Consider the following 108,769-nt stretch of genomic DNA (forward strand, 5'->3'; position numbering starts at 1 on the left):
AAACGTTGCATTACGGGCGTTTTAAGATGATTAAACAGGAGAATAAAAATGTCAAAGAAAGCCTTTACTTTAATAGAACTATTAATCGTAGTTCTTATTATCGGTATTCTTTCTGCTATTGCAATACCGATGTACCAAGGAGCAGTAGACAAAAGCCATTGGAGTACAATGCTTCCGGGAGCTAAAGCGATAAAAGATGCAGAAGAAGCATTTAAGATGTCCAATGACGGATATACCGACACCATGGGTAATTTGGACGTGACTATGGAAAACAGCGATTTAACATTTAATTTAATTACTCCTAATAATACTTCTGACCCCAATGTAATCAGAGTAACTAATAGCAAACTGGCCAATGTAAGACTGGCTAGTTATTTAGATGATAACCCGAAATTTGCCGGGCAGTTGCATTGTGAAGCGGCCACCGGAGATGAGCGCGCCAACAGACTTTGCGGAAAATTACTCATGGGGCAAGAGTTAACCAGTGCAGACGGCTACACGGGTTATCTATTGGACCAGGAAATCGACAAAGCGACGTGCGACAATGCCAGCCGCAGTTGGAGCACGAGTAAAACCAAGTGTTATAAAGATGATCAAACTCGTTGTGATGCACTTAATATGAATTATTTGGGAGATGGTCAATGTGGTTTTGATGATGAAGCCGGTAGAGGACAAGTGATAGGAGCAGAAGGTGTATGCTATGGACATACTCGTGATAGAGGTTGTGCCTATGCGCAAATTAAAGAGGGAGGAGCATGTATAGTAACAGATGACCGCGGCTCTTGTGCTAGTATTAGCGTAACGGGAGGAACAGCAATTTGTGTTAAAGGATCTGGATGTAGCTATTCTACATTTGATAATGGAATTTGCGTAGCAGCTAATCACATGTCGTGCCAACGAAATAAATTTATAAATGGTTCTATTTGCTATGCTCCAAATGGTGGGTGGGCTGCTTGCGGAGGAACAGCCAATTACGATTCTGCTACTGCCGCCGCTACTTTCTATGACGACACCTCTTGTTGTTGCGGGGCCGGGTGTGGAACGGCACCTAAATGTGCGGACCGTGGCATAGCTTGTGATCCCTATTATATGGATTTAAGCAATTTTATGAATTGATCACGAATAGACAAGTAAAAGAAATACCCTGAGAGCATTTATCCCGGGGTATTTAATCAAGTAAAACTTACTGATATTTCTTGATAAATTCTTCTTTGAACTGCAGGAAAGTTCCGTTTTCAATAGCGGCGCGGATGCGCTCCATGGTGCGCGTTAAGAAACGGATATTGTGCATAGACAATAGCCGGTGGCTGGTCAGCTCGCCGCTGCGGAACAGGTGACTTAGATAAGCCCGTGAATAATTACGGCAAGCAAAACAATCGCAATGCTCGTCCAAGGGGCGGGTATCTAAGCGGAAAGTGGCATTTTTAATGTTGAGTCGACCTTCCTCGGTCATAACCATACCATTGCGGGCCACGCGCGTAGGCCACACGCAGTCAAACATATCCACCCCGCGTTCCACACAATGCAAAATCTCAACCGGCGTTCCAAGGCCCATAAAATAGCGCGGCTTTTGTTCGGGTAAATTTTCGGTGACGGCTAAAACGGCTTCATCCATTTGCTCGATAGTTTCTCCCAACGATAAACCGCCAATGCAATACCCATGCGTGGGCAAAGAAGCCATGGTGCGGGCCGCATCTTGACGTAAATCCGGGAAAATAGAACCTTGTATAATGCCAAACAAAAGCGAATTGCCAACACTAAAAGAACCGTCTGCCTGCTGGGTAATCAATTGTTGCGCAACGGTTTTTTGGTATTGGGCGGCGGCTCGTTCAGCCCAACGTTTGGTCTGTTCTAAGGCTTGGCGCGCCTCTTGTTTGGAAGGGTCTTTGGCATGGATACAGACGTCTAGCATCGTCCAAATATCCGAGCCGATTTCTTTTTCAAACTCAATGACATTTTCGGGCGTAAAAAGATGTTTCGTCCCGTCATGGTGGGAACGAAACAAAACCCCTTCTTCGCTAATTTTGCGAAATTGAGAAAGACTGTACACTTGGAATCCGCCGGAATCAGTCAAAATACTTCCGTCCCATTTCATAAAGTCGTGCAGTCCGCCCAGCGTTTGTAAGGTTTTCGTGCCCGGCCGTAAATACAAGTGATAGGTGTTGGAAAGCAAACACTCTGCGTGCACTTCTTTTAAGTCAGCAGAGGTTAAGGCTTTCACACTGGCCTGCGTAGCTACCGGCATAAAAACGGGGGTTTGAACAGCCCCATGCTTGGTATACAATACACCGGTGCGGGCTTTAGAGTGAGCATCTTTGGTCTTAATTTGAAAGGGAGAAAGCATAATAAATCCTTAAAAAGTTAAATCAGCCAATGCATCGGCCACCGTCGGCGGCAACCGGTGCGGAATGCTGTTTTGAACAAAGCGGTTCCAGTACCGTTTTATTTTGGCCTTGGCCAGCGGTGCCAAAAAATATTCTAGCGGCAAAACGGAACTGCTTCCCATATCGTTAATGAGCACCAAGCGGAAATTATTTTCCCCTAAGCGTTGGTATAAAATATTTTCCGGATAAATAGACATCGCAATAATACGATATTTGAGCATTTGATTGCGTAAATGTAATAAAGCATCGTGAATTTGCGTGATTTGTTGGGAAGTGCACGCCGGATTATTCAAAATGGTTTCAATGCTGGCCGATATTTTCCCGTCCGCGTCGCAAACTAATTCAAAACAGTGGCCGGTACCCAAATTGGTTTCTACAGGGCCATAATAAGCCGGTAAAATGCCGCTTTCTGCCCCACGTTTGCCAAGGATATGAGTTAAATAGTGAATTTCGCGATTGAGGTCGGTTTGGCCGGCCTGATTGTACGGTACTTTAATGCACTGACGCTCTTGTTGCGGATGGCGGAAACACTGTTTGTGACTGCCTTTGGCAATAAATTGTTCCTCTGTTAAAAGTACGGTAGACATAGTCGCTCCTAAAGAATTAACATACTATCCCCAAACGAGTAAAAACGATATTTTTGTTCTACGGCTTCTTGGTAGGCTTGATAGATAAAATCTTCTCCTGCCAGTGCGGTCACCATGCATAGGGGGGTAGAATCCGGAAAGTGAAAATTAGTAATTAAATGGGTAATGGCTTTGAACGTGTAGCCGGGATAAATAAATAAATCGGTCCATTTTTTACCGGAGGAGGTTACGCCGTTTTGCGTAAAACTTTCCAAGGTGCGGGTACTGGTGGTACCCACAGAAAAAATGGCTTTTTGGGCGCGGCGTGCCTGATTAATTATTTCCGCGGTTTGAGATGAAATTTCCGCTAGTTCAGGCAACATTTGATGTTGCTCCGGTTCTCCACGCAAGGGTTTAAACGTGCCCCATCCTACATGTAACGTGATATAAGCAATCTGCACGCCTTTGGCTGCTAATTTATCTAACAATTCTTGCGTAAAATGAAAACCTGCCGTGGGGGCCGCAATAGAACCCTCATACTTGGCATAGACGGTTTGATATCGTTCTTTATCCGTAGACAGGCTGGGGGTTAATCCTTCATGTTTGCGGGCTTTTTCAATATACACCGGAAGAGGCATCAGCCCGTGTTCATGGCAAAAAGGTAAAATATCTTCCTGATTAAAACGAATCAGCACTTCGTTATTTCCCGTTTTACCCAACATGGTTCCGGTTAAACCGTCGCCAAAATCCAGCTCTGCATTTTCTTTATAATCACGGGTCAGCGTGGTCCAAACATACGGGTCTGCCTGCGGGCGAACTAGTAAAATTTCCACTTTACCGCCGGTGGCCTTATGAGCAAATAATTTAGCCGGAAATACTTTAGTATTGTTAAGCACCAGTACATCCCCTGCCTGAAAATAATCAGTAATATCCCGAAAAATACGATTTTCAATGACGTGTGTGTCTCGGTGCAACACCATCAGCCGGGCACTGTCTCTGGGAGTGGCAGGTTGCTTGGCAATTAAGGGATCGATATTAAATTGTTTGAAACGTTCAAAAGCCATAATACCTCATAGTGTGGTCAAATCTGACGAGGGGAAATAGTTACTCAAAATTTGTTTGTAGTCTTTGCCTTCCTGCGCCATGCCTTTGGCTCCGTCTTGGCACATGCCCACGCCGTGGCCATAACCCCGGCCGGCAAAAGTAAAGTCAGATCCGTGTTTACTGATATCCGTAATCTTACAGCTCTTAAGCAAAGAGGCTCCTACGGCTAAGCGGAATTGAGCACAAGAGAGAGTTTTGCTCCCTTGCTTGGTGGTAAATTGCAGGGTAACTGCCCGCTTAGTATGGGTTTTTTCTTGTACTTTGATTTTAGTGACCGATCCGGAAAGGCCGTTTTTATTGACAAATTTGTTGATGGAGCTCAAAGCAATTGTATTGCTCCAGGTGTAACTTTTGCTATGACTGTCCGTTGAGCAAGAGGCTCCTTGCAAAGGTTTGATGGTAGCATTTTTATTGCCCGTCCAAATTTTTGCATCATCAGTACCACCACCGCAATTGGCATGATAGTAGGTATTAAATAATTCCCCTTTGTATTTGAGCACTTTTCCTTGGGTTCCTTCTACGGCTTGACGTACACTATCATATACTTTAGCCGAGCCCTTATACATTTGACTGCGAACGTCGTTATACAGGTCAAAATCTGTCTTCTTATTGTTTTGAATTTGCATCAAAGTGTATGTGCGAGCCGCTACCGCCTGTGCTTTGAGTGCTTCAACGGGCCAAGAATAACTCATTTCATAAGGGAGCACCCCTAACAAATAGTTCTCTAGATCGGTATATTCCACTACGCGGAAGGTATTTTTGGCAGGGATTAAATAAAATTTACCGGTATAGGTGTTCTTCTGAAATGTTAAAATTACGTTTGTGTCGGGTTCTATCACTAGGGTATCTGCACTGGTTAGCGCGCCGATTTGCAATTTCCCTTTGCGCCAAAGGATATCAATCGTTTCCGGACGGCTTACTTTGTATTTCTTGGAGTTATTCAAAGCGTAAATATACACGCGTCCAGAAGTTTGCACTTGGGCCTTTGTAAGATCTTCAGCTAATTGGACCCGCACCGTTTGTTGGGCATAGCTGAGCGTTGCAATTGCTACGAGCAGACAGAAAAGAATGATTTTTTTCATTAAAACAAAAGTCCTTCGTCGCGTTTTTTACCTAAATGGTCATAGGCTTTTTTGGTAGCCACACGACCGCGCGGGGTGCGGGCAATAAATCCGGCCTTAATTAAATAAGGTTCGATAGCATCTGTAAGCGTATCTACTGCTTCGGAAACCGCAATCGCTAGGTTGTCTACACCCACAGGGCCTCCTCCAAAGCGTTCAATCAGGGCCTGCAAAATACGCTTATCTACGCTGTCTAGTCCCTCGCTATCAATATCTAAAGAGTTCATCGCTGTGATAGCAATTTCTTCGGTAATAACGCCGTCGCCTTTGACCTGCGCAAAATCTCGCGCGCGACGCAATAAGCGGTTGGCAATGCGTGGCGTTCCTCGGGAACGTTTGGCCAGTTCGGTTAATCCGGCACGGTCTGCGGCAATATTTAATAAACGGGCCGAACGAGCCAAGATATCTGTAATTTCCTTGATTTCGTAAAAACCCAAGTTAAATACAATGCCGAAGCGGTCGCGCAGCGGTCCAGTCAGTAATCCGGAACGAGTCGTGGCACCCACCAAGGTAAATTTCGGTACCGCTAATTTGAGCGTGGTGGAGCCGGCACCTTTGCCGGTATTGATAAAGAAAGTAAAATCTTCCATGGCCGGATATAACGCCTCTTCTACGGCCGGATTCAAACGGTGGATTTCATCTACAAATAAAATATCTCCGTCGGCCAGTTCGGTGGTGAGCATGGCGGCCAAATCCCCCGGGCGCGCCAGTACAGGGCCGGAGGTTACTTTAATGTTAACTCCCATTTCTTTGGCTAAGATATTGGCCAGCGTAGTTTTTCCAAGCCCCGGTGGAGAATAAAACAGACAATGGTCCAAGGCTTCCCCGCGGCTGCGGGCGGCTTCAATAAAAATGCGCAAGTTTTCTTTTAATTTATCTTGCCCAACAAATTCGTCTAGGTTATTAGGGCGCAAGGCCGCTTCCAAGCCACCTTGTTCTTCCGCTAATTGCTGTACGTTTAATACTTCGTTTTGATTGGTCATTTTTTAAGTACCCGTAACGCTTCGGTAATGATACGTTCAATTTTTTCCGAAGGAGAAATTCCTTCTTGATATAATTGTTCAATAGCCCGTCTGGATTCGGCGGCAGAATAGCCTAAGGCCGTAAGTGCCTCTAATACTTCGCTCATGTAAGGAGCTTGGTCCAATACTTTGATTTTGCTGCTTCCCTGCACGCTGACGGCATCCATTTTGTCTTTCAGAGAATTGATTAATTTTTCGGCTGTTTTAGCGGTAAAGCCAAAGATGCCGGTCAAAATTTTTGGATCGCGGGCCAAAATGGCCTGATGAAAATCTGCCACAGAACGTAAGGCCTTGTTCAAATATTCCAATGCTTTTTTGGCCCCTGTATTGGGAATAGCCGTCTTGAAAAGGGTCCACAACTCTTTGTCTTCTTTGGTCAAAAACCCGTACAATACAGTGCCGTCATAGGGGGAAATAGACTCGGCAATATAGAGCGCAATTTCCCGTCCAGAGTCCAACTCGGCGGCATTGCTGCGGGCCAAATTAATCTCATACCCTACTCCACCGCAGACTAAGATGACACTTTCTTCGCGTACTTCCAATATCGTTCCCTGTAAATAAGCAATCATAGTTCTATTTTAGCATATCTGTCAGGAACACTTGCGAAATATCGGAAAAGTAAAAGGTTGCAAGGAGTTTTTAGTTTTTGATATAGTTTTGTACAAGGAGATGTTCGAGAGGTGTGTTGCATATGAAATTGTGGAATAAAGGAATATGGTGGGCTATTTGGGGTTTAATCTTCATGTGGGCAGTTGCATGCCGGGTTCTGATTGTAGAGATTGGACTGGAGTATGATGAGGTATTTACAGCGATTACCTCTAATCCGGCGCTATCGTTTGGCTGGATAATCTCTCATTGGTTGATGGTGGATGTACACCCGCCTTTACACAATTTTATTTTGCATATCTGGAATTATTTTACTCCGTATGGGTCGGAAGTATGGTTAAGAATTCCCAGTATATTGTTTACAATGGGTACTTTTTTATCTGCCTGGTTTTTGTTTCCCAAACGGTGGGGATACCAACTTCGCCTTGTTTTCCTGCTCTTTTTGGCTAGCAATGGCTACATGATTATTTACTCCCAGCATGCACGTCCCTATGCATTGATGTTGTTATTGTCTACGATACTGACTTTTAATTTCCTGGAAATATCACGCTTGGTGGTACATAAACGCGATATCCCCCGTTCAAAATGGATGGTGTTTGGTATATTTTCTTTGCTCTTGAGTTATAGCCACTACTTCGGAGCATTATTATTTGGTATTTTTTCCGTGTTGCTGTTCGTGCAAGCATGGTACCACAAACGTCCCTTAAAGTGGTTTATCGCAGTGCCGGTGGTGGTATTTATCTTATTCCTTCCGTGGTTACTTCCGAATTTATGGACAAATATCGGTTTGCAACGTTTTGAAGGAGAGTGGTGGGGAAACGAGAAAGCGTGGAGTAAAGTCCCTTTTAACTTTTCCGTGTTCTTTTTTACCTCGTTTATTAGTTTGGGAATATGGATTGTTACGATGATCATCGGGGCTATTTATCAATATCTGCGCTATCGTAAAACACACGTATTTGCCTATTCGCGGGAACTGATATTACTAGGTATTACGCTAGTGAGTGTAGTAGGTATTGCATTCTTGTTGTCTATAAAAATTCATTTGTTTTTTGGCCGATATTTTACGGAAATACTACCAGCATTTTACATATTTATTTGTTTGCTGATTGCGCCTCTGGCACGAAAATCAAATATTATTTGTTTGGCGATGACAATTGCATTTATAATGGCTGTGTTCGTATTTTATAGAGAGTATCCTTCTTTCCTAAAACCGAATAGTTTTTCGGCACGCGCTACGGCTGCCTTCTGGCGAGATCGTTTCCCGGAACAGGATTTATTAGTGGCCAGTATGACCGGATACCCACCTGCTTCCATGAATGCCATGTATGGTTATTATTTGAATGATGTATGGAAGAAAAATGTGAAAGTATATGAGTTATTCCATATTCCGGAAGAGGAGCGGGAAGCAATTTTAAATGCTCATCCGGAATCTTGGATTTATTTGCCGGCTTGTATGGATAAAGATCTTCCGCGCTTAGCGCAAAAATGGAAACGTTCCATCCTGTTGCGGCGGACGTTTGGCGCATCTTGTTATGTTCAAGTATCTCCTTACGGGGATATGCGCCCTCCAAAAGAATGGTTTCGATAGGAGCTTGTAAGGAGTATTAGATGAAACAATTATCTATTGTGGTGCCCGTTTATAATGAACAAGAAATGATTCCTCTGTTTTTCAAGCGGATGGAGGGTTTGCTCCGGGAACGTTTCACGTACGAATATGTATTTGTCAATGACGGAAGCAAAGATAATTCGCTGGCTATTTTGAAAGAATTAGCTGCGCAACATAGCTGTGTAAAAATTGTTTCCTTATCGCGGAATTTTGGAAAAGAGGCGGCGGTAACGGCCGGACTTTCTTATACGCAGGCCCAAGCGGTTGTTATTATGGATGTGGATTTGCAAGATCCGCCCGAGTTGATTCCTACATTTTGGGAAAAATTTGAGCAAGGATATGAAAATATATATGGGCAACGAGTGGACCGTTCCTCCGATTCCTTTTTCAAACGCATCACGGCGCAATCCTTTTACAAGCTGTATAATAAAATGGCTTCTTGGCCCATTCCTTATAACACGGGGGATTTTCGGATGATGAGCCGCCGTGCGGTGCAGGCGGTATGCAGTTTGCCGGAAAAAGAACGTTTTATGAAGGGATTATTTTCCTGGGTGGGATACAAAAGTATTGCCGTTCCCTACCGGCGTGAATCTCGGGCGGCCGGACAGACCAAATGGAATTACTGGAAATTGTGGAATTTTGCTTTAGGGGGGATTACTTCCGCCACCTCTATTCCGCTGAAACTGTGGACGTATTTTGGTTTATTGGTTTCGTTCGGGGCTTTTATATTTGCGGCATGGATTGCCTATAAAAAATGGGTATGGGGCAACCCGGTAAGCGGGTACGCTTCCTTGATGGTAACCATTTTGTTTTTCAGCGGCGTACAGCTGATTACTTTAGGAGTTATCGGAGAGTATTTGAGCCGTATTTTTGTAGAAGTAAAACAACGGCCTGCTTACTTGGTGGATGAAACCATTAATTTGAGCGAGTAGTACGCACTTTTCTGGTGATTGTTTGTATTTGGGCGGCTTTGGCCGCCTTTATTTTTTCTAAGAAGGCGGCTTGTGCTTGAATTTGCCGGTTAAGAGGGGCCGTTTTGTGGTGGCAAATTGCGATTGCAACAGCATCTGCCACATCATCTGGCTCTGGTTTTTTATCCAAATTGAGCGTGAGCTGTACCATACGTTGTACTTGTTTTTTGTCCGCTGTTCCGGTGCCGCATAAAATCATTTTGACGCGTTTGGGAGGATAAAAAGAAATTGTTTTTTTAGCTTGTTCGCAAGCTACAATAATTACACCGCGGGTCATTACGGTGTTAGCCATGGTGACTGCGCGTTTCAAAAAGAAGTTTTGTTCCATGGCCACTTGGTCGGGGTTGTACTGGGTAAGAATTTTTTGTAATTGTTCGTAAACATAGGCCAAGCGTTGGGGTAAGTCTTGACCGGCGGCTGTGTGTAATAACCCGCAGGCAATAAGCTGCAGCTGATTGCGCTCCGTGCGGCGTACTACCGCCCAACCGGTACGATCTAAACCGGGGTCTATGCCCAAAATGGTGGTAGTAAGTTTATTCATTGTTTAGAAAACCGCCCGTGGCCAAAGAGGACGCGGGCGGTATAATATAAACCAAGTTTATTTATCTAATTTGGCCATAATATCATCGGGGATATTATAGTTGGAATATACGTTTTTCGTATCGTCGTGATCATCCAGCTCTTCCATCATGTTAAGCAGAGATTCGGCTGTATGTTCATCGGTGATATTTACTTCCGTATCCGGTAACATGGTCAGTTCGGCTGATTCCGGCGTGATTCCTTTTGCTTCAATGGCTTTTTTCACTTCGTCGAAAGTGGCGTCCGGAGCGGTGATGACCTCATAGGCATCGCCTTCTGTGCGTACATCTTCGGCACCCGCTTCCAAAGCCAAGTTCATCAAATCATCTTCACCAATAGCATCTTTTGCAATCACAATCACACCTTTGCTTTTGAACATGTAAGATACACAACCGGAAGTACCGATAGAGCCGCCGCGGCTGGTGAAAATTTTACGGATTTCCGCAAAGGTACGGTTTTTGTTATCAGTTGTACATTCTACGATTACCGCCGTAGAACCCGGTCCGTATCCTTCATATGTAATTTCTTCATAAGACACACCGGGCAGTTGGCCGGTACCTTTCATGATGGCGCGTTTCATGTTTTCCATCGGCATGTTGGCTGCACGCGCATCATCCATCGCTTTTCTCAAACGAGGATTTTGATCGGGATTGCCGCCGCTCATTTTAGCCGCAATCGTAATTTCTCTTAAAATCTTGGTAAAGACTTTACCTTTTTTTGCATCTACGAGGGCCTTTTTGTGTTTAATACCAGCCCAGTGTGAATGTCCACCCATGGATGACTCCTTACTACTAGATTAGATATCTTATTCTAGCAAATTTTTTTATAGAGATATACTGAAATGAATTTGCCCCGTGCGGGATTCGAACCCGAACCACCGGTTCCGAAGACCGGTACTCTATCCAGTTGAGCTAACGGGGCTTTTATGTATTGTAGCATTTTATCTGTTATGAAAGCGAAAGCAGAGGAGATGCTGAACAAAAACCTTTCAGCATGACAATATTTTTTTGTCGTTATCCCATGCCGTCATCATGAATCCTGCGGACTGCTACTTCGGCAATGACAATATAAAATTAAGGTCATCCCTGAAACGCCACTCCCTGTCATCCCCGAAACACCCCCCTCTGTCATCCCCGAAATTTGTAATCGGGGATCTCCACCTTATTTGCTGTTACAAATCGGCCTTGAAGCGTAGTAAAAAAGAGTCTGCAAAAGGGGTAGTCTGTTTGATATGTATGAGCAAAGCGAGTTTATCAAACAGCCGTTTGCAGATGCTTTTTTGTTTCTTGGCCGACCGTCTTTTTGTGTACTTTTTCTTCGGAAAGAAAAAGTATTAATAAAAAACACTTGACTCGTTTTTTTTTTTGCTACGATTAGGGAAGATGCAGGGGTCGTTGGTGACACTTGCGTTGTTAAAGTTGTTTTTAGCCGTGTTTTTGCAGGAAAAAACAGTTGTTTATTTTTAGTTGGGAGGGATTATGAAAAGAGGTTTCACCTTAATTGAACTATTAGTAGTGGTACTCATTATCGGAGTGCTGACCGCAGTTGCCTTACCGCAGTATCAAACCGCCGTAGATAAAAGCCGTTATGCTACGTTAATGCCGATGGCTAAGAGTGTGGCCAATGCCCAAGAAGCATTTTATATGAATGGCGGACACTATTCGGATGATTTGGCCTATTTAGATGTACAGTTACCCAATGACCCGAGTGGCACCGTAGCCAATGTGGGAGACGGCTTAAAAGTAGAGATTAGTGAAGATAGTGATTATGGATTTGTAAAAATGTCCAAAGAAGGGCTAGAAAATAATTACATTATTTACCAAGAGAACAGTCTAAACTATCCCAAAGAAATCCACTGTGAAGCATTAACAGGCAGTGAACGGGCAGAGCGTTTGTGTAAGAGCTTAGGCGGCTCATTCATTAGCGGTAGTTTAACAGATGGCTATGACACGTATGTGTTGGAAGGGGGTGGCAGCGGCACTCCGTGGAGTTTAGCACATGCCGATACAGAACCTGCAGGAGTAGAAGGATGTGACTCTTATCCATGTGTGAAAGAATGTACAGCACAAATGAATAAAATGATGAATAATTTGTTTGGAGGAGATCTTATACCAGTATCTTGTCAGGCAACCTATCAAGAAGATGGGAGTATGACAGAAGGATTTTGTATACCAGATGAAGGGTGTGTTACTACGGAATATACCGAAACAGGAGCCAATATGACGCTATGTATGGATGTAGAGGGGCAAACATTGTGTCCGTATGAATATCAATTTAATAGCCAAGGAGAAGTAGTAGGTTACACTGGATGCAATGATATCTCAATGATTGGAGAAAATGGTAGATGTACTTCGTATTCTGATGTGGGAGAAATGACATACGAATATGATAATGAAGGAAATAAAATCAGTGCTTCAGATAGATATTGTTCAGGAGATCATATAAATAGTAATGGGCACTGTTCTTCATATGACGGTGGGGGAGATACTACATTTGATAACTATGGTAATCCAACGCATTATAGGCAATGTTCTTCTGGTGATTGCACCTCGTTTAATAATGCTGTAGATTATACCTATGAGTATGATATAAATGGGAATAAGATTTCTTCATCTTCGAAGTCTTGCTGGCTTGGAGATGGTGGTGACGGAAATTGTTCAACATATGATTCTGGAGAAGATATTATTTATGACAATAATGGAATTCCTTTATCTATTCAGAGTTGTAGTTTTTATGATGAAGACGGCAATTGTAGACATGTTCCTTTATCTAGAATTGAGAATACATATGATGAAAATGGAAATAGAATATCATATAGAGAATGTCATGCCTGGGGCGGGGGATGTGGCGATGACGGGTGTTCCTCTCAGTGTGATAGTTGGTCAGATTGGATTTCTCTATAGATTGGTGGTATAAATATCCTTATTTGCCCCCGCTCAGTCGTTTTGAGCGGGGGCATTTTTAGTAAGTAAGGTTGATAAAAAATAGTTAGAGGATTATCTAAAGAAAATTTTCCTTTTCAATCTCACCTTTTTATGCTATAACATACCATATGAGATCAATTAAATTAACCGAAAATTTATGTTGTCCCAATGGCTGTGAGACGTTTGAAGCAGACCGCTGGACGTTTGTGAATGTGACCCAAAATCCCGAACTGAAAGATGCGGTACTCGGCGGGGAATTGAATTTGTTTTGTTGTCCCCAGTGCCAAACTTTCTTTCATGGCGATACCGATTTGATTTATTTGGATGAAGAGGCACGTTTGTTGATTTTTGTATTTTCCGAGAAAAACCGCGATCAGCAAGCGCAATTAGTGCACAAAATGCAACACGATTATTTGCTGTTAAAAGATACCCTTTTAAAGCAAATTAATTTAGACTTTGGCCCGATGTGTGTCTTCGGCCTAGAGGAATTAAAGGGGGTTGTGCAGAAAGAAGAAGAACGTATGGATGAGTCGCAAGTCATTGCGGCAGCCGCGGCGTCACTGGGGATGAGAGTGGCGCGTTTGGAGCCCGCGTGGGCACGGGAACATAATTTTCCGTTATATGTGGCTGTCGGGGCGGATGAAACAGCGAAAAGCTTTGCTGGTTCCGCCCGTAAGGTGCTTAAGTCCGGTCTGAAAAGCCCGTTGCTTAAACACTTTGCCGAACAGGTGGGGGAAGGCGCTTTAGCGCCCAAAGTGTGTTATGATACCGAGAAAACATAAAGAATTATTGCAAACTATCGGCACGTATGCCGACAAATTAGGTCTAAAAGCATGGGTAGTGGGAGGAGCTGTCCGTGACTTTTATCTCAAAAAAGATACCAAAGATTTGGATCTGACTTTTGAAGGATCACCGGAGTCTGTTGCAGGATTTTGTATTCGAACGTGGGGGGGAGAAAAACGAAAATTTTCCCAATTTAATACTTATCGGGTCACCCTTTCCAGCGGTATGAAGCTAGATTTGGTGCAGGCCCGTAAGGAAACTTATGCTCGGCCCGGAGCCTTGCCGGAAGTGACTCCGTCTAATATCAAGGACGATTTGTTCCGACGAGATTTTACGGCGAATGCTTGGGCACTCAGCATTTCTCCTAAAAATTTTGGGGCGTCCTATGACCCATTCGGTGCACAAAAAGCCATCGACGGTGGATTCTTGAAAATCTTGCACGAGCGGAGTTTTTCGGATGATCCAACTCGTTTGTATCGTATTGTCCGTTTTGCGGGACGTTTTGGATGGAGTATCGAACGTAAAACGGCGCAACTTTTGCAAGATGCCGTGCGGCAAGAGTATCCGTTTATTTTATCACGGGAAAGAGTCAGGCAGGAATTGGTAAAAATTCTGTCGGAAAAAAATGTATGCGATATTTTTGCTTTATTGCAAAAGTATGATTTGACGCCTTTCTTATATCCCGGAATTAAATGGGGCGACGAAATTGCCAAGGGCAAAACGGTAGAAGCAAAACTGGGCATTTTGGCTTGTTTACTCGCCTCCAGCGGTCCGGAATTTTTGATGAGTTTACACCTGCCGAAAGAATTGACCCATGAATTGTTGGGAGCGTGGTCGGTTTTCGACAGTCAAAAATCTCCGGCAGCGGTCCTGACCTCTATGCAAGAAGAAATCGTGCGGGCGATGTGTCCGGGCTTAAAACGGACGGCTTTGGAACCCTGTTTTATCAAAGGCCGTGACCTTCGGGACCTGGGAATGAGCGGCCGCAAAATATCGGCCACGATGGAACGCTTTAGCAAGCTGCAATGGGCGGGCCGTATTTCCAGCCGTGAACAAGCATTGAGCTTTTTAGAATAGGAGTAGATAGCATACAAACACCCCGCTCTGTTAAGGGCGGGGTATTTTTATACAAGGGAACAGAAGTTGTGGCCCTCTAATTAAAATTAGCACTCGATTAAAAGACTTGCTAATTTTAAGCAAATTTGTTATACTACCATTAATCACCCCTCTCGGTTAGGCTAGTGAGGGGCTTTTTATCCTATTTATAGGAGCGAGTTATGCAAGAAAATACCAATATTCTTTCTTTACCTACCGTAGTGCCGGCCGTAGCCATACGCGATGTAGTCATGTTTCCCGGTATGAATTTGCCGTTGTCGGTAGATCGACCTAAATCTGTGGTAGCCATTGAGCTGGCTTTGGAAACTCCCAACAAATATGTACTGGCTTTATCACAAAAATCAGCGGAAGTGGATGAGCCGAAAGCGGAAGATATTTATCATTTCGGGGTGTTGAGTGAAATTACCCAATCGCTCAAGATGCCGGATGGTTCCGTAAAAGTATTTTTGCAAGGATTGGTGCGGGCCAAAGTGGAAAAGCTGGAATTGCATCCGGTTACTCGCACTTGGTTTGCCACCGTTGAGTATATTGAGGAAAAAGAAGATAATAGCCCGGTCGTGCAGGCACTCATGCGCAAGGTGCTCGATGAATTTGATCATTATGCGCGCGTTTCTCATCGGATTGCGGTGGAAGGAGTCTCCTTTTTACGTCAGATTGAAGATCCTTCCAAACTGGCCGATACCATCGCTTCCAATATGATGGTCAAAGCCGAACAGCGACAGCAAATTTTGGAAACGGCCAACGTAAGAGAACGTTTGGAAAAAATTTTAAAGCTGATTACCAGTGAAGTGGAGATTTTGGGACTGGAGGAAAAAATCCACTCCAAAGTCCGCGCTCAAATTGAGAAGAATCAAAAGGAGTATTATCTCAATGAGCAAATGAAAGCCATTCAAAAAGAACTCAGCCAAAAGGATGATTTTCAGAAAGAATTAGATGGTATTCGAGCTAAAATTAAGAAAAATGGTCTGCCGCCTACGGCTAAGGAAGCGGCTGAAAAAGAAGTGGACCGTCTGCAAAAAATGCAACCTTTTTCACCGGAAGCCACGGTGGCGCGTACGTATCTAGATTGGTTAGTTAATATGCCTTGGAATCAGACGACCCAAGATGTATTGGATATTGCCCAAGCCAAAAAAGTATTGGATGATGACCATTTTGGTTTGGATAAACCCAAAGAGCGTATTTTGGAGTATATCGCGGTGAGTAAATTGACCGAGGGCCTGCGCGGACCGGTATTGTGTTTTGTGGGGCCTCCGGGAGTGGGGAAGACGTCTTTGGCCAAATCTATTGCAAGAGCTATCGGACGAAAGTTTGTGCGAATGTCGCTAGGTGGCGTGCGGGATGAAAGTGAAATCCGCGGGCACCGCCGTACGTATATAGGCTCTATGCCGGGACGGATCATTCAGGGGATTAGCAAGGCAAAGAGTTCTAATCCGGTCTTTTTACTTGATGAAATTGATAAGATGGGCTCTGATTGGCGCGGTGATCCGGCGGCAGCTTTACTGGAACTATTAGATCCGGAGCAGAATAAAGATTTTGTGGACCATTTTTTGGATGTGCCGTACGATGTTTCTAAAGTTTTGTTTATTACGACGGCCAATTCCTTGGGGTCCATTCCGGGCACGTTGCGCGACCGCTTGGAAATTATTGATTTTTCCGGTTACACGGAATATGAAAAACATGAAATAGCGGACCGTTATTTAATCCCTAAACAAATGAAATTGCATGGATTAAAACCCGAAGCATTGCACATTTCTCATGATGCTGTTGCGCTGGTCATGCGTGAGTACGTGCGGGAAGCCGGGGTGCGTAATTTGGAGCGGGAAATCGGCACTTTGTGTCGTAAAGCGGCCAAACAATATGTAGAAAACGGCAATAAAAAGATTACGATTACGGCCAAAAATCTGCATGAATATCTGGGCGTTCCTAAGTATGCCAATTTTGCCACCGAAGAAAACGGAATAGGTATTGCCACCGGCCTTGCGTGGACGAGTGTGGGTGGGGAAACCTTATCTATTGAAACCACTAAAATCCCGGGCAAAGGCCAGCTTATTTTGACAGGGATGCTGGGAAATGTGATGAAAGAATCGGTTCGGGCGGCACTGACGTATGCACGTAGCCGCGGTTTTGGCAAGAAAGTAAATTTTGATCGTACCGACTTTCATTTCCACTTCCCCGAAGGAGCTGTACCCAAAGACGGCCCTTCAGCCGGTATTACCATTACGTCTGCGCTAGTTAGTTTGCTTTCCGGCTTGCCGGTAAAAAAACGGCTTGCTATGACGGGTGAAGTGACCATTACCGGCCGCGTATTGCCGGTGGGCGGCATTAAAGAGAAATTTTTGGCGGCTTATCGGGAAGGCGTGAAAACAATTCTCTTTCCGCATACCAATGAAAAGGATGTGTCGGAACTACCCGAAAAAGTACGCAAGGAATTAACTTTAATTCCGGTCAAGCATATGGATGAAGTGTTACCGTTGGCATTAGAAGGATATAAAGGTGCAAAGGCATCCGCATCCACAGTTAAACCGTCGCCAAAGAAATCTTCTGCCGACAAAGAGAAGATTGCTAAAAAGGCAAAAAAAATCGCTGCTAAGAAACCGGTTAAAAAAGTGAGCAAAAAGGTAGCTGTTAAAAAAGTAACCATTAAAAAACCGGCCAAAAAAGTAGCCAAAAAGAAATAATTTTGTGCTGACACAAAACCCCGCTCCTTTGAGCGGGGTTTTTTTTGTCGCTGCCGTGTTTTTGTTTGGCTGTTTTCTCGTCGGAAAATAAAAAAGGCTTGACTTGTTTTTTTTTTTTTTTTACTATCATTTAAAAAAATTAACCAAGGAGGTTGTTTGTTGTAAATAAAATAAGGTCATCCTGAAGTGTTTTAGTTCAGGATCTCCAACTTATTTTAAAGAAAGCGGAGGAGATGCTGAGCAAAGACGACTCAGCATGACAATATGAATTATTAAAGGAGGTTGTATATGTTGTTAAGAAATAACAGAGCGTTCACGCTCATTGAGTTGTTGGTAGTAGTATTAATCATCGGCATATTGTCAGCTATTGCCTTGCCGCAGTATGAAAAGGCAGTAGCCAAAGCGCGTTTTGTACAATTACAAACGATGATGAATTCCTATGAAAAAGCTGGACATATTGCATTAGCTACCAATGGATACGTGACGGATGGAACCAATTATCTAACTGGCACCAATGCAATTGCAGATATATCTATACAAGGAACTCCAGAAGGATCTATCACCAAAACAGAGTGGGGGGATATTACATCTAATTGTGGTTGGGGATACTGTTGGTTAAATTTTAGTGGTAAAGGGAAATATGCTGGAGTTACTATTAATTATGAATGGGGAAATTCAACGCACCAGAGTGTATTTGCTGCTAGCTCATCTCAAAATGCTGCCATGCAGAAAGTACTTTGTGAATGGGCGAATTCTTATTCATCTAACGTTACTGAACCAAAGTGTAAATGAATTTGAAAATTTTTCATGTATTATATATTTAAAACAGCCCCACTGGTTGGTGGGGCTGTAAATTTATAGTCAAAAGCAGTAATCAAACCTTCATAATTTCGGCTTCTTTTTCGGCTACCAATTTGTCAATTTGGGCAATGTTGGCATCGGTGGATTTTTGCACATCGGCCTCATAACGTTTCAAATCATCTTCCGTTACTTCGCCGGCTTTTTGTGCTTTTTTCACTTTTTCCAAAATATCGCGGCGCGTATTGCGTACGGCCACTTTGAAATCTTCGCTCATTTTAGAAATGTTTTTGGCCAGCAATTTGCGGCGGTCTTCCGTCATAGAAGGCAACGTAATGCGGATGACTTTACCATCGTTTACCGGGCTGGCTCCCAAATCGGCTTTTTGTAACGCTTTGTCAATTTCGTTTAACGAAGAAATATCCCACGGTTGTATTTCCAAGGTTTTGGCATCTAGCACATTGATCAAAGCCATTTGCTTAATTGGGGTGGGGGTACCGTAATAGTCTACACGGATATTTTCCAACAGTTGCGCACTGGCGCGGCCGGTGCGGATAGTGGCTAAATCTTTTTGCAGTTTGGCCACGTGTTCGGCCATTTCGGCCTTGCCTTTGCTAATAAATTCGTTAATTCCTTCCATAATTTCCTCTGTTAGTGAGATGATTTATTATATAAATTTTTTATTGTGTGATGCAGTCATGCGGATATAAGGCGCAGTAATCAGGTGCATTTTTCCAGTGACTGCGCGCAGGTAAAATCATTTGATCTGAAAGTATTACTTGTCCTTGCTCATCCATTTTTCCGCTTACGAGCCCCAAATCCTGCTTTTCAGAAGGAGTGAGAATTTGTTTTTGATAGATAAAATTCGGAAACTCCGATTTTTTAAGTGAATAAGTTTGCACCTTGTTTTCGCCGATTGAAAAGGCATATTGTATCATAGGCATTTTGGGGTCTGTTTTGAGAGTGGAAAAAGCAATCATCTCAGTCGTCTGATTATTAGAGCGGATAGTTTTACTGCTAAACAAACCGTCACTGGTGAAGGTAAATAGCTTGCTTTCCGTCGGACTAGGGTAAAACTCCAAGGTATCAATTTGACCGTTTTTATACAAAGTTATTTTCTGGATAGGGGTTTTATCGTTCATATCTTTGAAATCCATGCGTTCGCGTAAAACATTTTGGCTGAATAACACAACGCTACTGGAATGGTCTTCGTAAGTGTACAGGGTGCAGACGGGGTGGAGGTAGTTAGTATGTGTTGGAAAGATATGACAGGCAGCGGAAGAACGCGTAGTTCGCATAGAGGTAACTTTGCTTCCTCGGGCATTCTGGTCAAAAGATAAATTACTTTGGTGTAGGGGTGCTTCCGTAGCAGATTGTTGTTGATCGGCTTTTTTCTGCATATCTATCATCGTTTGCATCAAAGGCGGTAGGGGCTGGTCAGCAGAAGCGGAAACGTTTTCCGGCGTTTGATTTTCCGAGGTTTCGCTCGGGTTCGGCACGGACTCAGTAGAGAAGGGTTGTGAAACAGGTATCTCTTGTTGAGCGGTTGGCTCCGGCTCAGAATGAGTAGCAGTAATCTTATGTATTAATAACGCGCCACCCAGTATAACTACCAGCAGTAATACCAGCAGGACGGTCAAATTATTTTTTGAGTTCGGATTTGTCATACATTTGTTCTAAATGTTCCACATACGGATTTTGTTTGAATAAAGAGCCGGTGGGCAATTGTTTGTGCTGGGATAGTTCTGCGAGTAATAAACTGTGTAACCGATTTAACGGCACATTGAGCTGCCCGCCGAAAGTGACGGGAGTTCCGTATCCCTTCCAATAACATTGCATGAGTTGCCGGTGCAAAGAACTGCGTTGTTGCGCAATGATTTCTTCTGGGTTGTCCACCATAAACATCAGCCAGCCATCGTGTTTGTTGGCGTAGTGAGCATAAATCATGGAGATATTTTTCCAAGGAAGTATAATTTCTTTCTTAGTTTGCGGATGAATAATAACGGAGTATTCATCAAAGTACAAAGCGGGTTTCCCCCAGGCAAGCAGTGGGGAGAGGAAAAGACAAATCAACAGTAAGAGTAACGCCACAGGAACTACGATAAATGTGAGCGTCTGTGAAGTTAACGGAGAACCGATAAACCAGAGGGCCGCCGTCCACAGACCTGCAAACGACGCCAACACCAAGCTCACAGCGAGTAATCTGATTTTGTCGTAATAAAAACTTTGTTCCCTCATAGCATCGAAAGTGTCTCTTTAATAAATCAACGTGCCGATATCTTCTCCGCAGACCGCACGTTTGATATTGCCTTTTTTGTGCAGGTTAAATACTTGTACGGGTACTTGGTTTTCCATACAAATAGCCAACGCGGCAGTATCCATAAATTGCAACCGCTTTTCAATGGCTTCTTTATAAGAAATCTTTTTAATGCGTTTGGCTTTGGGATTTTTCTTGGGGTCGCTGTCATACACGCCGTCCACTTGCGTGGCCTTTAACAAGACGTGCGCCCCAATTTCAGAAGCGCGCAACGCCGCGGCGCTATCGGTGGTAAAATACGGGTTGCCCGTACCACCTGCAAAAATGACAATACGTCCTTTTTCTAAATGGCGCAACGCGCGGCGACGCACAAACGGCTCGGCCATTTGATAAATGTTGACAGAGGTTTGCACCCGGGTAGGGGCGCCGGCTTCTTCCAAGGCAGATTGCAGGGCAATGGCATTAATTACAGTAGCGAGCATACCCATACTGTCTGAATTAACGCGGTCAATAACGCCACCACCGTCGCGCACACCGCGCCAAATGTTGCCACCGCCGATTACAATGGCCAGTTGGCAATGGGTATCTTTGTGCATGTGGGCAATTTCTTCTGCAATGGCTTTAAGGGAAGTGGCGCTGACACCGCGGTGTCCGTCTTTACTTAACGCTTCTCCGGAAAGTTTTAATAAAATTCTTTTTGTTTTCTTTTGAGGCATAAATTCCTCCTGTGTTTTGTGTATTGTATCAAATTATCATAAGCAGAGACTTTTTTCTGTAACGGCCTTACCGGTACAGAAAAAAGCCCCTCTTGCGAGGGGCTCATTATTAGAAGCGTACAAAACGTACCACTTTTAATTCTCCGCCTAAGGTCTTAGACTCTTCGGCCAAGTAATCGGCAACGGTTTTTTTGTTGTCTTTAATGGTCGGTTGTTCTAACAGGCAGGTTTCTTTGGCGAACTTTTTGAGTTTGCCCGGTAACATTTTGGCAATCATTTCATCAGATTTGCCTTCGTTTTTGGCTTGGGTGCGATAGATATCCAATTCTTTTTCTTTATCAGCTTCCGGAATATCTTTGGCTTCTACCCACATGCTTTGCATACCGACGGTGTGCATCGCCAGTCCGCGGGCAATTTCAGCGGCTTTGGTTGTATCTGCACCGTTAGCGGCTAATTCCAATAAAGAGGCTTTTTTGTTATCGGAGTGCACATAAGAAGCAATGACGTTACCATTGGCGGCCGTCCAGTTATAGGCACCTTTGAAAGTGGTGTTTTCACCGAATTTCGGAGCTTTTTCCACAATCATGGCTTTGATGGTTTCGTCAGCGGTATAATCAGTTACTTCCGGATGTTGCAATACATAATCGGCAATGGCATCGGCTAAACCAATGAAATCCGGCGTTTTTGCCACGAAATCTGTTTCGCAGCCTAAATAAGCCATGGCAAAATGTTTGCCGTCGGTTTTAACGGATACACGGCCTTCCTTGGTCGCGCGGTCGGCGCGTTTGGCTAAATCGGCCAATCCTTTTTTGCGCAAATAGACAATGGCTTGTTCCATGTCATTATTGTTTTCTTCTAAGGCTTTTTTGCAAGCCATTAAGCCTGCGCCTGTTTTTTCACGTAAAATTTTGATATTTTCAGCTAAAGACATATTTTCTCCTAACTTATATCCGGAAGGCCGCCTCTGCGGCCTTCCGTAGGTTTAAAACTTATTTGGCCTCTTCGGCTACTGCTTCTTTGGTCGCTTTTTTAGCGGTGGTTTTTTGGCAGTGGTTTTTTTAGCAGTGGTCGTTTTTTTGGCAGTAGTTGTTTTCTTGGCAGTTGTCTTTTTGGCAGCTGCTTTTTTGGCCGGTTTTTCTTCGGCAGCAACTTCTTCTTTCACTTCTTCTGCCTTCGGAGCTTCTTGGGTTTCTACGACTTCTACTTTTTCTTCCACTACTACTTCGGCTACCGGTTCAACTTTGGCAGCTTCGGTTTTTTGTTCAGCTTTTTCGCTGGCGAGCATTGCACTTTCAAAAGCATTGGCCATGGCCGGGTTGACAGGAGCGGCTTCACCTTCTTCGGTAGCAGCAGCATCAGCCGGTTTGTTGGCGGCTTCTACTTCAGCACGTCCTTCTAACACAGAATCAGCAACAGCCGCGCAGAATAATTTGATAGAGCGGGCGGCATCATCGTTACCCGGTACGGGCACATCAATCAAATCCGGATCGGAATTGGTATCGCAGACCGCTACCACAGGAATGCCTAATACGTGGCTTTCGCGCACAGCACCAGCGGTATCAACCGGATCAATCACAAATACTACATCCGGTAATACTTTCATGTCGCGGATTCCACCTAATAATTTTTGCAAGCGGTTTAATTCTTTAGTCAAGCGGCTGGCTTCTTTTTTGGAGATAGCTTTAAATACACCGGAGGCTTCCCATTTTTCCAGTTCGTTCATGCGTTCAATAGATTTTTTAACGGTTTGGAAGTTGGTTAACGTACCGCCCAACCATTTTTCATGAATGCAATAAGCACCACATCGGGCTGCTTCGGCTTGAATAGCTTCTTGGGCTTGTTTCTTGGTGCCGACAAATAAAAATTTAGAACCTTTTTTGGCTTCTTCTTTTACAAAAGCACAGGCTTTTTTCAATTCTTTGGCGGTTTTTTGCAGATCTAAGATATGCACCCCGTTGCGTTCACCGAAAATATAGCGGCTCATTTTGGGGTTCCAGCGGGAGGTTTGATGTCCGAAATGGACGCCCGCTTCCAACATAGACTTCATGGATACATTACTCATTATTACTCTCCTTGTGGGGTTTATATCTAAATTTGGAAGATTACTTCCCGGTGATATAATACCCGGATTTACCGAAGGAAGCGCTTGAATTTGCAACCAGGTTGCGCACTTACCTAAAATAAATCCACCTATATTATACAAAAAAACGCGCCCCTTTGCAGGAGCGCGTTTTGAAAGTTTCTGAAATTAGAAACGTCCATTGACGATAACCATCGCAGGCAACCAACCGTTCTTGGCGATGTTGATTAAACCGATTTGCAAACCTTTGATGTGATTGACATAGTTCACCAAACCGAGTTGCACACCGGTTAAGCTGCCAGTGTTCCAGTTCACAAGACCTGCTTGTACACCGACTACTTCACCTTTGGCAATGTTTACATAACCGTCATGTAAACCGGTCAAGTCGCCTTCACTGATGGATACTAAACCACCTTGAATACCACGCATATCTTGTTTGTTGATAGTAATTAAACCGCCTTGCAAACCATATACGATATCAGCAGTATTGTAGATAAACGCAGATTTGACACCGCGTGTTTTGTAGGTGTTGCTGTAGATTAAATCTAATTGAACGCCATCTACCGTATCGGCTTTAGAACCAATACCGAGATCTAAACCGGTAATGTTGTGGATGTTGTTCGGGGCAGCGATAGCAATATCATCCCACAAGGACAATTTGATAATACCGGTATCACCGGCGGTAGCAGCAGACGGCAAAGCGCATAACAAACCTAATAGCGCAGCCATTAATACTAATTTCTTCATGTAGTTTATTTCTCCTTAATTAATGAATAGTACGACCCTTTTATTATATGTTTTTTATAATACATGCGCAAAATTTATTTAGGGCAAGTTTATTTGCTACAATAATATATATGGTAGAAAATACGTTTTATCAGAATTATGAGGTGCCGGAAGATTTGCGTTTTCGTACGCAAGATATTTTGCGTAATGGGGGGCTAAATTGTTCGGCCAAATTAGAGCCCAAATATTTTGAAAATATTTTTACGCCGCCCAACCGGATTACGCAGGTGCATGTGAATTTGGAATTTTGGCCCACCGGCAAAGAAATCACGGTGCGTGGCCATGTGTGGGGCAAGCGAACCGTCCGATGTGACCGCTGTTTGAAAGAGACGCAACAAGATTTTGACGAAACTTTTTTAGAGACCGCTAGCGCGAAAGCCGAAATAATTGATATAATGTTATTTGTGCGGCAAACACTTGCTTTGACCGAGGATATTCAGTTTTTGTGTAGTCCCGACTGTAAGGGATTATGCGCTCAGTGTGGAAAAAACCTGAATGATGGTCCGTGTGAGTGTAAGCCGGAAATCCTTTCGCCGTTTGCGGCATTAAAAGGAAAATTTAAATAAATTAGACGTGTTTCACGTATAGGAGTAACAAAATGCCTAATCCAAAGAAAAAACATACTCGTTCTCGCAGAGATTTGAGAAGATCTCATAACTCCGTGATTGAAGTGGCCCAATTAGTGGAATGCCCCAACTGCAAAGCCATGCGCCTTCCGCATAATGTGTGTCCTTCTTGCGGGTTTTATAAGGACCGCGTAGTAGTCGCTCAAAAAGCGGCTCAAAAAGAAGAAGCCAAATAATTTCCTATGATTAAGATAGCCCTCGATGCACTCGGCGGGGATTTCGGAGCCAAGCCCAATGTATTAGGCGCCTTAGCGGCGGCTAAAGTGTTGGACGCCGAAGTTATTTTGGTCGGTGACGAAACCGTCCTGCGTCAGGAATTTGCTAATTTAGGATATTCGGCTTTGCCGAAAAAGCTTTCTATCGTGCACGCCCCCAACGTGATTGATATGGGGGCGGAGCCCGCCAAAGAAGTTCGTACCAAAAAAGATGCCAGTATTGTAGTATGCGCTGAACTGGTGCATACGGGTAGAGCGGATGCTTTTGTGTCGGCCGGCCATAGCGGAGCTGCCATGGTGGCTGCGCTGTTTGGCATGGGACGTATTAAAGGTGTGCTTCGTCCGGCCATTGCCAGCCCGATGCCTACCTATAAGGGTGTCAGTCTGCTTCTAGATGCAGGAGCCAATGCAGATTGTAAGCCGGTACATCTCTTGCAATTTGCAGTGATGGGTTCTGCCTACATGCAAAAAGTATTTGACGTGGAGACCCCTAAAGTGGGTATTTTGTCTATTGGAGAAGAAGAAACCAAAGGCAATATGCTGGTTAAGCATACCGTACCGCATATGCGGGAAATTGGGGTGAATTTTGTAGGAACGGTGGAAGGAAGAGATGTAAATACAGGCGAAACCGATGTGATTGTGTGTGATGGTTTCGTCGGAAATATTGTATTAAAGACGGCTGAAGGGTTAGCACGTACCATGATTAACATGATTAAGCGGGAAATCAAAAAACGCCCGCTCGCTATGTGTGGTGCTTTGCTTTCCAAAGCGGCCTTCAAAGCAGTAAAAGATCACACAAACCCGGATCAATACGGCGGAGCTCCGCTGGTAGGGGTGAACGGGGTGGCCATTATTGCTCATGGTAAATCCAATGATATAGCTATTTTAAATGCTTTGAAAACAGCTGAAAAATTGGTAAAAAAGAATTTTATAGCCGATGTGGCGGCCCGAATGGCTGCGCTCAAAGATACGTTTTCCCGTATTGAAGAGGAAGGGGGACATCATGGCTGATTTTGCCGGACAAAAAGTAGTGATTACAGGGGCGACGCGCGGGATTGGTTATGCGTTGGCGGAAGCATTTGCAAAGGCCGGAACAGACGTGGCCGTGTGCGGTACCCATGAAGATGCCGTACAACAGACCGTAGAAAAATTACGGGCGTTTGGTACCAAAGTTTTTGGCTTACGTACGGATATTTCCAGCGAAGCCGATTGCGAAAATTTTGTCCAAGGTGCCGTTAAAGAATTGGGTGGTTTAGATGTGTTAGTCAATAATGCCGGTATTACCAAGGACGGTTTGACGGTGCGTATGAGCGAGGCCGATTGGGCCAACGTGATCAATGTCAATTTGACAGGAACATTTTTGATGTGTAAAGCCGCGTTAAAAGTGATGTTTAAGAAACGCAGCGGCAGTATTGTAAATATTTCTTCCGTCATCGGCCAAATGGGTAATGCCGGTCAGGCCAATTATGCCGCCAGTAAAGCGGGTATTATTGGACTTACAAAATCGCTGGCACGAGAATTTGGTTCGCGCGGCGTGCGCGTCAATGCCGTTGCACCCGGATTTGTACGCACGGCTATGACCGATGCGTTAAGCGAAGAAATGAAGGAAAAAGCTTTAGAAGCGGTTGTATTAAAAAGATTTGCAGAACCGCAGGATATCGCCAAAGCAGTAATGTTTTTGGCCAGCCAAGACGCTGCCTATATTACCGGACAGGTGTTGGCCGTCAACGGCGGACTGTATATTTAAGTTATATTCGGAGGACAACATGTCTGTAGAAAACGTACAAGAAAGAGTGAAAAATATCATCGTGGAACAATTGGGAGTAGAAGCCGATCAAGTAAAACCGGAAGCCCAATTTGTCAACGATTTAGGTGCTGATTCTTTGGATACCGTGGAACTGATCATGGCTTTGGAAGAAGAATTTGACATCGAAATTCCGGATGACAAAGCTGAAAAAATTAAAACCGTGGGCGAAGCGGTCAGCTACATTGAAGCAAACGCCAAAAAATAACCAACGTGCCTACTGAGTTAGAACAAATCATTGGTTATAGCTTCAAAGATACGGCGATTTTAAAGGAAGCACTCACTCATAAGTCTTTTGCGGGAGAACACCGCGCCATTACTCATAATGAGCGATTGGAGTTCTTGGGCGATAGTATATTGGGAGCCATTGTGGCTAACTATATCTATGGCAAATGTCCGCACAGCGAAGAGGGAGTGCTTTCTAAAATCAAGTCCAATCTGGTTTCCAGACATAACTTGTATCTTTGGGCTAAAGAGCTGGATCTGGGCCGATTTATGCGTTTGGGGCATGGAGAACTTGCCACCGGAGGCCGCCAGCGCGATAGTATTTTGTCTAACGCCATGGAAGCTGTGTTGGGAGCGGTGTATTTAGATGGTGGATACGAAGCCGCCGAGCAAGTAGTATTACCTTGGGTACGTACCCAAACATTAAATCAGGACGGTGGTGATTTCAAGAGTATGTTGCAGGAATATGTTCAAAAACATTCTCGTGAAGTGCCTACCTATGAAATTGTGCAGACCGTCGGGCCGGAACATGATAAAACGTTTACGGTGGAAGTTTCCTTAAACGGAAAACGATTGGGGATTGGCAAAGGACATAATAAAAAATCAGCCGAACAAGCTGCTGCGCAAAATGCATATCAACATTTGAAGAAATAGAACGTTATGGCATTCAAAAAAAATTCTTCTAAAATTACAATTACGCAAACCAAACAAGTCCGTGAGGTCGTACAAAAGGCCAAAGGCAGACCTTGGCTTGCTTTGGGTATCATTGCATTTGTACCTGTTTTATTTTTATTAATATGGACGACTATGAGCGGCCCTAAACATGGAAAGCCCGCTAAAAATTCTGCCAAAACAGAAACCATTTTAATCCGTCAGACTCCGCAGGAACTAGCCGAAGAGGCAACAACCGCCTTGCGCAAAGGAGATACAGACGCGTTTTTGGATTTATTGGGAACCAAAGTTAAGGATCCTAACATTACCAATAGTTACGGAGACAGTTTATTGTTGGCTGCGGCTACTTTGGGAAACGTAGATGCGGTGCAACAGCTATTGGCTATGGGGGCAGATGTAAACAAACAGAATTATAATACACGAGATACGGCCGTCTTACGTAGTATAGCTGCAGATCATGATGAAATTACTCGTCTGCTCGTGTATGAGCATGCCGATTTGAATATTCCCAATAACTATCGTCAAACACCGATGGGACTTGCTGTGGAGAAACAAAAAGGCGAACTGGTGGATTTATTCTTAGCCAACGGAGTCAAAGCAGGATTAACGAGTGAAACTTTGTTTCGGGCCGTGGCACAAAAGAATTTAGTGGGTGTTTGGGGAATGCTCAAAGGAGGAGTAGATCCGAACGTTACCAATGAAAAGAGTAATACTCCTTTGATTATTGCGGCGTCTTTGGGAGACACGGACTCGGTGCGGGCGCTACTAGCTTATCGTGCCGATGTCAATAAAGCCAATAACGACGGCAACACCCCTCTTATTTATGCCGCGCGGTATAATCATCCCAATACGGTGATGGCTTTAACCGCCCCTTTGACTATGCAATACCGGGTCGATTTGGATGCGCAGAACAAGCGCGGAGAAACAGCCTTGTATTGGGCGGCGCAAAAAGGATATCCTGCTGTGGTAAAGATTTTATTAGCCTATGATGCAGATAAAAATATCAAAACTGCGGCCGGTCTTACGGCATTAGATGCGGCGAAAAAATATAATCGCCAAGACGTAATTAATTTGTTGACGATGAATATCAATCAATTAAAGGCTTCTTTTAATCAACAACTGCAAGCTCAGCAACAAACTCAAGCAGATGCACAGGCAGAGGCTGAAGCGGCACAGTAAAATTTTTGCTGTTTTTACAACTCCGAGGGCATATGTCTTCGGAGTTTTTTTATGTTTTCTTATCCGTGCGGATGAAACTTTTTGTGTTTTTGTTTTAGGTCGGTTACGTCTAAATGTGTGTAAATTTGGGTAGTAGTCAAATTGGCATGCCCCAACATTTCCTGCAAACTGCGCAAATCTGCGCCGCCTTGCAGTAAATGGCTGGCAAAAGTATGCCGAAATAAGTGAGGATGTAAAGGCTGCGAGATGCCGGCTTTTCGCCCAAGTGCGGCCAGATCCTTCCACACACTAACACGGCTGATTTTTTTCCCGTTTTTGTTTAAGAACAACTCAGAGCCCACCGTGCTTTTACTGGCAAAATGAGCTTCCCGTATGGCTAAATAATTACGGATGCGCTCACAACAAATCGGATGTATGGGAACAAATCGTTGTTTTCCTCCTTTACCAAAAGCTAATACCCACCCTTCCTCTATATTTACGTTTTCTAGTTGTAAATTAATGAGTTCACTTACACGCAGGCCGGTGGCATACAATAGTTCGATGATGGTTAACGTGCGTATTTCATCAAATTTTTCAGCGGGATAGGAGAGTAATTTTTCCATTTCCGCGCGGGATAGTTGCTCGGGCATATGCTGGGGTAAGCGCGGGGATTTTAATAGACCGGTTGGGTCTTTTTTTAAGTGTCCCTCTACAAGCAAGAATTTATAGAAACATTTTACGGCTTCTATTTTGCGGAAAATACTGGCAGGAGATAATTTTTCATTTTCGCGTAGTTGATATGTAAAACTATCTAAAAACTGAGGCTGTATTTCCAGCGGTGAAATTTCGTTAGCTGCGCAATACTCCAGGTAGTGTGCCACGTCGGCGGTGTAAGCCTGGCGCGTGTTGACACTCAGTTGGCGCTCAAAGGCCAAATGATTTTGAAAATCCTCCCACAAGAGGTCGGTAGAAGGGGGAAGTATTGGATCAGACATATAAGTATTATAAAATTTTTGTTTGAAAAATGGGGCAGAAAATAGAGAATCTTTTTACCTCAGACAGATAACCCCCAGTTTAATTGCATTCGTGTCCATAAAAAACACTCTTTGAGGAATTTTCTTCAAAGAGTGTTTTAGCAAAATAAGTTCTTTTATTTGAAAGAAGTTTGCCCGGTTTTTTGTGTCAGGTAATTCTTCAAACCGGACGGATCATTGGAATGTACCAACGCTTCTTGGAAGGTAACCTTCTTTTGGAGATATAATTCTCCCAAGGTCTGGTTCATGGTGATCATACCTTGGTTAGCACTGGTCTGCATGGTGCTCATAATCTGTTCAGCTTTTCCGTCGCGGATCAAGTTGCGTACCGCGGAATTGGCTAGCAACACTTCTGCCGCCATGACACGCCGTCCATCGACCCCTTGTAATAATTGCTGGGAAATAATGGCTTCCAATACGAAAGATAATTGGGTGCGTACCTGCGGTTGTTGATTGGCCGGGAACACGTCAATAATACGGTTGATGGACTGAATAGCATCATTGGTGTGCAAGGTAGCAAACACCAAGTGACCCGTTTCTGCCAAAGTCAAACAGGCCTCAATCGTTTCAATATCGCGCAACTCACCTACCAGAATTACATCCGGGTCTTCGCGCAGGAAGTGTTTCAAGGCATCTTGGAAGGATTTTGTATCGGCGCCCACCTCACGTTGGTTGACAATACTACGTTTATGCGGATGCACGAATTCGATAGGGTCTTCTACCGTGATGATGTGATTACTCTCGTGCATGTTAAGGTAGTTAATCATGCTAGCTAGAGAGGTAGATTTACCAGAACCCGTGGCTCCGGTAACCAACACCAACCCTTTTTCCAATTTCATCAAATTGTAAATAACCGCCGGCAACCCTAACTGTTCAAAGGATTTGAATTCATTGGGAATGGAACGCAAAGCGGCCGCTACACAACCTTTTTGTTTGTATACGTTGACACGCAGACGGCCCAAACTTTTTAAGCCGAAAGAGAAATCTAGTTCCAAATGTTCTTCAAAATGCTGTCTTTGTTCATCGGTCATGATAGAATAAATTAATCGCTGTGCCACTTCCGGGGTCAAGGCTTCGTATTGGGAAAGTTGATATAATTTTCCTTGTACGCGCAACACAGGCGGCACCCCTACTGTTAAGTGAATATCGGAGGCATTATTTTTCTTCATGATTTGAAACAAATCATCCATAATAATGGTTTTATATTTAGACATCTCTTGCGGATTTACATTATCTGCCATACACCCTCTCTTTGAACTATTTAAGTTTTCCCACTAAGTCTAGTGTAATATTATTCAAAGCTCCCGTCAATTGCTTTTTGGCGGTATCCACTTGGAAAATATACACAATGGGTTCTTGACGCGTTTTAGCTAAGCGATATTTTACGACGTACATCTGTTTGTGCAACGGCTCGGCAGACCATACGGCTGCATAGCCTGATGCTAATTGTGAAGCATATTTTTTCTGCAAAAATGTTTCTATCGTGCCCCGTTGCGCATCCAGTACATGCTGTTGCACAATTTGTTTAGCTAAATCTTCTTTGGTTAGGGCCGGTGCCTTTGGTGCAGGGGTCTCTTGTGCCGGCGTTTTTGCAGGGACTACCTCGGCAGAAACAGCCGTGGGTTTCGCCGCCTGCTTGTCAGGTGATTTGAACACGGTAGGTGCCGGCGCAGTTTGTTGGGGCTCTTCCGCTTTTGCAACAGCAGGTGCCTTTTGTGCCGGGGCCGTTATTTTAGTACGCAAGACCCAAGCGCTTATCATGGCCATTAGTACAATAATTCCAATCCCCACCAAACCTACCATCAACCATTTAGGTTTATTCGTAGTTTTTTGTGTTTGAGTAGGAGTGGGGTCCTTTTGTATGTCGTTGGGTGTGATAAGCACCGGCTGTGGATCTGCGGGAAGGTCCTTTTGCGTATCGGGAACTTTCTCTTCCGTTTTTATTTCTTCCGGCATTTCTTCCGGCGCTGAAGGAGGAGGGGGAAGCTCTTTGGCTGATTTTTTAATCTCTTCTTGTTCCAAAGTGGCCTGTGTCTTACGGTCTGCTTCTTCTAGCGTAGAAATAGATTCTTCTTTCTTTGTTTTAGGAGTAAATTCGTCAAACGGATCTTCTCCCTCTGCCATCGGTTGCCCACCGGTAACGGGATCTGTCTTTTCAAATTGTTTTTCCAACACACGAGCCAAATTCATATCGGAATTTGCTTTCGGATCCGGCATTCCCAAAATGTTACCTAAATCTCCCGTGCGCATCGTGTTAAAATACTCTTCGATAGGACTGGCCTGCCCGACAGTTTGTGTAACCAATAAAGGCTGTTCTTGTCCGGCGGCCTGAGTACCCTTTGCGGAGGTATCGTTTTCAGCGTTTGGTTGTATGTTGGGAGAAGTTTCCGTAAATTGATCTACGGGAGTGGTTAATTCTTCCGGCTCCAGCCCTTCCAGCGCACTTAAGTCATGCAGAGTTTTATTTAACTCTTCTACGAGTTGCTCAGCTCGTTCGGAAACGGGCTCTGCCGCAGGAACTTCGGCCGTTTGCTCTGTCTGAGTTGCATCCTTCCAAGAAAACTCTTCGTATTCCCGGGCAGCTTTCCAATAAGATTCTTCTTCACTGTGCTCTTGAGGGCAGACTAAACTGTGCGCACCAAACCCCTTCCGCTGTAATAATTCTTCTGCGGAAAAAGGTCCTACTACATCACCGCCCTCAAAAAGACAGTATTTCATATTTATTTACAATAGGATAATGCTTTTTGTAATCGGTTAATTACCGTCTCGCGTCCCATATATTCCAACATTTTGAATAGAGTGGGGCCATGGGTTCTGCCAGATACTGCTACACGCACCGGATGAAATACTTGGCCGGCTTTGTAGCCGTTTGTTTTGGCAAACCCGCGGGCTGCTGCTTCTAAGTTGGCTTCTGTAAATTCCGGCAATTCGCTATAGGTTTTGATCATTCCCTCTAGTACGGCTTTTGCTTCCGGTTTACCAAACACTTTGTCTAAAGCTTCTTGCTCGAACACAGGATCTTCAAAAAAGAAACGAATTAAATCCGGAATTTCCGTTAGTAGTTTATATTTTTCTTGCTCAAGTCCGACAATGCCTTCCAATTGGGCACGGGATACTTTACTGACATCAATCCCGGCTTTCTCAATAAACGGCAGGGCATAATCGGTAAGAGTAGCGATGGGTGTTTGGCGGATATATTCGCCGTTCATCCAATTCAGCTTTTCCGGATCCATTACTGCCGGACTGGGTTGGCAACCGGAAATATCAAATTTTTCTTCCAGCTCACCGGGGGCAAAGATTTGTTGGGAATCTGAAGTAGCCCAGCCGAGTAACGCCAGATAATTTTTGAGTGCTTCCGGCAAGTAACCCATATTGCGGAACTCTACCACATTGGTGGCACCGTGACGCTTGGACAGTTTTTTCCCATCTGGTCCGTGAATCATAGACAAATGGGCAAAGATAGGTTCTTTCCAACCCAAGGCACGGTAGATTTGAATTTGAGCCGGTGTGTTGGAAATATGGTCATCACCGCGAATTACATGTGTCATGCGCATCAAATGATCGTCCACCACGACCGCAAAGTTATAGGTGGGATATCCGCTGGTCTTTTGAATTACCAAATCATATAAGTCCTTACTGGCAAATTTAACGTGGCCGCGGATATCATCCCATTCTACGTCCCCTTCCGTCGGCATGCGGAAGCGAATTACATATTTGCGGCCTTGTGCCTCCAATTCTTTTTGTTGTTCCGGGGTTAAATCACGGCACTTGCCGCTGTATTTGGGGGGGCGGTGTTCGGCCAAACATTTTTGGCGATTTTCTTCCAATTCTTCTTCTGTACAATAACACTTATAAGCCTTACCTTCGGCGATTAATTGGTCAATATATTTTTTGTAAATACCTTGATCTGCACGAATGGCCTGATAATACGGAGCATCCGGTCCTTTGTTCGTGCCGTCCGGCATAGGGCCTTCGTCCCAGTTTAGTTTCATCCATTGCATGCCTTCAAAAATAGCATCGGTAGAGGCTTGTGTACTGCGTTCTTCGTCAGTATCTTCAATGCGGAGCAGAAAAGTGCCTTTGTTTTTCTTAGCAAACAGATAATTGAAAAGCGCGGTGCGTACCCCGCCGATATGTAAAAATCCCGTTGGAGACGGGGCAAAACGAACTCTGACTGTCATGTGATTCCTCGTTGTATAAAAAATTTCCTATAGATATATTATACTTATTTATGAAAAATTTTTTAAAATAGAGTAGTAGGTAGTTCAAGAATATGGAAAAAGAATTTATGGTATTTTTTGTAGTAGCAAGTATTATTTTACTCTTGATGCAAATTGCAGTAGGGCTATGGTTTTACTTTATTTTTCCGTCTATTGGTTGGAAAATGCCTGCCGTTGTGGTACCCTTGTGTATGACGTTATTTATTCGCTGGGCCATGGTTTACACCCGCACCCATTACGGAACGTTTGAAAGTTTATGTTACTATGCGGCATACATTTGGGCAGGGATTGTATTTATTGCATTTTGCATAGTCATTGCTTTTGCCCTTTTGCAACTGATAGGGTCACTCTGTCATATACAGGCGCGTGCCGTACTGGGGCCTGTCAGCATGGTAGTTTTGATGCTTGCAACGGCGCTGTCTATATACGGTGGTTGGAGCCAGCCTAAATTAAAACACATTTATCTTACCTTTCCAAATGCACCGGAGTTAACGATAGCTGTTCTTTCGGACAGCCATTTGGGAGAAGGGGTTTCTTTGGCCCGTTTTCAAAAGGCATTAACACGGATACAAGCTCAGAAGCCCGATATGCTGTTAGTCTTGGGGGATTTGTTTGAATATGGCATGCATCGCTCGCAATATGCTCAGGCTCTTAAAGATTTTCACACTCTCTATGGGACTTTTGGTGTGTTTGGCAATCACGAGTATTACATGGGATATCAAAACTCCGTTGATTTTTATCAAGAAGCCGGAGTCCGTCTTTTACAAAATCAATATGAAACATTGCCCAACGGGGTGCAAATTATTGGAATTAATGATATTAAAACTGCGCACGTAACGGAACAAATGTTGGATAACTTACTGGAACAAACAGACCCTGACAAGTTGCGCCTTTTGCTCAGTCATCAGCCGCTACTTGTGGAGGTAGCTGCCCGACATCAAATTCCTCTGATGCTTAGCGGGCATACCCATAACGGACAATTGCTCCCTTTTAATTTACTTGTCAAATTGCAATATGATTATATCTATGGACTTTATCAGACCGGCCCTCATTCAAATATATATGTAACCTCCGGTATGTTTTATTGGGGAATGCCGCTACGATTGTTTGCGCCGGCCGAGATTGCTATTTTGCACATTCAAAATCATGAAAAATAAATTATTCTTTCTATTCGTTTTCTCTTTTGTGTTACTTTCATCTGCGTGGGCAGCTGGTGAGACAGAGGTCTCTTTTGAGGATTTGTCTATTCAAGAGAAAATCGGCCAAACGCTTACGGTGTTTGTTGACATAGATAGTGCGGAGCAATTTCGTCCCGTTATCGAAAGCGGACAAGTGGGCAATGTGCTCATTCAATGGGGAAATTATTCTTTGGCCCAAACCCGCCAACTGATTGTGAAATTGCAAAAATGGGCCGCTCAAAGTCCGCATCATATTCCTCTTTTAATTTCTATCGATTATGAAGGCGGGACAGTTCATACCCCGATTACGCTCGGCTTTGACTATTTGCCAACCAATATGATGCTTTCCGCCGCCGGAGATGAGGATCTGACTGCTTCGCTAGCCTATTTAGCTGGTACAGAGCTCAAACGTACCGGAATTCATATTAATTTTTCGCCGGTATTAGATGTAAATAGTAATCCCCATAATCCTATTATCGGTGTTCGTTCTTTCGGTTCCGATCCGGCCAACGTAACCAAAATGGGCTTGGCATTAATGAATGGCTTTCAAGCGGCAGGTATTATCAGTGTGGTGAAACATTTCCCCGGGCACGGAGATACTTCGGTAGATTCTCATTATCAAGTGCCGGTAGTAAAAGCCACCGAAAAAGACTTGCGCCGTACCCACATAGAACCCTTTGCCCAATCCATTAAACACGGAGCACAGGGAGTCATGACCAGTCACATCATTTATCCGGCCTTGGATAAGAAAAATATTGCCACTTTCTCGGCTCCGATTGTACAAGATTTGTTGCGCAAACAATTAGGATTTCAAGGCTTAGTAGTAACAGATAGTTTGGATATGAAAGCGGCTACCTCTTTTTGCTCTATTGCAGAGTGTGCGGTCAAGGCCTTGCTGACGGGAAATGATTTAATTTTACTCGGCCGCTATGTCAAACCTAAAGCCACTTTTCAACGTATAGAACAACAATTGCAACACAATCCTGAGCTCAAGCAACGGGTCCAAGAATCTGCCAAGAAAATTTTTAATTTGAAAAAAGAACTGGGATTATTAAGACCGCAAGAATCAGCCCCGGCCCCCATAGACCACGCCTATCAGCAGACTTTGGAACAAATTAGCCGGCGTGCGGTTACATTGGTGCGTGACCGGGCCAATTTGCTGCCGTACACTCCTAAACTAACTAATAACCAAAAGCCCACCGTTTGCGCAGTATTTTTTGCACCGGCCCGCTTTGCAGACCAGTTGATGCCGTTTACGAAGCCTTTTTTGGAAAAGGGGTGGAATGTGCGCAGTTATAATGCGGCCTTAACGCCAAAAGCGGTAGATGCCAAGCGCGCCCGCGAATGTGCGCAAGGGGCAGATTTAGTGGTGTTAACCAGTTTGCAATGGGCCGATAAAACAAATATCAATCAGAAAAACACCATCCGTGCACTGATGGAAGAAAACCCGCGCCATGTCTTTATTTCCACGATGAGTCCTTACGATATCGCCAACTATCCTACCGCCAAAACGGTGCTGGCCACCTACGGCCTCAATAAATATGTATTACAAACTGCGGCGGATATTATTTTAGGTAATCAAAAAGCGCAGGGAAAACTGCCGGTCAAACTACCCGAAGAGATGAGTAAATAGATTACTGCTTCCGTTTCGCGGCCCATATTTCATATACGGCCGGCAATACGGAAATGACAATAATTCCTACAATCACAAAATGAAAGTGTTGTTTTATGACCGGCAAATCAGCAAACCAATACCCGCCGCCGGCAAATAAGGCGACCCATAACGCAGCTCCTATCAAGTTATAGGAAATAAAACGCAGGTAAGTCATTTTGCCAATGCCTGCCACAAACGGCGCAAAAGTGCGGATAATGGGAATAAAACGAGCTAAAATAATCGTTTTTCCGCCGTATTTTTCATAGAAATCATGGGCACGGCGCAGATGCTTTTTATTAAAAAGCCAGCTATCGGGACGGGTAAATACTTTTGGCCCCAACCATTTGCCGATTTCATAATTGACCGTATCTCCAAGCACGGCGGCGGCAAACATTACCGGTATCAGAATCCATAAATCGATGGGACTGCCCGGCCGCGAGGCCAAAGCTCCCGCCGCAAATAACAGGGAATCTCCGGGTAAAAACGGAGTAACTACTAATCCTGTTTCACAAAAAATGATGCAAAATAATAGCACGTACAGCCACGGCCCCAATGTGCCGGCCAATGCGTTTAGATACACATCTAAGTGTAGGAAGATATAGAAAATTTGCGATAAAAATTCCATGTATATATTGTAGCAAAGACGCTATATCAAAAAAATAGTCAAAATTTTCAGAGTTCCCCACACACCGTTATTTCACGCAGAAACTCTGTGAGGGTCTGCTTTTGTTGTTTCTTGTTTGTTCGTTTTCTCGTCGAGAAATAAAAAAGGCTTGACTTGTTTTTTTTTTTTGCTACGATTTCTTAGAACGCCGCTGTTTTCAAGGCACTTGCTTGTGAAACGTTGCATTACGGGCGTTTTAAGATGATTAAACAGGAGAATAAAAATGTCAAGGAAAGCCTTTACTTTAATTGAATTACTAATCGTAGTTCTGATTATCGGAGTGTTAAGTGCTATTGCTATCCCGATGTATCAAGGAGCAGTAGATAAAAGTCATTGGAGTACCATGCTCCCCGGAGCCAAAGCGATAAAAGACGCGGAAGAAGCATTTAAGATGTCCAATGACGGATATACCAGTGAAATGGGAAATCTTGATGTGACTATGGAAAATAGTGATTTAACATTTAATTTAATCACCCCCAATAACACCTCTGACCCTAATGTAATCAGAGTAACGAATAGCAAACTAGCCAATGTCAGACTAGCCAGTTACTTAAATGACAATCCAAAATTTGCCGGACAACTACATTGTGAAGCAGTCACCGGAGACGAAAGAGCAAACCGACTTTGCGGTGGTTTGTTACAAGGACAAGAATTAACTTCGGCTGATGGTTATACGGGTTATTTGTTAGACCAATCTATTGATAAAGCCACCTGTGATAATGCCAGTCGCTCTTGGAGCACAAGTAAAACAAAATGTTATAAAGATACTGCCACTCGTTGTACAGATTTAGGTATGGGTGTAATTGCCAGTATGGATGATCAGTGCGGATATGAAAATGGCGTTAGTGGACAGGTAGTTGGTGCAGAAGGAATTTGTATAGCTACGGGTGGCAATTCTTGTAACGGCGTTATTGTAAAAGATGGTGGAAAATGCCAAGGACAAGGAGCCGAGTGGGCGTGTCGGGGAGCACACATACAAGAGGGAGGTGTTTGCATTGGATGCAGAAATCCTATTATAGAAGAAGGCGGGGTGCTCTATCATTCCAATGGTGGGGCACGCATTCAACAAGGTGGCGCGTGTGTGGCGACCAAGGACACGACTACTGGTGATCCCTGTAGAGATTCTGCGGTAAACGGAGGAGCCGTCATTTGTAATACGGCTCAAAAAAACTATTGCGGTTATGGTGCAACTTTTGATAATGGCGGAATTTGTGTAGCCAATGGACTTGGCAATGCTTGTTGGGGTGCAACACTTACAAATAATAGTATTTGTTATGCAAATGTAGCGAATAGTACATGTGACACGTCTCAGTACGCCCACGTCTCTTATGATGAAACCTCTTGTTGTTGCGGAGACTACTGCGGAGCTTCTCGTCAGTGTTCGTCTGCACGCTGTGCAGAGGCTATTGCTCCATATCAAAAGTATTTAGACGAATAAATATTGTTCTCTATAAAAAACCCCCGCTCAGTAGTTTAGAGCGGGGGTTTTTTCTATTTCACTTCCAATTGATTGGTTGCGGTGTGTGCGGCAAATTCCGGCGCATACATGGATTGTATCTGCGCGGGCAGTGCGTGGTAAACACCGGGCAGCGTAGGCCGTAAAGTATAGCGCAAGGTGTAAGTACCCGCCGGAACGCGGTCGATGAAGAAATTAGTCGCTCCGTCGCGTACTTCTCGGTAGAAACTCAAGGTATTCCACGTCCAGCCGCTTGTCAAATCCGTATTTTCAAATCCGGCCGGTTTGGGATCGGCCAGCAGGACATAGTCAAACGCAGAGGAAGCGGTAACAGTCAGTTCCACTTCTACTTCACTGCCGACCGGGATTTGCTCCTGCGGTTGCAAGGCGCGTACTTTTTCCCGTCCGTCTTCCTGATATTTAAGCAGGTAGCGGCGTTGTACATTTATGACCCCTTCGGGCGAAGCGTTTGCTTGAGCAGTGGTGTACACTGCATCTAATGTGACAAAAGAGGTCAAACCGCCTTGTTTGCTGGCTTGGGCTGTATAATCTTTTTCAGAAATATCCGGGGCGGTTTTGGTCCAAGTAAGCGGTCCGCTCCAATCAAACGGTTCCACGCGAATGGATTTTTTCTGTCCATCCCATTGCAAGGAATATTCCGCCGGATCATTAAGTAGGCCGCGGCGTTGCATGTAATCAAGCAACGTGTAAATGGCTTCTGCGGTAGAGGCACTATCGCGCCAGGCCTGTGCCTTGCGGTTAAACAAAATCCATTTTACCAGTCCGGCCGCCTGCTCATCGTTTGGACGTATTTCTAACAAGGTGCGCAGGGTTGCCGTTTGAGTAGCCAAGGTGTCATTATACCATAGCCAGCTTTGCGCTTCCGGCGCAAAATACGAACCGGTAACAGGATTGGTTTGAACACGGGAAAGCACTAAATCTAAATACTCATTGGCTTTCGTTTTATTGCCTAACCGGTAATAAGCCGCGGCGGCGTAGGTTTGCCCCAGTGGGGTCATATAACGGCTATGTTTATCTGCATAAGTAAGCCACTTTTGTATGGGGGCTTGCTTGATAGATTTCCACGTCTGTGGGAAGGCAGTATATACGTAGGCTGCATATAAAGCATACGATACCGTAGAAGCATGAGGCGTGCTCTGCGTCAAATTATTTTCAATACGAGAGGACATCCACGCCAATGCCTTTTCGGCGCTAGTGCGATTTACTTCTCCTCCGTAGCGTAAAATTTGTCCGTAGGCCGCCAGTATTTTAAGCGTAATAAATTCGCTGGCCTGTCCGTCAGGCATCCAAGAGAAACCGCCTGCTTGGGTTTGGTAGGCTGATAGCTTTTGCTCTAAGCGTTTTTTGGCGGTTTCTACCGAGGACGGATCAAATAAATCTGCCAAGAATGCCTCTGATTGCACACCTCCTTTGAAAGTTTGTAACCACGGAGTTTGGCTCAGCAGTAACAAACGGGAAGGATCTTGTTCTTCCCATGCCGGTAGCTGGGTGTTTCGTTTGGGCAGTTGTCCTACGGCCTGTTGCAGTAACGGATAGGCCGTGTAAAAGGCTTGCACAACCGCCAACGGAGCATAACTGTTCACTAGGCTTAGCGCATCTTTGTAAGCAGGTTGTAACAGTTGGGGCATGGCATTGAGTACACTGCGTAGTAAACTGGGATCCAAACGCAAGGTTACTGAGGAAACGTCGCGCGTGTCATCGGGTTGGAGCAGGTTTTCCAAACGCAAAGTTTGCGGCTTATCCTCCAAGGCGGCCGTGACACTGTCTACCACGCGTGACATCGCGGGCAACAAAGGCAAGGTGCGGCTTTCGGCATCGGTGTAATTACCGCTTCGCACCGTAGCCGTAATTTGCGCCATACCCACTCCCTTCGGTACCGACACTTTCCACGTAACAGCTTGGGTGGCTCCCGCCGGTACGGAAATCGTTTGCGTGGCCTTTTCAATTCCAAAAGCGGCCGCGGCCGAGGTTCCGTCTTTCACGAGATCTAAAGTGATTTCGGCTGTGCGTTTCTTGGCAGTTGTATTGGTGACTTGTGCTACCAAAGTGCTTTGGTCTTTTCCACGCCAGAAACGAGGCAGAGACAAGCGGATCATTACATCTTTTCGGCTGACCGTTTGGGCTTGATACGATCCTATCTCTACACGCGGAGTGAATGCAAAGGCTTGTATATTCCATGCAGTCAAACTTTGCGGGAAAGTAAAAGAAACTATTGCTTTGCCGGCGGTGATGGGCAACATGGAATTAAAATAAGCCGTTTCCGCAAAATCGGTACGAGGAGTAGGCGTGTTACCAGCGGAAGCGCCCATAGCACGTTCAGATTCGGCAACGGCCCCGGCAGATTCTTCCTTCATATCGTTTACTGCCATATCCATAGCGGGGGCTGCTTTAGCCATTAACATCATGGGAGCGGCGGCTCCTCTTGTAGCGAACATACGTTTGCTTTGATAAGAGTGGTAATAGGCCTGCAAGTTTAACCGAGGCGGTCGGGGTGATTCTAAGGGATCGTACACTTGGCGGCCCGTGTAATGTTGTTGGGCATAGGTTTGGAAACGGCTATCTGAAAAATTAGCCCGTAGCGAAGCGGACGGATATAGTTTTTCCATGGATAATAACGGAGAAATAGCGGCATAATAATCCAGTGATTTGTCATAGACCCGCAGAGAAGCCTGTCCGTTAATGGGATTGGAAGCGGCGTCTTTAGCGGTTAATTTCCAAGATACTCGTTCTCCCGGTTGTACGTGGTCGGGCACATTTATGGTTAAAGACAGCGCTTGATTATCATGCGGAACTTGCACAAAAGTTTGTCCTTGATACATCTGATAATCGCTTGCTCCAAACCAACGAACATAAACGCCGCCACGCCAAGTAGGCAGAATGGGTAATTGATAAATTTCCGCACCGTCTGCTAAGCGTTCTTGTTTGGCAAGGAATTGTCCGTCATCGTATATTTCCAGTTGTTTTACTCCGTGTAAATCTTGCGCGCCTAATAAGATTTTAGCCACAGAGCCCGGATAGTAACTCTTTTCTTGCACAATCGCTACTGCCGGCAAAGCCAAAGAAGATTTGGGGGCGGCTACCACAAAAACCAATTCCGCCGTCTCTGCATTTTTAGCGCTTAATTTGATTTTATAAATACCTTCCGGTAAACTGGGCAAGTTTAACATGACAGGTTCTGATTTTTCAACCGTAACGGTGTGCGTTGACACTAAGCGCAATTCTTTGTTTTTACCATACCAGTTTTCTAACGAATTTTCCTGTCGGAAAGTGGCGGTCGGTTTCTCAGCGGAGAACACATTTTCCAACTCTATAATTTCTGCGGTAAATTTACCGGAAATAGGTTGATTGTTAATATCGGTCAGTTCTATTTCGGCTAAACTTCCGGCAGTATGTTGCTCATAAAAACCTTTTGTAAAAGAGGCCTTAAAAAATACGGTGTGTTGACTGGCTTTGTAATCGGCTGTCGTGTCAATAGCGCGGCCGGAGGCATCTCTTACGGATGCTTCTACGTGAAAAGTAGTCGGCCAAGAGGTATCTTTTCCGGCGGTGGGAACGAATGAAATTGTAAAGTTACCGTCAGAATCGGTGGTTGTTTCTCCGTGGGCAATAATTTCCGGTTGTTGAGCCGGCATCGGACGCCACCACCAACAGAAAGGACGAAAATACTGACGGGTTACTTTGTATTGTACCGGAGCTTTGACAAGCGGACTACCTACATAATAAGCCGCTTTGCCGGTAATATGAGCGGTTTTGCCATACTGCAAGGTGGCTGCTTGAGAAAGTGAAACTTCATATTCAGGACGTTTATACTCTTCTACCGCTATGTCATAATAGGCATTTGCTGTGCGGCCGTCATATTTGTAGGTGGCTTGTGCTTGATAAGAACCTAGCAATCCTTCTTGCGGCAAGGTAAAAGAAAGTTGGGCCGTACCGTAGGCATTGAGGGAGACCGTTTTGTCCAGTATGGACTGACCGTTAACGTCACGCACCCGTATTTGTACTTTTGTATGATCCGGCAGAGTTTTTAAGCCGCGTCCGGCTTCTTCTAGTCCATAAACAGCTAGTGTTACGTTTTGGCCCGGACGGTATACAGCTCGGTCACTTTCTAAGTATAAGCGTACGGGTTGAGGATTGGAAAAGTAAAAATAAACTGAATTAGTTAAAAACGCAGTACTACCCTGAGTTTCTGCTTTGGGTAAGATAAAGGACGAACGATCATTGCCATTTACATGGATGGTTTGAGGCAAAGTCAGGACGCCTTTTTCGTCGGTTGTACCGTGGCTACGGTTACCTTTCCAATCTGTAATGTAGGTAACGGCGGCATTGGGTTGCGGTTGGCCGCTTTGCAAATTCCAAGTATATATACGAAAAACGGACGGAGTGTAAGTCTGGGCTTGACGGGTATGATACTTAGCAGGGTCATCCTCAATAGCGGCTGTGACAAAAAGAGCCAATTCCGTATTGTTTAAGACTACCGCCTTCACAGGGGCTGTTTGAGGATTAAAAGTTTCATCATAGGATAAAACGGCTATATAGAACCCACGAGCTTCAAGGGGAGGAAGTTCCCAGACTTGCTTGGCAAAAGCGTGTGGCTTTTCGTAGGCAATGGATTTACTCAAATGAGAAAGCGGCGTGCGTGTAAGTAACTGGGGAATTTGGTCGCTTTGAATTTGAGTTAAATAACGCCAAGAAGTAGGAGTTTTTTCTTTGTTCCATTTTTGTAATTCTTCTTGTGTAACGGCATATAAACGCAAATATACGGTGGAGATATTGCGAGCAGAGAAAGATAAGCGAGTGTGTTGCGGGTCTTGGCTAAAAGCGGGGCTTTCTATGTCTAAAACCGGTTGGCGGATTTCTTGGGCTAACTGTTTGCATGACTGGCTGTAATAGTTGCTTGCTAAGGTTTGGGCAGTCCAGTCGCATAGTTGGACGGCTTGGATGTATTGTTGGTCTTGATTTAACAAACGGGCTGCTTTTAAGGCGGCGTAGGCTTGGCCGTAATCGGCCTTGCTGGTGCCCAGCGAGTGTATCCAACGACCTAATTTGTTCCAGATACCGGTTTGTTGGGTATATCCGCTTAAGGTTTGCAAAATTTCTATTGCTTTTTGGCGGGCTTTTTCTTGATTATCAAATGTGAAAAAGGAAGGGTAATCAAACGGCAGGGTAACACGGTCTGTTTGCCAAATCAAGCGGGCATCGGCACGATTTTTCCCTTCTAATTGGGCCGCTTCCGCCAGTAAATACTGTAACTTTTGTATGTCTTGTTTGGAAGAAGGAGCGGGCACTCTGTCCCACGAAAGCATATCTTCTGCCCGAAGGGGGGAGACGGCCTCATTTTCTAGTTGGTTTTTCCATTGTAACAGTACAAAGTCAAACAAAGTCGGAATGGCTTTTGTGTCAGTATCTTGCAGTTCTAAAATGAGCGTTTCTTTTTCAATAGGAGCTTCAATCAATTGTTTGCGTAAGGTCCATAATTGTTCAAAACTTTCATTAATTTTGTCTTGCCATTGGGCGGCACTAAGTTGCTCCAAATCCCCTTCGTCTTCGTCGGATGCGGAAAGGCCGAAACGATAGGTGTTTTGTACCCGTTGAGCTGTCTGGATGCGGTATAGCAACAGGCGCGCTTGCCACAAAGGCTGACTGGACAACTCAAACCCAAAGGCACTTTGAGCCGCCTGCATATATTTGCCAAGCATGTATTGGCAACCGACAATGCGTAATTGGACTTGATATAAAGTATCTTGCTTGGCTTGCGGCAATAAGGTTTGATACGTTTTTAAGGCCTCGCTAAAGCGGCCGTCGGCGTAATCTTTTTCGGCCTGCGCTAAAGTTTGGGCGGCCAAAGAAAGAGAGATAAAACAAGCTAACGACAAAAGAATTTTTTTCATGATTTCTCCGTGTTATATAGAAAATCTCTTTGCGCAAAGCGTCAAAGAGATTTTTTAGTTTTTCAAAAGCGCACTTACATTTTTTCGGGGGCGCTGACTCCTAAAAATTCTAATCCTTTCCGGATTCGTTCGGCCACTCGCTGGCAAATCAGCAAGCGGGAGCGTGTAAGCGGTAAATTGTTTTCATCGAGCACGCGGCAATTATCGTAGAACGAGTGGAACAAGCCCGCTAATTCCATCAGATACGTCGGCAAATGATGCGGGCTCATATCTCGCAAACAGGCCCGTAATACCGGCTTAAACCATATTAATTTAAGTAGTAAAGTGCGTTCTGCTGCGGAAAGTGGCATCACAATTTCGCCCGGTTCCCATCCTTTTTGGGCGGCTGCGGCAAAAATGGAATGGATGCGCGCGTGCACATATTGCACATAGTAGACCGGATTTTCATTGGATTGTTTTTTAGCCAGTTGAATATCAAAGGTCATTTGTGCATTGGGTGTGCGACTGGAGAAGAAAAAGCGGCAAGCATCGGTGCCTACTTCATCGACTAATTCCCGCAAGGTAATAAATTTACCGGCCCGTTTGGACATTTTCACTTGTTCACCGTTATCTAACAAGTGCACTAACTGGTGAATAATGGGGGTAAAAGATTTCTCTTCTTTGCCCAAAGCATGCACGGCGGCTTTCATGCGCGGCACATAACCGTGATGATCGGCCCCTAAAATATCAATCAGTTGGTCATAGCCACGGTCAAATTTGTTTTTATGATAAGCAATATCTGCCAAAAAATAAGTGGGGCGTCCATCGGTGCGTACCAAGACGCGGTCTTTGTCGTCTTTGGCTTCTTTATCTTGGGTGGAACCAAACCACACGGCATCGTCTTTTTTATACGCATAACCGTTATCTTCCAATGATTTTAATGCTTTTTGTACGGCTCCGGCCTGATGTAATTCGGACTCGCGGAACCAGCGCGTAAATTGCACGCGGAAAGCATTCATATCATCTTGTTGGGTTTTGATTAAATACTCCATGGCCCAACGTCCATAATCTTCTTCTTTCAAATCTTTCGGAGCCACTTTGGCCATATCAATCAGATAGGAACCATGATATCCGTTTTCCGGCGGTTCTTGCCCGTTGATGCGAGCTTTAAGAGAGGCCGCCAGCATTTGAGCTTGGTTGCCGGCATCATTAACATAGTACTCGCTATCGCACGAATAACCTAGAGCACGATAAATGCGCACCAAACTGTCGCCCAATGCCGCTCCGCGCCCAGACGCCATATGCAAAGGGCCGGTCGGGTTAGCAGAGACAAACTCAATTAAAATTTTATGCTTGGAGCCGTACGGAGAATCGGCCTCTTTAATGCGGCGGTCTAACGCCGCTAAGGTTAAAAATTTATCTTCTAAGCGGATATTGATAAAACCGGGCGCGGCGGCGGTAGCGCTGTCAATACCGTTCACTTCCTGCAGTAATGTAGCCGCCGTTTTGGCAATTTCCAAAGGGTTTTTGTGTAATACTTTGGCGGCGGACATAGCCCAGTTCAACGACAAATCTGCACCGGTATGTTCCGGCGCGGGGGAAAATTCAACTTCAGGTAAGGTGGCCCCTTGAAAAGCAGGAGCACTGGAAAGTTTGATTTCAATATCTTTTTTCAAATGGGTAAACATTTATTTCTTTTCCTTTTTGGTGGTTTTTTTAGCCGTAGTTTTCTTAGCCGGTTTTTTGACGGTTTTGGAGGTGGCTTTCTTAACCGCCGCTTTTTTTGTAGAGGTTTTTTTAGTAACAGTTTTTTTAGTGGTTGCGGTTTTTTTAACGGTTTTAGGTTTGTGATAGTTCACTTCTTTACCAAAACTAAAAATTTTATCTAAGGCGTAAAAATCGCGCGCTTCTGCCGTCATAATATGTACTAAAAAAGACCCATAGTCCGATACGCGCCACATCATGCTGTCTGCGCCATCTCGGTTTGATTTATAAATCCCGATTTTCTTAAGTTGAGTGCTGATTTCTTCTTCCACTGCTTCCAAGTGAGGTTTGGATGTCACGGTAGCCAGGATGATATAGTCACACAAAGAGGATAATCCTTGCAAATCTATGACTTTGATATTTTCCGCTTTTTTTTCATCGGCATAACGGGCAGCCAGTATAGCAATGTCCTTATTCTTCATAAAGCACCTCAACAATAGTATATCTTTAGAATAGCATTTTTCGATAGCTTTTTCTATACAATTTACAGCCAAGGGCCACAATTTTATATACTAAGACTATGTTATCTATAGTACCTACCCCGTTGGGGAATTTGCAAGATATCACCTTGCGCGCATTAGACACACTGAAAAATGCCGATTTTGTGTTGTGCGAAGATACGCGCCGTACGCAAATTTTGCTGACCCATTTTGGGATTTCTAAACCTACTGTCCGTTATAATGAAAATGACGAATCGTCCGTGCGGCGTTGCGTGGAACTGGTGCGCCAAGGCAAAAATTGCGCGTTGGTGTCTGATTGTGGCACGCCGTGTATTTCCGATCCGGGGTGGAAACTGGTGCGCAGAGCGGCGCAGGAAGGATTGCCCATTACCTCGCTACCGGGGCCCAGTGCGGCGGCTTGCGCGTTGGCCGGGGCCGGTTTTACGGGGGGCGCGTTTACCTTCTTAGGATTTTTGCCACGTAAACCCGGCAAAGCAGCCAAATTATTATCGGCCGCCTATGCACAAAAACATCCGGTAATCGTGTATGAATCTCCTTTCCGTGTCATTAAATTGTTGGAATTGATTACCGCTACGCTGGGCGAAACCACTCCGGTTGTGGCCGCGCGTGAGATTTCTAAAGTATACGAGGAATGGTTGCGCGGTACGGCAAGTGAAGTGGCAGAGAACTTACGCCGGCGCAAAAAAGTGCAGGGAGAATTTGTGGTAGTAATTGGTTTACCCGAAACACAGGAAACACCGCATGACGAAGATTTATCCTATTGAAAAAATGTCTGAAGCTGAGTTACAACAAACCGCCACCGCTATTGAAGAAGGCGCGGTGATTGCTTTTGCCACGGACACCGTATATGGCCTAGGTACTAATGCCTTTGCGGAACAGTCTATTTCCCGTATTTATCAAATTAAACAACGTCCGGCCTCGGATGCTTTGCAAATTTTGGTGGGCAGTGTGGCGCAAGCTCAGCAAATTACCCAATGGAATAAAGAGGCGGACCTTCTAGCAAAGGCCTTTTGGCCCGGAGCTTTAACATTAATTTTAAAGCCCAATCTTGCGGGAGAACCTTTGCGGCGCGGATTTGCGGGGTTGGGCCTGCGTGTGCCGGCGCATACACATTTATTGCGTCTGCTGACCGCCATGTCAGTGCCTTTGGCTTCTACAAGTGCTAATTTGCACGGGCAACCGGTCTTAACCACGGAGCAGCAAGTGGTTGAATTTTTAGAGGGGAAAGCGGATTATATCTTAACAGGAGGAACACTCTCTGCCACGGCCTCGTCCGTAGTGGATTTGACCGGGGAGCCTGTTTTACTTAGAGAAGGAGCGGTGTCTCGCGCTCGGCTGGAAGAAACCTTGCGCAAATCTCTAAAAGAGTTATAATAAAATTATGCCTAGCATATTTACCTCTCATCATTATCTTGTTTATTATATCGTGCTCACCACGATATTGATCCTGCTTACCTACTGGATTTCACGGCGTGTCTATTTGCGCAAAATGAAACGTGCCGTCATGAAGGCCGAGCATAATTATCAACAACAGGTAGCTGCCTTGCAAATGCAACTATCCGGTAAAGTGAATATGCTGGAAGGCATGGTGGAAAAGTTAAAACTTTCAAACCAAGAACTTAACCGCTTAAGCGAAATCCGTTCTAAATTTATGTCTATTGTGGCCCATGACTTGCGCCAACCGCTGACTTCTATTCAGGGTTTTACCTCGGTACTTATGATGGATAGCCCGCAGGGAGAAGGCAATAGCGAACAAATCGCATTGAATAATATCTTAAAAGCCACAGACAATATGAACCAACTCATGGCCGACTTGATGGACATTTCGATGATTGAGTCCGGTAAATTTAATATGGATTTCAAGGAATTCAATTTCAACCAATTATTAGATGATGTGCACGCCTTGCAACAGGTCAATGCACAAAAGAAAGGCATTTTTCTAGTCAAATACGCTTATCCAACGGACGTATTGGTATACGCAGATCGTTTCCGTATTTCGCAGGTACTGAATAATTTATTGGGGAATGCCATTAAATTCTCTCCGCAAGGGGGACGCATCGCCGTAGAATATGTGATAGAGAACGGTTGGTTATTATGTGCTGTGCAAGACGAAGGCCCCGGCATTGCCCCGGATGAACAAGTTAAAATTTTCCAGAAATTTCATCAATCTGAACACGACCATACAGCTCGCAAACAGGGCTGGGGGTTGGGTTTGTCTATTGCGCAAGAAATCGTCAATGCTCACCAAGGAGAAATTGGTGTGTCTAGTGCAGGGTTAGGGCAAGGGGCCACTTTTTGGTTCCGTATCCCGATCACGTCTAATACGCAACCGCTTGAAGGAGTCAGTGATTTATAACTACAGCGGTTGTTTGTAGTCTTCACCGATGATAATACGCGCATCACAAATGGCGGTATCTTGTTTTTCCGATATAATTTCGTTATTGAGTCCCATTGCAGAGCTCAGTTGCTTGAGTTGGTTGCGCCGTCCGGTGAAATCAATGATGTGGGTTTGCGCTTGGCGTTCCCCGTGGAAGGTGTCGTACTGCAATACGTCTACCGACAGTAGGCCTTGCTGGGTTTTATCCCGCAGGTATTGAGTAAGTTCCATGGCGGCTCCTTTTTTGCCGGATGCATTTAAGATTTCCAGCAACAAGGGCCTGTCCTCTAAAGCTAACGGGGCCTTATCTTCCACAGGAGCTAAAATACGGTCCGGCTCAACGGCGGGAGTAGTAGATTTAGAGGCCTTCTTTTTTGTTTTTTCTTCTACATTTTTAATGGTAATATCCGTCAGTTCTAAGCGGCTCATGTCCATCGCATAGGATAAAAATTCCGCCGGGGAAAGATTGGTCCGCTTATCATGATAGGCTTGTAAATAATCCCACAGCAACTGTCCGGCCAATACGGGATTATATCTCCATTGAGTCAGGCGGTTTTTGAATTGCTCCCAAAACTCATCTCGTTTAAGCGTTTTTGGAATATAGTATCGTACAGACAAAGTAGGCACTTGAGCTTGTTTGAGTAAATCGTGTGCATTATCAAAAGGAGCTTGAGGCAGTTTGCGCCGTTTAATGGTGGTCCATATGGATTTGCGAGAGCTCGGATTATAGGCCGCCACCATAGCCGGTTGCGTCAAAATAGCGACGTATAAAGTGTCGTCTGCTTTTTGGGTAAGCGTGCGCACTGTTACAGACTGATATTGCGCTAGGGCCGCCCAACCTACCGCGCCTAACAGTCCCAACAAAAATAATTTACCTATTAGGCTGCGTGCTTTACCAGATGATTCCATAATTCAATCCCTGCCGGACAAAGCCACTTTTGGCTGTCAATGGTGAACCATAATTTCCGGTTAGCGGCATATAAAAGCGCCTTCTCCAAATCCTGCATGGCCAAGGTGCGTATCACAAAAGCATCTTTGTATTTGCGGTCTTTGGAAGAAATATCCGCCACGAACAAAATTTTACTTAATTGCGTCATGTTCAAGCTGCCCAATGTATGTTCTTCAATGGCGGTTAATACGTCACGGTCCTGTATTGAAAAAAGTTCTTGTGCCAGTTGCGCCGAAACAAACGAATGTAACAGCGCAGGTTCACATTTGCAAATATCTTCAAAATAGGGGATTTTTAAACGATGTTCTGTGCAATAATGAATTAAATCTTGAGCCGAAAATCCTTTGCCGGCATCATGCAAAATACCTGCCTGTACGGCTTTTTCGGTAGGGACTTCGTAGATATCGCTTAAGACGGCACATAATTCCGCCACTTTAATAGAGTGTAAATAGCGGTTAGGTTTAAGATGTTTCTTAAGCCAGCGATGTTGCTCTAACCCGTACAAATCATGCGCCAAAATGATTTTTCCCACTTCGGCCGATATTTTATCTGCCGGAATTCCTCCGCTAGATAAAATATGAGTGCGCACGCGCGTGGAAGAAAGTTTCGGAAATTGGCCGGGGAGCATAATATGCTTAAAATCTACATGATTTTCTTTGAACCCCTTGCGGCGGCCGGCTACAATGGTAGTATGTTTGAAAATATAGTCTGCATTTTTCCAAGCGTGCAAATCGTTTAGGCAATCTGTTCCCACCAACAGATAAATGTCCGCCTGGGGGTATCGTGTTTGTAGATATTGCACTAATTGATAAGAATAGGTTTTACCGCCCTGTTTGAATTCATAATCGTCAAAAATTAAATTAGTATCTAAAGCAGAAAAAGCGGCCTGTGCCATTTGCATACGCAAATGAAACGGGGTGGGGGACTTTGCCTTAAACGGAGATTGGTAAGCAGGAACAATATGCGTTACATCCGGTTTAATGACGGCTAAAGCCTTTTTGAGCATGGCCACATGGCCTTTATGTACGGGGTCAAAACTGCCCCCAAAAACGAGTATTTTCATGCTTGTATCCCTAATATAGAAGCGATTTCTTTCCCTTGTAATAAACTGCGTTCCATAAACGAATATTCCCAACAGCCATACCGTCCGGCACATAGCGTATGTTGTTGTTGTAACCAACGGGTAATCGTTGTTACAGCGTCCAAACGATATTTATCATATATGGCATAGGCCGGATTTAAGGTGCGCCAAAATGAAAAAAGGATTTTATCTTGCTCTTTTATTATACCTTTTTGGCATAGTGTCTTAAAAATGGCTTGTTCGGTCGCCTTACCGGGTGTGATTTTTTGAGTTGTTTCAATATACAGAGAGCTCGTGCCTTTGGGCGCATTGTATGGCGAAAAAGCACTTTGCATACCTACGCGGTAGAAAGGCATTTCCGGCTCAGGAAAATAAATCCAGTGAAATGGCGTTATTTTTCGTCCGATGGCTATTTGAAAGACATATACCGAAGTACTCTTAAGTTTAGAGGCTTTTTGTTTGATATGCTTGGGCAAGCGGACACAACGCTGGAGAAATACCGGCAACGGCAAGGTATTGATTAGTGTGTCATAAGATACCCACTTGCCTTGAACGAGAGCTCGCTGATTGGCTAAATTAATAGAGGTGACTTCTGCCGAAAGCCATGTATTAGGCACGCGCTCGGCCAATGCATCAGCCAGTGCGGCGCACCCTCCGGATTTAGGATAATAAAAATAGGAATTGTATCCCCAACTTTTTTTCCCGGGACGGCGTGCGCCTTGTTTAATTTGAGTTATGTTGGGGGTGGGGACAAAGGTGCCGCACCAATCACACGTTAATTCTGTTAGAGGTGTTTGCCAGAGCTTTTGATTGTAAGGTTTGAAAAAACATTCGTACATGTTGCGGCCAAAGGATTGTTGGGCCCATTGTTCAAAATTTTTTGGGGATTGAATAGGCTGCTTGGCTGCTTGTAGGGCACCTTCCACGCAAGCACGACGATATTTGGCGGGCAACGCCCATAAATTGGCTTGGAACGGAAAAGGGATTTTGCGGCCATATAGATTAATAAAAGCGTTGCGTTTGTGTCGTAATAAATTCCCTTTTAACAAACGGCGCACTAATTGTTTGGTGTAGGGATTGTGCAAGTGTAATAAATGGCCGGAATAATCAAAGGTGAATCCGTTTTTCACCTCGCTGGCACATAATCCCCCAAAAAATGAATTTTTTTCCACGACTAGGTAATCGGTTTGTTTCTGCTGTTCTAAATGATAGGCCGTGCTCAGACCGGTTAAACCACCGCCTAAAATCAAGTAACGCACGTGAAGGGATGAAGGTTTTTTAGTCATGTGTATGTCCCGAAATACCAATCAGATACAGCGCAATCATTACTGTTAGCAGTAGGGCAACGCCGTACACGCAAAGAGCAGGTAGTAGCGTAAGCCGCGTGGTCCAAAATGCAAGTATGTTAAATAGAACGCCTGCCGTTAAAAAAGATAATAAAATTGTTTTTGGGGAAATTCCTGCCCGTTGCAAACGTATGACGGCATGATCGGGACTGCCCTGCAAAGGATTTTGCCCTTTTTGTAGACGTACTAAACTGACAAAAGAAGTATCAAATATGGGAACCGCTAAAATTAGTAAGGGTGCCAGAAAACCAACATTTGATAAAGTGCTGTAATCGGCTCCCATGGACAAGGCCGCTATCAGAAAACCGATTAATGTGCTGCCGCTATCTCCTAAAAAAGATTTCAAACGGCGGCTATGATTATACGGCCAAAAACCAAGGCAAGCTCCCAGTAGGGCGTAAGCTCCGAAATTGACATAAATTTGCTCGGAAGGGAGGGAAATAAAAATTAAACCCAGACAGCAAATAACAGCTTGCCCCACGCATAAGCCGTCAGCAATGTCTAATAAGTTAAATGCATTGGTAATTCCCAACACCCACAAAAAAGTAAGCGTATAAGAAAGCACGGGGGAATCAAATAAGCTGATATGTACTCCATAACGCATAAGGCATAAGGTAGCCAGAATTTGTATAAATAATTTAACGGAAATTCCTAAGCCGGCCGGCTTTTTCAAATCGTCTAATAAACCCAGCCCGAAAATCATGGCACCCCCGCATAAAATGCCGCGCAAACTATGCAACGTTCCGGTGGGAAAATCAGTAGTATAACGAATAAAAAACAAACTGACTATTAATCCCGCCAACAAGGCGCAACCGCCCACTATAGGAGTAGATTGAGCGTGATGTTTTAATCCGCCGGGGCTATCTAACAAGGCCGGTCCGATAGCTGCGCGTAGCAAAGGCAGTGCAATGGCGGTAGTCGTAGCGGATAATAATACGGTTAACAAATAAAGTGATAATGTGCTCATTTACTTTATATTATAATATTAAAAAGGGCATCACCGCCGCAGTATTGACAGGAACAAAGATGAAAAAATTTTTATTTGCAGGAATATGTCTGCTCGGTTTAGGAGCCTGTGCTTCTGTTCCGGTGCAGAAAAATTGTGCCGAAACAAAAATAATGCCTTCTTTATTTGCCGAAGGAAAAACCTTAGCGGCTTTTTATATGCAGGCCAGTAGAAAACAATATGGGCTGGACGGAGTTTTAGAAATCAAGAAATTAGGTGTCAATGAGTATGAAATAAATGCCTTTTCCGCGGCGGGGGGATATCGTTTATTGCAGGCTATAGTTACCCCAGACAAAACGCAATATCAATTCCTCATTAAACAAGCAGACAAAGCAGTGGTGCGTGCTAAATTGCAACGTATGTGGACTTTGTTATTATTTCAGCCGGAGAGCATGAGCCGTTGCCAGCGTAAAGAGATGAAAACTTATATTTCGTATCAGGCTCCGTTTGCAAGAAAATATATATACGAAGATAAGAATTCTTATCCCGAACAAGTGCTTTCCAGCGCACTTTTCAACCGAACAACGCTTTTCTTTAAGCACTATCAAACAGTAGCACAAGAGCAAGTGCCGGATGTATTGGAGTATCAAGACGGCGCAATAACGGTGCAACTGCAGCTAATTCGTCTGAAATAAGAGTGTGAATAGATAGGTCAATAGATCAACCCTTTGTATTATCAAAGGGTTTTTTGTTGATAAATTGCTCGGATTGATCGGTTACGCGGTCCAATTCATTTTTGAGCGCCAGTGCGGCAGTTTCCAAATTGGTTTCCTCGGTAATATAAAACGCTTTTCCATAGGTAAAAGCAGTTTTTCCAAACGGTAAGGGTACGCGCATTTTATCCCAAGAACCAACTTTAAATTTGTGATTTAACGCACTTCCCACTGGAATAATAGGCAACCCTGTTTTGCGCGCCAAATATAAGATACCGTGTTGAACTTGATAAATCGGACCTCGCGGACCATCCGGCGTGAGTATCGGATGATAGCCTTCTCGTACAGCGCGTATCATTTCAATTAATGCACGTGCACCGCCGCGTGTAGAACTGCCGCGTACGGCTTTCATACCAAAATAGGGCAAAACGCGCGCAATATATTCCCCGTCTTTACTTTGGCTAATCAAGGCCGCCACTTTTTGCTTGCGGTAGGGATATAATAAGAAAAGCTGTTGATTGTGCCAAATGCAGTAAATATAATTTTTGCCCTGTTTTTCTAAAGCTAAAAATTCATCGGTTTTGAACCAATACACGCGTGTAGTCCAGCCCAAAAAGACACTATAGCCGTAAATTAACCATGAAATCATTCGGCGTGATAGGGAAATGGGCTGTTGAGTAGATTTAGATTTGCGTTTGGCCATTATTTTTTCCCTTTTCGTTTCTTTTTCTGCCAAGGGACAATTAATACCACGGTAGCTTGTGGAGTCAATTGTCCGTCTTGCCATGCCACATTGATTTTATCGCTGCTGATATGTGAAAGCAATTGCGGCAAGATTTTAGAGCTGGTCTCTAAATCAGCACGGGAGGCCTCTTGAAATAATTTGGGTTCGGGAGCCATACCTAATTTAGGTACATAGATAAATTGCGGCTCTTGTGCCTCATATTCTTCTTTTTCGGCCTGTTCTTTAATTAAATCCAACACAAACAGGGTAGCCGTGCGTAAAAACTCAAACAACACTACTTGAGCAATCAACTGTTTTTCCGGAGCCCAATCTGCAATATAAGCAATGGGTTTGTCTCCTAAAGTCACGGCGCAAGCACTAAATATGCCTTGTGCTGCCACAGTTTGAGTGCCTAAATCCCATAGCACATTTTCATTTAACTCATACACGGTGCCCGGATCTAGCTGCTGGGCAAGATCGAGCACAAATTTAGATAGCTCTATTTCGTTTGTTAAATTAGCCGCGGTTAAATCTAATCCTAAACGCAAAATCTTGCGCGTGATTTCTTTTTGGCGGGTACTAATCTTAAAACGTTTAATTTTTCGCATGGTATTTTAGACAACTTGTATATCAATCCCTAGCAGACATTCATATCCAACCTGTCTTAAAAGAGGGCGCACCCGAGCGGAGCGCCCTCTTAAACAAAGACTTATCTTCTGTTGCGACGGCTTTTGCGCATGGCTTTTTTAGAAGGACCTTTCGTTCCTTCTTCCATGGCTGTTACCGGTTCTACTCTTTTGGGAGCCGGAGCCGGTTTGTATTCGTGTTTGGGCAAAGATTCCATATTTTTGCCGCCTTTAGTCCACACATACACCAACGGAGTCGTCAGTGCAATGGTAGTGTAGAAACCACAAATACAGCCCACCAACATAGCAAACGAGAAGGAGTTTAACGCTTCTCCACCGATAAAGTAAAGCACGAACAACGCACCAACTACGGTAATAGAGGTAATCGCCGTGCGAGAGAGAGTTTCGTTAATGGATAAATTAATGAGTTCTCCCAATGTTGCACGCGGGTTCAGACGCATATTTTCGCGGATGCGGTCAAAAATAACGATGGTATCGTTAATAGAAAAACCGGCTACCGTTAAGAATGCGGCTACCACTACGAGGTCAATTTCGCGCTGTGTAATAGCAAAAGCTACAGCCATCACAAATAAATCGTGGAACAGGGCTACTACGCCGGATGTGCCCCACAAGATATTGTTAAAGCGAAAGGCTACATAAATGATGATAAACACCAAGGATAAGATAATAGCCCACGCGGCCCGTTCAGTCATATTTTGTCCTACGGTAGGGCCTACGAAGTTAGTTTGCTGGACTACATAGGGAACATGCAAAGTGTTTAAGGCCGCTTCAATGCGAGCTTGCACTTCTCCTACATTGGATTCGGTCCCTTTTTCACGTACCGCAAAGGTTTCATCTCCGTAACTCTGTAAGTCAGAGCTATGACCCGTTTGGCTCAAGGCCGCACGAATTTGGGCCATATCCACTTTTTGCTCAAATTTGACTTGTACCATGGTACCGCCGGTAAAGTCAATGCCCAAGTTCAACCCTTTGGTAGAGAATAAGTAAATACCAAAGACAAAAATCAGGGCAGAAAGGGTAAAGTATATCTTTCTGTATTTGAGGAAATCAATGTGTGTTTTTGGGAAAAAAGTCATCATAAGCTGATCTCCTTGGGATTAGAAGTTAACATCAACTCATACATGGCACGTGTCACAAATACGGCCGTGAACAAGCTGACTACCAGACCAATAATCAAGGTAACGGCAAACCCTTTGACGGGGCCCGTACCAAATTGCAATAGACAGCAACCCACGATGATGGTGGTGATATTGGAGTCAAAAATAGCAGACCATGCTTTTTCATAACCCAGTTGGATAATGGTAGCAATCGGTTTGCCCATAAGTTTTTCTTCGCGCATACGTTCAATGATCAGCACGTTGGCATCGATGGCCATGGCCAACGATAAGATGACACCGGCAATGCCGGGCACCGTGAGCGTAGCTGAGAAATAACTCATGATTGCCACTAACAAAATGAGGTTGAGAATTAAGGCCGTATCGGCGATAAAACCTGCCCATTTATAATAGATGACCATGAACAATAAAATGCCCAGTAAAGCATACAAAGAAGCACTTAAACCGGACTTAATAGAGTCTTCTCCCAAGGTGGGGCCGATGGTCTTTTTCTCAATGACATGTACAGGAGCCGGCAAAGCGCCTGCTTTGAGTACAATGGTTAATTGTCTGGCTTCATCCAAGGTAAAAGTACCGGAAATGCGGCCATCTTTAGTAATACGGCTTTGCACTACGGGAGCAGATTGAATTGTGTTATCCAACACGATGGCCAATTGCTTGCCGATGTTGGAGCCGGTCAACTGTCCGAATTTTTTAGCACCGTCTGCATTGAAAGAGAAAGCAACCTCAGGATATCCGTTGTCGCCATACATGGTTAGACGGGCATTTTCCAAATCAGCACCGGTTACTTTGGCTGCTTTATCTACCACATTGTAACCTCCGTCTTTCGTGCGGAAAATGGTATATCCTTCCGGTAACAGTTCGGCAATTTCCGGTTTTAGGTTTCCGTCTTGATCGTATGGTTCTTCGGTTTCTTCCAACTTGGCAATGGCTTTTTCAGCGCCGGTGGTGTCATTTTTCACAATGTGAAATTCCAACATGGCTGTTTTGCCGATTAACGCTTCCGCGGCGGCCGGATTGGCTACACCGGGCAGTTGGACCAAAATCCACTTTTCACCCTGACGGGTAATGAGGGTTTCACCCACTCCGTATTGGTCAATACGGTTGCGGATGATTTCGATGGCGCGGGCCATCGCTTCATTGAGTGGTTCTTTGCTGCTGAGTTTGGATACATCTAATTCCAGTAGCAGACTACTACCACCTCGCAGGTCTAGACCCAAGTTCAACATACGGGCCGGACGTTCTCCCATGGCTTCCAGTTTGACACGTTCGGCGTTGGGCTTAGAGTACCAGCGATAATTAGGATAAATCAGCGCTAGAGAGCCCAGCAGTACGACAATGATGATAATCCATTTAATGGCCAGAGACTTGGACATTATTTGGCTCCTCCTTGTTTAATGGGAGTAACGGCGGATAAAAACCCGACGACACCCGATTTCAAAACGGTTATTTTAACATTATCGGCCAATTTCACTTCCAAAGCATTGTCGTGAAACCCGACAACAGTTCCTACAATCCCTCCGGAAATAACAACTTGGTCGCCTTTCTGTAGTGCTTCCAGTTTAGTAAGACGTTCTTGTTCGCGTTTCTTCTGTCCGCGGCCGGACCAGAATATCATGATGATGAAGAAGGTCAAGATGAGCATTAAAAATAAATTTGCTCCTCCGCCTTGTGCTGCAGTATTCATGCTTCCTCCATAAATGAAAATATATTGATACCTCTCAATTTTAGCATATTTCACGCCTTAAAAAGGAGTTTCTTCTAAAATAAGTGGGGTAATGGTTACTTTGTCCAAACGGTACGCACCAGATTAATGAGCGGTTGATCTGCCGGCCGAGTTGTGTTTAACGCAATAACCTGCTGCCCTTGTTTAGTGCGTACAATCAGATAATCTTCTTTAATATCAAAGACGGTGCGCTCGCTATTTACCTCAAACAAGCTATGCCCGAAAAATCCTTTGGGTTGCGGTAGGTTCAACAGATCCAGCACGGTAGGGGCAATGTCCAATTGACTGGCCAACACATCGGTTACAAGCGGTTTTTGTAAAGCAGGGGCTGTAATTACGGCAAGCGGAATACGGTCAAAAACCGGATCAAACGGTTTGAACAAAGCCGGCGTGATCATATTGGAAAAAGAAGGGTGATCCCCTGTCACTAAAATAAGCGTATGCTCATCGAGTAAATTTTTCTCACGCAAATTTTGCAAAAAGCGCTCGATATCTTGCCCCACACGGGCAAAAGCGCGCGGCAGGGTGGGACGATCATAAAAAGGCGCGTCGATTTCCTCATATTGTTGATCTATGTAATCACTCCGGCCCAGCGGCACATGGGTATCTACCGTCAGTAAGGTCAAAAAAGTTTTTTCATCTTGATGCTCTTTTAGATATTGCGTAGCATAGTCAAAGAGTTTGCGGTCTAATAATCCCCACCATGTTAAATAGGTAGTATATTCCGGCTTGTCCTCAAAAAAGCGCCACCCTTGCACGACATCAAAACCGGCTTGATGAAATAATTCGTTTTCATTCATATAATCTTCGTGCGCACCGCGTACAAAAGCGGTATGGAACCCTGCTTTTTTGAGTTCTTTTACAAAGGATAATGGATAACCGTTTTGGAAATTTAATTCCGCATACGGATGGGAAGAAAACATAACAGTTAAACCGTATAAAGTGGAAAGTGTAACGGTTTGTAAGGTGGTGGCAGGATATTGCTCAAACAAGGCATCATAACCGCGCCCGGCTTTAACAGGAATATGGGGGTTAAAGCGGTGCATATATTTGGCTGATAAAGATTCGGTAGCAATTAAAATAACGCGTTTATAATTTTTGCCGATACCTGTGTTTTGGGCGGTGAATACATGGTATTTTTCAGCGGTAGCCGCCACTTCTGCGGGTAATTCTGATGTGATAATCGCCTGCGGTGCGGGAGCAATCATTGCTTTAGCTAAATAAACAGGCAGCGGGGGGAGAAAATAGCGGGCAAAAAAATCATTGGGTTTTTGTAGCAATACAAAAGGATTTATAAAACTAAAGAAAGCTAGTATAAGTGCGCACAATCCCGCTTGTTTAAGTGCTTGTTTTCGTTCAGAGGCAGCACACCAGCGGCGTACAATACCTACGCAGAAAAGAGCCACTGCCGCGAAGTAAGATAAAAGCCGCCAATCGGTCATAAAATCATAATCGCCGCCTTGCAATGTATTAAAATACTTTGCCCCAAAACGCTCTTTGAAATAAAGTAACAAGACAAAATCAGCTGTCATGGCAAAGTAGTACAGAAAGAGCAAGAAACTTAAAAACCATTTATTTTTAATTCCGATGGCAAAAAGTACAGATAAACACAAACCCAAAAAGGCATACTCAACTAAAAGGCGTGCGCCCAAGGTTACCAGCCAAGCGGTAGGGGCGGTGACTTGTACTTGTATCAGTCCGAAGGCCGTTACCGCCAGTGCAGGCAAACTGGCAAGCAATAAGAGTTTATAATGGACGAACAAAGGAGATAAAAAAGCAAAAACTCGTTTCATAACAATTCAGCAGGTCTATTCCTAATTTGATATACTTTATTATATAAATTTAGGCGCTTTAGTCGCTTAAGGACACAATTATGGAAAATAATGAACTTGAAATGAAACGGCATTCTTGTGCGCATATTATGGCCGCTGCCGTACAGCAGTTGTTCCCCGGTACCAAGTTGGGTATCGGTCCTGCCATTGATAATGGCTTTTATTATGATTTTGATTGCTCCCATGCATTCACTCCGGAAGATTTGAAAACTATTGAAACTAAAATGAAAGAACTCATTAAAGCGCGCATTCCTTTTGAGCGCAAAGAGATGAGCAAAGCCGAAGCCAAAAAGTTTTTTGAAGCACGCGGCGAAACGTATAAATTGGAACTATTAGAAGAATTGGAAGACGGCCAAATTACCGTTTATTTGACGGGCGATTATGCTGATTTGTGCCGTGGCCCTCACGTGGAACATACGGGCAAAATTAATAATTTCAAACTTTCCGCGATTGCCGGTGCCTATTGGCGCGGAGATGAAAAACGCCCCATGTTGCAGCGCATTTACGGGTTGAGTTTTAATACCAAAGATGAACTCAATGCCTATGTGAAGCAACAGGAAGAGGCCGCCAAACGCGACCACCGCAAATTAGGACCGGAACTGGATCTGTTCAGTATTAATGACCATGTCGGACCGGGACTGATTTTAATGCATCCCAAAGGCGGTATGCTGCGCAAAATTTTGGAAGATTGGATTAAAGACCAAAACTTAAAACGCGGCTATGATTTGGTGGTCAGCCCGCATATTGCTAGGTTACACTTGTTTGAAATCAGCGGTCATGCCGGATTTTATAAAGACAGTATGTTCCACCCCATGGAAGTAGATAATGAGGCCTATCAAATTAAGCCGATGAACTGCCCTTTCCACGTGGAAATTTATAAAACGCACTTGCGCTCGTATCGTGATTTGCCGTTACGTTTTAGTGAATTAGGAACGGTGTACCGCTATGAACGATCGGGTGCGTTGCATGGGATGCTTCGCGTACGCGGATTTACGCAAGATGATGCTCATATTTTCTGCACGCCCGAACAAGTGGAAGGCGAAGTGAAACAGGCTTTTGAGTATGCCATGCACATTTTCAAAACTTTTGGCTTTGAAAAATACGCGGTGGAACTTTCCACCCGTGACCCCGAACATCCGGAACATTTTACCGGAGACGTAGCCGAATGGGAACGTGCTGAGAATGCATTAAAACACGTACTAGAAGAAAATCATATTGAATATACCACTCACGCCGGAGAAGCGGCTTTCTACGGGCCTAAAATTGATATTAAGGTAATGGACGCCATCGGCCGTTTGTGGCAATTGTCTACTATTCAGTTTGATTTTAATTTGCCGCAACGCTTTGACTTGGAATATGTTGCGCCGGAAGGACGTCAGCGCCCGATCATGGTGCACCGCGCGATGTTTGGCAGTATCGAACGTTTTACCGGAGTGCTCATTGAACACTATGCGGGTTGGTTCCCGCTCTGGTTAGCGCCGGTGCAAGTAAAACTCTTAACGTTGACAGATGACCAAATTCCGTTTGCCAAGGAAGTGGCCGCTAAGATGAAGGCCGCCGGTTTGCGTCCGGAACTGGATATCCGTCCGGAAAAATTAGGGTTGAAGATCCGCGAAGCCCATATGCAACATATTCCGTACACGGCTATTATCGGAAAGAATGAGGCGGCAGAAGGCAAGCTGACCATTCGTTTGCGCGATGGTAAAAATACGCAAGCCTTGCCGGTAGACGAAATTATTGCCAAAATGAAAGAAGAAGTAGAAACTTTCAGTTTGAGTAATTTGTTAAAGTAAGAAAAATAAATCTTCAGTAAAAAATAACGCGACACAATTTATTTCCGTGCCGCGTTATTTTTAGGGAAGTGTAAATCCTTTACTGTTTTGAAATTGAACACCTCCAAATAAGTTGATACAGTAACTTCCTTGTGGTAAATTAAAACCTGCGGAGGCAGATTCATAACACGAAATTTGATTTTCAGGTAAATTATCGCGTTTAAACCAATATTGGAAACCTCCTCCTTTATATTTTCCTTTTATTCTATAGATTTCTATTCCATGGTAAGGAACGGAAGAATTATAAAGTAAAATGCTCCATTCATCATTTGATTTCCAATCGGTGAGCATATCGTAATTAAAAGGATTGTATTTCTCTGTAAATGGAATTTGTACATCTAATTCATCAAATTTAGTGGGATAAGTACCGTTAGCCAAATAGTAGGATTGTTCAGCTTGCGCAACTGCCTTGAGTAGAGTTTGTGCCTGAACAGCTTTTGCTTTTTCCACTGCTTTTTCATATTGCGGTAAGGCAATGGCCGATAAAATGCCAATGATGAGTACTACCACCAACAGTTCTATAAGGGTAAAACCCTTGTTATATTTCTTCATGTGTATTCTCCTTTTTTTCTGTTGTTGGAAAATACAAATAAAAACGGCCATTTATTTGTAAGCTCACGCTAATGCCTTACAATATAAACAGCCGTAGTTTGCCACTCAGTGAGTGGCAAACATTCAGCACAAAACGCCCGGGTAATTAGTCCGTTCATTTTGTGCTTGATATCGGCTGTTTTTGGATTAGCGTGAGATTATCCTTGCGGATAATGCTCTATACTCTTCGTATAGTTCCAAAAACAGAATAAATTGTAATACTACCTAATCAGTATAACAAATTTCACTTATAATTAACATTTATCCTATCGTACGATAACGTGATTAAAATTAGCAAAGCGTAACGGAACTAAAAACCCCCGGTCGTAGCCGGGGGGTTTCAAAACTAATTTAATGTTTCGTTTAGTTCATGTAGAAAGGAGAAGTAAGAGCTTGGGTGACGCGACTCTTTTCCCGCGTATACGCGTTTTCCATTTCCGCTTCCAAACGATTGGGGGGAATGTCCCCAATGGCCATCAGCTTAGCGTGGAAATCGGATAAGAGGAATTTTTTGCCCAATTTCTTTTGATATTTGGCGCGTAAGTTTTTAAGGGCATCATAACCGTAAATATAGCTGACGGCCTCGCCGGGTTGTGCGGCGATTTGTTTGAGCATGGTTTCGGCAGTTGTTTTCTCAATGCCGTTTTCATCCGTCAACCAATTCAACGCTTCGCTATAAGTCATTTGGCGGTTATGTAAGCTGTAGTCTGCAATAGCACCGGCGGCGCGCAAATAGTCTGCCCACGCTAAGAACAGTTGTTCTTCGTCTGTAATAATGTAGCCCCGTTCATTGGCTAAATGCTGGGAATAAACTTCCCACCCATTGCGCAGTGTGGGTACGGGATAGAGCTTGCGGAAAGCAGATAGCCCTTGCCAGTTATAGGCAGACCGATAAGACAAGCCCGGTATTAACTGTCCGGCAACTAATAATTTGAGAGCTGGGGTATTGAAATCACGGTTTAAGATTTCCTGCTTAGCCAGCTCATTACCGCTGGGCAGTCGCAAGAACATATCAAAGCTGGGATTAGTTTGCGTACCAAACGGAGGAACAAAGAGATACGGATAAAAGTAACTATAATAGGTAGGCATCTCTTTGACCGTAAAAGTTCCGTTAGACAACGGAAACACAAAATCTTGGGCGAATGCTTGGCTCAGTTTTTGGGTTTCAGCAGCCAAGGCAGAAATAAAGTTCTGATTGGCTACGTCTCCGGTAATCAATTTGCTGATGGCATAAAACTTGGCCCCTAAGGACACCGGAGGTTCCGGCTGTTGAGAAGGTGCTGCGGGCAATTGTTCCGGTTGGTCAATGGCAGAGACCGTGACAGCATCGGCCGTTTCCCCGTCGGGCACTTGAATGTTTTCTATTACTACTTCTTGGGTTGTAGCGGCCGGCGGTAAATCAAAAGCAGACAAGGCCTTGGTTAAATTTTGTTGCGCAGTTTGGAAATTTTTGGCTAAAAATTTGGTCATTACTTTGGGCTTTTGAGAAATGAAATAATAACTCTGAAGCCGGGCTTCATAATTTTTATCTCCCAAACGAAAATCCTGCTCGGTATTTTCTTGAGCCAATTGCTTGAATAAATCAAACATAGATTTAATAGCTTGTTTGGCTTTGCGAGAGTCGGTACGTACTTGGTTGCGGCTGACATCATCTTGTGCGCGAGATAAAATATACTGGGCAATCTCATCAAAAGATAAGTAGGCATAATAGGCTTTTTCCATGGCTATTTGCGCCAAGAACGAAGCGGGGGAAACCAGATTTTTTTGCGCTTGTTCTGCTACGCCGGGCAAATAATGCACTCTTTCTGCCAAGTCGCGGTCTTGCAAATCGCGGTACGTTAAAGTTTTGATACGGAGATCTTGCAAGGCATCAAAGGCTTGCGCGTATAAGATAGGATCCCACGCGGTGCGATTTTGAGAAATTTGTTTGATTTCCCATTGCAAGCGGGCCTGCAAAGTATCATATTCCGTCTTTTTTTGTTCAGACAATTTTTTGCGATTAATTTGGTCCAGTCCATCTTTGATGATACGCAAAGCGCGTAAAGCCTGAGAGTCACGTTCCGGAGTGCGTACATCTAATTTATTATTGGCGGAATCAAAACCTAAACGAGTGGCCTGTTCCGGGAAAAAAGAAAGCTGTGTGGCGGAATAACGGTTCGTAATTTCATTGAACGCATTGTCTTCCATAATACTGTCAATATCGCCGAGCGATTCAAAACTTAACCCTTGGGCTCCCAATATAGAAGCCATTGTAATACTTAATATAACACTAAGCCATTTTTTCATGCTATACCTCTTGTAAGATAAAATAGTACTCTCTCATTATAGCTAAATTGAGAGCGTTTGTAAGTAGAATTTTATTTCTTATGTATATTGTTTACACGGCAAGCCGCCATTTTTTATCTGTTTGAAACAGAGGGATTTCCCTTAGTAACCTATTTTTTGCTATAATAAAACTATCTTGATTTCGGGCCATTAGCTCAGTTGGTAGAGCAGACGCCTCTTAAGCGTAAGGTCGTGAGTTCGAGCCTCACATGGCCCATTTCTTAAAACCTAACAAGGACGGATGGCGAAACTGGCAGACGCGCATGCCTTAGGAGCATGTGGGGAAACCCTTGAGGGTTCAAGTCCCTCTCCGTCCAACATATTTCATAACGAGGAGTTGTATCATGTCCATTTTCAAAACCGCTGCCGCGGACGAAGTAAAAACCAAACAAATCTCTAAGGAAGGATGCCGGGTTACGTTAAATGTACAGGCCGCTTCTACTCTAATTGATAAAGCATTCCAAAACGCCGCTGTGCAGGTGCAATCCCGTGCTCAAATGCAAGGTTTCCGCGCCGGTAAAGTACCTTTGGATTTAGTCAAACAAAATTTTGCCGGACACATTCAGGAACGTGCATTGGACTTGGCAATTAAAAGTGCAATCTCTGCCGCATTAGACCAAAGCAAATTAAATCCGGTTACCATTCCTTCTTTGACAAAAGCTGATTTTAATAAATTTGCCGAAGGAAAAGATTTTGAATTTGAATTGGCAGTAGATGTAGCGCCGGAATTTGAAGTAAAAGATTACAAAGCTATCCCGGTAACCAAAAAATCTGAAACCGCCACGGAAGAAGAAGTAACCGCTCATTTGAACCGTATTTTAGAAGGCAATGCCCGTTTAGAAAGTGCGGCTGAAGGCACGGTTATTGACGACAAAGTGTATGCGGTGGTGAAATATACCGGTAAAAGAAACGGAACGGAGGATTATAAGCTCAGCGCTGATAGCGAACTGATTGATATGTCTGCTCCGCAAACCATGCCGGAACTGGCGCAAAATATCAAAGGACTGAAAAAAGGTGATGAAAAAGATTTTGAAGTAAAAGAAGGAAATGACACCTTGTCCTTCCACGTAACCGTAGATGATATCAAAAATAAAATTATGCCTAAATTGGATGATTCTTTTGCCAAAGATATGGGCTTTGATAACTTGGAAGCCTTAAAAGCCCGTGTTAGAGAAGGCCTCAATGCCGAAGCCAAAGACAATGCCGAACGGGATATGGTGCATCAAATTGAAGACCATTTGATTAAAATGAATCAATTTGATTTGCCCCAAACCTTGGTGGAAGAATATACAGAACATTCTCTGAATAATTTTGTGCGTAATGTGACGCAAATGAAACCCGAACAGCTCACCGCAGAACAACGCAAAAGCTTTGAAGAACGCATCCGCCCGACGGTGGAAAAAGATTTGCGCATCGGCTACATTATCCATGCGATTGCCCATAAAGAAAACTTGGAAGCTACGCAAGCAGATTGGCAAGCCGAGTTGGATAAGAGCTTAACTGCTAACGCCAAAACAAAAGAAGACGAAAAGAAAATCCGCACGTTCTTTGAAGAACGCAAGGAACATATCTTGGCTACTTTGAACGAACGCAAGGTATTTGATTTTCTCAAGAAAGAAGCAGTCATAAAATAAAGACAGGATATTTTGAGTAACCCATTTGCCCCGTACAAAATACGGGGCAAATTTTTTCTCAAAGCGGCTGAGATTCCCGACAAAGACACTCGGGAATGACAGATGGTGTTGTTTATTTTTTGGCCGTTTTGTCGTCGTGAAATAAAAAACACTTGACTCGTTTTTTTTTTTTGCTACGATTTTCTTATGTGCTGAAGTGTTTGTGACACTTTTGTCGTTTACGCGCAATTTAGCGGTGTTTTTGTGCCGTTAAAGCATGGTTTATTTTTCGAGGAGAACATATGAAAAAACATATAAAAACAAGTCGTTTCCTATATAACAGCCCTTGTCATCCCCGAGTGTTTTTATCGAGGATCTCAACCGTATTAAAAAAGTGGATGAGATTCCCGATTACGGCCTTCGGGAATGACAGTATAGTACGAGGTTTTACCCTAGTAGAATTACTAGTAGTCGTACTGATTATCGGCGTACTGTCTGCGATTGCAATTCCTCAATATCAAAAGGCAGTAGTGAAGGCGCAATTAGCACAGGTAATGACTCTGTATGGTGCTTATCATCAAGCTATTGATGCCTATATCATGGCCAATGGATATCCTGGATCAGAAGATGTGTTCTTTACCGGAAATGGAAATGGTGGCGGAAGCAATCAGGTTTGGACTTCCTTAGATATTTCTTATCCGGTTGTAAATCAATCGGGTGGTATTGATGAAATTGTGGTGGCTGGAAAACATATTACGATGCAGGCAAAAATAAACTCGACCGTTGCCAATATTACCATATCCGATTTAGGAAATGATAAATATTTGCAAGGTTGTGGAGTGAGTTTAGCAACCTTTCCTGGCGATGGGTGGTATTTAGGAGGATTTTATTCTCGTCGCAGTTCTTTGACAACAGCACTCTCATGGTCTAATTCCGCTAGTGAATGCCCGGAGATGAAGAAATTAATGTGTCAATATTGGAAATCAAATGGAACTGGATTGTTCCGTCCCACAGCAAGTTCTCAATGTACAGCGGTTGGGGTTAGTGTGCCTTAACATCAAAAAATATGTTTGCAGTCCTGCACAACGTTTAAAACTTTTTACTGAAGAAGAAATTTTGTTTGTATTTAACAAAATATCCGCGTAACATAAAATAGGTTAACAGACAAGATAATACATCCGCCACGGGGGGTGTGAAAAATACTCCGTTTAAGCCGAAAAACAAAGGCAAAATAATCACTAAAGGGATTAAGAAAAGTACTTGGCGGGATAAACTTAAAATCAAAGCTTGTACGGGTTTATTGATAGCTTGGAAAAAGCTGGTGCCCAGTATTTGCAAGGCCGCAAACAGGGTAAAGATATTGAGTACGCGGATTGCATAAGCAGTCATACTCAGTAACTCGGTGTCGGTGGTATTAAAAACGCGTGCGATATAAGGGGCAAAACAAAGAGCTAAGGCAGAGCCCACTAGCCCAATGCCTGTTCCCCAACGTAAAGCTATTTTTAAGGTGTGGAAAGCGGTGGCAAATTTCTTAGCTCCGTAGTTATAGCCGATGAGCGGCTGTGCCCCTTGGCTTAGGCCAATGAGCGGCATTAGGAATATGGCATTGACACTGACTGCAATCCCCATCGCCGACACCGCCACATTTCCTCCGTAACGCAGTAGTGCGTGGTTGAGTAAGAAATTAAGCACGCTCGATGCCAATTGAAATATCATTTGAGAGAATCCTATTTTCATACTGGCCCAAATGATACTACCGCGCAAGCACATATCTTGCAAACGCAAGCGGAACTTAGAACGAGGATTGCAAAAAAACAACATAATCCATGAAAAAGAAACGATCTGCCCGCACAAAGTGGCGGCCGCAGCTCCACGTATTCCCCAATGCCAGACAAAGATCGTCAGAGGGGCAACGGTTAAATTCAGAAATGCTCCGATAAATTGGGTGGCCATGGCAGTTTTAGGATGTCCGCAGGAACGAATAAAATTGTTCATGCCGGCGCCCATATGGAACAGCGCATATCCCGGAAGGACAAGCTGCATGTAAGGCCGAGCATAGGGTAGCGTGATTTCATCAGCACCTAAGAAATGCAAGATAGGATCTAAAAACAAGTAGCATAATGCCATAATGCTTAAACTAATTAACGAAAGCATCACAAACGCATTACCGATAATCAGCCGAGCCTCTTCTTCTTGTTTTTCGCCCAAACGGATAGAAAAAAGCGCATTAGCACCTATCCCAATCAATACGCCAAAAGCCATGAAGAAAAATCCCATCGGAAACAATAACGTGATACTGGCAATTCCGGGAGCTCCGAACTCTTGCCCCACGTAAACACGGGTAATAATGTTATAGAGTGCGCTGACAAACATCCCCGCTATGGCCGGAGCCGAAAACTTAATCAGCAGGCTGGAAATAGAGGCCGCCTTAAAGGGATTGGTAGCTTGATTGGTTGTGTTTATATCTGTCATATATAATGTAAAAAGCCGCCTAAACCAGCGGCGGCTTTGCATCGCTTTCCATTATTTTACTAAAAAGATAAATCACTCAACAACCGACCGATGCGCTAAGAAGACACGTTGCAACTGCAGTGCATCATCTAATAAGATGATATCGGCATCTTTTCCAACGCTTAAAGAGCCTTTTTGTTCAAGTCCTAAAATGCGGGCCGGATGTGTGCTGGCACAGGCAATGGCTTGCGGCAAAGTATATCCCCACGAAATTAAATTTTTTACTCCTTCCAGCATGGTTAATCCGGAACCTGCCAACACACCATCAGCTTGGCGTACCCACGCGCCGTCTTGCCATTTCACTTCTTCTGCGTTAGCAATGAAGGGGGGATTATTTTGAAGAGTAGGCCGCAGGGCATCGGTAACCAGTACGATGTTTTCAACCGGCTTAAAACGGCGCAGACCGACTACCAAATCCGGATGAACATGTACGCCGTCTGCAATAATTTCTGCGGAAATTTCCGGATGCAACAGTACCGCTCCCACGGCGCCTAACGCGCGGTGATGTAGCGGGGGCATGGCATTAAACAAATGGGTGGTATGGGTAATACCTAGAGAAACCCCGTGCATAAAGTTTTCATAGGAAGCATTGGTATGTCCGGCCTGTAGTAAGATGTGATGTTTTTGACAGAAAGGAATCAAACTTTCTATATGCGCAAGTTCCGGGGCTACCGTCATGCTGATAATATGTCCGTCGGATGCCTTATATAAGCGTTCCAGTACTTTTGCATCTACGGGTAGGATATCCTGCGGTTTCATGACCCCCGGTTTTTCGGGAGAAATAAAAGGCCCTTCCAGATGAAAACCCAATAAACGGGCACCGGTTTCTCGTCCGAAGGCAGGAGTCATTTGTTCTAAAAATTTCTCCAATGTACTGGGTTGCGCGCAGTAGAGGGTAGGACAAAAGGCAGTTACTCCTGTCTTTGCTAAGGCATTTGACATTTCGAGCAAGGCTTGCGGAGTGCCTTGTTCGGTTCCAAATCCAGCCAAGCCGTGAACATGCGTATCTATTAATCCCGGCGCGGCAAAAGCTCCGTGTGCGTCTACCACAGGTTGTTGCAGAGGCAGAGGAGCCTCTTTCATGGGGAAAACGGCCTTGATTTTACCTGCTTCTATTTCCAGCCCGTGATCTGCTAAGACCTGTTGAGGGGTAATCAGACGAACATTAGTAATAAAAAAATGTTTCATAAAATCCTCTTTATAAGTCTATATAAAAATCTTGGTCCGGTTGGCGACGGTTGTGACGTTGCCAATCTGCTTGCAGCGCTTGTGGAAGCTCGGCAGCTGCCGGTGAATCAATGAGTAACATAGCATGATGATGTGCATGCAAAGCGGTAATGGGCCATTGGGCAGTAATGTCTCCCTGCGCCAAGCGTGCTACTGCCGAGGCTTTGGCCGGTCCGCTGGCTAGAAATAGTAATTCTTTCGCTTCTAAAATAGTGCCGATGCCAACGGTTAAGGCATGTGAGGGAACTTGCGCAGGATCATGATTAAAAAACCGCGCATTGGCTTGTCGGGTGCTATCTGTTAAAGAAATCATGCGCGTGCGGCTGTCTAGCGTTGAGCCGGGTTCATTAAAAGCCAAATGACCATTCCTGCCCACTCCGCCTAAAAACAAATCAATACCGCCCTGTTGAGTGATAGCTTCTTCATACTGCTGGCAAGTTTTTTGAACATCTGTTGTTAACCCGTCTAGTAAGTGAATGTTTTCCTGCGACATATCAATAGGGTCAAATAAGTGTTGATGCATGTAATAGGCATAACTTTGCGGATGTTTTGCCGAAAGACCGACATATTCGTCCATATTAAACGTGTGTATTTGCTCAAAATTAATTTTTTTGTGCTGTGCCAAAGAACATAGCGCGGCATACATTTCTTCCACCGTGCTGCCGGTGGGAAGACCTAATGTAAACGGATAAGCAGGCGCAGCCAGAAACTTTTTGACGATGTAAGAGGCTGCCCAAAGCCCTAAATTATGAGGAGTAATAATCAATTTCATAGGATATTTGATATCATTATAGTATATTCCGGTTGCGTTGCGGGATTAACAAAAGATTATTTGAATTTTTAGTCAAAAACCTATATACTAGAAAAAGAGGTGCATATGAATAATAGAAAAGGATTTACTTTGTTGGAATTGATGGCTGTTGTTGCTATTGTCGCCATTTTGTCTGCCATGGCGTTGGGTGGATATCGCAAATCCATAGAACGGGCTGCTTTTAATGAAGGAAAGCAAGTGCTACATTCTTTGGCTGCTGCTGCTGATTCCCATTACTACGAAAATCGTTCTTTTCCGAGTGGTTTATGTAATTTGGAGGTAACGATTTCCGGTGTACTCAATAATGTTTCGTGTACAACCCAGCAAACTAAAAATTTCACTTATGCGGGCATTTTGCATACTGGTACGGATTATTATCTTGAGGCTAGCGCCAATACCGGAAGCGGAGCCACTTTGCGGGTATATCTGGAAGGTAATGGCCCTGCCAAATCGGATGGTTCACTAAAAAGGGATGAATGCCGTGGAAATGAAGACTTTTGCAAATCTATGGGATATTCAGACTGTGCGAGTTCCGTTTGTAGAGAGAAGACCATGGATTAGCACTGTTTTACTTAAAAAGCCCCGGCCATTAGGTGCGGGGCTTTTTATATAATATACGTATGAGAACGCTTCAAACAGATTGTTTAGTAATTGGGGCCGGGATTGCCGGTTCCGTATATGCCTATCAGGCGGCCCGCCAAGGGTTACGGGTCGTTTTGCTCAGTTGTGCAGATTGGGATACCGCCAATAGCGATTTGGCGCAGGGTGGTATTGTATATGAGCCGAATTTAGACATAGAAGCGTTATTGCAAGATGTGCGTTTAGCCACCGCCGGTTTATGTAATGAAGCAGCCGTGCGCGAATTATCGAAAGCCGGTTGCGAAGCAGTAGAAAAGATTTTTCTAGCAGATCTCCATACGGATTTCTCTCGTGATAAGCAAGGCAATTTGCTCTACACGCGGGAAGGTGCCCATACCAAAAACCGCATTATTTATTGGAAAGATACCACGGGCCATTCTTTGCTTTCCTCTATTCATAAGGCTTTGCGAAACGAAAAGAATGTTACCGTTTTGGAAAATACTTCCGCAGTTGATTTATTGACGCTTTCCCACAGTTCTACCAACATTATGGATAGATATGCTCCGTTGACTTGTTTTGGGGCCTATGTGTTGGATAATGTTTCCGGTGAAGTGTCTGCTATTGAGGCAAAAAAGACAATTTTAGCTACGGGGGGAGTGGGACAAGTATATCGTCACACTACCAATGCGGCGCATGCGTATGGTCATGGTATTGCGATGGCCTACCGCGTAGGGGCACGTGTGATGAATATGGAATTTATGCAATTCCATCCTACTGTATTTGCCAAAGGTAAAAGTTTTCTCATTTCCGAGGCAGTACGCGGAGAGGGTGCCGTGTTGCGTAACGTGCACGGAGAGGCCTTTATGGCTGCTTATCATCCGCTAAAAGATTTGGCTCCGCGCGACATTGTGGCACGTGCCATAGAAGAGGAACGCTTGAAAACTTCCCACGATTGCGTCTATTTAGATATTACCCATCAACCAGCCGATTTTATTAAAAACCGTTTTCCTGCGATTTATCAAACCTGTCTAAATGAAGGAATTGATATGACCAAACAACCGGTACCGGTGGTGCCGGCCGCGCATTATTTTTGCGGGGGCGTTTATACTACCGTGCAGGGACGTACCAATATTGTTAATCTAAATGCTATCGGAGAAACAGCTTGCACGGGCTATCACGGAGCGAACCGTTTGGCCAGCACTTCTTTACTGGAAGCGGTAGGTTCCGGCTATTTGTGTGCGGCGGCCGATGCGTTGGATATTCAAAAGGAAACCTTCCGTTTGCCCTCTGCCAAAGAATGGATCAGCCAAGACAAAAAACCGGATTTGAATTTAATCAAACAAGATTTGGCCACCCTGAAAAGTACGATGTGGAATTATGTGGGGCTTGTGCGCAGTGCCACGCATTTACGCCGAGCAGAACAAATTTTGCGGCATTTACATCATGAAATTGATATTTTTTACAAAGGGTATGCCCTCAATCAAGAATTGTTGGACCTGCGCAACGGTACGCAAACAGCTCTCTTAATCACCTATGCTGCGTTGAAAAATAAACGTAGTATCGGTTGTCATTTCTTAAGTGATGTATAGCCATCCATAGTTGTGATTTGCAGGTTGCCGGGTGGCCAATTTGTTATAATGAGTTTATGTCTAAATATACCTTTTGTGGAGCCATGCTCCTTTGTTTATTAGCTGTTAATGTAACAGCGCAGTCTGCTTCTTCTAAAATACCGGCAGTAGGGGAAGCAACCTATGCCGAGACTTCTAATACTTCGTCGGACGCATCCCAGGTGGCAGGACCGGGAGTAGTTTCTAAAAGTTCACTGGTTACTCGTATCGACATGCAACTGAGTGATAAAATCCTTCATGCAAATACGTTGGACTACAGCGAACCGGACCCGTTGGACAATGTGGCCGAAAAATGTTTAACGTCCACTCCGGAAGAATGTTTTTTCCTTTACAAAACCTATGAAAATGCTCCGCTGGCTATCACGGCCGCACAAGCAAATTTGGAATTGTCTATTTTGTCTTTGCCACGCGGCCAAGTAAAACAGGCCTTGGCTTATATAGACCGCGCTGCCCAGTTATCTCCGGATGATCCTTTTATAGAACTTACGCGCGGTTGGACATTGTTTGCGGCAGGGAAATATAAAAAGGCCCGGAAGGCTTTTGCGGATATGTTGTACTTAACGGCAGATTTTGAATATGCTTCTTCTGCTAAGCTCGGTACTGCTTTGGCCTATTATTTTGAAGGGAATGCACGGGCAGCTGCGAAGGATTTTCAATATATATACACGTCTAATCCGTATTTGATTTCACTCTCTGTGTATATGATGGGACAAATTGCCGCTTCAGATAAAAATTCCCGTCAATTAGCTCCCGTGTTTTTACAACAGGCGCTCAGTCATGACTCGCATCAATATCCGGCTTTACAAAAACTGGCGGTTTTGTCAGAAAAGGATACCAAACGCCCCTTGGCCTCTTTTCAATACTATTCCACTTTGTACAGTTTAGACCCGACGAACAAAAAAGCATTGAAGAAATTAACTCGCTTTGCAGAAAAATTAAATAAATCGCCGGAAGATTATTTATTTTACTTGCGTTTGGACCAGCCCATTGTGCAAGAATTAGTATCCGTACCTTCGGATACCATCAAAATGGCTTTGTATGCAGACCGCTGGCAGAATCCCGTGGAATTGCAACGTTTTGCTGTGATGCCTGCCGGTATTATGCAAGTGTTGGATGACCGTTTGGGGGAAGTTTTGCAATCTCCCTCGTATGTAACGCGCATTTTGGAATTTAATCCGCAAACACATAGTGTGGATATTAAAGATCCCCGTGGGCATGTGGAGTTTTCCGCTCGTCGGCCTTTTACGTTGAAAACCACCAAAGAACATAAAACCCTTTTAGTGAAGGATGTGCGTGCGGAAGATGTTTTTGCCGCGGATTATAGCGATAAAGAATTAACCGGCAGTTTGCTGGTGATACCTTCTTCCAAAGGAATTCGCTTGGTCAATCAAACGAGCATAGAGGATTTAATCCCTGCGTTACTGGCTACCCAAGCACAAGATATCAAAGAACCGGAGGCCTTACGTGCGCTAGCGGTAGTGTTTAGAGGAGCTTTGCAGCAAGCAATCGAACAACATCAAGCAGAGCCGTACCATATTACCGATAATGATGTCTATTTCCAATTTAAGGGGATCAACTTGGCGGTGCAATCCATGATAGAAGCGACAAAAGATTCCCGCGGGCTTGATTTGTCCGGCCCGGAGCTGGGGTATTATGCCGATTGCGGAGTAGTTTCCTATAGCACCATTGGCAATACGGAACAGAAACCGGACTACTATTATTCTCCGGCCAATTTATCTAAATATATGATATCCAATCCGCCGCAGGATTTATATTCTACCCCTACGGATCCTACTAAATGGTCTGCTATAAAATGGATGTATCTCTACGACGCGGCAGATATAGAAGCACGTCTAAATGATCGTACTCAGTTTGGTCGTTTGCGGGCCTTGGTACCCTTGAAATTATCTCCGCAAGGGCGTGTTCTTTCCATGCGTTTTGAAGGTAGCAAAGGGGAGTATATTTCGGATAATGAACAGGAAACCTTATATATTTTGAGTGCCGGCACTATGCGGTCTAGTTTCTTTGATTTTGTTCCCATGTACAAAGGGAAGAATATAGCACGTATTTTGGTGCGCGGGTATGACAGCGGTACGGGTGTAGGGCTGTGTGTGGCCGGAGCGGAAGGACTGGCTCGCAAAGGCCGGGATTATCAGGGAATCATTAAATATTATTTCCCGCAGGCCCGTATCGTAAATACTGAAACAGGAGAAGTACATTGATGGCTAAAGTAAAAATTTTATATATCATTACTGCCCTTGACCAAGGAGGGGCCCAAAATAGCGTCTTAACAACATTGAAACGTTTGGACCGCCGGGAGTTTGAGCCGTATTTGGCGGCTGGGGCCGGGGGACGTTTAGACGGAAAAACGAAACGGGAATTTAAGAATTTATACTTTATTTCTGCCCTTAAACATGATGTCCGTCCGCGCTATGCTTTGCATGACTTATGGGCCGTGTGGCAAATGGGCCGTTTGATGCGCAAAATCAAACCGGATATTGTGCATACCAATGCTCCTAAAGCCGGTATTTTAGGGCGTTTGGCTGCGCGTATTTTTTGGCGTAAAGCGAAAGTGGTGCATACCTTTCATGGGTTAGGTTTTGCCAAAGAACATGGAGAAAAACATTTTTCATTTTTTGTGAAAACAGAAAAATTTTGTTCTGCCATGACGGATGTGTTGGTGTTCGTTTCCAGAAAAAATGCTGCCGAAGCGGCCGCTTTGGGTATTGGCAAAGGCGTACGGAGTGAAATTATTCGCGCCGGTATTGATTTTACGCGCAAATTACCGGCTAACTTTGATCCTATTGCCAAGAAAGCCTCTCTTAAAATTCCGGCTACCGGACGAGTAGTATTAGCAATTGCTAATTTCAAACCACTTAAAAATCCGATTCATTTTGTATTAGCGGCCTATAAGGTGCTGAGTAAAAATAAAAATGTATATTGCATTTACACGGGAGACGGCCCTCTGAAAGAAACCGCTACTAATTTAGCTCAGCACTTGGGTATTGAAAAACAATTATTTTTTCCGGGATGGCGGGGCGATACCGATGAGTTATTGGCTATCAGCGATGTATATGCCAGCACTTCTTTGCGCGAAGGAGTACCTATGTCCATTTTGGAAGCGCAGGCTCATCAAGTACCGGCTGTCTGTTATGACGTAGACGGCATTAGCGAGGTGGTCACAAATAACCGCACCGGTTTCTTGGTAAAGCGCAATGATATTACCGCTTTAGCTGAAAAAATCACTGCTTTGCTGCGCAACAACGGTCTACGTGAACGCTTTAAGCAAAACATTGCTCGGCGTGATTTTGGCGAATTTACAGTGCCGGTGATGATTCGTCGGCAGGAGCAGTTATACCGTTCCTTGTTACCTAAAAAACAGGGCGTGCGTAAACCTTTTTATAAACGGCATAAGAAATATACCAAACGCAAATTTAACTCCACGGGGGAAAAGTAAGTATGGATTATGCAATCAATGAACTGGAGCAGAAAACATTAAATGCTACCCGCGAACTGGCGCAGAAAAAAATGAAACCTTTGCGCGCAGAAATGGACCGAAAAGAGCAATTTTCTAAAGAAATGTATGAAGAATTCCGCAAAGCCGGTATGTTTGGATTATGGTTGCCGAAACAATACGGAGGATTAGGCGGGGGGATTACTTGCCTGGCAATGGCTTTTGAAGAGTTTTCTCGGGTTTGTGCAGGGTTAGCGTTGACACCGGGCACTTCTGCTTTGGGGGCTATTCCCATGTTTTTGGCAGCTACGCCGGAGCAACGAGAGCGTTGGTGTTATGATTTGGCCAGCGGTAAAAAATTATGGGCTTTTGCCTTGACAGAGCCGGAAGCCGGTTCCGATGCTACTGCGCTTAAAACAACCGCTATAAAAGACGGTGATTTTTATGTAGTCAACGGAACGAAACACTTTATTTCCACCGGAAAAGAAGCTGATTTTTATACGGTGGCCGTTAATACAAATCCATCTCGCGGGGCGAGGGGTATTTCTTTATTAGTCATAGAGAAAGGAATGCCGGGTTTTACTTTTGGAAAGAAAGAAGAAAAAATGGGAATCCGTACCAATCCCACCTATGAGCTGATTTTTGAAAATGTGCGTGTACCTAAAGAAAATTTATTAGGCAGTGAGGGACGTGGGTTATTATACGTGCAAGAAACCTTAGACTATTCTCGTCCGGGGGTGGCAGCTCAAGCGGTAGGCATTGCGCAAGGAGCGTTGGATGAAACGATTCCTTACCTGCGTACCCGCAAACAATTTGGACAACCCATTATTACTTTTCAAGCATTGGCGCACAAAGTGGCAGAGCTGGCTGCTAAGACGGAAGCCGGCCGTGCCTTGGTATATAGTTTAACGCATCGTATGGATGAGGAGTTGTTGCCTGCGGTCAAAGCAGCTCTGGAAAACGGTACCACTGTGCATGACGAATTAAAGAAGATAAAAGGTGGCCGTTGGACCAAATACAGTGCGATGGCCAAACTATTTTGTGCCAATACAGCTATGGAAGTGGCTGATGAGTGTGTCACGTTGTGCGGCGGTGTAGCGTATATGCGAGATTTCCCGTTAGAGAAATATATGCGTGATGCTAAAGTTACCCAAATTTACGAAGGAACGGTACATATTCAGAAAAATGAAATTGCCACCGCCTTAATGAAAGAATATGCTACTGCTACTGCGGCTACTAATCCTCCGGCTCAAACCATTCCGTTAGAAGAGTTGTTGCGGGGCTACTGCAAAAAATATGCCTCGTCCGATAAACACAAAGACAGCCTAGCAGATCTCTCGCAGGCGGAAGTGATTGTGGCAGGCGGTCGCGGTGTGGGTAAGAAAGAAGGTTTTGAATTATTACAAAAATTGGCGGATCGTTTAGGCGGCCTAGTGGCAGGTACCCGCCCGCCCGCAGACAATGGTTGGATTGACACCGGTAACCAAATCGGTATTACGGGAAAAACAGTTAAACCAAAACTCTATATCGCGTGTGGAATTTCCGGCCAACAGCATCATATGGCGGGTGTTAAAGCAGACGTGATAGTAGCTATCAATAAAGATCCCAATGCCCCTATTATGAAAACGGCTAATTATGCGGTAGAGGGAGATTTATATGAGGTAATTCCCACCCTGCTAGGGAAACTGAATTGATATTTGCTTCATACGACCCAAGAAAAGGCTGAAATTTATATTTCAGCCTTTTTTATTTGCAGGTATTGCTTTGAGCGGCGACTTCTTGTATTTTTTGAGCGATCTCATCCGGATTGCCTAAAAAATAATCTTTCAGTACTTTTCCGTGGTCAGTCAATTCAAAAATATAGGGGATGCCTGTCGGTAAATTGAGAGATACAATCTCTTCATCGGAGAGATTTTTGAGATACTTTACGATGCTTCGTAAGCTATTTCCATGAGCACTAATTAATAAATTATCAGCCGTGTGCAGACGCGGCCAAACGACCCATTGCCAATAGGGTAGCAGGCGTTTGGTGCATGTTTTTAGAGATTCCGTTAACGGTAATTCAGAACGAGAAACCGATAGGTAGCGCGGATCTGCGTAAGGAGAGCGAGGGTCATCGGCGGTTAAAGGAGGAGCCGGGATATCGTAACTGCGCCGCCATAATTGCACTTGTTTTTCTCCGTATTTTTGAGCGGTTTGCTTTTTGTTAAGACCTTGCAAGGCTCCGTAATGCTTTTCATTTAATCGCCATGATTTTTCTACGGGAATCCACGGTTGTTCCAATGCTTGTAAAGTGAGATACAAGGTATCTATAGCACGGGTTAAATAAGAGGTAAAAGCACCGTCTAACAGGATATTTTGTTCTTTGAGTAATAACCCAGCCTTAGTGGCCTCTTGTTGGCCTTGTGGAGTCAGCGGAACATCCGTCCATCCTGTAAAACGATTTTCCAGATTCCACGTGCTTTGTCCATGGCGCAGTAAAATAATTTTTTTCATATTTTCTCCTAGAAAAGTAGTGTATAGCTTTGGGGGAGGTTATACAAGCGCGAAAAGTAGTTAGGTTTTGTATAATACAAGTATGAACAAACCGGTATGCATTTTGAAGTTTGGCGGAAACACATTAGCCAATAAACAAAAATTACAGATGGCGGCGCATTTGATCAAACAACGTTATATGGATGGCCTACTGCCCGTGGTGGTAGCATCTGCAAACGGTAATTTGACAGATGTGTTGTTAGATCATGCCTATAGCATCAGTCGTAACCCGGATAAACGCGAACTGGATATGCTAATTACTACGGGAGAACGGGTCAGTGTAGCACTCTTGTCCATTGCACTGCGTGATTTGGACGTGCCTTCTGTATCGCTGACGGGGAGCCAAATTGGCCTAATTACTACTTGCGACCATAACGGAGCAGATATCTTAACGCTTAAAGGCGACCGTTTGAAAAAAGAATTGGAAGCAGGTCATGTACCGATAGTGGCTGGTTTTCAGGGCATCGGAGAAAACAAAGAGATTACCACGCTAAAGCGCGGCGGGTCTGATGTATCGGCGGTGTTCTTGGCTTTCCATTTAGGAGCCGACCACGTGGAAATGATTAAAGATGTAGACGGCGTGTACAGTGCCGATCCCAACAAAGACCAAAAAGCACAAAAATACGAAGTATTGGATTTTGATGAGATGTACAAACTGGCTTTGAACGGAGCGAGTGTGTTGCATCCGGATGCGGTGCGTTTGGCCAAAGAAAAAGGAATAGAGATACGTATTGTACACTATCGAACAGGTCAAACAGGTACGGTGATTAAATAAATTTTGACTGGTTTGACAAATAAATACCCCCGGAAACACCGGGGGATATTTATTTCTTCAATAAATTGGGGGAGGCTTTGAAACGGACTTTTTTCTTTTCACCCACTTGTACTTTTTCAAAGGTTTTGGGGTTATGGCGCGTAACAGGGCGGGCTGTTTTCAAATGAAAAGTTCCGAAGTTGCTGATAACTACCTTACCGTCACGTTTCAAACCGTGTTTAATGATTTCAAATACTTTATCTACGGAAATCTTGGCTTGTTTTTTATCTAACACGTGGCGGGTTAAATGGCGCACTACATCATCTTTATTCATATCTTATCCTTATTTGTTACCGCGGTGAATAAAACCCATTGCATGCAAGAGTACATGGGGTTGAGCCCCTTGGCAAACAATTTGCCAAATGGCATTAATGATGGGGGTGTTTAAGTTGTTTTTGCGAGCGATATCGTAGACACTTTGTACGGAGTTGACCCCTTCGGCAATAGTGCCTACTTCTTTTTTCGCTTCTTCCAAAGAGAGGCCTGCCCCCAGTTTTTCACCTAAACGGCGGTTGCGGGAAATGGCAGACATACATGTTAAAATGGCATCTCCAAAGCCGGCTAAACTGTACACGGTTTCGGCTTGTCCGCCTTGGCTGACCAGTACGGCGGCCATTTCTTGCAAAGCTTGGGTGATTAGAGCAGCTTTTGCATTGGCCCCATCTCCGATTCCGTCAATTACACCGGCACCGATGGCTAAGACATTTTTAATAGCTCCGCCGTATTCTACGCCGCGGCGGTCTGTAGCCGGCACCATGATAATGGGATCGGCATCAAAAACAGTGGCAATGTGTTTAACCAGCTCACTATTAGCTCCGGCGAGCATAATTTTTGTGGGTACATTTTGCGCTACTTCCAACGCAAAACTCGGCCCGCTGAAAGCCAGTACATGATCTTTGAGTTGCGGGACTTCTTCTTCAATAATTTCACAAATCGTTTTGAAAGATTTATCTTCAATGCCTTTGGAGGCACTGACTACGGGAATTACTTTTCCGTTTAAGAGCGGTTTTAATTGTTCTCGGCAAAAATTGCGAATAGCTTTGGAAGAAATAACGAAAATAATCAAATCTGTATTTTGCAACGCTTCTGCAACATTACCGGTCAGACGGATATTGTCGTGTATTTTGAAGTTAGGGATATTTGGATGACGCCCCATGGTGCGTAACACATTGAGTAATTGCTCATTATATTCCCATAAACGCACCTGATAGCCGCGTTTAGCGACGTGTTGAGCAATCACGCTACCCCAAATCCCTGCTCCAAAAACCGTTACGTTTTGTATATTCATGATTATCTTTTTTTAGCGCCGTCTTCAAACATCAGTTCTTTTTTAGCCAGTAAGCGTTTGATGTTGGGGATGTGTTTATAAATGACTAACAATCCAATGGCCGTTACCATAATGTTCACCGCCAGCGGGTGTTTCCCGATAAAGAAACTGGCTACCGGTAATACCACACAAGCCACAATAGACCCAATGGATATGCGTCCCCATAAAGCTACACAGATCACAAAGGCAACGAAAGCGAGTGCCGTCGGAATAGGCAACATAGCGGCAAATACCCCACAAGAAGTGGCTACGCCTTTACCGCCGCGGAATTTTAGGTAAATCGTCCACATATGTCCCAAAATGGCGATGGTTCCGCATAAGATAGCCGGCCAATATAAACCGGGAAATAAATGCAAGGCTAATGCGGTAGGAATAAAACCTTTCATCCCATCTACTAAGAAAGTGCAAATACCCGCCCATTTGCCGACGGTGCGGTACACATTCGCAGCACCGGGGTTTCCGGAACCGTGCTGACGGATATCAATACCCATAGTTTTACGGGCAATCAGGTAGCCGGTGGGGATGGCTCCCAGTAAATAACTAAAAACGGCAAGTAAAATCACTTTTGTGGTCATATATTTATTATATAAAGTTTAAGCAGATGCGCAAACTAAAAATATAAAAGAAATATAAAAAACTGGCTAAAATGTGTTTTTTTATATACACTAATAAGAAAGGATATAAAGGGAGATTTTTATGAAAAGAATGATAGTCTTATTACTATGTGCCCTATCTACTGTTGCCATGGCGAAAGGACCCGAAGGTTTTTTTGCGGAAGATTTTGCGAATCAAAATGTTATTTTTATCAATGATAAACTATGCCAAGCAACCCGAATTGCACCCAATTGGTACTTAACGGCGGCGCATTGTTTGGTTCCGTTATGTGACCAGTCTTGCAGAATTACTTTTCAAATGCTAACCGGGGAATTAAGAGTAGCGGCTGTGGTAAATCATAGCCGGTCTGATAAGCATGTGTTTGTGCATAATAATTATCAGCCGAATACTGATAAAGCCATGCGTCATGATATCGCTTTAATTCATTTTACTCCTTCGGAGAAAGATTGGTTCAGAGAAACTGCTTCCGGAGAAATATTAAACCAAAAAGAATTTATTGAGAAGTTAAATTTACCCGACTATCAAGAATCGCTAAGTAAATGGCAATCTTTAACAAACGCACATCCCAAATTGTTACGGGTAGGTAATTTGGAAAGTCGTCGTATTCTGCAACCGGTAGCGGTACCCGATCTTCGCCAAGGAGAGGGTATATACTTCAAACAAAGTCAGCCCGGTGATTTTTATTATTCCGATCAACTACGCTATTTTATTGGTAAAAATTTCGGGGTCGATCACGGTATGAGTGGTTCTGCAGTGGTGATACCGGGCGGAGATATCATTGGCGTTGTATCAAGTAATGTAAAAGAAACGGGCAGTTTGAGGACATATAACGAAGAAGATGAGTCGGTGGGGGAAATTCCTTTTTCGACCGATTTCTTTGTATTTACACCTATTAATCGGAAAAATGCTGATTTTATTCAAAAGACGATCCGTTCCTTTCATGAACATGGCAATAAAGTAGAAATAGACAAGTTAAAATCTTCCGAATCCGAAGTTGTAAAAGATGATGTGGAATATATGCTGGCCGTGCTGAGTGTAAATCCGGAGAAATGATAAAAGCCTATTGCGGCTAGTTTGCACTCGTTTGGTAAGCCTGTAGAATCTGGGAAGAGAGTCTGTTTACATCCCAATCTTTTTCTTGTTGTAAATTGATTTTATAAGATGCTGTATATCGATTAAACCAAGTACGCTGTCGTTTGGCATATTGGCGCGTGCATATACAGATTTTTTCAAACGTTTCGTCACGACTGGCTTTTCCTTCTAACCAATCCAGCACTTGCGGGTAACCCAAACTCTTTAGCGCAGGCGTATCGGGCGCAAAACCTTGTGATAATAAGTGTTTGGTTTCTTCTGCCATTGGGTCGAGCATGGTTTTTGTTCTTTGGGCAATGCGCTGTTGTAAAAGCTCTTTATCCCAGTTGAGATACACGAGGAAAGCCTTGTCTGACGGAAAATCTTGATAAAATACGCCGCTGCGTAGTGCGGAAGCGGGTTTACCGGTTAAAAGTGTAATTTCCAACGCACGCATCACCCGTTGTATATTGCCCGCTGGAATTTGAGCCGCTGAAACGGGATCCTTCTCTTGCAAGCGTGCATGCAGGGCTCTTTTCCCGTGCAGGGTTGCCCATTGGGTAAGCTCATTTCGCAACTTAGCAGAACTGGGGGGGAGCGGGTCCATCCCTACAAAAAATGCATGTAAATACATACCCGTACCGCCGGCAAAAATGAACGGTTTTTCTGGAAAATGGGATAATAAAGCGCGTGCTTTTGTGCAAAAAGAAGCGGCATCAAAAATTTGATCCGGCGGTAAAAAGTCTACCAAGTGATAAGGAATTTGCTCCACAAAATACGTATCGTTTTGCCATTGCCCGACAGGCTTAGCGGTTCCAACGGTTAATTGTTGGTAAACTTGACGGGAATCGGCCGAAATGATTTCCGTTTTAAGGCAACGGGCCAGTGTTATTGCCAGTTCCGTTTTTCCGCTTGCGGTAGGGCCAATAAGGACGATGGGTTTCATGTTTATATTGTAATAAATTACAGTTTATAACGATATTTTTTTGAGAACTATACATAAAAAAGCCCGCCGAAGCGGGCTTGTAAAACGAGGGCGTTTAATCAAATAACGTTTCGTCTTTCTGAATTTTATTGCAGATACGGCAAGCCTTACAATTCTCTACGCATACTTCCGGTAAGCGTAGCAAAATGCGCGTATCACAATCGTTAAAATCATCAGCCATAGCGCTGATAGCGGCGGCATTTTCCGGTTTCATGTTCGTAAATTCAATACCCACGGTGTACACATTTTCTTTTTGCTTGACCCAAGCCATACGTGCCTGAATTTCCATTTTGGCCATGCCCGGTAATTGTAAGCTAATAGAAAAGGTTTCGGCCATCGGAGCACCTAAGAAACTAATCATGCGCATACCCGAAGCAGACAAATCGGCTAAAATAGCCACCAAAGAGGTTTCTTTACCATCGCTGGTTTTATAAAACAAATTTACCGGTTCAATTAAATTACTAATGACCGGCATGCGGCGATGTTTTCTTTTTTCTTCAAAGTTTGGTTTGTTCATATTAATCCCTCGTAAAAAGTAAAGTTCCGTCTGATTTTTCTATATCGCTTTTTATAACCTTTCCTACAGTATAGCTTTTTTTGGTCTGAACCCAAAAATTATCTGAACTACGGCCTTTGTTTTCCGTTTCCATCAATACTTCTTTTACGGTGCCTACTTGCTGCTTATAAGCAGTTTCGGCCAAGCCTCTTACTTTATTTAACAAAATATCTAACCTTTGTTCCAATACTTTTTCAGTTAATAACGGCAATTGAGCCGCAGGTGTGCCTTGGCGCGGGGAGTATTTGAAACAATAAGCCGTCGCAAAACCGGCTTGTTCTACTAAGGAAAGAGTCTGCTGAAAATCTTGCTCCGTTTCCGTAGGAAACCCGACAATTAAATCGGTGCTGATAGAGAAGCCGAGTTTTTTCAAGGCGGCAATTTTTTCTAAATATAATTCCCGCGTATAACCGCGTTTCATTTCTTGCAAAACCTTGCTAGAGCCGCTTTGTGCCGGCAAATGAATGTGTCGTGCAATTTTGGGCTGTGCAGATACTGCTTGCAAAAAGGACGGGGTAATAAAAGCCGGATGAGGGCTGACAAAACGAACCCGTTGTACACCGGGGACTTCGGCTACTTTTAATAATAAATCGGCAAACGTATTTTCTTTTTCTTGCCATGCATTGACGGTCTGTCCCAGTAAGGTGATTTCAGGGTATCCCTGCGCTACTTTTTGTTCTACTTGTTTTAAGATGTGAGTTGCCGGTAAACACTCGATGGGTCCGCGTACCGTGGGTACAATACAATAGGTGCAGGCAAAGTTACAACCGCGCATAATGGTAACATATCCCGTAATACCACGCGCGGGAGTAGGCTCACCGGGAGCTAAGGTAAAGCCATGTTTATCGAGTAATTGAGAAAACTGATCTATTTCTCGTGCTCCGGAAACTAAATCTAAGAAAGGAAATATTTTCTTGAGTTGATTGCCCAAACGTTGCGCCGCACAACCGGCAAAAATAATACGTCTACCGGTTTTTTCTTCTTTCCAATGACGCAGACGGCCTAGAAAAGAAAGAGCGCGGTGCTCGGCATGGTCACGCACGGTACAAGTATTAATGAGTACAAGATCGGCGTTTTCCAGATGCTCTGTTTGTTGATAACCGCGGGCAAACAAATGAGAGGCCATTTCTTCCGAATCGGCCAAGTTCATTTGACAGCCATAAGTTTGGACAAAAAGTTTTTTCATGGCAATAAAAAGGCAGCGTAGTGACGCCGCCTTATGTAACAAGTGTTAGAACAATTGTTTCAATTGGTCAATCGCATTGGCGACCGGTTGTTTCAAATGCAGTTTAATGACGCGGCGTCCTTTGTTTTCCAGTGCCTGGAAATCTCCCAGCGCCTGTGCATTACACAATTGGCCGAAAGTATAATTCTGCCCGGGGATAGAGATGTCATTGACTGGATCAGCCGACAGGATTAAAAACACCCCATTGTTGCCGTCTCCCTTGTGCAGTTGGCCGCTAGAGTGCAAATAACGCGGACCAAATCCGAACAAAACAGCCCGTTTGGTACGTTGCAATATCTTATCGCGTAAACCTTCTAACGCTGCTTGGTTTTCCTCAGAGGGCCATAAATACGGCAAGATAGCGATATAATCATTGCTTTCCAAGAGTGAATAAAAATCTTGAGCCAAAGAACTGAGTTTGATTTCGTCTTTCAAATCTTTAGAAACCAAAAGCTCGGCGGTCACTTCTGCCGGGATATCTCCCTGAGCCAATTTGGCCAGAACATTTTTAGTCAAGGTTTTAGCTTCTTGTACATTGGGCTGGTCAAAAGGATCAATCGCTAAAATAGCACCGGCTGCGGCGGTGGCAATTTCCCACAATAAATACATGGCTCCCAGTTGGTATTTATCCTCTAAATGCAAGGTAAACATCGGAAATCCGCGTTCGGACAGTTCATTTGCAATATCATGTACTCGTTTATTATCATCAGTGTCCGTAGCTAAATACACAAAGAAACGATCTTCGCGGTAGTCAAAATTGCGGTGCAGAGTTTCTCCTACCACCGGCACGATTCCTTTGCTTTCTTTTCCGGTAGATTCTGCTACGAGTTGTTCTGCCCATAGACCGAAGGTGGCTATTTCTTTAGGTGCCAAAATAGTCATTTTGTCCTGTTGTGGTTGGCATAGCAGACACCCATATAAGCGCCTAAACGTAGCGCAGCATTTTCTTTTTCGTTCGCTTCCGGCCCGAAAGAAACGGCGGCTTGTTTAGCTAAGGAAAGTATTTTTTCCACGTCAATGCCCATCAGTGCGGCCGGCACAATACCGAAGAAAGACAAGGCGGAGAAACGGCCGCCGATATCGGACGGGTTGGTAAATACTTTGCGGAATTGATATTCCGCGGCTAATTTTTGCAACCCGGTATTAGCATCGGTAATAGCAATAAAGTTCTTGCCCGGCTCTTTGATTCCGGCTTGTTTTACCTCGTTATAAAAATAGGCAAATTGAGAGGAGGGTTCTACCGTTCCGCCGGATTTGCTGGCAAAGATAAATAAAGTTTCTGCCGGGTTAATTTTGCCGCGGGCAGCAGCTATCCAATCCGGATTGGTGGTATCTAACACCAACAACTCCGGCCAGCCGCCTTGTTTGCCAAAAACCGTGCGGAACACTTCCGGCGCCAAGCTGCTTCCACCCATTCCCATGACTACGCAATACTTATATTCTTGTTTAATTTCTTTGGCAAAAGCAACTACCTCTTCCAGGTGTTCCAACGTCCAGTCATATACCTTTTGCCACCCTAAAAATTTAGGAATAAATTCCATGTGTTCCGGGTCATGTTTCCACAAAGTGGGATCTTTGGCCCAGAACTTCTTATTAAAATTTAAGTTTTCTAATTTGATTAATCCTTCACGGGTAATTCCTTCAGCCAGGGGATTGAGCTTCATTTTTATCATGGTTTTTGTCCTTTCTACAAGTTTAAAAATTTTTCTCTAACGCTTCTATTTTTTCAAATCGTTTCTTATAATTTCCGGTATTAAAATATCGGGCATCTAAAAATTCTTTGACGAGCACCGGAGCAACTTCTTTGCCAATCACTAATGCTCCCAAACATAAAGCATTCATATTGTCATGTTCAACGCCCTGACGTGCAGAATAAGCATCGTGGCAGACGCAGGCATACACGTGCGGAATTTTGTTGGCCGCGATACACATACCGATTCCGCTTCCGCAAATGAGTATAGCTCGATCCGCTTGACCGCTGATAAGTAAGGAAGCCGCTTTTTGGGCGTAATCAGGGAAATCTACCCGCCGGCATACATGGGTACCGCAGTCAATGACGTCGTGTCCCAAAGCGGTGATGGTGTTTAATACCGTTTCTTTTAATTCAAATCCTGCATGGTCACAAGCAACAGCTACTCTCATATTATCTCCTAAAATGCTTGATCTACTAAATCACACACTACATGCCCAATAAAAATGTGACATTCTTGCACGTGAGGGGTGTTTTGGCACGCCACCACCAAAGGTAAATCCACTTTATTTTTGATAGAGCCCCCGTCTTTCCCTAATAGAGCGGCCGTAAAGCAACCGCGTTTCTTGGCCAGTTCCAATGCTAACTCTACGTTTTTACTGTTACCGGAGGTGGAGATCCCAATTACCACATCTCCCTGACGGGCAAAACCATCAATTTGCCGAGAGAACACTTGATCATATCCATAATCATTTCCGACGGCAGTAACCGTAGAAGTGTTTGTGTTTAGAGCCAAAGCCGGAAAAGAGCGACGTTCTTTTTTGAAGCGTCCTACAAATTCTGCCGCGATATGTTGGGCATCCCCGGCACTGCCACCGTTTCCCATTAAAATGACCTGATTACCGCGCTTAAAAGCGGCAATAATTTGCTGGGCCAACTGCTCGGCTTGTGAAGCTAAATGCTCTTTCACATAAGTTACAGCTTCAATTAATTCATCGGCTTGTTTTTCTAAAAACATATGCTCTCTCTCTCTTAAATTTTTTCTAGTACACTATCCTCTACCCATCCCTTAATTCCCTGGGAAAGGATAACTACTTCCTGCCATTTGTCTCGGCTATCTTGTAGCAGTACCAAATGGCCTTGAGCCACGTTAGCACTGGCCGGGAAACTGGTGCCCGGGCCACTGCGCAGTTCCGCAACCGGTGCGGCTACCACAGCCAGTGGGCGGGTTTCTAACTTAAAGCGACCTACATACCAACCGGTGCTTACCAACAGGCAAGCTAACAAAGTCCACACGGCCCATCCGGCCCGTCGTTTCCAACACCAAAACGCGGTTACCAGACAGAATGCCCAAATACACACAAAACACAAGCCCTTTAATTCCGACAATGTGAGGCTGAAAAAAGCCTTGTGCAATATAACAGGCATACCGGCCGGGACTAAACGCTCTCCGCTATGTTGCAGGGCTAGTTGCAAATTATGACGGATGTCCGCATCCCGCGGGGACAATCGAAAAGCTCTGTAATAATTCGCTACGGCTAACCCTTTGGTTCCCATTTTGAAATAACAATTTCCTATATTGTAGTAAAGAAAAGGGTCATTTGGGTAGGTACGTAGTAGTTCTTCATATTCGCCTAAGGCAGAAGCAAAGTGTCCCTGGCGATAAAAATCGTCTGCCTGTTGTAGGCTGGCTGCCTGCAAGGCGCTAGCATAGGTCAAAACGAAAAAGAGAAAAGCAAAAATATATTTCTTCATATGTGTTTTTCCTTATCCATAGCTTTCATGAGCTCTAAGGCTTGTTGTGCCAAATTTTGTGTGCTTTGGCCTTGTAGTGCGACCGGGGCAAATCGTACCACGTCTAATTGTTGCCACAGTGCCGCAAAACGTTGGATGAGCTCTTCGGAACACCCCTTTTGTTTGAGGGCTTTCTCGATATCACGTAAGGGCAGACTGGCAGTAGATATGTGGTAGGTAAGTTGCAGGTATAATGATAATGCATCTGCCACGGTTTCTTCTGTATAAGCCTTTTTTAAGTTATGGCGTGCTTTCGCCAAAGCGCGTTTGCTGGCAAGGGTGTTTTTATCTGCCAGTGCAAAACCGGCGGCCACTAATAATAAGGCCAAGAAAAGATAACATAACCACCATAAGTTAGCCACTTGCCGCAAGAAAGAATTTTGTTTTTCTGCCAAGGTGGATTTTAAGTAATGAATATCTTGTCCAAGCTCTTGAAACCCGTTTCCTAAATCGGTTTGAGAAGTAAAATCAAATCCTGTATCCGTTTTAGATGAAGGAGTGACTTCCAGTTCTAACGGTTGCGTGTTCAGCGTTAAGTATTGTTTTTTGGCAGGATCATAGTAGCTCCAAGACAAAGGAGGGATCAAGTAATTGCCGGAGGACAAAGGAACTAATACGGTCTTGAAAATTTTATAACTTTTTAAGGTCCCGTTAGAGGGTACAGCTCCGGAAGTGGTGACCACATCGTATGTTTTGAATCCGGCTATTTGGGGCAATTTCAAATCTTCTGTTGCCTTCAAATTGCCGTCTCCATTTACTTTTACCGTAAGGTTTACGGCATCGCCGGCTTCCACTTGGCTGCGGTCGATCTCGGCCGAGATATGATAACTGCTACCTACTGCGCCGTAGAAACTCTTAGGGCGGTCTTGGGACGGCACAGGACGAATCGTCAGAGAAATGGGGTTAGATTGTACCGTTTGCGGCTCTTGGGAAACGGAAGCAAACATACGGTCAAATAAGGAAAAATCCCGCCTAGATATGGGAATATAAGTAATAGAGGCCGGATTGATTTGAGCGGCCCCACTCATAACTCCGGTAGCGGCGTAGCGGATTTCAATGTAGTCATATAGTTTTCCACTAATGGTTTGCCGTCCTTCCGAGCGGCCCAACTCCTCTACAACTAGGTTATTTAGCGTCGGGGCTGTGTAAGGTGCATTGCCGGAAAAAGGGGCATTATAATAAAAACGGACCGCTAGGGTGAAAGTTTGGTTGGCATAGGGAGATGAATCGCTTACCGCGGCCAACATAAAATAATCTTGAGTCTGACGGCTGGCCCGTATGTACAAATCCCGTTCTAGGGGAGGTAAATCCGTAGGAACCGGCTGTGAGGTGACTGCTGGGCGTGCGGCAGGAGCCTGACGTGTTTGTGCTGTAGTCTGGGGTGCCGGGGTATTTTTCGTATTTGCCTTGGTAGGCGTACGATATACAGTCACTGTAATAGGATCTGTTTGATAGGTTTTATTACCGTAACGTAATGTAATAGGGCCTATTACTGCTTTTCCGGCAAAGCGCGGCAACATCACATACTCGAAGGTGCTAATGGCATGAAAATTATGAATTTGTTTGGAAGTGGAACGGGCATACACGTTAAACGCAGGCAGACTGGGCAACTGAGGAGCCACTAAATCTCCGGCAGATCCGTCCACGGTAACAGTTAAAATCAATTCGTCGTCTAGCGTAAGAGAGGTTTTGTTGACGGAGGCTGTCATGGAAATGCCGTTCGGATCAAAAGCCGCCCACGCCGCTAAGGCGCCCATCATCACACACACTAGACTTAGTATCCACCGTTTCATTACCAATCCTTCTCCACCATTTGTTCGGCGGCCCTGTCAGAGGGGTTGCCGTGTTTGAATTCTTTTTCTTTGGCCATTGACATCACGCGGTCAGCATCCTGTTTGCTCATTTGCCCGTCCTTGGGTTGACTTTCTTGGCTGGACTGCGGTTGTTGGCCTTGCTGATTTTGTTGGTCTTGCTGTTGCTGCTGATTATCCGAAGAATCATTATTATTTTGCTGATTCTGGTCGTTTTGATTCTGATTTTGTTGTTGTTCCTGTAATAATAATTGCAAATTGTGAATAGCTTCTTTATCCTGCGGATTTTTAACAATAGCCTCTTTGTAAGCCTCGATAGCTTTCTGTTTATCTCCCGCTTTATAATAAGCATTTCCTAAATTATACAGCGCATGTTGCGCATATTCGCCCGTTTGCTCGGATGCTTGTTTATATACTTCCTCAGCTTGTGTGTACTCATGCAGCCGGTAATAGGCGTTTCCGGCATTGAACAAGGCCCGCTGGTCTGTAGGATTATTCTTCAAAATATCATGATAGACATGCAGTGCCGAGCCGTATTTTTCATCTTGGTATAATTTACCGCCGCGGCGCAACTGCCCCTGTACTCCGGCTTGAAGGGAGATTGTCATCGTGATTAGTAAGAAAATAAACCCTAATTTTTTCATTCTTCTATTGTACCTTTTTTGTGTTAGCTTCGTTTACTTGGGCTTTGCGCTTAGGAACAAAAGGCAAGCACAAAGAGCCGGCCAAGCATAAAATGGCTAAGAATAACGGAATTTGATAACGGTTTTTATACCCTGCATGCGTAGAGGAAGCCGCACGACTTCTGTCAAGGTTATGCACCGCTTCTTCCACCCGGGCAGCCACTTGGGAAGGATTGGTGTATTTGATATACATACCCTGAGTCGCGGCGGCCAGCTCAGCCAGACTTTTCTCATCCAACTTGGTGATAACCGTTTTTCCGTCTTTATCTTTTTTATATTCCAATACTTTGCCGGAAACATCTATCTTTTGTGGAATTAACTCTCCATCCGGGGTTCCCATTCCGATGGCAATAATCCGAATTCCTTCTTTTTGGGCGATAGTTTGGGCTTCTTTGAGCTCTTCGGGGGTATGGTCTTCACCGTCCGTTAATAAAATGAGACCCTTTTGTCCCGGGTATTTGGACAACATGTGAGCCGCCAATTTGACAGGCGCCGCCAGCGAAGTGCCGGCAGAGGGTAACATGTCGGGTTGTAAGGAAGAAACAAAGTATTTTAATGCTTCATCATCGGTAGTAATGGGACATTGAATGAATGCTTGTGAGGTAAAAGCAATCAAACCAATGCGGTCATTGGGCAGATGAGAAATCAACATGCGTAACATGTTTTTGGCACTTGTCAAACGGTCCGGGTGCAAGTCTCGTGCACGCATAGAGGAAGACACATCTACCGCGATTACCGTTTGGGCAAAATTTCCTTCTGCTTGAATAACTTCTAATCCCCATTGCGGTTTAGCTAGGGCCGCAAATAAGAAAAATAGTCCCAGTACAAATAAAATGAGTTTTAGACGTTGCAAGCGGTTTCCGCCTCCGCTTAAACGGGCAAAAGCATCTGCCTTAAACAAAGCGTGGACAATGTGCTGTTTGCGTTTATTGCCTATCCAGTACACAAAGCCCAGTGCCCCTGCGGTCACCAAAAAGTATAGAAAGTAAATCGGTTGTTCAAATAATTCCATATCAAGGCACCTTAATAAAAATGAATTTTCCCAAAACTACGCCGGCTAGTAACAGACACAGGGCTAAGATTAACAGGGGACGATACGCGTCATTTTGGCTGATCGTGGCAGATTGTGTAAAATCTGTTTTTTCCAGTTCATTAATTTGCTCATATATTTCTTGCAGTTCGTGCTCGTTTTTGGCTCGGTAAAAAGAACCGCCGGTTTCTTTGGCAATGTTCATCAGAAGCCCTTCGTCAATTTCGTCGTCTAAACTGGAAAAGATAGAAGTGCCGGGAGGGCTGGCCGTGGCAATAGTATATACTTTAATTCCGTAAGCGGCCGCGGCTTTGGCAGCCAGTAAAGGGTCTAAGGTGCCGGCATTATTGGATCCGTCCGTTAAGAGCAAAATGATTTTACTTTTAGCAGTACTGTTTTTGAGGTGATTAGCCGCTACTCCCAGAGCGTCTCCGATTGCCGTTAAATTAGGGTCCACAATCCCCAAATATAAGGAGGCCACCAACTCCTGCAAAGCATCATGGTCTAAAGTGAGAGGTGCGGCCAAGGTGGCGTTTTTGGCAAATAAAGTCAAACCGATACGATCATTAAACCGTTTGGCGATAAATTGAATCGCGTTTTTTTGTGCGGCTACAAAACGGTTGGGGTAGAAATCATTGCGGTTCATACTGGCAGAAGCATCCAAAATCATCATGATATCAATCCCTTGCGTGGGGGGTAATTTGGACCTGCTGATAGTGACGGGGCGTGCTAAAGCAATGATGCACAGTACCAGTGCCAGCAGGATGCTAAACGGTACGGCCCAACGAGCCAGCAAAGTAGTTAGGGAAAAAGAGTCCGGTAAAATATCTGTCAACGGATAATTGAGCGGTTTGGTAAATCTATCAGGGATATATAAGTACACGGCCCATAAACCAATAGGCAACAGAAGCAATAGTAAATACCACGGATCCCGCCAGCCGATGATATTGGAGGCAAATTTTTCCAATATCATGCCTCCCAACAGTAATAAAGTCGTACATAAGAACACCCAGACCAGTATTTTCATCCAAACGGCTTGTTTCCAGAAAGCGGATAACAAAATAGACAATATCCATAGCCCTAGCGAGGCCAAAAATAAGTGAGCAAACATTATTTCACCTCCTGTGGGTTTTGGGGAATCGGAGTGGTCTTTTTGACAATACTCTGCAGGGAAAACACGTCATGGTGCATGGTCTCTGCGGAAGGCGTTACCTTAGCAAATTTGACCAAATCAGCTGAATTCAAATAACTGCGCAATAGTTGCAGTACGGGTTCCATTTCCGGCACGGTGCGCGCACGGCGTAACAATTCTGCGGAAGTATCCGAAGAAACATCCAGCCTAAAACGGCGCCAATAATACTCGCGCAGGATATTACCTAGTTCAATATAAAATAACTTGTACTCTGCTTGTTCCCAAATACCGCTCTGTAACAATAACTGTATTTTAGACAGAGCAATTACATCAGCCGGCCGGTTATCCGGTATTTCTTGTGCAAGAGGAGTCTGTTTGCGGGTGTCTTTCCAAAAGCGGCGTGCTACGTAAATAATCAAAATCAGCGTTAGCAGACACAATAGCCACCAGATCCAGTTAGTGGGAATGTAAGGGGGGCGTATATCTCGTAAAGTCTTGTCTTTGAAGTATTGTACCGGTTTTACGGTAATCATTTGCGGCTGGGTGGAAGTGGTAGCCAGTACTTGACCGTCTTTAGTGAGTAATTGAAAATTAACAGCCGTAAAAGTGGAAACCCCCAACGTGAAAGGCAAAACGGTTAAATCGTACGCTACGGTTCCCGGAGATAAAACTTCTTGTGTCTGGTTCGATAAGGTAAATCCTTCGGGGATAGAATCCGTTTCTACTTGTACGGTATAACCGGGAGTATGGGCCAGTTCGATATGCATGTCTATAGGCTGTGCAAAAAGGCCCTCCTGCGGAAGCTGTTGGGCAGTGATGTCTAAACTTTGTGCCCACATCAAGGCGGGGCTGAACAGAAATAACAAATAGAAAATAAATTTTTTCATCGGTGTATTTTCCTAGCACGTTGCTTAAAAAATGAAATGACCGGATCGGCCGCCGGCAAAGCAGGATCTACTGTGATAGTTTCTATCTTAAGCGGTTTGAATAAATCGTTTAGCAGGTGTTGATGAACATCTTGTGTCTTTGTCAGCACACGGTCAACCCCAGCATCTGCCAAAGAAACAAACTTACGTTTTCCCGTTTCCGGATCGCGCAACTCCACACAAGCATGAAGACGCGGAAGTTTCTTTTCCAGTTTATCCTCGATTAAAACAGGAATAAAATCAAATTTCTTGGCTGCCAATTGCAATGGCTTGCTATAAAGTTGCGGATCCTGCAAAAAATCTGAAATGAAGATAAGAATACCCTGGCGTTTTATGACTTTATTTAATGTTGTTAAGGCCAGTGCAATATCTGTACCGGTGCCGGTAGGTTCAAAGGCTACCAGTTCGCGAATTAGACGTAAGATGTGTTTTTTTCCTTTCTTGGGCGGTACAAAGAGTTCTATTTTGTCTGAAAATAGCAGTAATCCTACTTTGTCGCTGTTTTTTAAGGCCGAGAAAGCAAATAAGGCAGCCAGTTCGGCGGCAGTTTCTTGCTTGAATTTTTGACCGGAACCAAAATTCTGTGATGCAGATACATCGCAGGCAATGAGTAGAGTCAGCTCGCGCTCCTCATTGAATTTTTTAACAAAGGGCGTATTACTGCGCGCTGTAACGTTCCAATCGATAGAACGCACGTCATCACCGGGCGTATATTCCCGCACTTCCGCAAACTCAATACCCTGCCCTTTGAACGCGCTCAGATACTCTCCGGCAAAGGTTTCTTCTACCAATTTGCCGGTTTGTATTTCAATCTGCCGAACTTTTTTCAAAATGTCGGAGGTGTCCATGCGCATAGGTTGGCTCCGTGCGTAGATTAGGGTACGTCTACGGCTTCGAAAATTTGTTTGACAATTTGGTCAGAGGTAATGTTTTCGGCCTCCGCTTCATAGGTGAGCAATACACGGTGGCGCAACACATCTAGCCCAATAGCTTTAATATCTTCCGGCGTTACATAGCCGCGCCCGTTTAGGAAGGCATAGGCTTTAGCGGCTTGCGTTAAGAAAATCGTGGCACGCGGGCTGGCCCCGTAAGCAATAAACGAGGACAGCTTATCCAGTTTATAGTCTTTGGGACGGCGGGTAGCAAAAACTAAATCTACGACGTAGTTTTTGATTTTTTCATCTATATAAATCGTGTCTACCACGGCGCGTGCTTTCAAAATCATTTCCGGTGTAACAGAAGTGTTTAACGTAATGTTTTGATGGGAAGCCATACGTTCCAAAATCGTTTTTTCTTCCTCTTTGGTAGGATAGGTAATGAGCACCTTGAGCATAAAGCGGTCTACTTGCGCTTCCGGTAAAGGATAAGTACCTTCCTGTTCGACGGGGTTTTGGGTGGCCAGTACCATAAACGGTGCGGCTAATTTATAGGTTTGCTCCCCAATGGTTACTTGTCGTTCCTGCATGGCTTCTAACAAGGCACTTTGCACTTTAGCGGGGGAACGGTTGATTTCATCAGCCAGTACAAAGTTAGAGAAAATAGGGCCTCTCTTGGGGTAGAACATTCCGTCCTTTGGGTTAAAAATCAAAGTACCGGTGATATCGGCCGGCAATAAATCAGGGGTAAACTGAATGCGTTGAAATTGTGCATGAATGGCGGAGGCGAGCGTTTTGACAGCTAAGGTCTTAGCTAAACCGGGTACGCCTTCAATTAAAATATGTCCGTCTGCCAGTAAAGCTACCAGCATTTTTTCTATTAATCCTTCTTGCCCGACGATAACTTTGCTGACTTCACGTTTCAAATCTTGCAAAAATAAACTTTCCGCTTGTACTTGTTGGTTGAGTGTGGTGATATCCATAACTCCTCCTTTGCCAATTTATTCTCTCTCTATTATAGCTAAAATAGAAAACCTTGCGTAAGGAAAATCTAATTAGAATGGGTTTAACGGCGGAGCAATTTCCAGCCCAGCCGGTGAAGACAGGTGAAAGTAGAAAAGAAAAATACACGCAAAGAGGATCCCGTCAAAGGCCACGCATTGTTGCCATACTTGCGTTGAATGCAAAAATAATAATGTTTGGATATAGTTTGCAGCAGAGCGTGAGTGGGAAGCGTATGTTCCGGCAAAAGCAAACCTTGTACTGTTATCTTGTGATGCTGTAAACGGTTTTTGCTTTCTTCTAGTTGCCACAAAAGTTCTTCTGTAGAAAGCGTATGCAACGGGGCTTGTGTCATCGCCTGGGAAAGTATTTCCACCCGCCCGCTTTTCTGTAAAGTTAAAAGTTGGTCAGCGGTTAATATATTTTTCCAAGGACCGTTTTGATTCCAAGCATCATATTCTCCCATATATTTGACAGGTATGCTGACAGCTGCGCAGGCCTGATATTTTTCCAGCAGAGAGATAAGGGGTTGAAAATAGTATTGATACCCGCCCGCCAGCACTAATAGAAGGGGTCTAGTTGGTAAAGGGTTTTTTAGGGAAGAAGAGGGTAAAAGCGTTTGGAATTGATGTTTTTGCAGGTATTGCAGTAGTTTTTCAAAAGACTTAGCGGAGAAATTATTCTCCGTGATAAGCAATACCGGCAACACGGGTCTTCTTGGTTTAACAAGAGGCCACAGATATAATAGTATCGCTAACGTGACAAAAATAAGTAAATAGAGCATTAGAACCGGCTTTTTCCGCGTGTGATTTGAATGTAGAAATCTCTCATGGTTTCTCCACCGCGCGGAAAAGTGCGTAAAATAGTTTTTTTACCAAGCCACGGCCAGGCATTGATACCCTGTTTGGTGCTGAAATCAAATTCATATCCGGCTTGAAAAATAAGCGGCCGTACGCGCTTATCAAATCCGCCCGAGCCGAACGGATAGCAGAAAGCACGACACGCAACACCTAGTTCTCGTTCGATTTTTTTCTTGCTTTCCTGCAGTTCTTTTAGAATTTCTTCATCAGATAACTGGCGTAAGCGTGCATGGGAGGCCGTATGAGAGCCAAATTCCACCAGTCCGCTTTGTTGCATTTGGCGGGCTTGATCCCACGTTATATAGAGAGGGTCTTTTCCAATTAAATCCGTGATAAGGAAAATAATGGCCGGAATGCGGTGCTTTTGTAACAACGGAAATAAATGGGTAAAATTATTAGCATATCCGTCATCAAAAGTAAACAATACAGGTTTTTGGGGCTTTGCCATTTTGCTGTGGCGGGCTTGGTCTATATCGCGCAAGGTGATAGGGGTAAATCCGTGTTGACGCAATTGTGCAATTTGTTCTTCAAATCGTTGGGGGGAAATGGTAAAAGCGGTTTGCCCGATATCAATGGGCTGCGGTGCAATGTGGTGATACATCAAGGTTAACAAGCCCGTACGGGGTAAACGCCAATACTGCCAACGGTAGCCCCAACGTATCGCTTGAATAATCAGAAATAGTCCTGTAAGTGCAAGTAGGATATACAGGAAAATCATTTAGACAGCCTCTTTTTTTGTTGTAAATGCCATAATTTAATGTATTTTACAAACACATAAAAGGAAGAAAAAGAAGCCCAAATAAAACCGCGCATTCCGTCAAGAAAACCCAATTTGAGCAAATATCGTTTGATAAATTCAAACGGAATAGTAATCAGCACAAACAGCAAATTAAATTTGCGGCCGTTTTTGTGCATTTGCTGGGCGGCTAAAGTGGTGTAACGGTTGAATTTACGAAAATAAAGGTCAATGGTCGGATAAGAGTAATGACAGATAGGAGCGTTTAATTTACCGATGGTACCGTCCACTTTTAGCCCTTCGTGTACAAGGCCACCCTCGTAATGGGCTTTATCGGTGCGAACTAAACGAATATGGCGTTCTTTATTGAGCCCGCTGTGATTCATTTTTTTGCCCAAAAAATAATTGGAAAAAGAAATATCAAATCCGGCATGGGAAGTATGGGCAATTGTTTTTTGGATTTGTTTTTTTAAGCTATCCGATAGGGTTTCATCGGCATCCAAGTTAAGTGCCCACGGGTAATGCACTTTGGAAAGGGCAAAGTTTTTTTGATTGGCAAATCCGTCAAAGGTACGGTGAAATACCTGGGCGCCCAGCCCTTTGGCTATTTGGGCCGTTTTATCTTTGGAGTGGGCATCCACTACAATAATCTCACTTACCAAATCCTTGGCACTTAAAATACATTTGGCAATTTTATTTTCTTCGTTTTTAGCAATAATAAATAAACTAATTCGCTCGGTCACGGCGGGCCTCCATGCTTAGAGTATTGTAGCATATATAAAGGACGATTGTTGTGTTTGTATTTCATACATGCTTTAGGTGTGCGCCTAGCGTATTTTCCCATGGCTTGTAATTTTCTACAATATATCTATGCACCGATATACACGTCGTTCTATGATTTGGCTATCCATGACAAACGGACTATTGTTGTTTGGCTATGGATTGTCGCTTCCTTTTTTTACGATTTACTTAATTAGCCAAAAAGGGCTTTCGGCCGCTATGGCCGGGCTGGTTATCGGTTTATCTGCTTTAAGCCGTAGCATTGCCAGTGCCTTGGCCGGGGAATTGTCGGATGTATTGGGGCGAAAATGTCTGATGCAATGGGGCATTACCTTAGAGGTGGCCGCCATGTTTGGCTTAGCTTTATGTATTGAATATCAAGCACAAACCGGTTGGCTACTATTGTGTTATCTGCTGACTACTTTTTTGGGCGCGGTTTTCCGTCCTGTTTCCAATGCATGGATTACGGATCATGCTTCTTCAAAACAACGAGTAGAAGCGTTTGGTATTATTCGGATCGGCCTAAATACGGGTTGGGCTTTGGGGCCTGCAGTGGGGGGATTTTTGGTGCGCTATTCGTATAGCATGGCCTTCTATTTAACGGCACTTGCCTATTGTTTTACAGTTCTGTGTTTGCAATTCATTATCCCGGAAGACCGGTTAAAAGCGCAAAAACGAGCGCGGCGGCCGCATATGGCGGCACTATTCACGGCTTTGCAAGATAGCCGCTTAGCCAAAATTTGTTTTTATGTATTTTTGATTACAGCCGTCAATGCCCAATTGGTGGTAGGATTATCGGTACATTGTAATCAATATTTGGGGATGCCGGAGTATTATATTGGTTGGTTTTTTACCATTAATGGCTTGGCGACAGTGCTACTGCAATATCCGGCCAGCCGCTGGATAAGCCGCTTTCGTTTATCTACGGGAATGCTAATCGGTTGCGGATTATATGCTTTGGGTTTTGGATCGGTGGGATTTTTTGCCAGTTTTATTCCGATTGCGTGCGGGGTGTTTTTGTCAGCTGCTGGGGAATTAATCGTCAGCCCGGGGGAGCAAACGATGGCTTCCAATATCGCCTCTGCACAGACCCGCGGACGATATTTAGGGCTTGTGATGGTATTTTATAATATGGGCTCATCGGCAGGATTTTTTGTGGCGGGGTGGCTGGGGCAATATGTAGCACCCTATTATTTGCCGGGGCCGTGGTTAATTGTGGGCGCGGTGGCATTGCTAGCCGGTATAGGTTTCTGGCGGTTGCGTTATAGTTTAACGGACCAACAGGACGGTAAATTTAATGTGCCGGTACCCGTGAAAAAAGACACCGTCACTTTGCACTAAAATCGCATTTTTTATATCATATATAAAACCAAGCATAAGGAGAAATTATGAGAGGAATTGTATTTGCCGTTGTGACGTTGATTGCCGCTTGTTTAATTGCCTACGGACTGGAATGGTTGGCCGGTATGTTGCCCGGCGGTTTGCATACCACGTTGGTGCGAGTATATTCTGTAGGAATTCATCCGCTTTCCTTGCATGTTAATATTTGTGGTATTTTGGGCCTGATTTTGGGCTATTTAATCGTTGTCAAATTTATTCGCAAATAATATGAAATTAGTGTTGGCTTCCCGTTCGCCCCGCCGGATAGAATTATTACGCCAGCTGGGTAAGAAATTTGTTATCTCTCCATCAGAAAAGGCAGAAGTAACTCGCTATAAACGGCCGCACTTGCAGGTGCTTGACTTGTCTGCTCAAAAGGCACTGACAGTGGCTCAAAAATATCCGCAAGCCTTAGTGATTGGAGCCGATACTTTGGTGTATTGCGGCGGAGAGGTAATCGGAAAGCCGAAAGATGAGAAAGACGCTTTACGCATTTTGCGTAAATTGAACGGAACGTGGCAAAGTGTTTATACCGGTGTTACTTTGGTTCACTTGGCCTTGGGAAAATGTGTGCGCGGTGTAGCTAAAACCCGTTGTAAAGCGCGCAAATTACCGTTAGCACAATTGCAAAAATTGGCTGGAAAACATTTGGATAAGGCCGGCGGTTATGCGGTGCAAGACGAAGATGATTTATTTATTGAGAAAATACAGGGAAGCCGCAGCAATGTGGTGGGATTTCCGGTAGAATTATTTACAGAAATGATGAAGGAGTTTGAAAAATGACACAAACAGATTTACTAATTATTGGCGCAGGTCCTGCAGGTTGCAGTGCTGCCATTTATGGTGTAAGAGCCGGACTGAAAACTATCATTGCCGGCGGAGCAATGCCCGGTGGACAACTGTTGCAAACTAATGATATTGAAAATTATGCCGGATTTATTAATCCCGTAGGCGGCTTTGAACTGATGGACCAAATGCACAAACAATGTAAGCGGCTGGGAGTGCAAATTACTACCGATGAAATTGTAAAAATTGAAGGGGAAAAAACACCTTTTTTAGTGACTGCCAGTAGCGGGGAACAATATCAGACTACCGCTATTGTTATTGCCACAGGTGCGGCCGCACGGTGGCTGGGCGTTAAAGGAGAAGATAAATTGCGCGGTCACGGTGTGTCGGCTTGTGCCACGTGTGATGGATTTTTCTTCAAAGGCAAAGAGGTGGTTGTGGTAGGCGGAGGTAATACTGCTTTTGAAGATGCTCTGTTTTTATCTCAATTCTGCCCCAAAGTAACACTGGTGCACCGCCGGGAAGGGTTTCGCGCGGATGCCGTAACCGTAGAAAAAGTAAAACAAACGCCTCATATTTCGATGCAACTAAATTGCGTGGTGGAAGAAGTGCTGGGAGATGATACGGTTACCGGAGCCTTGCTGAAAAATCTAAAAACAAATGAGACGATACAGTTGCCTTGCCAAGGAATTTTTGTGGCGGTGGGAGCCGTGCCGCAAACCGGTTGGCTCAAGAATTCTTCCGTGGCCCTGACTCCGTCCGGCCTAGTGGCCGTAGATGAAAAACAGCGCACGAATATAGAAGGTATTTTTGCCGCCGGAGACTGCACGGAAAGTGAATTTAGACAGGCCAGTGTCGCGGCAGGAAGCGGGGCAAAGGCCGGTATCAGTGCGGCTGCCTTTGTCAATTTGCACCGTTAATGTTTCAAATACGAAATTTTTTCTGCGCAAAATTTAAGGATTTACTCGATGGCTTATTGTAACAGCTGGTGTCGTTCGGAAGCAGATCAAAAATACCACGATACGGAATGGGGCGTCCCCTTGCATGACGACCGTAAGCAGTTTGAGTTTCTTATGTTAGAAGTCATGCAGTGCGGATTGTCTTGGCGGCTTATTCTCAAAAAACGCGCGGTTTTTCAACGGTGTTTTGATAAATTTAATTATGAAAAAATTTCTCGGTATACGGGTGTAAATATCAAGAAAATTTTGAATGCCCCGGGCATGATTAAATCCGAACGAAAAATTAAAGCAATTATCCAAAATGCCAACGCATTCCTGAAAATCAGAAAAGAATTTGGTTCTTTTAGTGCATTTTTGTGGGATTTCTGTGGGGGAAAAACAATTGTTTATTCCGGTCATGCTACAGGAAAAGTTCCGGCGGCAAATGGTTTGTCGGCTCGCTTAAGCTATGAACTAAAGAAACGTGGTTTTGCCTTTCTTGGACCGGTAACCGTCTATTCACATTTACAATCCTGTGGAATCATCAACGATCATAGTAAGACTTGTCCTTTATTTGCTCAGATCAATAAGCATTATCCCATTGTTAAATGCTCCCGCGACCAAGAAATTTAAGCAGGATAGAGCTATAACTTTTTAGTTGAAATCAGTCACGTTTTACGTCAAAAATAGTACAATACGGTATCTGCTGGTAGGAGGCATATGATATGGCACATATTCGGTATGGAAAAAATGGGCTCGAATTAGATATTAGTCCTATTTCTCGTTGGTATGAGCAGGAGAACGAAGAGCCGTGTATGGAGTATGAAATCGGCTTATACTATAATGATGTTCCCTTGTTTTCCGATGCGTTCGCAGAAAAAATAGTGGCCCTAAAAGATGCACAAGCCTCTTATTTATCCACCTTTATTTTGCAGGTACTTTCACGGGGAGAGATGGACAATTGGATTATGTTAGAGCCCAAAGTATCTGTGTTTTTTACGCCTAAAGTATCGGTGGGATGTGCGTGCCGCGGGGAAATGCCGGGGCAGACACCGTTTTACATGGAAATTAAATTGGACCAAAACATTTTGGCTGATAAACCTTACACCGAGTATTCCGATACAGGACTTGTGCTCAAATTAGAAGCCTCCCGCGAGCAATGGGGAGAGTTCGCCCGTCAATTAGAGCAAGAAGAAGCAGATTTTGAAGACTAGTTACTTGTCGTCCTCGAAGCCCTTTGGGTTAGGGATCAAGTGCTTTGACATTTCTTTGAAAGTTTTTAACAACAATCCTTTGGAAGGGGCCGCGCGCGGAGCTTTTTCCGGATGGGCAATAGGCAGCTCAGTTCGTTTGTCTAGTGATATCCGTTGACTGGCGTAAACGCTTTGCCGGCCGCTCATTAAAAAGCTAACCACACAAGCTACAGCCGCATAGGGTGCAATTTCCGCCCCAAAAAGTTCAATAGCCATAATACTGGCAGACAGAGGCGTATTGGCCGCACCGGCCAGCACGGCCACTAAACCTAAGGCCGCCATGGTGGCTGTATCGGTGCCTAACCAAGAGGCCAGCAAAGCTCCTGCCTGGGCGCCAATGAAAAATATCGGGGTGATGATTCCGCCTACCCCTCCGGCCGCAAAAGTGATACCGGTCGTGAGTGATTTGAGGAAAAATCCAAACGGATTTTCTAAAGCACCACCTGATAGAATTTGATTAAATCCATCTACTCCCAGCCCTAAGTAAGAAGGAGAAATCCACAGCCCGATAAGTATGAGTAGAATCCCTCCTATAAAACTACGCCAAAACGGAGAGGTTTTTAGAGCAATAAAGCGGAAAAGAACCTTGGTAAATTTTAAGGTTTCGGCTAAAATGATGGAAACAAGTCCGAAAAATAAGCCTGCCACTATCACCTTTAGGAAAAATTTCTCTGCTAATATCGGAGAGAAATTCATGGGATGATAGATATAGCTCACCCCCAAATAGGTGGTAACTTGGAAGGCGGTAATTCCGGCGATAAAGGCAGGGAACATTACCTCATAGAAAATGTGCCCTACAAAGAGTACTTCCAATCCAAATAAAGCTCCCGATATGGGTACTCCAAACACCCCGGCAAAGCCGGCACTTACCCCGCAAATCATTAGTTTGCGTCGGTCTTCTAAATTTAAGCGAAATAAACGGGCCATGGCAGCTGCCACTCCGGCCCCGCCGTCGGCACACGGAGCTTCTTTTCCGGCAGATCCGCCTATAGCCATAGTGAATATGGAGAGAAACAGAGATTTCAAAGCGGAAATCACACTGATTCCGCGGTAAGAATTAATTTTATCAATCACATCATCTGTAGAATAATCTACATCATGAGGTGCAGTTCGCCGCGATAATAAGTAGACGATATAAAGTCCAAACGGAAGTGCTAGATAGTAAAGAGGGAATTGTCCCGTATAGTGTAGGCTTTTATCTAAGGCTTTTAGAAATAAGGCATCCATCACGCCTACCAATATACCCACTAGTAAAGCCAGAGCAAACCATTTCATTAAATTAACAAAACTATTTTGCTGTATATGTAACATAGTTATATTGTAATAAATATCCCGCTCTTTGCGTAGCGCTATATGAGGTTATTTCTTAGAGAGAAAAAAATGCTATAGTATATAATATATTCGTATTTTGACGATTTGAGAGGAGTTTTTATGGATGTATTTATTTCTTCTGTTGTTACCTTGGCTTTAATTATGGATCCGTTTGGGAATATCCCCTTGTTTATTTCCGCCTTGAAAAAAGTATCTCCGGAGCGACGTAAAGTGGTGCTCATTCGGGAGTTATTAATTGCGCTACTGATCATGTTAGTATTTCTTTTCTTAGGGGAATGGTTTATGCGCGCATTTGGTGTGCATTCTTTTTCCATGAGTATTGCCGGCGGTATAATTTTGTTTATCATTTCGGCCAAATTGGTGTTTGGCAATGATACAGAGCCCACCTCCGATCCTAAAGAGGAAGAACCTTTTGTAGTACCATTGGCTATTCCGCTGGTTGCCGGTCCGGCTGTGCTGTCTATGATCATGATTTTATCTGCGCAACAAGCCGATAAGCTGATGACGTTAGGAGCTATCTTGGTGGCGTCTATATTTAATTCTGCGGTGCTCATGATGTCTTTTCCCATCAGCAATTTGCTGGGAAAACGCGGCTTAGTAGCCATAGAGCGTCTGTCCGGTATGATCTTGGTGTTGATGTCAGTCAACATGGTGATGGGAGGAATCTCTGAGTTTATTCAGGGTGGACTGGGCAAATGAAAAAAGGCTTATTGCTGTTAATAATCAGTTTGTTGTTGGGCGTGACAGTATCGGCTGCGGAAAAAGTAAATTTTGCGGTATTTGTTAGCCCTACCTGCATTCATTGTAAACATTTTGAGAATGAGTATTTACCGGTACTGCAAGAAAAATACAAAGACACGGTAAACTTTCAAATTTACGACATATCTAAAGACGGAAATAATTTAATCTTGCAGGAAACCGCTAAGGCTTTTGGGCAAAGGCCGGCGTATCCGACTGCTATTGTAGGAAATACGTATATGGTGGGGTATCCGCATGAAATCAAAACTTACGCGGAAAGCGCTATTGAAAAAGCTCGTTTATTAGGTGAAAAAACTCAAATCGCGGCTGCTAGACAAGATACGCAAGTGGCTTTTTCCAAAATTACTTTTTGGGCTATTATCGGAGCGGGATTGGTGGATGGTATCAATCCGTGTGCCTTTGCGGTAATTGTGTTTTTTGTATCCTTCCTGACCGTTTATAAATATACCCGCAAAGAAATTTTGGTAGTGGGAAGTGCGTATTGCGTTGCTGTATTTATTGCCTATGTGTTAATTGGGCTGGGGCTTTTCCAATTTCTGTATGCGATGAAAAGTTTTTATTGGGTCATTAAGAGTTTTTACTGGATAACGGCTTTACTGTGTTTACTGTTCTTTGCCTTGGCTGTTTATGATTTTATTATTTATAAAAAGACCGGAAAGGCTGAAAAAACAATTTTACAGTTACCGCATGGTCTAAAGGTGCTCAGTCATAAAATTATGCACTTTTTCTTACGAGACAAACACGATAGTGTGTGGCGGTTGGCTTTGGCGGCCTTGGCGGTGGGATTTGGCGTTTCTTTGGTAGAGGCCGTTTGTACGGGGCAAGTGTATTTGCCGACAGTTGTACTAATCATGCAAGATCCGACTTTTCGTTTAAAAGCAATTGTTTATTTGGTACTATATAATGTCATGTTTATCATGCCGTTGATAGCGGTATTTGCTTTAGCATTGGCAGGTTATGAATCAAAGACGTTCAATGAATTCTTGAAAAAACACTTGGGAGCCACTAAACTATTATTATGCTTAGTGTTTTTGGGATTGTTCGTTTTGTTAATTAGTAATTTGTAACATTTAATTCTTGTAAGGAGAAAGTATATGAAAAACTTAAATAACCTAGGCATTTCACGTACTGCTCTTATTGTTATTATTGTTTTGGTTGCCATTGTGATAGGAGTAGTGGTGTTTGGGCAGTTTGTGGAACAATCTCGTGCAACAGAGGCGGAAAATATCATCAATTTGGCCGCTGCTTCCCAAGGAAGACAATTGATGAATAAAGGCCGTTATGCAACGACATGGAAAGCGTTGGATATTGCTCCTATAGCACCGCATTTGGCTAAAGTGGGGGAATATATTAACCAAGAGGGTACCGTGTATTTAACCCAAGGCGGTGGTTTTACAAAGCCCAATAGCGGTTTTAAGATGTATTTTGAGGAAGTGCGCGGAAAAATGTATTTAGTTGCTCAGCGTATCAATTGGCGTTATGATTATACGTTAGTTCGTCCATTAGGGGAAAAAACTACTTATTGCGTGCCGTCACAGGGGCCAAAGTCTCCGGCCGATAAATCCTTCTGCAGAGAATTTATGGGACTGGACGCTAATAAAGAATTACCGCAGGATCCGCGTACTATAGAAGAAGAATACAGTCCGTATTGGTAAAAATATACCCGCGGTAAAAGCCGCGGGTTTTTAGGGGGGAAAAATAAATGAAAAGTAGTCAGTCTGGCAGTGCAATCCTCACATGGAGTGTACTAAGTTTTGTGGGGATTATGTTGGTAGTTGGTGGATATGGGTTGTATCAAAAACAGATAGAGAAAACTAGCGCTTTATCTATGCAGGCGATGCTGGTCAATGTCGTAATCGCACAAGACTTGTATGACGCCAAACATCATCGTTTCTCTAATCAGTGGAGCAATATCGTGGGGGATGTGGCTCGTCCTGCTATGCTGGAGGTACAGATGCAAGCCAACCCGCAACAACCGGCAGAGTATTTTATCGGGTTTGGGAAAAATGCCATTACAAAACGCAACGGATATGAAGTTTCTTTATCCGTAGCGGCAGACGGCCAAAGCGGAACGGTAACGGCGCGTCGAGTGGGTAGTTGGCTGTTTTCCTATCAGTTGCAACGTGTTTTGCCGGATGGAAAAACGCAATGTAATGGGAAAGGGCTGGCTAAATTTGTTTGTCATGATTTTGAACAGACGAGCCGTGATTTGGAAGTAGAAAATTTAGTTCCTGTTTCCGATCCTTCTGCTCTTAACACTGAAAAGTCGCAAAATTGATTTAGGTACGCTTACGCTAAAAAACCCCGCAAAATAGCGGGGTTTTTAGTTTATAAATCTATGCCTTTCGAATCTCGAAACGAAGTAGGTTTTTTTACACAAAAAAATACGGAAGGGGAGGGAAACTTACTTTCGTCTAATTGTACCCAGTTTTGTACCCAGTTCTAACAGCATCCATTGGGGCGTTTTTTACCCTCCACATCATAAGGTTTTCGCATAAAGTATTCTTCTTTTTTCCCTTTATTCCACGCACCTACGGGTCGCAAATACCCCACCACACGGCTGTACACTTCACACTTGGACCCGTGCACGTCTTTCATTTGTTCTTTAAGATTTGCAATTTGTTTTTCCAGTTCTTCTTTAGTAGCCATAACGCACTCCTTTTAATAATAAAAATAAATTTGTTTGCCCAATAATAGGGGCACTTTTTACAGTTCACTTGGCAAAGCGGTT

At 44.1% G+C, this 108,769-nt stretch carries 102 protein-coding genes, 3 tRNA genes and 2 pseudogenes; 44 read left to right on the top strand and 63 right to left on the bottom strand.

The window, feature by feature from the left end; translation table 11 throughout:
• The first annotated feature begins 48 nt into the window (after window positions 1-48).
• The gene (locus IKN49_06070; protein MBR3632604.1) at window positions 49-1,116 is read left to right on the top strand and encodes a pilin; all 1,068 of its coding nucleotides are present in this window, start codon (window positions 49-51) and stop codon (window positions 1,114-1,116) included.
• A 67-nt stretch (window positions 1,117-1,183) separates the two neighbouring features.
• Here the strand turns inward: IKN49_06070 and tgt are convergent, their stop codons facing one another.
• The 6 genes from tgt to IKN49_06100 are packed head-to-tail and all read right to left on the bottom strand — an operon-like array spanning window position 1,184 to window position 6,766.
• A complete protein-coding gene (gene tgt, locus IKN49_06075; GenBank protein MBR3632605.1) occupies window positions 1,184-2,344 on the bottom strand; it encodes a tRNA guanosine(34) transglycosylase Tgt in 1,161 nt (386 codons plus the stop codon).
• Window positions 2,345-2,353: 9 nt separating this feature from the next.
• Complete coding sequence (locus tag IKN49_06080; GenBank protein ID MBR3632606.1) at window positions 2,354-2,971, bottom strand: hypothetical protein; 618 nt, start codon at window positions 2,969-2,971, stop codon at window positions 2,354-2,356.
• Between the two features lie 8 nt (window positions 2,972-2,979).
• Window positions 2,980-4,014 carry a tRNA preQ1(34) S-adenosylmethionine ribosyltransferase-isomerase QueA gene (gene queA / locus IKN49_06085; protein MBR3632607.1) on the bottom strand — a complete coding sequence of 345 codons (1,035 nt, stop codon included), beginning with the start codon at window positions 4,012-4,014 and terminating at the stop codon, window positions 2,980-2,982.
• Window positions 4,015-4,020: 6 nt separating this feature from the next.
• Window positions 4,021-5,136 (bottom strand): SpoIID/LytB domain-containing protein, encoded by a 1,116-nt coding sequence (locus IKN49_06090; GenBank protein MBR3632608.1) that lies wholly within the window; start codon window positions 5,134-5,136, stop codon window positions 4,021-4,023.
• The gene (ruvB, locus tag IKN49_06095; GenBank protein MBR3632609.1) at window positions 5,136-6,158 is read right to left on the bottom strand and encodes a Holliday junction branch migration DNA helicase RuvB; all 1,023 of its coding nucleotides are present in this window, start codon (window positions 6,156-6,158) and stop codon (window positions 5,136-5,138) included. Before ruvB ends, IKN49_06090 begins: the two co-directional genes overlap by 1 nt.
• Window positions 6,155-6,766, bottom strand: a complete 612-nt coding sequence (locus IKN49_06100; protein MBR3632610.1) for a Holliday junction branch migration protein RuvA — start codon at window positions 6,764-6,766, stop codon at window positions 6,155-6,157. Before IKN49_06100 ends, ruvB begins: the two co-directional genes overlap by 4 nt.
• A 122-nt stretch (window positions 6,767-6,888) precedes the next feature.
• Between IKN49_06100 and IKN49_06105 the strand changes: the two genes are divergently transcribed.
• Together IKN49_06105 and IKN49_06110 are read left to right on the top strand one after the other, a co-directional pair.
• Window positions 6,889-8,391, top strand: a complete 1,503-nt coding sequence (locus tag IKN49_06105) for a glycosyltransferase family 39 protein (protein MBR3632611.1) — start codon at window positions 6,889-6,891, stop codon at window positions 8,389-8,391.
• A gap of 20 nt (window positions 8,392-8,411) precedes the next feature.
• Window positions 8,412-9,341 (top strand): glycosyltransferase family 2 protein, encoded by a 930-nt coding sequence (locus tag IKN49_06110; protein MBR3632612.1) that lies wholly within the window; start codon window positions 8,412-8,414, stop codon window positions 9,339-9,341.
• On the opposite strand, the gene ruvC is transcribed toward IKN49_06110, so the two are convergent.
• The 3 genes from ruvC to IKN49_06125 all read right to left on the bottom strand — a co-directional run bounded on the left by ruvC (window position 9,325) and on the right by IKN49_06125 (window position 10,880).
• Window positions 9,325-9,921 (bottom strand): crossover junction endodeoxyribonuclease RuvC, encoded by a 597-nt coding sequence (ruvC, locus tag IKN49_06115; protein MBR3632613.1) that lies wholly within the window; start codon window positions 9,919-9,921, stop codon window positions 9,325-9,327. The two genes, IKN49_06110 and ruvC, sit on opposite strands and share 17 nt — an antisense overlap.
• A gap of 57 nt (window positions 9,922-9,978) precedes the next feature.
• Window positions 9,979-10,734, bottom strand: a complete 756-nt coding sequence (locus IKN49_06120; protein MBR3632614.1) for a YebC/PmpR family DNA-binding transcriptional regulator — start codon at window positions 10,732-10,734, stop codon at window positions 9,979-9,981.
• A gap of 73 nt (window positions 10,735-10,807) precedes the next feature.
• Window positions 10,808-10,880: transfer RNA gene (locus tag IKN49_06125), tRNA-Arg, on the bottom strand.
• A 557-nt stretch (window positions 10,881-11,437) separates the two neighbouring features.
• Here IKN49_06125 and IKN49_06130 point away from each other — a divergent pair.
• The 5 genes and pseudogenes from IKN49_06130 (at window position 11,438) to IKN49_06150 (ending at window position 17,868) form a co-directional block, all read left to right on the top strand.
• Window positions 11,438-12,862: a prepilin-type N-terminal cleavage/methylation domain-containing protein gene (locus IKN49_06130; protein ID MBR3632615.1), complete on the top strand. Its 1,425-nt coding sequence runs from the start codon at window positions 11,438-11,440 to the stop codon at window positions 12,860-12,862.
• Window positions 12,863-13,011: 149 nt separating this feature from the next.
• Window positions 13,012-13,665, top strand: coding sequence for a hypothetical protein (locus tag IKN49_06135; protein ID MBR3632616.1), 654 nt, complete (start codon window positions 13,012-13,014; stop codon window positions 13,663-13,665).
• The gene (locus IKN49_06140) at window positions 13,646-14,743 is read left to right on the top strand and encodes a CCA tRNA nucleotidyltransferase (GenBank protein ID MBR3632617.1); all 1,098 of its coding nucleotides are present in this window, start codon (window positions 13,646-13,648) and stop codon (window positions 14,741-14,743) included. The genes IKN49_06135 and IKN49_06140 overlap by 20 nt, the downstream gene beginning before the upstream one ends.
• Before the next feature lie 200 nt (window positions 14,744-14,943).
• Window positions 14,944-17,460 (top strand): endopeptidase La, encoded by a 2,517-nt coding sequence (gene lon, locus IKN49_06145; protein ID MBR3632618.1) that lies wholly within the window; start codon window positions 14,944-14,946, stop codon window positions 17,458-17,460.
• A 288-nt stretch (window positions 17,461-17,748) separates the two neighbouring features.
• A pseudogene (locus tag IKN49_06150) lies at window positions 17,749-17,868 on the top strand (prepilin-type N-terminal cleavage/methylation domain-containing protein).
• Window positions 17,869-18,334: 466 nt separating this feature from the next.
• Here the strand turns inward: IKN49_06150 and frr are convergent.
• The 7 genes from frr to IKN49_06185 form a co-directional block, all read right to left on the bottom strand.
• Window positions 18,335-18,898, bottom strand: coding sequence for a ribosome recycling factor (gene frr / locus IKN49_06155; GenBank protein MBR3632619.1), 564 nt, complete (start codon window positions 18,896-18,898; stop codon window positions 18,335-18,337).
• Window positions 18,899-18,938: 40 nt separating this feature from the next.
• A complete protein-coding gene (locus IKN49_06160) occupies window positions 18,939-19,925 on the bottom strand; it encodes a hypothetical protein (protein MBR3632620.1) in 987 nt (328 codons plus the stop codon).
• A complete protein-coding gene (locus IKN49_06165; protein ID MBR3632621.1) occupies window positions 19,900-20,496 on the bottom strand; it encodes a hypothetical protein in 597 nt (198 codons plus the stop codon). The genes IKN49_06160 and IKN49_06165 overlap by 26 nt, the downstream gene beginning before the upstream one ends.
• A gap of 18 nt (window positions 20,497-20,514) precedes the next feature.
• Window positions 20,515-21,231 (bottom strand): UMP kinase, encoded by a 717-nt coding sequence (locus IKN49_06170; protein MBR3632622.1) that lies wholly within the window; start codon window positions 21,229-21,231, stop codon window positions 20,515-20,517.
• A gap of 109 nt (window positions 21,232-21,340) precedes the next feature.
• Complete coding sequence (gene tsf, locus IKN49_06175; GenBank protein ID MBR3632623.1) at window positions 21,341-22,162, bottom strand: translation elongation factor Ts; 822 nt, start codon at window positions 22,160-22,162, stop codon at window positions 21,341-21,343.
• Between the two features lie 75 nt (window positions 22,163-22,237).
• The gene (gene rpsB / locus IKN49_06180; protein MBR3632624.1) at window positions 22,238-23,293 is read right to left on the bottom strand and encodes a 30S ribosomal protein S2; all 1,056 of its coding nucleotides are present in this window, start codon (window positions 23,291-23,293) and stop codon (window positions 22,238-22,240) included.
• A gap of 186 nt (window positions 23,294-23,479) precedes the next feature.
• A complete protein-coding gene (locus IKN49_06185; protein ID MBR3632625.1) occupies window positions 23,480-24,058 on the bottom strand; it encodes a hypothetical protein in 579 nt (192 codons plus the stop codon).
• A gap of 110 nt (window positions 24,059-24,168) precedes the next feature.
• Between IKN49_06185 and IKN49_06190 the strand changes: the two genes are divergently transcribed.
• From IKN49_06190 to IKN49_06220, 7 genes are read left to right on the top strand one after another with little or no spacing between them, the layout of a single operon-like run.
• The gene (locus IKN49_06190; protein ID MBR3632626.1) at window positions 24,169-24,663 is read left to right on the top strand and encodes a DUF177 domain-containing protein; all 495 of its coding nucleotides are present in this window, start codon (window positions 24,169-24,171) and stop codon (window positions 24,661-24,663) included.
• A 32-nt stretch (window positions 24,664-24,695) separates the two neighbouring features.
• On the top strand, window positions 24,696-24,899 hold the full coding sequence (gene rpmF / locus IKN49_06195; protein MBR3632627.1) for a 50S ribosomal protein L32: 204 nt from the start codon (window positions 24,696-24,698) through the stop codon (window positions 24,897-24,899).
• Between the two features lie 9 nt (window positions 24,900-24,908).
• Window positions 24,909-25,949, top strand: coding sequence for a phosphate acyltransferase PlsX (plsX, locus tag IKN49_06200; GenBank protein MBR3632628.1), 1,041 nt, complete (start codon window positions 24,909-24,911; stop codon window positions 25,947-25,949).
• Complete coding sequence (fabG, locus tag IKN49_06205; GenBank protein ID MBR3632629.1) at window positions 25,942-26,685, top strand: 3-oxoacyl-[acyl-carrier-protein] reductase; 744 nt, start codon at window positions 25,942-25,944, stop codon at window positions 26,683-26,685. The genes plsX and fabG overlap by 8 nt, the downstream gene beginning before the upstream one ends.
• Before the next feature lie 19 nt (window positions 26,686-26,704).
• Window positions 26,705-26,950, top strand: coding sequence for an acyl carrier protein (locus IKN49_06210; protein MBR3632630.1), 246 nt, complete (start codon window positions 26,705-26,707; stop codon window positions 26,948-26,950).
• Between the two features lie 5 nt (window positions 26,951-26,955).
• Window positions 26,956-27,621 (top strand): ribonuclease III, encoded by a 666-nt coding sequence (rnc, locus tag IKN49_06215; GenBank protein MBR3632631.1) that lies wholly within the window; start codon window positions 26,956-26,958, stop codon window positions 27,619-27,621.
• A gap of 6 nt (window positions 27,622-27,627) precedes the next feature.
• Complete coding sequence (locus tag IKN49_06220; protein ID MBR3632632.1) at window positions 27,628-28,818, top strand: ankyrin repeat domain-containing protein; 1,191 nt, start codon at window positions 27,628-27,630, stop codon at window positions 28,816-28,818.
• 59 nt (window positions 28,819-28,877) lie between these two features.
• Here the strand turns inward: IKN49_06220 and IKN49_06225 are convergent, their stop codons facing one another.
• From IKN49_06225 to IKN49_06240, 4 genes are all read right to left on the bottom strand, one after another.
• A complete protein-coding gene (locus IKN49_06225; protein ID MBR3632633.1) occupies window positions 28,878-29,792 on the bottom strand; it encodes a tyrosine recombinase in 915 nt (304 codons plus the stop codon).
• Between the two features lie 155 nt (window positions 29,793-29,947).
• Window positions 29,948-31,072 (bottom strand): type IV pilus twitching motility protein PilT, encoded by a 1,125-nt coding sequence (locus tag IKN49_06230; GenBank protein ID MBR3632634.1) that lies wholly within the window; start codon window positions 31,070-31,072, stop codon window positions 29,948-29,950.
• A 16-nt stretch (window positions 31,073-31,088) separates the two neighbouring features.
• Window positions 31,089-32,549: a hypothetical protein gene (locus tag IKN49_06235; protein ID MBR3632635.1), complete on the bottom strand. Its 1,461-nt coding sequence runs from the start codon at window positions 32,547-32,549 to the stop codon at window positions 31,089-31,091.
• Window positions 32,550-32,551: 2 nt separating this feature from the next.
• The gene (locus IKN49_06240; GenBank protein ID MBR3632636.1) at window positions 32,552-34,012 is read right to left on the bottom strand and encodes a glutamate--tRNA ligase; all 1,461 of its coding nucleotides are present in this window, start codon (window positions 34,010-34,012) and stop codon (window positions 32,552-32,554) included.
• Between the two features lie 92 nt (window positions 34,013-34,104).
• On the opposite strand from IKN49_06240, the gene IKN49_06245 reads away from it, so the two are divergent.
• The gene (locus tag IKN49_06245; protein ID MBR3632637.1) at window positions 34,105-35,208 is read left to right on the top strand and encodes a metallophosphoesterase; all 1,104 of its coding nucleotides are present in this window, start codon (window positions 34,105-34,107) and stop codon (window positions 35,206-35,208) included.
• Window positions 35,198-36,862: a hypothetical protein gene (locus IKN49_06250; protein ID MBR3632638.1), complete on the top strand. Its 1,665-nt coding sequence runs from the start codon at window positions 35,198-35,200 to the stop codon at window positions 36,860-36,862. Before IKN49_06245 ends, IKN49_06250 begins: the two co-directional genes overlap by 11 nt.
• 1 nt (window position 36,863) lies before the next feature.
• Here the strand turns inward: IKN49_06250 and IKN49_06255 are convergent, their stop codons facing one another.
• Window positions 36,864-37,508, bottom strand: a complete 645-nt coding sequence (locus IKN49_06255) for a DedA family protein (protein MBR3632639.1) — start codon at window positions 37,506-37,508, stop codon at window positions 36,864-36,866.
• Window positions 37,509-37,770: 262 nt separating this feature from the next.
• Here IKN49_06255 and IKN49_06260 point away from each other — a divergent pair, with 262 nt between their 5' ends.
• Complete coding sequence (locus IKN49_06260; protein MBR3632640.1) at window positions 37,771-38,985, top strand: pilin; 1,215 nt, start codon at window positions 37,771-37,773, stop codon at window positions 38,983-38,985.
• A gap of 53 nt (window positions 38,986-39,038) precedes the next feature.
• Here IKN49_06260 and IKN49_06265 read toward each other — a convergent pair whose 3' ends face one another.
• The 3 genes from IKN49_06265 to rsfS form a co-directional block, all read right to left on the bottom strand.
• Complete coding sequence (locus IKN49_06265) at window positions 39,039-44,912, bottom strand: hypothetical protein (protein MBR3632641.1); 5,874 nt, start codon at window positions 44,910-44,912, stop codon at window positions 39,039-39,041.
• Window positions 44,913-44,986: 74 nt separating this feature from the next.
• Window positions 44,987-46,579 (bottom strand): arginine--tRNA ligase, encoded by a 1,593-nt coding sequence (locus tag IKN49_06270; GenBank protein ID MBR3632642.1) that lies wholly within the window; start codon window positions 46,577-46,579, stop codon window positions 44,987-44,989.
• Entirely contained in the window at window positions 46,580-47,077 is a 498-nt protein-coding gene (rsfS, locus tag IKN49_06275; GenBank protein ID MBR3632643.1) for a ribosome silencing factor, read from the bottom strand.
• A 98-nt stretch (window positions 47,078-47,175) separates the two neighbouring features.
• Here rsfS and rsmI point away from each other — a divergent pair, with 98 nt between their 5' ends.
• From rsmI to IKN49_06290, 3 genes are read left to right on the top strand one after another with little or no spacing between them, the layout of a single operon-like run.
• Window positions 47,176-47,880 (top strand): 16S rRNA (cytidine(1402)-2'-O)-methyltransferase, encoded by a 705-nt coding sequence (gene rsmI / locus IKN49_06280; protein ID MBR3632644.1) that lies wholly within the window; start codon window positions 47,176-47,178, stop codon window positions 47,878-47,880.
• A complete protein-coding gene (locus IKN49_06285) occupies window positions 47,858-48,490 on the top strand; it encodes a threonylcarbamoyl-AMP synthase (GenBank protein ID MBR3632645.1) in 633 nt (210 codons plus the stop codon). Before rsmI ends, IKN49_06285 begins: the two co-directional genes overlap by 23 nt.
• Window positions 48,491-48,497: 7 nt before the next feature.
• Entirely contained in the window at window positions 48,498-49,472 is a 975-nt protein-coding gene (locus tag IKN49_06290) for a HAMP domain-containing histidine kinase (GenBank protein ID MBR3632646.1), read from the top strand.
• Here the strand turns inward: IKN49_06290 and IKN49_06295 are convergent, their stop codons facing one another.
• The 4 genes from IKN49_06295 to IKN49_06310 are packed head-to-tail and all read right to left on the bottom strand — an operon-like array spanning window position 49,473 to window position 53,836.
• Window positions 49,473-50,402, bottom strand: a complete 930-nt coding sequence (locus IKN49_06295) for a LytR C-terminal domain-containing protein (GenBank protein ID MBR3632647.1) — start codon at window positions 50,400-50,402, stop codon at window positions 49,473-49,475. It abuts the gene before it with no gap.
• Window positions 50,372-51,505: a nicotinate (nicotinamide) nucleotide adenylyltransferase gene (nadD, locus tag IKN49_06300; protein MBR3632648.1), complete on the bottom strand. Its 1,134-nt coding sequence runs from the start codon at window positions 51,503-51,505 to the stop codon at window positions 50,372-50,374. Before nadD ends, IKN49_06295 begins: the two co-directional genes overlap by 31 nt.
• Window positions 51,502-52,809 (bottom strand): FAD-dependent oxidoreductase, encoded by a 1,308-nt coding sequence (locus IKN49_06305; GenBank protein MBR3632649.1) that lies wholly within the window; start codon window positions 52,807-52,809, stop codon window positions 51,502-51,504. The genes nadD and IKN49_06305 overlap by 4 nt, the downstream gene beginning before the upstream one ends.
• Window positions 52,802-53,836, bottom strand: coding sequence for an undecaprenyl/decaprenyl-phosphate alpha-N-acetylglucosaminyl 1-phosphate transferase (locus IKN49_06310; GenBank protein MBR3632650.1), 1,035 nt, complete (start codon window positions 53,834-53,836; stop codon window positions 52,802-52,804). Before IKN49_06310 ends, IKN49_06305 begins: the two co-directional genes overlap by 8 nt.
• 59 nt (window positions 53,837-53,895) lie before the next feature.
• Between IKN49_06310 and IKN49_06315 the strand changes: the two genes are divergently transcribed.
• Window positions 53,896-54,510 (top strand): hypothetical protein, encoded by a 615-nt coding sequence (locus tag IKN49_06315; GenBank protein MBR3632651.1) that lies wholly within the window; start codon window positions 53,896-53,898, stop codon window positions 54,508-54,510.
• 25 nt (window positions 54,511-54,535) lie between these two features.
• Here IKN49_06315 and IKN49_06320 read toward each other — a convergent pair whose 3' ends face one another.
• The 6 genes from IKN49_06320 to IKN49_06345 all read right to left on the bottom strand — a co-directional run bounded on the left by IKN49_06320 (window position 54,536) and on the right by IKN49_06345 (window position 60,533).
• The gene (locus tag IKN49_06320) at window positions 54,536-55,231 is read right to left on the bottom strand and encodes a lysophospholipid acyltransferase family protein (protein ID MBR3632652.1); all 696 of its coding nucleotides are present in this window, start codon (window positions 55,229-55,231) and stop codon (window positions 54,536-54,538) included.
• Entirely contained in the window at window positions 55,231-55,860 is a 630-nt protein-coding gene (locus tag IKN49_06325; GenBank protein ID MBR3632653.1) for a hypothetical protein, read from the bottom strand. The genes IKN49_06320 and IKN49_06325 overlap by 1 nt, the downstream gene beginning before the upstream one ends.
• A 101-nt stretch (window positions 55,861-55,961) precedes the next feature.
• A complete protein-coding gene (secF, locus tag IKN49_06330; protein MBR3632654.1) occupies window positions 55,962-56,978 on the bottom strand; it encodes a protein translocase subunit SecF in 1,017 nt (338 codons plus the stop codon).
• Window positions 56,975-58,390, bottom strand: coding sequence for a protein translocase subunit SecD (gene secD / locus IKN49_06335; protein ID MBR3632655.1), 1,416 nt, complete (start codon window positions 58,388-58,390; stop codon window positions 56,975-56,977). The genes secF and secD overlap by 4 nt, the downstream gene beginning before the upstream one ends.
• Window positions 58,390-58,701, bottom strand: a complete 312-nt coding sequence (yajC, locus tag IKN49_06340) for a preprotein translocase subunit YajC (GenBank protein ID MBR3632656.1) — start codon at window positions 58,699-58,701, stop codon at window positions 58,390-58,392. The genes secD and yajC overlap by 1 nt, the downstream gene beginning before the upstream one ends.
• A gap of 95 nt (window positions 58,702-58,796) precedes the next feature.
• A complete protein-coding gene (locus IKN49_06345) occupies window positions 58,797-60,533 on the bottom strand; it encodes a sulfatase-like hydrolase/transferase (protein ID MBR3632657.1) in 1,737 nt (578 codons plus the stop codon).
• A gap of 80 nt (window positions 60,534-60,613) precedes the next feature.
• Between IKN49_06345 and IKN49_06350 the strand changes: the two genes are divergently transcribed.
• Entirely contained in the window at window positions 60,614-62,365 is a 1,752-nt protein-coding gene (locus IKN49_06350; protein MBR3632658.1) for a threonine--tRNA ligase, read from the top strand.
• A gap of 495 nt (window positions 62,366-62,860) precedes the next feature.
• Here IKN49_06350 and IKN49_06355 read toward each other — a convergent pair.
• Window positions 62,861-62,956, bottom strand: a pseudogene (locus IKN49_06355) (prepilin-type N-terminal cleavage/methylation domain-containing protein).
• A gap of 402 nt (window positions 62,957-63,358) precedes the next feature.
• Window positions 63,359-65,281 carry a DUF885 family protein gene (locus IKN49_06360; GenBank protein ID MBR3632659.1) on the bottom strand — a complete coding sequence of 641 codons (1,923 nt, stop codon included), beginning with the start codon at window positions 65,279-65,281 and terminating at the stop codon, window positions 63,359-63,361.
• A 183-nt stretch (window positions 65,282-65,464) separates the two neighbouring features.
• On the opposite strand from IKN49_06360, the gene IKN49_06365 reads away from it, so the two are divergent.
• The 4 genes from IKN49_06365 to IKN49_06380 all read left to right on the top strand — a co-directional run bounded on the left by IKN49_06365 (window position 65,465) and on the right by IKN49_06380 (window position 67,988).
• Window positions 65,465-65,537 (top strand) — tRNA-Lys (locus tag IKN49_06365).
• A gap of 18 nt (window positions 65,538-65,555) precedes the next feature.
• Window positions 65,556-65,637: transfer RNA gene (locus IKN49_06370), tRNA-Leu, on the top strand.
• 27 nt (window positions 65,638-65,664) lie between these two features.
• On the top strand, window positions 65,665-66,954 hold the full coding sequence (tig, locus tag IKN49_06375; GenBank protein ID MBR3632660.1) for a trigger factor: 1,290 nt from the start codon (window positions 65,665-65,667) through the stop codon (window positions 66,952-66,954).
• 377 nt (window positions 66,955-67,331) lie between these two features.
• Entirely contained in the window at window positions 67,332-67,988 is a 657-nt protein-coding gene (locus tag IKN49_06380) for a prepilin-type N-terminal cleavage/methylation domain-containing protein (GenBank protein ID MBR3632661.1), read from the top strand.
• A gap of 34 nt (window positions 67,989-68,022) precedes the next feature.
• Here the strand turns inward: IKN49_06380 and IKN49_06385 are convergent, their stop codons facing one another.
• The 3 genes from IKN49_06385 to nagB all read right to left on the bottom strand — a co-directional run bounded on the left by IKN49_06385 (window position 68,023) and on the right by nagB (window position 71,443).
• Window positions 68,023-69,405, bottom strand: a complete 1,383-nt coding sequence (locus IKN49_06385; protein MBR3632662.1) for an MATE family efflux transporter — start codon at window positions 69,403-69,405, stop codon at window positions 68,023-68,025.
• 72 nt (window positions 69,406-69,477) lie between these two features.
• Window positions 69,478-70,632 carry an N-acetylglucosamine-6-phosphate deacetylase gene (gene nagA, locus IKN49_06390; GenBank protein ID MBR3632663.1) on the bottom strand — a complete coding sequence of 385 codons (1,155 nt, stop codon included), beginning with the start codon at window positions 70,630-70,632 and terminating at the stop codon, window positions 69,478-69,480.
• A 10-nt stretch (window positions 70,633-70,642) separates the two neighbouring features.
• Window positions 70,643-71,443, bottom strand: coding sequence for a glucosamine-6-phosphate deaminase (nagB, locus tag IKN49_06395; protein MBR3632664.1), 801 nt, complete (start codon window positions 71,441-71,443; stop codon window positions 70,643-70,645).
• A 105-nt stretch (window positions 71,444-71,548) separates the two neighbouring features.
• Here nagB and IKN49_06400 point away from each other — a divergent pair, with 105 nt between their 5' ends.
• Genes IKN49_06400 through IKN49_06420 form a run of 5 tightly spaced genes read left to right on the top strand, consistent with a single transcriptional unit; the run spans window position 71,549 to window position 78,837 of the window.
• Window positions 71,549-72,043, top strand: coding sequence for a prepilin-type N-terminal cleavage/methylation domain-containing protein (locus IKN49_06400; GenBank protein MBR3632665.1), 495 nt, complete (start codon window positions 71,549-71,551; stop codon window positions 72,041-72,043).
• 59 nt (window positions 72,044-72,102) lie between these two features.
• Window positions 72,103-73,650 carry an FAD-binding protein gene (locus IKN49_06405; GenBank protein MBR3632666.1) on the top strand — a complete coding sequence of 516 codons (1,548 nt, stop codon included), beginning with the start codon at window positions 72,103-72,105 and terminating at the stop codon, window positions 73,648-73,650.
• 56 nt (window positions 73,651-73,706) lie between these two features.
• Window positions 73,707-75,911, top strand: a complete 2,205-nt coding sequence (locus IKN49_06410; GenBank protein ID MBR3632667.1) for a hypothetical protein — start codon at window positions 73,707-73,709, stop codon at window positions 75,909-75,911.
• Window positions 75,911-77,146, top strand: coding sequence for a glycosyltransferase family 4 protein (locus IKN49_06415; GenBank protein ID MBR3632668.1), 1,236 nt, complete (start codon window positions 75,911-75,913; stop codon window positions 77,144-77,146). Before IKN49_06410 ends, IKN49_06415 begins: the two co-directional genes overlap by 1 nt.
• Window positions 77,147-77,148: 2 nt before the next feature.
• Window positions 77,149-78,837 carry an FAD-binding protein gene (locus IKN49_06420; GenBank protein ID MBR3632669.1) on the top strand — a complete coding sequence of 563 codons (1,689 nt, stop codon included), beginning with the start codon at window positions 77,149-77,151 and terminating at the stop codon, window positions 78,835-78,837.
• 52 nt (window positions 78,838-78,889) lie between these two features.
• On the opposite strand, the gene gpmA is transcribed toward IKN49_06420, so the two are convergent.
• Window positions 78,890-79,639: a 2,3-diphosphoglycerate-dependent phosphoglycerate mutase gene (gpmA, locus tag IKN49_06425; GenBank protein MBR3632670.1), complete on the bottom strand. Its 750-nt coding sequence runs from the start codon at window positions 79,637-79,639 to the stop codon at window positions 78,890-78,892.
• 82 nt (window positions 79,640-79,721) lie between these two features.
• Between gpmA and IKN49_06430 the strand changes: the two genes are divergently transcribed.
• A complete protein-coding gene (locus tag IKN49_06430; GenBank protein ID MBR3632671.1) occupies window positions 79,722-80,453 on the top strand; it encodes a hypothetical protein in 732 nt (243 codons plus the stop codon).
• Between the two features lie 49 nt (window positions 80,454-80,502).
• Here the strand turns inward: IKN49_06430 and IKN49_06435 are convergent, their stop codons facing one another.
• From IKN49_06435 to plsY, 3 genes are read right to left on the bottom strand one after another with little or no spacing between them, the layout of a single operon-like run.
• Window positions 80,503-80,766, bottom strand: a complete 264-nt coding sequence (locus IKN49_06435) for an HU family DNA-binding protein (protein MBR3632672.1) — start codon at window positions 80,764-80,766, stop codon at window positions 80,503-80,505.
• A 9-nt stretch (window positions 80,767-80,775) separates the two neighbouring features.
• Window positions 80,776-81,780 carry an NAD(P)-dependent glycerol-3-phosphate dehydrogenase gene (locus IKN49_06440; GenBank protein MBR3632673.1) on the bottom strand — a complete coding sequence of 335 codons (1,005 nt, stop codon included), beginning with the start codon at window positions 81,778-81,780 and terminating at the stop codon, window positions 80,776-80,778.
• A gap of 2 nt (window positions 81,781-81,782) precedes the next feature.
• Window positions 81,783-82,394 (bottom strand): glycerol-3-phosphate 1-O-acyltransferase PlsY, encoded by a 612-nt coding sequence (plsY, locus tag IKN49_06445; GenBank protein ID MBR3632674.1) that lies wholly within the window; start codon window positions 82,392-82,394, stop codon window positions 81,783-81,785.
• A gap of 121 nt (window positions 82,395-82,515) precedes the next feature.
• Between plsY and IKN49_06450 the strand changes: the two genes are divergently transcribed.
• Window positions 82,516-83,487: a trypsin-like serine protease gene (locus IKN49_06450; GenBank protein MBR3632675.1), complete on the top strand. Its 972-nt coding sequence runs from the start codon at window positions 82,516-82,518 to the stop codon at window positions 83,485-83,487.
• A 16-nt stretch (window positions 83,488-83,503) separates the two neighbouring features.
• Here the strand turns inward: IKN49_06450 and miaA are convergent, their stop codons facing one another.
• From miaA to IKN49_06540, 18 genes are all read right to left on the bottom strand, one after another.
• The gene (gene miaA / locus IKN49_06455) at window positions 83,504-84,451 is read right to left on the bottom strand and encodes a tRNA (adenosine(37)-N6)-dimethylallyltransferase MiaA (protein ID MBR3632676.1); all 948 of its coding nucleotides are present in this window, start codon (window positions 84,449-84,451) and stop codon (window positions 83,504-83,506) included.
• 94 nt (window positions 84,452-84,545) lie between these two features.
• A complete protein-coding gene (locus IKN49_06460) occupies window positions 84,546-85,007 on the bottom strand; it encodes a PilZ domain-containing protein (GenBank protein ID MBR3632677.1) in 462 nt (153 codons plus the stop codon).
• Between the two features lies 1 nt (window position 85,008).
• The gene (gene miaB, locus IKN49_06465) at window positions 85,009-86,232 is read right to left on the bottom strand and encodes a tRNA (N6-isopentenyl adenosine(37)-C2)-methylthiotransferase MiaB (GenBank protein ID MBR3632678.1); all 1,224 of its coding nucleotides are present in this window, start codon (window positions 86,230-86,232) and stop codon (window positions 85,009-85,011) included.
• A 45-nt stretch (window positions 86,233-86,277) separates the two neighbouring features.
• Window positions 86,278-87,153, bottom strand: coding sequence for a hypothetical protein (locus IKN49_06470; protein MBR3632679.1), 876 nt, complete (start codon window positions 87,151-87,153; stop codon window positions 86,278-86,280).
• Window positions 87,150-87,944: a hypothetical protein gene (locus tag IKN49_06475; protein ID MBR3632680.1), complete on the bottom strand. Its 795-nt coding sequence runs from the start codon at window positions 87,942-87,944 to the stop codon at window positions 87,150-87,152. The genes IKN49_06470 and IKN49_06475 overlap by 4 nt, the downstream gene beginning before the upstream one ends.
• A 22-nt stretch (window positions 87,945-87,966) precedes the next feature.
• Complete coding sequence (gene rpiB, locus IKN49_06480) at window positions 87,967-88,413, bottom strand: ribose 5-phosphate isomerase B (GenBank protein ID MBR3632681.1); 447 nt, start codon at window positions 88,411-88,413, stop codon at window positions 87,967-87,969.
• An 8-nt stretch (window positions 88,414-88,421) separates the two neighbouring features.
• Window positions 88,422-88,979 (bottom strand): D-sedoheptulose 7-phosphate isomerase, encoded by a 558-nt coding sequence (locus IKN49_06485; GenBank protein ID MBR3632682.1) that lies wholly within the window; start codon window positions 88,977-88,979, stop codon window positions 88,422-88,424.
• Window positions 88,980-88,993: 14 nt separating this feature from the next.
• The gene (locus tag IKN49_06490) at window positions 88,994-89,716 is read right to left on the bottom strand and encodes a hypothetical protein (protein MBR3632683.1); all 723 of its coding nucleotides are present in this window, start codon (window positions 89,714-89,716) and stop codon (window positions 88,994-88,996) included.
• Complete coding sequence (locus IKN49_06495; GenBank protein MBR3632684.1) at window positions 89,713-91,548, bottom strand: protein BatD; 1,836 nt, start codon at window positions 91,546-91,548, stop codon at window positions 89,713-89,715. The genes IKN49_06490 and IKN49_06495 overlap by 4 nt, the downstream gene beginning before the upstream one ends.
• Entirely contained in the window at window positions 91,548-92,174 is a 627-nt protein-coding gene (locus tag IKN49_06500) for a tetratricopeptide repeat protein (protein MBR3632685.1), read from the bottom strand. The genes IKN49_06495 and IKN49_06500 overlap by 1 nt, the downstream gene beginning before the upstream one ends.
• A 40-nt stretch (window positions 92,175-92,214) precedes the next feature.
• Window positions 92,215-93,261: a VWA domain-containing protein gene (locus tag IKN49_06505; GenBank protein ID MBR3632686.1), complete on the bottom strand. Its 1,047-nt coding sequence runs from the start codon at window positions 93,259-93,261 to the stop codon at window positions 92,215-92,217.
• A gap of 1 nt (window position 93,262) precedes the next feature.
• The gene (locus IKN49_06510) at window positions 93,263-94,390 is read right to left on the bottom strand and encodes a VWA domain-containing protein (protein ID MBR3632687.1); all 1,128 of its coding nucleotides are present in this window, start codon (window positions 94,388-94,390) and stop codon (window positions 93,263-93,265) included.
• A complete protein-coding gene (locus tag IKN49_06515) occupies window positions 94,390-95,298 on the bottom strand; it encodes a hypothetical protein (protein ID MBR3632688.1) in 909 nt (302 codons plus the stop codon). The genes IKN49_06510 and IKN49_06515 overlap by 1 nt, the downstream gene beginning before the upstream one ends.
• Window positions 95,295-96,185: a DUF58 domain-containing protein gene (locus tag IKN49_06520; protein ID MBR3632689.1), complete on the bottom strand. Its 891-nt coding sequence runs from the start codon at window positions 96,183-96,185 to the stop codon at window positions 95,295-95,297. The genes IKN49_06515 and IKN49_06520 overlap by 4 nt, the downstream gene beginning before the upstream one ends.
• Before the next feature lie 26 nt (window positions 96,186-96,211).
• Window positions 96,212-97,195 carry a MoxR family ATPase gene (locus IKN49_06525; GenBank protein ID MBR3632690.1) on the bottom strand — a complete coding sequence of 328 codons (984 nt, stop codon included), beginning with the start codon at window positions 97,193-97,195 and terminating at the stop codon, window positions 96,212-96,214.
• Between the two features lie 83 nt (window positions 97,196-97,278).
• Entirely contained in the window at window positions 97,279-97,923 is a 645-nt protein-coding gene (locus tag IKN49_06530) for a hypothetical protein (GenBank protein ID MBR3632691.1), read from the bottom strand.
• A 74-nt stretch (window positions 97,924-97,997) separates the two neighbouring features.
• On the bottom strand, window positions 97,998-98,792 hold the full coding sequence (locus IKN49_06535; GenBank protein ID MBR3632692.1) for a polysaccharide deacetylase family protein: 795 nt from the start codon (window positions 98,790-98,792) through the stop codon (window positions 97,998-98,000).
• The gene (locus IKN49_06540) at window positions 98,789-99,553 is read right to left on the bottom strand and encodes a glycosyltransferase family 2 protein (GenBank protein ID MBR3632693.1); all 765 of its coding nucleotides are present in this window, start codon (window positions 99,551-99,553) and stop codon (window positions 98,789-98,791) included. Before IKN49_06540 ends, IKN49_06535 begins: the two co-directional genes overlap by 4 nt.
• A gap of 127 nt (window positions 99,554-99,680) precedes the next feature.
• Here IKN49_06540 and IKN49_06545 point away from each other — a divergent pair, with 127 nt between their 5' ends.
• The 6 genes from IKN49_06545 to IKN49_06570 all read left to right on the top strand — a co-directional run bounded on the left by IKN49_06545 (window position 99,681) and on the right by IKN49_06570 (window position 103,908).
• Window positions 99,681-100,931 carry an MFS transporter gene (locus IKN49_06545; protein MBR3632694.1) on the top strand — a complete coding sequence of 417 codons (1,251 nt, stop codon included), beginning with the start codon at window positions 99,681-99,683 and terminating at the stop codon, window positions 100,929-100,931.
• 47 nt (window positions 100,932-100,978) lie between these two features.
• Window positions 100,979-101,197, top strand: coding sequence for a hypothetical protein (locus IKN49_06550; GenBank protein MBR3632695.1), 219 nt, complete (start codon window positions 100,979-100,981; stop codon window positions 101,195-101,197).
• Between the two features lies 1 nt (window position 101,198).
• Entirely contained in the window at window positions 101,199-101,753 is a 555-nt protein-coding gene (gene maf / locus IKN49_06555; protein ID MBR3632696.1) for a septum formation protein Maf, read from the top strand.
• On the top strand, window positions 101,750-102,676 hold the full coding sequence (gene trxB / locus IKN49_06560) for a thioredoxin-disulfide reductase (GenBank protein MBR3632697.1): 927 nt from the start codon (window positions 101,750-101,752) through the stop codon (window positions 102,674-102,676). The genes maf and trxB overlap by 4 nt, the downstream gene beginning before the upstream one ends.
• 48 nt (window positions 102,677-102,724) lie before the next feature.
• Complete coding sequence (locus IKN49_06565) at window positions 102,725-103,327, top strand: DNA-3-methyladenine glycosylase I (protein ID MBR3632698.1); 603 nt, start codon at window positions 102,725-102,727, stop codon at window positions 103,325-103,327.
• 92 nt (window positions 103,328-103,419) lie between these two features.
• On the top strand, window positions 103,420-103,908 hold the full coding sequence (locus IKN49_06570) for a hypothetical protein (protein ID MBR3632699.1): 489 nt from the start codon (window positions 103,420-103,422) through the stop codon (window positions 103,906-103,908).
• On the opposite strand, the gene IKN49_06575 is transcribed toward IKN49_06570, so the two are convergent.
• A complete protein-coding gene (locus IKN49_06575) occupies window positions 103,909-105,258 on the bottom strand; it encodes a chloride channel protein (GenBank protein ID MBR3632700.1) in 1,350 nt (449 codons plus the stop codon). It lies immediately after the preceding gene.
• 120 nt (window positions 105,259-105,378) lie between these two features.
• Between IKN49_06575 and IKN49_06580 the strand changes: the two genes are divergently transcribed.
• Genes IKN49_06580 through IKN49_06595 form a run of 4 tightly spaced genes read left to right on the top strand, consistent with a single transcriptional unit; the run spans window position 105,379 to window position 108,316 of the window.
• Entirely contained in the window at window positions 105,379-105,978 is a 600-nt protein-coding gene (locus IKN49_06580; GenBank protein MBR3632701.1) for an NAAT family transporter, read from the top strand.
• Window positions 105,975-107,105, top strand: coding sequence for a hypothetical protein (locus IKN49_06585; protein ID MBR3632702.1), 1,131 nt, complete (start codon window positions 105,975-105,977; stop codon window positions 107,103-107,105). Before IKN49_06580 ends, IKN49_06585 begins: the two co-directional genes overlap by 4 nt.
• Window positions 107,106-107,132: 27 nt before the next feature.
• Window positions 107,133-107,693 (top strand): hypothetical protein, encoded by a 561-nt coding sequence (locus IKN49_06590; GenBank protein MBR3632703.1) that lies wholly within the window; start codon window positions 107,133-107,135, stop codon window positions 107,691-107,693.
• A gap of 47 nt (window positions 107,694-107,740) precedes the next feature.
• The gene (locus tag IKN49_06595; GenBank protein ID MBR3632704.1) at window positions 107,741-108,316 is read left to right on the top strand and encodes a hypothetical protein; all 576 of its coding nucleotides are present in this window, start codon (window positions 107,741-107,743) and stop codon (window positions 108,314-108,316) included.
• Window positions 108,317-108,480: 164 nt separating this feature from the next.
• Here the strand turns inward: IKN49_06595 and IKN49_06600 are convergent, their stop codons facing one another.
• Window positions 108,481-108,687 (bottom strand): hypothetical protein, encoded by a 207-nt coding sequence (locus IKN49_06600; protein ID MBR3632705.1) that lies wholly within the window; start codon window positions 108,685-108,687, stop codon window positions 108,481-108,483.
• Window positions 108,688-108,769: the final 82 nt, after the last annotated feature.

It is taken from the genome of Elusimicrobiaceae bacterium (genome assembly GCA_017528825.1).
In the GTDB taxonomy this organism is placed as follows: Bacteria; Elusimicrobiota; Elusimicrobia; order Elusimicrobiales; family Elusimicrobiaceae; genus Avelusimicrobium.

Bases quoted from the DNA above. Each gene is read 5' to 3' on its own strand.
- IKN49_06070 (MBR3632604.1), top strand. From the start codon at position 49: ATGTCAAAGAAAGCCTTTACTTTAATAGAACTATTAATCGTAGTTCTT.
- tgt (MBR3632605.1), bottom strand. From the start codon at position 2,344: ATGCTTTCTCCCTTTCAAATTAAGACCAAAGATGCTCACTCTAAAGCC.
- IKN49_06080 (MBR3632606.1), bottom strand. From the start codon at position 2,971: ATGTCTACCGTACTTTTAACAGAGGAACAATTTATTGCCAAAGGCAGT.
- queA (MBR3632607.1), bottom strand. From the start codon at position 4,014: ATGGCTTTTGAACGTTTCAAACAATTTAATATCGATCCCTTAATTGCC.
- IKN49_06090 (MBR3632608.1), bottom strand. From the start codon at position 5,136: ATGAAAAAAATCATTCTTTTCTGTCTGCTCGTAGCAATTGCAACGCTC.
- ruvB (MBR3632609.1), bottom strand. From the start codon at position 6,158: ATGACCAATCAAAACGAAGTATTAAACGTACAGCAATTAGCGGAAGAA.
- IKN49_06100 (MBR3632610.1), bottom strand. From the start codon at position 6,766: ATGATTGCTTATTTACAGGGAACGATATTGGAAGTACGCGAAGAAAGT.
- IKN49_06105 (MBR3632611.1), top strand. From the start codon at position 6,889: ATGAAATTGTGGAATAAAGGAATATGGTGGGCTATTTGGGGTTTAATC.
- IKN49_06110 (MBR3632612.1), top strand. From the start codon at position 8,412: ATGAAACAATTATCTATTGTGGTGCCCGTTTATAATGAACAAGAAATG.
- ruvC (MBR3632613.1), bottom strand. From the start codon at position 9,921: ATGAATAAACTTACTACCACCATTTTGGGCATAGACCCCGGTTTAGAT.
- IKN49_06120 (MBR3632614.1), bottom strand. From the start codon at position 10,734: ATGGGTGGACATTCACACTGGGCTGGTATTAAACACAAAAAGGCCCTC.
- IKN49_06130 (MBR3632615.1), top strand. From the start codon at position 11,438: ATGAAAAGAGGTTTCACCTTAATTGAACTATTAGTAGTGGTACTCATT.
- IKN49_06135 (MBR3632616.1), top strand. From the start codon at position 13,012: ATGAGATCAATTAAATTAACCGAAAATTTATGTTGTCCCAATGGCTGT.
- IKN49_06140 (MBR3632617.1), top strand. From the start codon at position 13,646: ATGATACCGAGAAAACATAAAGAATTATTGCAAACTATCGGCACGTAT.
- lon (MBR3632618.1), top strand. From the start codon at position 14,944: ATGCAAGAAAATACCAATATTCTTTCTTTACCTACCGTAGTGCCGGCC.
- frr (MBR3632619.1), bottom strand. From the start codon at position 18,898: ATGGAAGGAATTAACGAATTTATTAGCAAAGGCAAGGCCGAAATGGCC.
- IKN49_06160 (MBR3632620.1), bottom strand. From the start codon at position 19,925: ATGACAAATCCGAACTCAAAAAATAATTTGACCGTCCTGCTGGTATTA.
- IKN49_06165 (MBR3632621.1), bottom strand. From the start codon at position 20,496: ATGAGGGAACAAAGTTTTTATTACGACAAAATCAGATTACTCGCTGTG.
- IKN49_06170 (MBR3632622.1), bottom strand. From the start codon at position 21,231: ATGCCTCAAAAGAAAACAAAAAGAATTTTATTAAAACTTTCCGGAGAA.
- tsf (MBR3632623.1), bottom strand. From the start codon at position 22,162: ATGTCTTTAGCTGAAAATATCAAAATTTTACGTGAAAAAACAGGCGCA.
- rpsB (MBR3632624.1), bottom strand. From the start codon at position 23,293: ATGAGTAATGTATCCATGAAGTCTATGTTGGAAGCGGGCGTCCATTTC.
- IKN49_06185 (MBR3632625.1), bottom strand. From the start codon at position 24,058: ATGAAGAAATTAGTATTAATGGCTGCGCTATTAGGTTTGTTATGCGCT.
- IKN49_06190 (MBR3632626.1), top strand. From the start codon at position 24,169: ATGGTAGAAAATACGTTTTATCAGAATTATGAGGTGCCGGAAGATTTG.
- rpmF (MBR3632627.1), top strand. From the start codon at position 24,696: ATGCCTAATCCAAAGAAAAAACATACTCGTTCTCGCAGAGATTTGAGA.
- fabG (MBR3632629.1), top strand. From the start codon at position 25,942: ATGGCTGATTTTGCCGGACAAAAAGTAGTGATTACAGGGGCGACGCGC.
- IKN49_06210 (MBR3632630.1), top strand. From the start codon at position 26,705: ATGTCTGTAGAAAACGTACAAGAAAGAGTGAAAAATATCATCGTGGAA.
- IKN49_06220 (MBR3632632.1), top strand. From the start codon at position 27,628: ATGGCATTCAAAAAAAATTCTTCTAAAATTACAATTACGCAAACCAAA.
- IKN49_06225 (MBR3632633.1), bottom strand. From the start codon at position 29,792: ATGTCTGATCCAATACTTCCCCCTTCTACCGACCTCTTGTGGGAGGAT.
- IKN49_06230 (MBR3632634.1), bottom strand. From the start codon at position 31,072: ATGGCAGATAATGTAAATCCGCAAGAGATGTCTAAATATAAAACCATT.
- IKN49_06235 (MBR3632635.1), bottom strand. From the start codon at position 32,549: ATGAAATACTGTCTTTTTGAGGGCGGTGATGTAGTAGGACCTTTTTCC.
- IKN49_06240 (MBR3632636.1), bottom strand. From the start codon at position 34,012: ATGACAGTCAGAGTTCGTTTTGCCCCGTCTCCAACGGGATTTTTACAT.
- IKN49_06245 (MBR3632637.1), top strand. From the start codon at position 34,105: ATGGAAAAAGAATTTATGGTATTTTTTGTAGTAGCAAGTATTATTTTA.
- IKN49_06250 (MBR3632638.1), top strand. From the start codon at position 35,198: ATGAAAAATAAATTATTCTTTCTATTCGTTTTCTCTTTTGTGTTACTT.
- IKN49_06255 (MBR3632639.1), bottom strand. From the start codon at position 37,508: ATGGAATTTTTATCGCAAATTTTCTATATCTTCCTACACTTAGATGTG.
- IKN49_06260 (MBR3632640.1), top strand. From the start codon at position 37,771: ATGTCAAGGAAAGCCTTTACTTTAATTGAATTACTAATCGTAGTTCTG.
- IKN49_06265 (MBR3632641.1), bottom strand. From the start codon at position 44,912: ATGAAAAAAATTCTTTTGTCGTTAGCTTGTTTTATCTCTCTTTCTTTG.
- IKN49_06270 (MBR3632642.1), bottom strand. From the start codon at position 46,579: ATGTTTACCCATTTGAAAAAAGATATTGAAATCAAACTTTCCAGTGCT.
- rsfS (MBR3632643.1), bottom strand. From the start codon at position 47,077: ATGAAGAATAAGGACATTGCTATACTGGCTGCCCGTTATGCCGATGAA.
- rsmI (MBR3632644.1), top strand. From the start codon at position 47,176: ATGTTATCTATAGTACCTACCCCGTTGGGGAATTTGCAAGATATCACC.
- IKN49_06285 (MBR3632645.1), top strand. From the start codon at position 47,858: ATGACGAAGATTTATCCTATTGAAAAAATGTCTGAAGCTGAGTTACAA.
- IKN49_06290 (MBR3632646.1), top strand. From the start codon at position 48,498: ATGCCTAGCATATTTACCTCTCATCATTATCTTGTTTATTATATCGTG.
- IKN49_06295 (MBR3632647.1), bottom strand. From the start codon at position 50,402: ATGGAATCATCTGGTAAAGCACGCAGCCTAATAGGTAAATTATTTTTG.
- nadD (MBR3632648.1), bottom strand. From the start codon at position 51,505: ATGAAAATACTCGTTTTTGGGGGCAGTTTTGACCCCGTACATAAAGGC.
- IKN49_06305 (MBR3632649.1), bottom strand. From the start codon at position 52,809: ATGACTAAAAAACCTTCATCCCTTCACGTGCGTTACTTGATTTTAGGC.
- IKN49_06310 (MBR3632650.1), bottom strand. From the start codon at position 53,836: ATGAGCACATTATCACTTTATTTGTTAACCGTATTATTATCCGCTACG.
- IKN49_06315 (MBR3632651.1), top strand. From the start codon at position 53,896: ATGAAAAAATTTTTATTTGCAGGAATATGTCTGCTCGGTTTAGGAGCC.
- IKN49_06320 (MBR3632652.1), bottom strand. From the start codon at position 55,231: ATGGCCAAACGCAAATCTAAATCTACTCAACAGCCCATTTCCCTATCA.
- IKN49_06325 (MBR3632653.1), bottom strand. From the start codon at position 55,860: ATGCGAAAAATTAAACGTTTTAAGATTAGTACCCGCCAAAAAGAAATC.
- secF (MBR3632654.1), bottom strand. From the start codon at position 56,978: ATGATGACTTTTTTCCCAAAAACACACATTGATTTCCTCAAATACAGA.
- secD (MBR3632655.1), bottom strand. From the start codon at position 58,390: ATGTCCAAGTCTCTGGCCATTAAATGGATTATCATCATTGTCGTACTG.
- yajC (MBR3632656.1), bottom strand. From the start codon at position 58,701: ATGAATACTGCAGCACAAGGCGGAGGAGCAAATTTATTTTTAATGCTC.
- IKN49_06345 (MBR3632657.1), bottom strand. From the start codon at position 60,533: ATGAAACGAGTTTTTGCTTTTTTATCTCCTTTGTTCGTCCATTATAAA.
- IKN49_06350 (MBR3632658.1), top strand. From the start codon at position 60,614: ATGGAAAATAATGAACTTGAAATGAAACGGCATTCTTGTGCGCATATT.
- IKN49_06360 (MBR3632659.1), bottom strand. From the start codon at position 65,281: ATGAAAAAATGGCTTAGTGTTATATTAAGTATTACAATGGCTTCTATA.
- tig (MBR3632660.1), top strand. From the start codon at position 65,665: ATGTCCATTTTCAAAACCGCTGCCGCGGACGAAGTAAAAACCAAACAA.
- IKN49_06380 (MBR3632661.1), top strand. From the start codon at position 67,332: ATGAGATTCCCGATTACGGCCTTCGGGAATGACAGTATAGTACGAGGT.
- IKN49_06385 (MBR3632662.1), bottom strand. From the start codon at position 69,405: ATGACAGATATAAACACAACCAATCAAGCTACCAATCCCTTTAAGGCG.
- nagA (MBR3632663.1), bottom strand. From the start codon at position 70,632: ATGAAACATTTTTTTATTACTAATGTTCGTCTGATTACCCCTCAACAG.
- nagB (MBR3632664.1), bottom strand. From the start codon at position 71,443: ATGAAATTGATTATTACTCCTCATAATTTAGGGCTTTGGGCAGCCTCT.
- IKN49_06400 (MBR3632665.1), top strand. From the start codon at position 71,549: ATGAATAATAGAAAAGGATTTACTTTGTTGGAATTGATGGCTGTTGTT.
- IKN49_06405 (MBR3632666.1), top strand. From the start codon at position 72,103: ATGAGAACGCTTCAAACAGATTGTTTAGTAATTGGGGCCGGGATTGCC.
- IKN49_06410 (MBR3632667.1), top strand. From the start codon at position 73,707: ATGTCTAAATATACCTTTTGTGGAGCCATGCTCCTTTGTTTATTAGCT.
- IKN49_06415 (MBR3632668.1), top strand. From the start codon at position 75,911: ATGGCTAAAGTAAAAATTTTATATATCATTACTGCCCTTGACCAAGGA.
- IKN49_06420 (MBR3632669.1), top strand. From the start codon at position 77,149: ATGGATTATGCAATCAATGAACTGGAGCAGAAAACATTAAATGCTACC.
- gpmA (MBR3632670.1), bottom strand. From the start codon at position 79,639: ATGAAAAAAATTATTTTACTGCGCCATGGACAAAGCACGTGGAATCTG.
- IKN49_06430 (MBR3632671.1), top strand. From the start codon at position 79,722: ATGAACAAACCGGTATGCATTTTGAAGTTTGGCGGAAACACATTAGCC.
- IKN49_06435 (MBR3632672.1), bottom strand. From the start codon at position 80,766: ATGAATAAAGATGATGTAGTGCGCCATTTAACCCGCCACGTGTTAGAT.
- IKN49_06440 (MBR3632673.1), bottom strand. From the start codon at position 81,780: ATGAATATACAAAACGTAACGGTTTTTGGAGCAGGGATTTGGGGTAGC.
- plsY (MBR3632674.1), bottom strand. From the start codon at position 82,394: ATGACCACAAAAGTGATTTTACTTGCCGTTTTTAGTTATTTACTGGGA.
- IKN49_06450 (MBR3632675.1), top strand. From the start codon at position 82,516: ATGAAAAGAATGATAGTCTTATTACTATGTGCCCTATCTACTGTTGCC.
- miaA (MBR3632676.1), bottom strand. From the start codon at position 84,451: ATGAAACCCATCGTCCTTATTGGCCCTACCGCAAGCGGAAAAACGGAA.
- IKN49_06460 (MBR3632677.1), bottom strand. From the start codon at position 85,007: ATGAACAAACCAAACTTTGAAGAAAAAAGAAAACATCGCCGCATGCCG.
- miaB (MBR3632678.1), bottom strand. From the start codon at position 86,232: ATGAAAAAACTTTTTGTCCAAACTTATGGCTGTCAAATGAACTTGGCC.
- IKN49_06470 (MBR3632679.1), bottom strand. From the start codon at position 87,153: ATGACTATTTTGGCACCTAAAGAAATAGCCACCTTCGGTCTATGGGCA.
- IKN49_06475 (MBR3632680.1), bottom strand. From the start codon at position 87,944: ATGATAAAAATGAAGCTCAATCCCCTGGCTGAAGGAATTACCCGTGAA.
- rpiB (MBR3632681.1), bottom strand. From the start codon at position 88,413: ATGAGAGTAGCTGTTGCTTGTGACCATGCAGGATTTGAATTAAAAGAA.
- IKN49_06485 (MBR3632682.1), bottom strand. From the start codon at position 88,979: ATGTTTTTAGAAAAACAAGCCGATGAATTAATTGAAGCTGTAACTTAT.
- IKN49_06490 (MBR3632683.1), bottom strand. From the start codon at position 89,716: ATGAAGAAATATATTTTTGCTTTTCTCTTTTTCGTTTTGACCTATGCT.
- IKN49_06495 (MBR3632684.1), bottom strand. From the start codon at position 91,548: ATGAAACGGTGGATACTAAGTCTAGTGTGTGTGATGATGGGCGCCTTA.
- IKN49_06500 (MBR3632685.1), bottom strand. From the start codon at position 92,174: ATGACAATCTCCCTTCAAGCCGGAGTACAGGGGCAGTTGCGCCGCGGC.
- IKN49_06505 (MBR3632686.1), bottom strand. From the start codon at position 93,261: ATGGAATTATTTGAACAACCGATTTACTTTCTATACTTTTTGGTGACC.
- IKN49_06510 (MBR3632687.1), bottom strand. From the start codon at position 94,390: ATGTTTGCTCACTTATTTTTGGCCTCGCTAGGGCTATGGATATTGTCT.
- IKN49_06515 (MBR3632688.1), bottom strand. From the start codon at position 95,298: ATGAAAAAATTTATTTTCTATTTGTTATTTCTGTTCAGCCCCGCCTTG.
- IKN49_06520 (MBR3632689.1), bottom strand. From the start codon at position 96,185: ATGGACACCTCCGACATTTTGAAAAAAGTTCGGCAGATTGAAATACAA.
- IKN49_06525 (MBR3632690.1), bottom strand. From the start codon at position 97,195: ATGGATATCACCACACTCAACCAACAAGTACAAGCGGAAAGTTTATTT.
- IKN49_06535 (MBR3632692.1), bottom strand. From the start codon at position 98,792: ATGATTTTCCTGTATATCCTACTTGCACTTACAGGACTATTTCTGATT.
- IKN49_06545 (MBR3632694.1), top strand. From the start codon at position 99,681: ATGCACCGATATACACGTCGTTCTATGATTTGGCTATCCATGACAAAC.
- IKN49_06550 (MBR3632695.1), top strand. From the start codon at position 100,979: ATGAGAGGAATTGTATTTGCCGTTGTGACGTTGATTGCCGCTTGTTTA.
- maf (MBR3632696.1), top strand. From the start codon at position 101,199: ATGAAATTAGTGTTGGCTTCCCGTTCGCCCCGCCGGATAGAATTATTA.
- trxB (MBR3632697.1), top strand. From the start codon at position 101,750: ATGACACAAACAGATTTACTAATTATTGGCGCAGGTCCTGCAGGTTGC.
- IKN49_06565 (MBR3632698.1), top strand. From the start codon at position 102,725: ATGGCTTATTGTAACAGCTGGTGTCGTTCGGAAGCAGATCAAAAATAC.
- IKN49_06570 (MBR3632699.1), top strand. From the start codon at position 103,420: ATGGCACATATTCGGTATGGAAAAAATGGGCTCGAATTAGATATTAGT.
- IKN49_06575 (MBR3632700.1), bottom strand. From the start codon at position 105,258: ATGTTACATATACAGCAAAATAGTTTTGTTAATTTAATGAAATGGTTT.
- IKN49_06580 (MBR3632701.1), top strand. From the start codon at position 105,379: ATGGATGTATTTATTTCTTCTGTTGTTACCTTGGCTTTAATTATGGAT.
- IKN49_06585 (MBR3632702.1), top strand. From the start codon at position 105,975: ATGAAAAAAGGCTTATTGCTGTTAATAATCAGTTTGTTGTTGGGCGTG.
- IKN49_06590 (MBR3632703.1), top strand. From the start codon at position 107,133: ATGAAAAACTTAAATAACCTAGGCATTTCACGTACTGCTCTTATTGTT.
- IKN49_06595 (MBR3632704.1), top strand. From the start codon at position 107,741: ATGAAAAGTAGTCAGTCTGGCAGTGCAATCCTCACATGGAGTGTACTA.
- IKN49_06600 (MBR3632705.1), bottom strand. From the start codon at position 108,687: ATGGCTACTAAAGAAGAACTGGAAAAACAAATTGCAAATCTTAAAGAA.